We start from the raw sequence: 111,924 nt of genomic DNA on the forward strand, positions 1-111,924 counted from the left end.
CGGTTCTCGATCTTGTGCGCGGCGTCCGCGAACAGCGGGAAGTCGGAGTCCGGGATGGGCATCCCGTTGGCGGGGACGGGGTTCAGACCGATGATCCGACGGACCCGCTGCGGGGCCTTGAGCAGCACCTGCTGGATGGGCTGGCCGCCGAGCGAGTGCCCGATCAGCGAGAACTCCTGCCAGCCCAGGCTGTCGGCGAGCGTCAGCACGTCGGAGGCTATCTCGTCGGTGGTGTACGTACCCGCCACGTCCAGGCTGCGGCCGAAGCCCCGGCAGTCCATGAACGCGTAGCTGAAGCGGGTCCCGTCCACGTGCGGCCACAGCGAGGAGAAGGACTGGTGCCCCAGGAAGAGGGAGTGGAGCACGATCACCTTGTGCGGGCCGGAGCCGACGAGGTGGGCGAAGGGAACGGATCCGGCGCTCTGGTACATGTCTTCTTCCTCCAGGGAGAGTTCTGCGTGGGATGAGGGGTGGCCGGCGGGGTGGTCGTCGGCCTCGTCCTCGCCGCCGGCCCCGGGCAGGAGCAGGCGGTCGAGGGTGTCGGACAGTTCGTGGAGCTCCTCGCGGTGGCCGTGCAGCACGATGTGCCCGTCCGGCCGCACCAGGTGGAACCCGGCGTGTCGGCAGTGCAGTTCGCGCGCGGCCGAGGCGGCCGGACTGCGTCCGGGCAGCGATGCGGCGTCCACGACCCGCAGCCGGCCGCGCCAGGGAGCGACCAGCCTGCGGATCGCGTCGGCCAGGCCCGGGTCGGTGTCCTTCTGCCCGGGGAGCACCAGCAGCTGGAACCGGGCCGGGTCGGCGTCGGGACCGGCCATCCTCAGCGCCACGGCCAGCTCGCGCGGCAGGGCCGCGCCCTCCCGGGCGTGCCGGCGCAGGCCCGCCCGCGCCGAGCACCAGTTTTCGCGGGCCGGGAGCGGCGCCGGGGGCCTTCGCCGACCGGGCCGTAGACCCAGCGGCGGCCCGCGGCGACCGGTACGTAGAAGCGGTCGAGTATCCCCGTACGGTCCAGGGCGCGCATCGCGGTGTCCCGGAGCGCGACCTGGCCGCCCCCGGTCCACATCGCGGCGCGGGTCTGCAGGTCGGTGTCGCGCACGACGGCGTCGGCGACCGCCGCGCGCTCCGGCGTGTAGGTCTCCAGCAGACCCGTCCGGGCCTCGCCGCGGACCACCGAGGCCAGCTTCCACGCGATGTTCTGGGCGTCCTGGATACCGGTGTTCAGGCCCTGGCCGCCCATCGGGCTGTGCGCGTGGGCGGCGTCGCCGGCCAGGAAGACCCGCCCGAGCTGGAAGGATGCGGCGCGCCGGCGGTGCACCCGGAAGGTGGTGACCCAGTCCGGGTCGACGAGCCGCAGCCCGCCGGGCCCGCGCAGGTCCACCAGCCGCTGCATGTCGGCCAGCTCCCCGTCCTCCATGTCGCCGGGGGCGTTGGTGAAGAACCGGAACAGCCCGAAGGGCTGCGGCACGATGGCCAGGACGCCCATGCGCGACTGGTAGTAGTGGACCTCGTCGGGAGCCAGCGGGTCGCCGGCCACCTTGGCGTCGGTGATCAGGAAGCGGTTCTCGTACGTGGCGCCCTCGTAGGGGATGCCGAGCTGGCGGCGCACCGCGCTGGTCGCGCCGTCCGCGCCGATCACCCAGGGAACGGTGAACCGCTCGACGCTTCCGTCGGCGTGCTCCAGCGAGGCCGTCACCGGACGGTCCTCGCGTATCGCCCCGCCGAAGTCCAGGCCCTGGAGGGAGGTCAGGCGCACACCGCGCTCGACGGTGCCGCCGAGCCGGTGCAGACCGGCGGTCAGCACCTCCTCGGTGAGCCGCTGCGGCAGGCAGTACGGGGCCATGTCGTCGGCCATCCGCATCCGCGTGACCGGCTTCTTCTCCGAGTAGTACGTCATCTGCCGCAACTTGACGGCGACTTGGTCGACGCCCGCGGAGAGCCCGAGGTCCTCGAGTATGTCCAGGGTGCGCGGCCACACCAGCATCGCCTTGGAATGGACGCTGGGGCCGGGTGCCGCGTCCACGATCCTGACGCGGACCCCGCGGCGCAGCAGCTCGCAGGCCGCGGTCAGGCCGGTCGGTCCGGCGCCGACGACGAGGACCTCGTAGGCGTCCGGCCGCGCGCTGTCCGTGTCGGTTTCTTCTTCAGTGGGGTACCGGGTGGTCATGACAGCCTCTTTCGCGCTCACCGGCCGAGTCCGTGTGGTCCGTGTGGGTCCGGGTGGGTCGAGTGGGTCCGAGCCGGACAGGTCAGAGGAAGGCCAGCGAGATCGCGTGGCTGTCCTCGTGCATGTGGTAGCGGGTGATCAGGCCGTCTGCGACGCGCAGTTCGACGGCGAACTCCGACGCGAAGGCCTTGCCGGTGGCGTTCACGAGGTAGCGGAAGCTGCCCAGCGCCACGGCGGCGTCCCCGTCGGCCAGGACGCGCTCGATGGAGAACTCCTGCGGCGTGAGGTTCTCACCGGCCTGCTCGAAGAAGTCCGCGACCTCGCCGCGGGTGCTGCGCCGCCCCATCCAGGGGATCAGCGCGGTGTCGCCGGGGGTGAACCAGTCGAGGGGCTCCGCGAGCAGTTCGAGGGCCCGTTCCCCCTCGCCGGCGCCGATGCGGCGGAAGAACTCTTCGACTGTGGAACGTGTGGATTCGGTCATGTGGCGAAACGTATTCACGGACCCGCGACCTGAGACAGACCCAGCCGGTGGTACCCAGCGCAGCCCTATGAAACGGCGGGTACTGGCTAGCACCTCCTGCCCCGCAGATGCTCGGAGCACACCAACCGGCAGGAAGCGAAAGGTCACTCATGTCTACGGTCAACAGCCCCGAGGAGACTCGGACCGATCACTCACCGGGGTCGGTCACCACTCCGGCCCAGGTCCCGGAAGCCGCGCCGGACAAGATGACGAGGCGCCAGACGCTCATCCTGCTTCTCCTGCTCGGCGCCCAGTTCACCCTCGCGGTGGACTTCTCCATCATGAACGTCGCGGTCCCCGTCATCGGCCGCGAGCTCCACTTCGCCACCGAGAACCTGCAGTGGATCGCCACGGCCTTCGCCCTCAGCGCGGCCGGTTTCAGCCTCCTCTTCGGCCGCGTCGCCGACCTCGTCGGAGCCCGCAAGGTCTTCCTCGCGGGTCTGGTCCTGCTGACAGTCTCCTCCCTCGCGGGCGGACTCGTCGACGCCGCCGGACCGCTGCTCGCGGCCCGAGTGGCCCAGGGCCTGGCGACCGCGATGGTCACCCCGGCAGGCCTCGCCCTGCTGATCACCTCCTTCCCCGAGGGCCCGCTGCGCGACCGCGCGCTCGGACTCAACGGCGCCATGCTCTCCGCGGGCTTCACCTGCGGAGCCATCCTCGGCGGCATGCTGACGGACACCCTGAGCTGGCGCTGGGGCTTCTTCATCAACATCCCGATCGGCATCCTGCTGATCGTCGTCACGCCGATGCTGGTCAAGGCCTCCCGCGGGCACACCGGCGGCAAGCTCGACATCCCCGGAGCCGTCTCCGTCAGCGCCGGTCTGATCGCCCTCGTCTACGGCATCTCCGCCGCCGGCCAGTACGGCTGGGGCGACCCCACCACCCTGATCTCGCTCGCCGTCGGCGTGCTGCTGCTGATCGTCTTCGGCTTCGTGGAGCTCAACGCCCCCGAGCCGCTGGCCCCGCTGCGCATCCTCGGCCGCCGCACCGTCACCTGGGGCAACATCGGTGGCGCCGCCACCTTCATCGGCTTCACCTCGATGATCTTCCTGCTGACCCTCTACCTCCAGGAGGTCCTGGGGTACTCGGCGATGGCGACCGGCCTGACCTTCGGCGTCCTGGGCGTCGGCGCCTTCCTCGGCGGAGTCACCGCCCCCCGCTGGATCGGCGTCCTCGGCAGCAGCCGGGCGGTCCTCGTCGCGGGCCTGCTGGTCCAGGGCATCACGGTCGGCGCGCTCGTCTTCGCCGGTGACGCCCGCGGCTGGCTCTACGGGGTCCTCGCCCTGGCCTTCCTCAGCAGCTACGCCCACGTCGCCGCCATCGTCGGCTTCATGGTCACCGCCACCTCGGGTCTGCCCAACGAGCAGCAGGGCCTGGCCACCGGCATCACCACGCTGACCCAGCAGGTCAGCATCACGATCGGCATCCCGATCATGAGCGCGATCGCCACCGCCCAGATCCGCAGCCTGTCGAGCGAGCCGGTCAAGGCCGCGACCCTGTCCGGCATCAACCTCTCGATCCTGGTCAACGGCCTGATCCTGATCGGCGTCGCCCTGCTGGTCGCCGTCTTCCTCCGCAGCCGCCGCACCGCCGGCAAGCACTGACCGGCCCCGGCCGGCTCCGGCCGCCCCGCACACCTGTCGCCGGGGACCCCACCCGTGTCCCCCGCGCCGGTCCCCGGCGACAGCAGTCCCGCCCGTACGGAGAGGAAGTGACCCACCGATGAACCGCGCCACACCGCCCGCTCCGACCGCCCCCTCCGCTCCGACCGCCACGCCCGCCGCGACGGCCGTGTCCCCGACCGCCCGGGACGCCGCCGCTCCCACCACCGCCGTCCTGGTCATCGGGGCCGGCCCCACCGGTCTGATGCTGGGCTGCCTCCTGCGGGACCTCGGTGTCGAATGCACCGTCGTCGAGCAGCGCGAGGCGATCGACCCCCGCACCCGGGCGGTCATGGTGCACGCGGCCGGCCTGGAGATCCTGGAGGGCCTGGGCCTGCGCACCGCCCTGGAGGAGCGGGGCGTACGGCAGCGCCGCATCGACTTCCACACCGCCCACGGGGCCGTGTTCAGCATCGACTTCAGCGGCCTCGACACCGACTTCCCCTATTACCTGAACGTGCCGCAGCCCGAGGTGGAAGAGCTCCTCGCCCAGCGGTTCACCGCCCTCGGCGGCCGCCTCCTGCGGGGCCTGCGCTACGTCTCCCACCGCGAGGTCGGGACCGGGGTCGACGTCGAGCTCCGGTACGCGGACCCGGACTCCACACCGACGGGCCTGAACGCCCGCTACCTGGTGGCGGCCGACGGCGCCAGCAGCGCCGTCCGCACCGCGCTGGGCATCGACTTCCCCGGTGTCACCTACCCGATGAGCTATCTGCTGGCCGAGGGCGCGCCCCGCGTTCCGGCCGATCCGGACGCCTCCGCCATGTACATCGGCCCGGCCGGCGCGGTCTCCCTGCTCCCGCTGCCCCACGGCACGGTGCGGATCGCGGGACCGGTCTCCGCCGAGTCCCTGGAACGGGACAGCGAGCTCGGCGCCGAGGAGTTCCGCCGGAGCGTGGAGACCCTCGGCTTCGGCGAGACCCTCGCCTTCGAGCGGATCGACCGGATCGCGCACTACCAGGTCCACGAACGGCTCGCGGAGCGCTTCACCGAGGGCCGCACCGTCCTCGCCGGAGACGCCGCCCACCTCAACTCCCCGGCCGGCGGCCAGGCGATGAACACCGGCTTCGCCGACGCCTGGGCGCTGGCCTGGCGGTTCGCCGCCCTCCTCGACGGCGGCGACGCCGCCCTGCTGGACGGGTACGCCGAGGAGCGCCGCGCCGCGGCTGCCGAGGTCGCCCGCAGCACCGGAGTCCTCGGGCTCCTCGACGTGATGCGCCGGGCCGAGACCCCCGCGGCGCGAAGCTCCGTAGCGCGGTCCCTGGACGGGTACGCGCGGACGTGGAGCCAGCTCCCGCTCGCGGAAGCCGCCGCGCCCGTACCCACCCACACCGAGAAGGAGGCGGCATGAGCACGGACCACACCCCCCGCCTCGGCATCGCGGGCACCGGCAGCTACCTCCCCGAGCAGCGGCTGGACCTGGCCGCCGAGGCGGCCCGCCACCACGACGCCGACGCCGAACGCATCCGCTCCACCGGCTACCGCACCATCGCCGCCGAGGAATCCCTCTACCCGGGCGACATGGCCCTCGTCGCCGCCGAGCGGGCGCTCGCCGCGGCCGGGGTCAAGGCCCAGGACATCGACCTGATCGCGGTCACCTCGATCCACCGCCACGGCCACCAGCGCCTGTGGTCCCCGGCCTCCTGGCTCCAGTCCCGGCTGGGCGCCACCCGCGCCCTGCCCTTCACCGTCAACCAGGGCTGCAACGCGCAGCTGCTCGTACTGGACCTGGTGACGGGCTTCTTGGGCGCGCAGGGCCGGCGCACCGCACTGGTCGTGGCCACCGACCGGTTCGCCGAATCCGGCTTCGACCGGTTCACCGCCGACTACGGCATCGTCTACGGAGACGGTGCGGCGGCCGTGGTCCTGACCGCGATCGACCCCACCGACGCCGTCGACACCGCTGCGCCCGCCTGGAGGGTGCTGGCCACCCACAGCGTCAGCGACCCCGCCCTCGAAGGACTGCACCGGCTCGACGCCCCGGCCCCCGAAACCTCCGAGCTGATCGCCGCCGAACACGATGTGCGGGCCGCGAAGAAGCGCTACCTGGCCGCCCACGGGGGAGACAGCCTGCGCGACGCCACCCGCCGCGCGGTGCGCGAGATCCGCCGGGCCCTGCTGCCGGACGGGGACGACTTCAAGCTGCGCCGGGTCGTCTACCCCAACCTGGGCCTGCCCCTGCTCGAAGAGAACTACTTCCCGGAATTCCCCGGCGGCAGCGCGATCTCGCTGTGGGAGTTCGGCGCCACCGTCGGCCACCTCGGCTCCGGCGACCAGATCGCCGGCCTCGACCACCTGGAGCGCACCGAGACCTTCGCCACCGGCGACCGGGTCCTGCTCCTGGGCGCCGGAGCCGGTTTCACCTGGACCGGAGTCCTCCTGGAGCGGGGCTGACGGCTCCACACCTCGAACAGCCCGCCACCGACAGGCCGAAGACCGAAAGACCGACACACCGACACACCGGCAGACCCGAAGACCGCACACCGAAGACCAACCGAGAAAGCAGGTTCCGTACGTGAACACCGCACCCGCGCCGCTCGAACTGGAATTCGCCGTACCCGAGCTCACCTACACCCGCACCGTCGACCGGACCCTGGTCCACCGGGACGCGCTCGGCGAGGTCTTCCTCACCGACCTCCAGCCCGTAGACGAGACCTCGTACGCGGCGGCGGCCCAGCTGCCCCGCTCTCACGCCTACTACGGCGACCACCTGCTGGGCCCCGACGTGTACGACCCGGTGCTGCTGCTGGAGGCCTGCCGGCAGGCGGCCCTGGCCGGTGCGCACGCCTACTTCGCAGTGCCCAGAGCGGACAAGTTCATCCTGACCCACCTGCGGGTGCACCTCACCCACCCGGACCGGGTCACGGTGGGCACCGCGCCGTGCCAGCTGACCCTGCACGTCACCACCAGCAACCACTACGTCCGCGAGGGCCGCACCAACGGCCTCGACTACGAGGTCGACCTGCGGGTCGGCGAGGTCAGCATCGGCCGGGCCGGCATCGGCCTGCGCTTCAAGTCCCCTGACTCCTACCTGCAGTTGCGGCTGCGCAACCGCGACCAGCGCCCGCTGCCCTCCTCCGCCGACCGCCCCCGCCCCGGTGGCGTGCCCGGCGCGCCGGCGCAGCCGTACCGCGTCGGCCGGGTCAACGCCGACAACGTGGTCCTCGGCGGCATCGAGGCCGACGGCACCACGCTGACCGCACAGATACTCACGCCCAGCACCCACCCCAGCATGTTCGACCACCCGCAGGACCACCTGCCCGGCATGGTCATTGCGGAGGCCGCCCGCCAGCTCGCCCTCTACGGGGCCCTGGAGGTCCGCGGGATGTCGCCCTCCCGGGTCTACCCGACCGAACTCGCCGTGACCTTCACCCGGTTCGGCGAGCTCGACAGCCCGGCCGTGCTGACCGCCGTCGTCGGCGACCAGCGCCAGGACGGCCCCGACCGGGACTCCTACTACACCGCCGGCGGCCTCGTGGACTTCGGCGACCAGGGCGAACTCGGCGGGTTCACCGGGCCGGACGCCGATCTGGTGCCGGTGCGCGTCGAGGCCACCCAGGACGGCGAGAGCCTGTGCGTGCTCTCGCTCTCGCTGACCCGGGTGCGGGCCGCCCGATGAGCGCCGCGGCCGCCTTCTTCGACGTCGACGAGACCCTCGTCGGGTTCAAGAGCATGTTCCGCTTCCTGGCCTTCCACCTGGACCGCCGCGGAGAGGCCCCCGACACCTACGCCCGTCTGACGGGTGAGCTGCACCGCGCCGCCGCCGGGGGAACTCCCCGGACCGAGATCAACCGCCGCTACTACCGGCTCTTCGCGGGGGAGAGCGCGGAAGCCCTCGCCGAGTCCGGCCGGGCCTGGTTCGCATCAGAACTGGAGGGTGCGCCTTTCCTGCCCGGCCCCACCGCCCGCTTCGCCGGACACCTGGAGCGCGGCGACTTCACCGTCCTGGTCTCGGGCTCCTTCTTCGCCTGCCTGGACCCGGTCGCCGAACACCTCGGCGCGCACTGGGCCTTCGGGACCCGGCCCGTGATCCGGCGCGGGGCCCTGACGGGCGAGGTCGTGACCCCGATGATCGGCGCCGCGAAGGGCGCCACGGCCCGCGCCGTGGCCGCCGTACGGGGCCTGGACCGCGAGCGGTGCACGGCGTACGGGGACCACGCCAGCGACCTCGACCTGCTCGGCTCGGTCGGCCACCCGGTGGTCGTCGGCGACGACCCGGTCCTCTCGGCGCACGCCCTGCTCGCGGGCTGGGAGCAGATCACGGGCACCGAAGCACCCCTATTCGAGGAGATACGCGCGTGAAAGACGTCCCTGAAGACCTCCCCGCCAGTCCGGTGGCCGTGCTCGCCACGGGGTCCTACCTGCCGGAGCGGATCATCGGAAACGAGGAGGTGGCACGGCTCGCGGGAGTCACGGACGAGTGGATCGTGCGCAAGACCGGCATCCGCGAGCGCCGCCGGGCCGCCGCCCACGAGGCCACCTCCGACCTCGCCGCCCACGCGGGCCGCCGGGCCCTGGAGCAGGCCGGCATCCGGCCGCGCGACCTCTCGTACATCGTGGTCGCGACCTCCACCCCCGACCAGCCCCAGCCGGCCACCGCGGCGATCGTCCAGCACCTGCTCGGAGCCGTGAACGCCGCCGCCTTCGACGTGAACTCCGTGTGCAGCGGCTTCGTCTACGCCCTGACGGTCACCGAGCGCCTGCTGCGCGCCGAACCGGGAGACGCGTACGGCCTGGTGATCGGCGCGGACGTCTACTCGCGCATCCTGGACCACACCGACCGCAAGACGGCGATCCTCTTCGGGGACGGCGCGGGCGCCGCGGTGCTCGGCCCCTCGGCCGAAGGCCACGGGGTGCTCGGCACCAGCCTGCTCACCCGGGGCGACCAGCACTCGATGATCGGGGTCCCGGCGGGCGGCAGCCGCCTGCCCGCCTCCGCGCGGACCCTGAAGGAGGGCGGGCACCACTTCCGGATGGACGGGCGCGCAGTGCGCACCTTCGTCCAGGAGAACCTGCCCGGGGCGATCGCGGAACTCCTGGCCAGGGCCGGACTCCCGGGCCGCTCAGTCGACCACTTCGTCCCGCACCAGGCCAACGCCGTCATGATCGGCGAGGTCTGGCCGGAGCTCGGCCTCGACAACGCCGTCCTCCACCTGGAGATCAGCCACTACGGGAACACGGGCTCGGCGTCCGTCGCCGTCACCCTCGACGAGATCCACCGCAAGGGCCTGATCGCCGAGGACGACGTGGTCCTCCTGTCCGGCTTCGGCGGCGGCATGTCGGTCGGCTCCAGCCTCCTCAGCTGGGCCCCCACCGCCTGCGCCGCCGCTCCCCGGCTGCTGGCCGGCGCGGCCGCCGTCCGGCAGCCCTAGCGGATCGGGCAGCCCGGGCAGCCCGAGGAGTCGGAGCAGGGGAGTGGTCATGGCGGTGGTGATCAGGGCCACCAGCGTCAGGATGCCGAGCATCCGGCGGTCGATGATGCCCGCCTGGTAGCCGATCTGTACGACCACCAGCTCGGTCAGGCCCCGGGCGTTGAGGAGCACGCCGAGTGTGACGGCGGGCTTCCAGGCCATGCCGGTCAGGCGGGCGACCAGCCCGGGGCCGAGGAGCTTGCCGAGGACCGCCAGGGAGAGCAGACCGGCCAGCGCCAGGGCCGTGCGGGCGTCCCAGCGCAGGCCCGTCAGGTCCACGGTCAGGCCGAAGCCGAAGAAGAAGAACGGCAGCAGCACGGACCGGGCCGTGGCGGTGAGGTGTGTGACGTCCTTGCCCCGGCTCAGGGCCCTGTCCCTGTCCCTGTCCCTGTCCCTGTCCTTGTTCCTGTCCTTGCTCCTGTCCTTGCCTTCGGTCCCGTCCCTGCCCGTGAGTTCGCCCGGCCAGACCAGTCCCACCAGCAGCGCGCCGATCAGCTGGTGGATGCCCAGGGCGGCGGTCAGCGCGGACGCGCCGGTGACCGCGACCACCAGCAGGACGGTCAGGGCGGCGGCCGAGTGCTCGCGGGCGCTGCCCGCCGCCCACCGCCGCAGCGCCCCGCGCACCGGGCCGAGGAGGATCAGGGCCGCGGCGGCCGCGCCCACCACCGCGAACGGCGTCCCGCCGACCAGGATCCAGGCGAGCACCAGCCAGCTCCCGGCGTCGCCGACCGCCGCCGCGAACAGGCTGAGCCGCCCCGGCTCGGTCCGGGTGAGGTCCAGGTCGGTGAGGATGCGGGCGAGCACCGGGAGGGCCGTGATGCTCAGCGCGCAGCCCAGGAACAGTGCGAAGGACAGGGGATTGGCGCGGGGCCCGGCGAAGCCGAGCAGCCGGGTCGCCGCTACCGCGCCGAGGGCGAACGGTACGAGCATCGAGGCCTGGCTGACGAGGACGGCCCGCGCGGCGACTCCGCGGAACTCCCGACCGGGCGGCTTCTGACCCGGCGTCGGCTCCTGTCCGGCCAGCTCCTGTCCGGCCAGCTCCTGTCCGACCCCGAACATGAAGAGCACCAGGCCGAGCTGGGCGAGTCCGTCGAGCAGCCGCAGCGCGGGGGCGGGGAACAGCCAGGCCGTGACGGCGGGCGCGAAGTGCCCGAGCAACGAGGGTCCGAGCGCCAGCCCCGCGCAGATCTCCCCGACCACGGGCGGCTGCCCGGCCCGCCGGGCGATCCGGCCGCCGAGGAAGGCCGCCCCGAGGACGACGCAGGCGGCGAGGAAGAAGTGCCCCGTGGCGTCGAGCCGGAGCCAACCGCCGCCTGGCGCCTTCGGGCCCCCGCCGGGCGCATCGGCCACGTGGGCCCAGACTCCGGCGATCAACGCCCCGGGCACCACCACGGAGACGGCCAGGGCCGCCCACAACCGCCGCCCGCGCACGGCGCCTCCTCTGCGTGTTCGGGCCTCCAGCGGCACCACGGATCTCCCGCACATCCTGCCCCGCCGGGTTCGTGGCGCGGGGCCGGGGGCGGATCCCGCGGCGGGTTCCGGGGTGCGCGGGGCCGGGCGGGCCGGGGTGGGGTCGAGGTGGGGCCGAGGTGGCGTCCGGTGGCATCATGTGGCGCCTCATGGTGCCGGGATGGCTCCGAATGGCACCTCGTGGCGCCACTCGGTTGCCTCGATTCCCGCGCGAACCGCCCGGCGGCGCTCGTGTGGCGTCGTCTTGGTGCCGCCTCTGAACTGCGGGTTTTCATTTATTCGGCCTTCCGATCCAAAAGTGGTGCCACATTGGCTCGACATGGCGCCATCCCTGTGTCATTCTTCAGTCATGGACCTCACGCCCTACGTCACCAACCTCCGCCACGAACTCGCGGTCGCCGCCGAAGCCGGCGGCGAAGATGCCCGAGCCCTCGCCGACAGGATGACCGCGCCCCTCGAATCCGCCGTTCGGCTCACGCTCCTGCACGCCCTCTCGGATGCCATGGGCGAGATCACCCTCGAGCTCGCCCCCGGTTCCGTGGACGTGAGGCTCCGCGGTCTCGAACCGGAGTTCGTCGTCACCGCCCCGCCGCAGGACACGGTGGCCGAGGCGTACGTCCGCACCGCCCTCGCCGAAGCCGCCACCGAAGCCCCGGCACCGGCCCCCGCCCCGGACGGCGAGGACACCGGACCGGCCCGCATCAACCTCCGCCTTCCCACCCACGTCAAGGTGCGCGCCGAACAGGCCGCCGCCCGCGAGGGGCTGTCGCTCAACGCCTGGCTGGTCAGAGCCGTGTCCGGCGCCCTGGACCCGAACGCCCCCGGCGCGGCCGCCCGTGCGGACAGCGCGTCCCCCCGCCTCGGCGGAAAGAGCATCACGGGTTGGGTGAGCTGAGAGCCCGGCCCGCCCCGCTCCCGTAGACCTCCGCCAGACCGTCGACTTCGCCGAACCAACACCTTCACCCGGCCCGCAGAGCCAAGAGGACGAGACAGCCATGCCTACTTTCGACACCCTCAAGCCCATCACCGCCACCCTCCACGTCGAGGTCGGCGACACCAGGGTCACCGCGACCGACCGCGCCGACACGGTGGTGGAGGTCCACCCGAGCACCCCGGACAACAAGGACGACCTCCGCGCCGCCAAGGAGACGAAGGTCGAGTACGCCGACGGCCGCCTGACCGTCCGTACCCCCAAGGCGCGCGGCCTCTTCGGCCCCAAGGGTTCGGTCTTCCTGGAGGTCTCGGTGCCGAGCGGATCCCGGCTGACCGGCATCATCCAGGTCGGCAACCTCAACGCCACCGGCCCCCTCGGCGAGTGCGACGTCCGCACCAGCGCCGGCACTCTGCGGGTCGAGCAGGCCCGTACGGCCCAGCTGAAGACCTCGTACGGAGACGTCACCCTCGACCGCTCCATCGGCGACGCCGACGTCAGCACCTCCTCGGGAGACGTACGGATCCGCGAGGTCGGCGGCAATGCGGTGCTCAAGAACTCCAACGGCGCCACCTGGGTCGACGACGTGGCCGGCGAGCTGCGGGTGAAGTCGGCCAACGGCAACATCACCATCGGCCGGGCACAGGCCTCCGTCGTGGCCAAGACCGCCAACGGCAACATCCGTGTGGAGGAAGTGGCCCGCGGCGCCGTCGAGTTCGAGACCAAGACCGGACACGTCGAAGTCGGCATCCGCCTCGGCACGGCCGCCTGGCTCGACGTCAACTCCAAGTCCGGCCGGGTCAGCAGCGACCTCGGGGCCACCGGAGCCCCCGCCGAGGGCGCCGAGACCGTCAGGGTCCACGCCCGTACCGGCTTCGGCGACATCCGCATCCAGCGCGCCCCGCACACCGACACGGACGGAGAGGCCCGATGAGCGCCGCCACCACGACACCCACCCGGGTCCAGGAAGCCCCGTCCCAGGGGATCACCGCCGTCGGCCTGCGCAAGTCCTACGGGGACAAGACCGTCCTCGCCGGGATCGACCTCACCGTCCGGCCGGGCACGATCTTCGCGCTCCTCGGCCCCAACGGAGCCGGCAAGACCACCACGGTCGAGATCCTCTCCACCCTCATCAGCGCCGACTCCGGCTCCGGCGAGACCTACGTGGCGGGCCGGAGCCTCGACCGCGACCCGGACGCCATCCGCGCCCGCATCGGGGTCACCGGCCAGTTCGCCGCCGTCGACGGCCTGCTGACCGCCGAGGAGAACATGTTCCTGATGGCGGACCTGCACCACCTCGACCGCGCCGAAGGCCGCCGCCGCACCGCCGAACTGCTGAGCCAGTTCGAGCTGACCGCGGAAGCCAAGAAGCTCGCCTCCACCTTTTCCGGCGGCATGCGCCGCAAGCTCGACCTGGCGATGACCCTCGTCGGCAGCCCGAGCCTGATCTTCCTCGACGAGCCCACCACCGGCCTCGACCCGCGCAGCCGCCGCGTGATGTGGCAGCTCATCCGGGAGCTCACCGCCCAGGGCGTCACCATCTTCCTCACCACGCAGTACCTGGAGGAGGCCGACCAGCTCGCCGACCGGATCGCCGTCCTCGACAAGGGCAGGATCGTGGCCGAGGGCACCGCGGAGGAGCTCAAGCGCCTGATCCCCGGCGGCCACATCCGGCTGCGCTTCGGCGACCAGGCGAGCCTGGACGCGACCGTCCGCCACCTGAACCTCCCCGCGCTCACCCACGACGACGAGAACCTCACGCTGGACATCCCCAGCGACGGCAGCATCCCGGCCCTGCGCTCCGTCCTCGACCTGCTGGAAGGCGCCGGCATCGAGGCCGAGGAGCTGACCGTGCACACCCCCGACCTGGACGACGTCTTCCTCGCACTCACCGGCACACCGAAGGAGCCCCGGCGATGACCACCACGACCCCCAGCGCCCACAGCGGCGCGAGGACCACGTACGCACTGCGCGACTCCATGACGATGCTGCGCCGCAGCCTCAAGCGCGCCCGGCGCTACCCGTCCATGACGATCACGCTCGTGGCGATGCCGATCGTGATGCTCCTCCTCTTCGTCTATGTGTTCGGCGGCGCGCTCGGCGCCGGCATCGAACTTCCCGGCGGCGGAGTCGGCGACAGGGCCTCGTACACCAACTTCGTCGTCCCCGGCATCCTGCTGATGGCCGTGACCTCCAGTGCGATCGCCACCGCCATCTCGGTGTGCAGCGATATGACCGAAGGCATCATCAACCGCTTCCGGACCATGTCGATCGCCCGGTCCTCCGTCCTCACCGGGCACGTCGTCGGCAACGTCGTGCAGACCCTGATCGGGCTCGCCCTGGTCCTCGGAGTCGCCTTCGCCGTGGGCTTCCGCCCCGACGCCACCCCGGTCGAATGGCTCGCGGCCCTCGGCCTGCTGACCTTCCTGGGCTTCGCCCTCAGCTGGCTCTCGGCCGCCATGGGCCTCGGCGCCGGCAGCGTGGAGGCGGCGAGCAACGCGCCGATGCCCCTGACGCTGCTGCCATTCCTCGGCAGCGCCATCGTGCCGCCGGAGTCGATGCCGACCGGCCTGCGCTGGTTCGCCGAGTACCAGCCCTTCACCCCCGTCATCGACACCCTGCGAGGCCTGCTGCTCGGCACGGAGATCGGCAACAGCGGTGTCATCGCCCTCGCCTGGGTGACCGGGCTCAGCCTCCTCGGCTACCTGTGGGCCCGCTTCTCCTTCAACCGGGAAGCGAAGCGGTGAGCAAGGGGTTGACGCGATTGGCTAATGGCCTTAGCTTTTAAGTAATGGGGCTTAGCCAGCAGGGAGAGCCAACAGTCAATCGCTTCGGGGGACGGGCCATGACGGACTTTCTGAGCATCGAAGACGGACGGATCGCCTACGAGGTCACGGGCGAAGGCCCGCTGATCGTGCTCGCCCACGGCATGGGCGACAACCGGGCGGCCTACCGCGGGACGGCGGCGCTCCTCGTCGCCGCCGGATACCGCGTCGCCGCCACCGACCTGCGCGGGCACGGCGAGTCGAGCACCGGCTGGGCCTCGTACAGCCGCACCGACGTGGCGGGCGATCTGCTCGCCCTGATCCGGCACCTGGGCGGGCCCGCCGTCATCGTCGGGCACTCCTTCGCGGGCGGCGCCGCCACCGTCGCGGCGGCCCAGGAGCCCGAACTGGTCAGCGCGATCGTCGAGATCAGCCCCTTCACCCGGGCGCAGAAGATCGAGTTCGGCGCCCTCGGCTCCAACGCCCGCTACCGCAAGGGCATGCTGCTCCTCATGGGCACCGGCATCCTGCGCAGCCGCGGAATGTGGACGCGCTACCTCGACCATGCCTACCCGGGCGCCCGTCCCGCCGGGTACGCGGACCACCTCGCCGCCCTCACGACCGACCTGGGCCGCCCCGGCCGGATGGCCGTCGTCGCCAAGATGGGCATGTCCGCCCCCACCGACGCGGGCGCCCGCCTCGGCGACGTCAAGTGCCCCGTCCTCGTCATCGAGGGCACCCTCGACTGCGACTGGGCCGACCCCCGCGCCGAGGGCGAGGGCATCGTGGCCGAGCTGCCGGCCGGGCTGGGCCGCGTCGAAATGATCGACGGCGCCGGGCACTACGCCCACGCGCAGTTCCCCGCCGAGACCGCCGCCGCCGTCCTGTCCTTCCTGGACGGGGCCGACCGTGCCTAGGGCCTCCCTCTCCGCGGACGCGGTCGTCGACCTGGCGCTGCTCATCGTCGACGAAGAGACCCCGGCGGCCCTGACCCTGTCGGCGGTCGCCGGCCGGGCGGGCGTGGCCACCCCCTCGCTCTACAAACACGTGCGCAACCTCGCGGAGCTCCGCGACCTCCTCTCGGCCCGGATCCTCCACGAGATCGCGGACGAGGTCGGCGAGGCCGTCCTGGGCCGCTCCGCCGACGACGCGATCAGCGCCTTCATGACGGCCTGGCGCAGCTACGCCGTACGCCACCCGAACCGCTACGCCGCCCTGATCCACAGCCCGGAACCCCGCACGGCCGAGGCCGGCGAACGCATCGTCACCATCATGCTGGCCGCGCTGCGCGCCTACGGGATGCAGGACTCGGCGGCCATCCACGCCGCCCGCTGCCTGCGCGCCACGACCCACGGCTTCGTCTCGTTGGAAACCACGGGCGCCTTCGCCCTCCCCGAAGCCCTGGACGAGAGCTACGCCCTCCTCATCCGTATGGTCGTCACGGGGCTCCAGGCCGGCCCGGCGGCGGACTGACCGGGGCACCCCGGAACCGGAACCACCCGTCCTCCTCGTCGCCGAACTCCCAGGTCCCGCCCTCCGGGGTGGCGCCGCGCAGGCCCCGTACGGCGTCCGGTCCCGCCAGCTCCCGCAGGCGGGGGTCGTGCAGGGCGGCGAACGCGAAGGTACGGGCCGGGTCCCAGTCGGTGCTGTGCAGCAGCCGCCGGCTCATCTGCGCCCAGCCCGTCAGGGCCCCGGTGACCACCCAGGCCCGCGGGCCCTGCGCGGTCAGCCGGCGGGCCGGCCGGAGCCAGGACGCGGCGGTCTCGGGCCAGTCCACCGTCGCGAGGATCTGACCGCCCCGCGCCCGCCACTCCTCTGCGAAGGCGGCCGCGGCGGCCCGTGAGGCATCGTCGCGCCCGTGCCCCAAGGCCACCGTGACGAGCTCGTCGCCCGGCCCCGTCAGGAGCCCGGTCAGTGCGGAGAGCTCCGCCGCCGTGTGCGCGGGCGGGGCCTGCGGCAACTCCTCGGGTCCCCCGGCCGCGGCGGCCCCGAGCAGCGGCGACGGCTCGTGCCCCCGGACCTGCGGCCTGGGAGACGACCTAGGCCGCATCGTGGAACACCAGCCCCAGCGCATGGCGCCGGCCGCTGCGGACCGTGCTCACCCCGTGCCGCGCGGCCCCCGCCGACCAGCCCCGCTTCGAGGCCACCGGGCGGTCGCGGGTGGTGAACACCAGCCCGTGGCCCTGGACCAGCGCGGTCGTGGTGCCCCGCGACTGCGCGCGCGGCCGCTGTTCCACGAGGAGGAACTCCCCACCCGTGTAGTCCGTGCCGTACGCGTTGAGGCCGATGACCACCTGCATCGGGAAGAGCATCTCGCCGAAGACGTCCCGGTGCAGGGCGTTCCAGTCGCCCGCCCCGTAGCGCAGCAGGATCTGGGCCGAGCGGTCCTGCCCGGCCCGGTGGCACATCTCCAGCCATTCCCCGAGCGAGTCGGGCCACGGCGCGGGCCTGCCGAGCCGTTCGGCCCAGTCGCGGGCGATGCGCACCAGGTGCGGGTAGAGCGCCGCCCGCAACGCGGCCACGGGCTCCGGGAGTTCGTGGGTGAAGTAGCGGTACTCGCCCGATCCGAAGCGATGGCGGGCCATGTCGACGGTGGTGCGGAACCGCCCGGCGTCCTCGTACAGGGCGATCAGCTCCCCGCATTCGGCCGGGGTGAGGAGCTGTGGGGTCGGCGCGCACCCGTAGGCGTCGAGTTCGGCGGCGACGGCGGACCAGTCGGCCGCCCCGGCCCGCTCGCTCGCCCACGACGACGGCGCCGCTGCCGCTGCCACTGCCGCTGCCGGTGCCGCTGCCGGTGACGATGCGGGCGCCGGTGTTTTCGTTCGGGTGGTGGTCATGTGGTGTCTCTCGTTCCCGGTCAGTTGAACAGCGGCAGCAGGGCGCCCTCGTGGGTGAGCAGCGCGACCTTGCGCTCGACCCCGCCCGCGTAGCCGCGCATGGCGCCGTCCGCCCCGATGACGCGGTGGCAGGGGCGCACGAGGAGCAGCGGGTTGGCGCCGATGGCCCCGCCCAGGGCCCGCACCTCGGCGCGGGGGACGCCGAGCCGCTCGGCCAGTTCGCCGTAGGTGGTGGTCGTGCCGTACGGGATCTCGTCCAGGGCGTCCCAGACGAGGCGCTGGAAGGGGGTGCCGCCGGTGACGTACTCCAGGTCGAACCGGGTGAGGCGGCCGTCGAAGTACGCGCGCAGTTGCCCGAGCACCTCGCTGAAGGCCGCCGGCTCGAGCCGCCAGCCGGTGCGCGGGCCCGTTTCGCCGCGCCCGCCGGACATGGACAGCGAGGCCAGGGCGGCTCCGCCGGGGGTGGTGGGTGATTCCCGGCCCACCAGCAGCAGTTCGCCCAAGGGGCTGGGGGCTGTGGTGAAGAGCGTCGCCGGGGGTGACGAAAGGTCCATGAGGTGATGATTTCCCGATTGCGCCCTTCGTGCTGGCGGCTTTCCGACATGGCGTTCCGGGGCACGGGCGGTGCGGGGCCTAGAACTCGGCCCGCGGCTGCGTGGTCACCGCCACGGTGAAGGCGGTGGCCCCGTTCTGGGTTCCGGTGACCAGGATCTGGCACCGCCCGAAGGGATCGGCCTGCATGGTCCGGGTCTCGATGCGGCACGGTGCGTCGAGTTCCACGTACCGGACGAACTCCGACTCCAGGCTGAGCACGACGCTGTCCCCGCCGCCCGCGGCGGCGTGCGCGGCCTGGCGCGCGGCCTCCAGGAGGAGCATGCCGGGGGCGTGGTCGACCGGGTGGTCGAAGAGGATCGGGTGGGACGGGTCCACCCGCAGCAGCCACTGTCCGGGCCGTCCGGTGGGGGAGAGGACCACGTCCGAGGCGCGGTCCCGGCCCACGGCCGCAGGCACGGCGGGCGGGAGCTTGGGCATGTCCTTGATGAGCAGGTCCGGATCGGCGTCGGCGCGCCCGCCGCGCAGCCGCTTGTAGACCGCGGGGGTGTGGCAGGAGTAGCGGGCCTGGGCCGATCCGAGCAGGTCGCCGTCGCGGAAGAGCAGGATCGCCAGGGAGGTCGCGACGAGGCGGGTGCCCCGGAGCACGGTGTCGTGACAGCGGACCCGCATCTCGATTTCGGGGGGCGTCGCTCCCGCTCTCATCGCGTCGGGGTCGAGCCCGACGGAGATCCGGTCCCAGCTCTGCATGTGGCCGAAGGGGACGTCGAAGACGGTGTGGGAGAGGAGCGGGACGGTCTGGCGCACGGTCTCGCACGCGAGCATCGGGTCGAGTCGGCCGTCGCGCGATCCGTAGAGGCTGTGGCCGCGCGGCCACTGGGCGGTGACGAGGTACGAATCCGCGCCGGCGGGGCCTATCCCGGTGAGGAACACCTCGGCCAGGGCGGCCCGGTGGACGTACTGGCGCGGCACGGTGGTGCCCGGCTGGTGGTGCCCGGATTCGGGCAGGAGCGATCCCGCGAGTTCCGGGTGGGCTTCGAACAGGGAGCGGTCGGACAGGTCGTGGCCTGCCTGTCCTAAACCGGAGTCCAAGTTCCTCGACTCTGTGGTGGCACGCATAAGGAAGATCTCCTTCGTCGTCGAAGAGGTCGTGTCCTGCATGGCCGCCGCCCCTTTGGGGTATGTCGGCGGCTTCAAGATAGAGGACGCTCTTTTTGTTGTCGAGGGGGAAAAATATGGCGCGGAACGATCGTGTGCGGAGGCGCCCGAAAGGCCTCCGATCAGGCATATTCCGGACCGGTGGATGCCTGGTCGGCCTGTGGTGGTGGTCGACGCATGTGACGTGCTCACCGGGGGAAACGTGACCCTCCGGACGACCGGTTGTGGCCAGGAGGGTGCCGTTGAGCAGCCCGAACCTTCGCCGCACCCATGAAACTGGAGGCGGGAGCAGATACCCTGCAGGCAGAAAGTTTCCTTCAGTTGAACAGGCGGAACCTCTTGACAAAGCCCACCGCCCCAACCGTGCAGGCACTTTCGCTTTCCGCCCTTCACTGCGCGGCACCACAGTGGAACGCCGAGGCCAGAGGTTGCTGATCATGTCCAAGATGGAACGCGCGGCGAGAACGCGGCAGACGATCCTCCGCGCCGCGGCAGTGGTGTTCGAGGAGAACGGCTTCCACGGATCCCGCCTCACGGCTATCACCAAGCAGTCCGGTCTGACCATGGGGGCGATCTACTTCCACTTCGCCTCCAAGGAGGATCTGGCGCGCGCGGTGATGAACGAGCAGGGCGACGACCTCGAACTGCCCGGTGGGCCGGACGGGTTGCAGCGGCTGATCGACATCACGATGTACCTGGCCGACCAGCTGCGGGTCAACGAGCTGCTGCGCGCCGGCGTGCGGCTCGCTGTGGAGCAGCGGGCGTTCGGGATGCGGGACGAGACCCCGTACATGAACTGGGCCGAACTCTTCCGCGAGCAGCTCGTGGCGGCACGCGCCGCGGGCGACGTACTGCCCGAGGTGGACGAGGCCGACCTGTCGCTGCTCCTGGTGAGCGCGTACAGCGGTACGCAGCTGGTGTCCGAGCTCGTCAACGGCCGGGCGGACCTCCCGGAGCGGATCCTCGTGATGTGGCGCTACCTGCTCCCCGGCATCGCCACCCCGCAGGCCAGGGCCCGGCTCCGGCTGGGTGGCACCGAGATCGCCGGCGCCGTCGGCTGACCCGTCGGGCCGTGGCCGTGGTCCTGCGACAGCCGGTGCCAGCCGTACGCGGCGGAGACCAGGGTGGTGTGGCGGTGCCAGCCGGGGAAGGACCGGCCTTCGAAGTCCAGGAGGCCGAAGTCCTCCCGTAGGGACTGCATGGCCGCCCGGGTACCGGCCTGCGTCCCGACGAGGGGGAGCAGCTCGTCCAGGCCCGCGTGCACCAGGTTGGTCATCCAGATCCGGACGGGCCGGGTGCGTGCGGGATGCCATTTGGCGAGCAGCCGCAGCGTGTGGTGCGCGCCCGGCAGGTGCACCGGCCCGGACAGGGTCCACTGGGCCCGCGGGGACCGGGGGGCGTGCATCCGGGCCGGTCCGGCGAGGCGGTTCGGATGGTGGCCGCCCGGATGCGGGCCGGCGTGCAGGGGCAGCTGGCCGGGCACCGAGACGAGGAACTTCAGGCACCGGGTGCTCAGCCCGTTGGCCAGGGCCACGGCGTCGGTGAGCTCGCGCCCGTCCGCGACCACCGGCGGGGGCGTGCCGGGCGACTGGGCGGCCAGGGTGTCGACCATCTCCAGGCCCAGTTCCCACAGCGGGCGCGGGTCGCCGGAGTCGGGTATCCGGGCGCGCTGGCGCAGCTCGGGATCGGCGCACCAGGTCTCCGGCAGGTGCAGCCGCCAGTCGACGGGTAAGTCCCCGCAGCAGGTGGACAGGTGTATGCCTATCCCCACCTGGCAGTTGATGACCCGGCCGGCCGCCGCGTCGTAGCGCCGGTGCACCCCGACGGAGTGCAGGCCCCGTTTGGGGGCGACGATCGGGGCCAGGGTCCAGGCCCGTACCGCTGCCCGCTGCCCGGCCCAGTGGGCCAGGGCCCGCCGGGCGGGATCCCAGGGCCAGGGGCTGGCGCTGATGAACTGGTGCAGCGACTGCGAGGCGGTCGGGGCGGCGGAGACCGCGGAGGCCATGCGGCGCACCGATTTCCTGCCCGGTGTGCCCAGCAGGCCCTTGAGATAGGTCTCGGCCCAGCGGCGCTGGTCCTGACGGGGCAGGTGCCCGAAGACCTCCTGGGCGAAGGCGCTGAACGTGCTGACGGTGCTGATCGTGCTGGTCGAAGGGCCGTGCAACGGATTCCGCATGTTCATCGTGCTGCCGTACGCGGTCATTCCCGCTCCCCCTGCTGCTCATCCCTGATTCGGTCGGCGCAAGTAGCATAGCGAACGCTCTCTATGTTCTAGAGTGGGGTGACGGCCCTCCGTGTGACGGCTTTGGCAAGTCGGCGTTGTGCCCCGCGCGACAGAGGTCGCAAGGTGCTCCAGCGGCCGACCGGCCGTCGCCCCCCGGCTCCCCGACTCGATCGGAGAACGTCCATGGCGCAACAGCAGAGAGCCATGCGGACCCGCTCACTCCTCGTTCACGCCGCATCGACCCAGTTCGACCGCTCCGGCTACGAGGGAACGACGCTCAACCAGATCAACCGGCTGGCCGGGATCTCCATGGGCGCGCTGACCTTCCACTTCCCCACCAAACAGGCGCTCGCCGAGGCCGTGCAGCAGCAGGGCCGCGCCCTCGTCCGGGAAGCCGTCGCCGGAGTCGTCGCCCGCCCGCGCCCCGCCCTGGCCACCGGGATCGCCCTGACCCTCGCGCTGGCCCGATTACTGGAGGACAACGTCGAAGTGCGCGCTGCCGCCCGGCTCGCCCGCGAATGCCCGCCGTCCGTGGCCCCCTGGTCCGCCGACTGGCTCCCCGTCGTGCGCGAGCTCTTCCACCAGGCGCAGAACGAGTGCGGCCTGCGCCGCGACAGCGACCCCGACGCCCTCGCCGCACTGGCGGCCCACCTCGTGGCGGGCGCCGAGATACAGGTCCGGGGCGGTGGAGTGGCACTGATGACCGGGCAGCACTCCGGGCCCGGGGAGGAGCTCGCGCAGATCTGGCGCGTGGTCCTGCGCGGACTGATCGTCAAGAACATCGGCGAGTACGACCTGGACCTCGCATGAGCACCCCGTCAGGCATCCCCGCGCAGGCCCCCGCCGATGCCCCCACCAGGGCCCCGGCCGTCGAGCCCTGGGTACGGATCGGGGTGCTCGGGCCGCTCTCCCTCGTCGTCGACGGGGAGGACCGCACCCCGAGCGCCCCCAAGCCCCGCCAGCTGCTCGCCCTGCTGATGCTCAACGCCAACCAGATGGTCCGGGCCGGGGAATGCATCACGGAGCTGTGGGGCTCCCACCCGCCCAAGACCGCGCTGTCCACCCTGCAGACCTACGTGCTCTACATCCGCCAGATCCTGCGCGGCGGAGCCGCGGACCGCAGCTGCAGCCTGGTCACCCGCAACCAGAGCTACCAGCTGGGGGTGGCCCCCGAGGCCAGCGACCGGCTCCGCTTCGAGAACCTCGCCGGCCTCGGCCGCGAGGCCCTGGCGGCCGGAGACCCGGTCCGGGCCTCGCGCCTGTTCGGCGAGGCCCTCGAACAGTGGCGCGGGCCCGCGCTGGCCGACGTACCGGCGGGCGCGGTCGGATCCCCGCACGTCGTGGAGCTCGAAGAGGCCCGCAAGGGCGTACGGGAATGGCGGGTCGAAGTGGACCTCCAGCTCGGCCGCCACCGCGAGCTGCTCACCGAACTCGCGGGACTGTCCGCCCAGCACCCCACCCACGAGAACATCCACGCCCAGTACATGCTCGCCCTCCACCGGTCCGGCCTGCGGCCCGAGGCGCTCGGCGTGTTCCACCGGCTCCGCTGCCGGCTGGGCGACCACTTCGGCATCGAACCGGTGCCACGGCTGAGGCGCCTGTACGAGGCGATCGACGCCGACGATCCGGTGCTCCGCGCGCCGGCGGGTGCACTGCACGCCACATGAGCCGGCCGCCGGCCACGCCGCCGCGCCCCGGCACTCCGCAGCAACCAGCAACCCTTTTCCCGGGGACGGTGTTTCGTTAGTGATGGACAAGGTGGCCGAGCAGTTAACGGACCTGCTGGCGACGGACCTGGACGACGGTTTCACGGAACTGGTCAGGGTCCACGCCAAGGGTGTGCACGCGTTCCTGTTGCGCGTGTCCGGATCAGCCGCGGAGGCGGACGATCTGGGTCAGGACACGTTCCTGCGCGCCTACACGGCGTTGCAGACGTACTCGCCGGCCCGACGCCGGGAGCTGCGTCCGCGCGCCTGGCTGATGACGATCGCGGCGAACGTATGGCGCAATCATGTACGCAGCAGCATGCGGCGGCCGGTGTCGGCCCTGCGCATCGACGATGCGCAGGACAGCTGGGCCGACACCGGTCCCGGACCGGTCGAGCGCGCCGTCAACTCCGACGACCGCGGCCGCCTGGTCGCGGCACTGTCGGAGCTGCCGGAGTACTACCGGATACCGGTGGTACTGCGGCACGTGGTCGGGATGAGCTACGCGGAGGTGGCCCAAGTGCAGGGATGCCCCGTGGGCACGGCCAAGGCACAGGTGTCGCGCGGCATGGGGGACCTGCGCCGCCTGCTGGCGCCGGAGGAGGAGCTGAAGGAGGTGGCTACGTGAGCGGAAACGATCATGAGGGGTCATCCGCGCCACCCGTGGCGGGCGACCCCGGACAAGAGCTGGGCACCCCGCCGGTTCCCGTGGACTTCGCACTGCGGATCCTGCAGCGCGTGGGCATTCCCCGCGAGCGCTACGACACCTACGTCCGGCTGGAGACCCCGGCGGGCGCACTGTTCGTGGCGTTCACCCCGGAGAGCGTCAGCGGATCCGCGCTGGGCGGCGCCGGGCTGACGGCCGAGCGTTTCGAGGAACTGCACCGGGCCCGGACCGGCCGGTCCGCGATCCCCGCCCGCAAACCCTTCCCCGGCCTGGTGGGCGCCCTGCGCACCGGACGGGCCCGGAGCCTGCCCCTGGACCTGGACGCCGTGGACCCGGTGGACGCCGCCGTGCTCCGGGCCGTACGGGCGATCCCGCACGGCCAGCTGCGACCGCTCTCCTGGATCCTCCGGGAGGCCGGGCTGCCGTCCCCGCACGCCCTCGACGGCATCCCGGGCACCCTCGCCCGCAACCCGTTCACGGTGCTCGTCCCGTGCCACCGGGTCACCTACGACAACGGCTCCCCCTGCGACTGCGGGTACCTCCCGGCCACCGGGGACGCCCTGCGCGACGCGGAGGGCATCGACCGGGCCGAGGTGGACCGCTGGTCGCGCAGCGGCTCGGTGTTCCTCGGCAGCGACACCACCCGCATCTACTGCCACCCCACCTGCGCCCACGCCCGGCGCATCACCCCGCCCCACCGGGTGCCGTTCGCCACCGCGGGGGACGCCCGGCAGGCGGGTTACCGAGCCTGCAAGAGCTGCCGGCCGCTGCCGGTCTGAGCACGATCGCGCCCAAGGAGTCCCAAGATGCCCAGTAACGCCCGTGCCAGTGCCGCCCCCGTGAGCGCCGGCGGCGCCTCGCCGGGCGTCGCGCGGACCAGCCACGCCACGGCCATCGGCGAGCTGAGGCTCGCCGCCACCGACGACGCGCTGGTGTACTGCGGATTCCAGGACCCCGACACCGTGGACCTGCGGATCGCGCGGGCCGGACTGACCCGGACGCCACCGGGAAAGCAGACGCCGCGCCAGACCGAGCTGCTCGCGGACGCCCGCACCCAGATCGACGAGTACCTCGCCGGCACGCGGCGCTCCTTCACGCTTCCGGTCGACCTGGTCCTGGCGACGCCCTTCAGCCGGCAGACCGTCCTGGCACTGGACGCGTTCGTCCCCTACGGCCGCACCGCGACCTACGCGGAGCTGGCCGGGGCGCTCTCCCGCCCCCGGGCGGCGCGGGCGGTCGGCACGGCACTGGGAGCGAACCCCCTGTGCGTCGTCCTGCCCTGCCACCGCATCGTCGCGTCCGCCGGAGGCCTGGCCGGATACGCCGGCGGGGTCGAGGCCAAGCAGTACCTCCTCGACCTGGAGGAATCCGCCTGACCGCCCCGCCCCCGGCGACTGCCCCGGAGACCGCCCCGAAGACCGGGGCGCCAGGTTCCGTTCCCCCGCGATCTGGCGCCCCATTCCCTACCTCCGCAGGTTGAGGTTCCGGTGGATGTCCAGGGTCGCGCTGGACTTGTTGAGGGTGATGTAGTGCAGCCCCGGGGCGCCTTCGGCGAGCAGCCGTTCGGCCATGGCGGTCGCGTAGGCGACGCCGATGCGGTGTCCCTCGGCGGGGTTGTCCTTGGCCGCTTCGAGCCTGCGCCCGAGCGCCTCGGGGAAGCGGGCGTCGCTGAGCTCGGCGAAGCGTCGGATCTGACGGAAATCGGTCGCCGGCATGATCTCCGGGATGATCGGAGTCACGCAGCCGATGGCGGCGAGCCGGTCGCGCAGCCGCAGGTAGTCCTCCACGTGGAAGAACATCTGGGTGATGGCGTAGTCCGCGCCGGCCCGGCACTTGGCGGCGAAGTGGTGGATGTCGTCGGTCCAGGCGCGCGAGCGGGGGTGCCGTTCCGGGAAGGCCGCCACACCCACGGTGAAGTCACCCAACTGCTTGATCAGGGTGACGAGTTCGTGGGCGTGGTGGAGCCCCTGGGGGTGCGGGGTCCACTGGCCCTTGGGGTCCCCGGGCGGGTCGCCTCGCAGGGCGAGGACGTCACGGATCCCGGCGTCGGCGTACTGCCCGATGATGTGGCGCAGCTCGGTGACCGAGTGCCCGACCGCGGTGAGGTGGGCCACGGGGCGCAGCGTGGTCTCGGCGGCGATCCGCTTGGTCACCTCGACGGTGCGCTCGCGGGAGGAGCCGCCGGCCCCGTAGGTCACGGACACGAAGGACGGGGCGAACTGCTCGATCCGGCGGATGGCCGCCCAGAGCGTCCGCTCGCCTGCGTCGGTCTTCGGCGGGAAGAACTCGAACGAGAAGCTCCTGCGGCCCTGGGCGAGGAGTTCGCGCACGCCGGGGGCGACGGCTGAGGCAACTGCCATGGTCAAACTCCGTTTAACGTGCGTTGAAGTACTTGGCTTCGGGGTGGTGGATCACGATGGCGTCGGTGGACTGCTCGGGGTGGAGCTGGAATTCCTCGGAGAGGTGGACGCCGATGCGTTCGGGCTGGAGGAGGTCGGCGATCTTCGCCCGGTCCTCGAGGTCGGGGCAGGCGCCGTAGCCGAGGGAGAAGCGGGCGCCCCGGTATTTGAGGTCGAACATGTCCTCGACCTGGGCGGGGTCCTCGCCGCCGAATCCGAGTTCCGCGCGGACGCGGGCGTGCCAGTACTCGGCCATGGCCTCGGCGAGCTGGACGGACAGGCCGTGGAGTTCGAGGTAGTCGCGGTAGGAGTCGGACGCGAAGAGCTTGGCCGTGGCCTCGCCGATCTTCGATCCGACGGTGACCACCTGCAGACCGACCACGTCGATCTCGCCGGACTCCTCCGGGCGGAAGAAGTCCGCCAGGCACAGACGACGGCCCCGGCGCTGACGCGGGAAGGTGAAACGGGTCCGCTCGTTGCCCGTCTCGTCGAGGATGATCAGGTCCTCGCCCTTGGAGACGCAGGGGAAGTAGCCGTAGACGACGGCGGCCTCGAGGAGGTTCTCGGTGTGCAGCTTGTCGAGGAGTCCGCGCAGACGCGGCCGGCCCTCGGACTCGACGAGCTCCTCGTACGTGGCTCCGCCGGCGCGGGCCTGCTTGAGACCCCACTGGCCCTTGAACAGGGCGCCCTCGTCCAGCCAGGACGCGTAGTCCTTGAGCGGGATGCCCTTGACGACCCGGGTGCCCCAGAACGGGGGCGTGGGGATGGGGTTGTCTATGGCGGTGTCGGAGCGCCCGCCGGGCTCCTCGGCCTCTTCGATTTCGAGGACGGGAGCGGCCCGCTTGGCCACGCGCCGCTGCTTGAGGGGCGGGAGTTCGACGCCGGGGACGCCGCGTTTCACGCCCATCAGGGCGTCCATGAGGCGCAGGCCCTCGAAGGCGTCGCGGGCGTAGCGGACTTCGCCCTCGTAGATTTCGTGGAGGTCCTGTTCGACGTAGGCGCGGGTGAGGGCGGCGCCGCCGAGGATGACCGGGTAGTCGGCCGCCAGCTTGCGCTGGTTGAGCTCCTCCAGGTTCTCCTTCATGATCACCGTGGACTTCACCAGGAGACCCGACATCCCGATCACATCGGCCTTGTGCTCCTGCGCGGCTTCGAGGATCGCGGAGACCGGCTGCTTGATGCCGATGTTGACCACGTTGTAGCCGTTGTTCGTCAGGATGATGTCGACGAGGTTCTTGCCGATGTCGTGCACGTCGCCACGGACCGTGGCCAGCACGATCGTGCCCTTCCCGTCCGCGTCCGACTTCTCCATGTGCGGCTCGAGGTACGCCACGGCGTTCTTCATGACCTCCGCCGACTGGAGGACGAAGGGGAGCTGCATCTGGCCGGAGCCGAAGAGCTCGCCGACGACCTTCATCCCCTCCAGCAGGGTGTCGTTGACGATCGCCAGGGCAGGGCGTGTGGCGAGGGCCTCGTCGAGGTCCGTCTCGAGGCCGTTCTTCTCGCCGTCGATGATGCGGCGCTGCAAACGCTCGTCCAGCGGGAGCGCGAGCAGCTCCTCGGCGCGGCCGGCCTGCATCGACTTGGTGTTGACGCCCTCGAAGAGGGCCATGAGCTTTTGCAGCGGGTCGTAGCCTTCGCTGCGGCGGTCGTAGATCAGGTCGAGGGCGGTGCCGACCTGCTCGTCGTCGAAGCGCGCGATCGGCAGGATCTTCGAGGCGTGCACGATCGCCGAGTCCAGACCCGCCTTGACGCACTCGTCGAGGAAGACCGAGTTCAGCAGCACACGGGCGGCGGGGTTCAGACCGAAGGAGATGTTCGACAGACCCAGCGTCGTCTGGACGTCCGGGTGGCGGCGCTTGAGCTCGCGGATCGACTCGATCGTCGCGATGCCGTCCTTGCGGGACTCCTCCTGACCCGTGCAGATCGTGAACGTGAGCGTGTCGATGAGGATGTCCGACTCCCGGATCCCCCAATTGCCCGTCAGGTCCTCGATCAGCCGCTCGGCGATGGCGACCTTGTGTTCAACCGACCGGGCCTGGCCCTCCTCGTCGATGGTCAGCGCGATCAGCGCCGCACCGTGCTCCCGGGCCAGGGTCGTGACCTTCGCGAAGCGGGACTCCGGGCCGTCACCGTCCTCGTAGTTCACCGAGTTGATGACCGCACGGCCACCGATCTTCTCCAGACCCGCCTGGAGAACGGGAACCTCGGTGGAGTCGAGAACGATCGGCAGGGTGGACGCGGTCGCGAAACGCCCGGCGAGCTCCTGCATGTCCGCGACACCGTCACGGCCGACGTAGTCCACGCACAGGTCGAGCATGTGCGCACCCTCGCGGATCTGGTCACGGACCATCTCCACACAGTCGTCCCAGCGCGCCTCCAGCATCGCGTCACGGAACTTCTTCGACCCGTTCGCGTTCGTCCGCTCACCGATCGCCATGTACGAGATGTCCTGCCGGAACGGCACCGTCTGATACAGCGAGGACGCACCCGGCTCCGGCTGAGGCGAGCGTTCGGTGGTGGCCGTTCCCCGCACCCGCTCCACGACCTGGCGCAGGTGCTCCGGCGTGGTGCCGCAGCAGCCGCCGACCAGCGAGAGGCCGTACTCGCGGACGAAGGTCTCCTGGGCGTCCGCCAGTTCGGACGCCGTCAGGGGGTAGTGGGCGCCGTTCTTGCCCAGGACCGGCAGGCCGGCGTTGGGCATGCAGGACAGCGGGATGCGCGAGTTGCGCGCCAGGTAGCGCAGGTGCTCGCTCATCTCGGCCGGGCCGGTCGCGCAGTTCAGACCGATCATGTCGATGCCCAGCGGCTCCAGCGCCGTCAGCGCCGCACCGATCTCCGAACCCAGCAGCATCGTGCCGGTCGTCTCCACCGTCACCGAACAGATCAACGGAACCGAGACACCGAGGGCCTCCATCGCCCGCCGGGCACCCACGATCGCGGACTTCGTCTGGAGCAGATCCTGCGTGGTCTCCACCAGGAGTGCGTCCGCGCCGCCGGACAGCAGGCCCTCCGCATTCGTCTGATAGGCGTCGCGGATGGTCCCGTAGCCGATGTGGCCGAGCGTCGGCAGCTTCGTACCCGGACCCATCGAACCCAGGACCCAGCGCTGCTGCCCCGTGGAAGCAGTGAACTCGTCCGCGACCTCGCGGGCGATCCGGGCGCCGGCCTGCGAGAGCTCGTAATTCCGCTCCGCGATCTCGTATTCCGCCAGCGCCGCGTAATTGGTGCCGAAGGTATTCGTCTCGACGCAGTCGACCCCGGCCCCGAAGTACTCGCGGTGCACATTGGCCACGATGTCGGGACGGGTGACGTTGAGGATCTCGTTGCAGCCCTCCAGCTGCTGGAAGTCCTCCATCGACGGATCCTGCGCCTGGAGCATGGTTCCCATCGCGCCGTCCGCGACCACCACCCGTGTCGCCAGTGCCTGCCGCAGTGCTTCGATCCGGGCGGTGCTCATGTCGTGGACCCCTGGAGCTGCCGCTCCACGTCTCGGGCCGCGTCGGGGCCGTAGGCGTTCTCGATGCGTTGGGTGAGGTCCGTCGCGGAGAGTTTGTACTCCTGGGTGCCCACCGATTCCAGGACGACCGTGGCGATCGCGCAGCCCAGTTGCGCGGACCGTTCGGGGGTCCACCCCCAGGAGACGCCCGCCAGGAACCCCGAGCGGAAGGCGTCGCCGGCCCCGGTCGGGTCGGCGATGGACGTGGCCGGGACGGAGGGGATCAGCTGCGGGGCCTCGCCGGAGCGCGCGATCCGCGCGCCCTCCGGGCCCAGGGTGGTGATCCAGCTGCCGACCCGGCCGAGGACCTCCTCCTCGCTCCAGCCGGTGAGCTGCTGGAGCAGGGCGGCCTCGTACTCGTTGGTGAACAGGAACCGGGCCCCGTCCACGAGCCGCCGGGCCTCCTCGCCCGTGAGACGGGCGAGTTGCTGGGACGGGTCGGCGGCGAAGGGGATGCCCAGCGCGCGGCACTCCCCGGTGTGCCGGAGCATCGCGGCGGGGTCGTTGGGGGCGACGACCACGAGGTCCAGCGGGCGGTCCGCCGTCGCGGGGACCAGGGAGATCTCCCTGGCCGCGGACATCGCTCCGGCGTAGAACGTGGCGATCTGGTTCTGGTCGGAGTCCGTGGTGCACACGAACCGTGCCGTGTGGAGGGTCGCGCTGACCAGGACCAGGGTGGTGTCCACGCCGTGTGCGTGCAGCCACTCGCGGTACTCCGCGAAGTCCGCGCCCACGGCCCCGGCCAGCAGCGGCCGTACGCCGAGCCGGCCGAGGCCCAAGGCGATGTTGGCGCCGACGCCACCGCGCCGGATCTCCAGTTCGTCGGCGAGGAACGACAGCGACACCCGGTCCAGTTGGCCCGGGATCAGCTGGTCGGCGAATCGCCCTGGGTAGACCATCAGGTGGTCGACGGCGATGGAGCCAGTGACGGCGATGCGCACGGATTTCTCCTTGGGGCCTTCGGCGGTCGCGGGGCGCGAGTGGGGGTGGGGATGCGGTGGCCGGGGCTACAGGCCCGCGGCCACGCGCAGCCGTGCGGCGCGGTCGGTGCGTTCCCAGGTGAAGTCGGGGAGTTCGCGGCCGAAGTGGCCGTAGGCGGCGGTCTGGGCGTAGATCGGGCGCAGCAGGTCGAGGTCGCGGATGATGGCGGCCGGGCGGAGGTCGAAGACCTCGCCGATCGCGTCCTCGATGACGTCGGTGGGCACGGTGTGCGTGCCGAAGGTCTCCACGAAGAGGCCTACGGGTTCGGCCTTGCCGATCGCGTAGGCGACCTGGACCTCGCAGCGCGAGGCGAGCCCGGCGGCGACGACGTTCTTGGCGACCCAGCGCATGGCGTACGCGGCGGAACGGTCGACCTTGGACGGGTCCTTGCCCGAGAAGGCGCCGCCACCGTGACGGGCCATGCCGCCGTACGTGTCGATGATGATCTTGCGGCCGGTCAGGCCCGCGTCACCCATCGGGCCACCGATCTCGAAGCGCCCGGTCGGGTTCACCAGCAGCCGGTAGCCCTCGGTCTCCAGCTTGATGCCCTCGGCGGCGAGGTGCGCCAGTACGTGTTCGACGACGCTGCGCCTGACGTCGGGGATGAGCAGTCCGTCCAGGCTGACGTCGGTGGCGTGCTGGGTGGAGACGACCACGGTGTCGAGGCGGACCGGCTTGTCGCCGTCGTACTCGATGGTGACCTGGGTCTTCCCGTCGGGGCGAAGGTACGGGATCGTCCCGTCCTTGCGGACCTCCGAGAGGCGGCGGGAGAGCCGGTGCGCGAGGTGGATCGGGAGCGGCATCAGCTCGGGGGTCTCGTCGCACGCGTAGCCGAACATCAGGCCCTGGTCGCCCGCGCCCTGCTTGTCGAGTTCGTCCTCGTCGCCTTCGACCCGGCTCTCGTACGCGGTGTCCACGCCCTGCGCGATGTCCGGGGACTGCGCCCCGATCGACACCGACACACCGCACGAGGCACCGTCGAAGCCCTTGACCGAGGAGTCGTAGCCGATCTCCAGGATCTTCTGGCGCACGAGCTGCGCGATGGGCACGTAGGCCTTCGTCGTCACCTCGCCCGCGATGTGCACGAGGCCGGTGGTGATGAGGGTTTCCACGGCCACGCGCGAGGTCGGGTCGGAGGCGAGGAGTGCGTCCAGGATCGTGTCGCTGATCTGGTCGGCGATCTTGTCGGGGTGACCTTCGGTCACTGACTCGGAGGTGAACAGACGGCGGGACATGTCACTCCTGGGGAAGGGTGCGGGCGTGCGGACGGGGGTGTGGGCCGGCGTGCGGGCCGGAGTCCGGGCGCAGGGCCCGGTCGACGAGGAGCCCGGCGGCTCCGGTGTAGGCGGCGGGATCGAGCAGCGCGGCCAGTTCCGCGTCGCCGAGGTGGGCACGGACCTCCGGGAGGGCGGCGAGTACGGAGTACAGCGGGCTGCCCTCCCGGTCGGCGGTCAGCGAGGCCTCGGTGAGCAGCTCCTTGGCCCGGGTCCGGCCCAGCAGCGGGGCCAGCACCACCGCGACCCGCTCGGAGACGACCTGGCTGCCGGTGAGCCCGAGGTTGTCCCGCATCCGGTCCGGGGCGACGACCAGCCCTTCGGAGAGTTCCACGGCGGTGTGCGCGGCGCCGCCGGCCAGCCGAAGGCACTCGCGGAGCAGGGCCCATTCGGCGTGCCAGACCCCGGCGGAGCGTTCGTCCTCGGTGACCAGGCACTGGGTCAGCGCGCCCGCGAGGGCCGGGACCTGGAGGGCTGCGGAGCGGATCAGGGTGCTGAGCACCGGGTTGCGCTTGTGCGGCATGGCGGAGGAGCCGCCGCGCCCGGCCGCGGCGGGCTCGGTGACCTCCCCGACCTCGGTGCGGGTCAGCGCCTGGACGTCGACCGCGATCTTGCCGAGGGCTCCGGTGGTGAATGCGAGGGCCGCGGCGAGGTCGGCGAGGGGGCTGCGCAGGGCGTGCCAGGGCAGGACGGGGCGTGCCAGCCCGGTCTCTTCGGCGAAGGCGTCGATCAGCCGGTCGGGGTAGGTGTCGGGGTCGGCGCCGGCCAGGGCCGCGTACTCCACGTACCCGGCCAGCGTTCCGGCGGCCCCGCCGAGCGAGACCGGCAGGGTGTCCTCCAGCGAGGCCAGCCGCCGGTCGGCCTGGAGCACCAGCTCGCGCCAACCGGCGGCCTTGAGCCCGAAGGTGGTGGGCACGGCGTGCAGGGCCAGGGTGCGCCCCGCCATGGCGGTGTCGCGGTGGAGCGCGGCCAGCGCGGTTAGGGCCTCGGCCGACCGGCGCAGGTCGGCCCGGATCAGGCGCAGGGCCCGCCGGGCGACCAGCATGGCTCCGGTGTCGAAGATGTCCTGGCTGGTGGAACCGCGGTGCACGTACTCGGCGGCCGCCGGGTCGCTGCGCGCCACCCGCAGCCCGAGTTCCCGTACGAGCCCCACCACGGGGTTCGCCGTTTCCCGGGAGGCGAGCGCCAGGGCCCGGACGTCGAAGGCCGCGGCGTCGGCGGCCGCCGTGATGGCCTTGGCCGCGGAGTCGGGCAGTGTGCCCAGAGCCGCCTGGGCGCGGGCCAGGGCCGCCTCCGCGTCGAGCATGGCCTGGAGCCAGGCCCCGTCGGCTACGGCCGCTTCGACGGGGGTGCCCGCGCGGACGGGGGAGAGCAGACCGGTGTCGGCTCCGGGTGCGGCTCCGGGCCCGGGTGCGGAAGCCGGTGCGGCCGTCATATCGCCACCTCCGAGAAGTCGGCCCCGTCGAGGTCGATCTCGTCGAACCTGTCGTCGGCCTCGCCGCGGTCCGGCCCCGCGGCCGGGAGCAGTTCCAGCACCGCCCGCGCGATCGCGTCGGAGTCGCCCAGGGTCACCGAGTTGACCCCCGGCCTGATGCCCGCGGCCGTCACCCAGTGCACGGCTTCGGTGGGCACCCCGTAGGCGAACCGGCGCGGATGGGCGCGCCCGCCCGAGTCGAGCACCCGGTACGGGCGCTCGGTGACGGAGAGCCCGCCCGTCTCGTAACTCGACCCGCAGGTACCGGCGATGCGGTACGGGGTGATCTGCCCGGTCGTCAGCAGGTGCGCCAGCAGCGGATCCGCGGTGCGCCGTACGTCCGGCTCCGGAAGCCGGGCCTCGATCAGGACGCGGGCGCGCACCGGCTCCCCGCCCACCCGGTCGGAGGTGGCCTGGAACTCGGGGGTTTGCCCGCGCTCGGCGGCGATCCGCACCCGCATGCCCGGACCGACGAGGGAGACGACCCCGGCTTCCACCAGGGCGATGAGCTCCTCGATGCGCGAGGCGGGCGGGCCGATCGAGAGGAACGCGTTGAGCGGGGTGTACCAGCCCTGCAATTCGTCCCGGTAGGAGTTGCCCTCCAGCCGGCCGTGGTCCACCACCAGCCTGATCTCGTTGCGCAGGTCGCGCAGGACGTCCAGGGCCGATTTCAGCGGGCCGCTGACGTTGCCGGCGCGGGCCTCGCGCACGTCCGAGGCCAGGTGGTCCAGCAGCCAGCCGTGGAAGTCGTCCCGGTCGGTGAACACCCGCCGCCCGTAGGGCAGGGAGATCTCCTCCCAGTCCCAGCGGTCGGCCGCGGCGATGCCGTACTCGTCCAGGAGCTTGTGCTCGTCCTCGCCCGCCGGGACGGCCAGGTAGCGGTCGACGAGGGCGGCGCGCTCGGCGTCCCGGCCGGCGGCGGTCAGCAGCGTCCCGTAGTAGACGCTCTCCACCTCCTTGGCGATCAGCGGCCACACGTCGGTGCCGAAGTGCACCCGCTCGCCGTCCACGGCCCGGCCCGCCAGCTCCGCGATCAGCTCCGGGGTGAGCAGCCGGGGCAGGTAACGCCCGTGGGCGCCCTTCTCGTTCTCGCCGCGCGCGTGGTACGGGATCCCGCGCCGGGAACCCGCGTACAGCTTCGGCTCGCGCCCCGAGGGGAGGTAGCGCAGGCGGTCCCCGGTGGACCCGGTCCGTTCGAAACGGCCGCCGCGGCCGACGGTGAGCAGGGCCATGTGGTCGAAGAAGTTGAGCCCCAGCCCGCGCAGCAGCACGGGCTCTCCCGGGACGGGGTACCGCAGCTCCACGTCGGCCGGATTGGCCGGCAGCACGTGCGTCAGCCCCAGGGACCGGGCCTCCTCGGAGGTCCGTGCCTCCTCCGCCGTGGGCTCGGCCGGTACGTGGCCCAGGGCGAGCACCACCGCGTCGAGCCCGGTGAGCACGGTCCCGTCGGCCAGCCGCAGGGTCTGGGGCCGGCCGGGTGCGCCACCGGGCGGGCCGTCGTCGAGGGAGGTGGCCCGGGTCCGGTGCACGTGGATGGTGACGTGCCCGGGCGCGCCCCGGACCACGCGGTCGAAGGTCTCCTCCAGGTAGCGGCCGTAGAGGGCGCGGCTGGGGTACGAGTCGGGGCCCAGCCGGCGCGCCTCGGCGAGGAAGGCGGTGCTCTCGGAGCCGATGCTCCCGGAGTCGGTGCTCCCGAAGTCGGAACTTCCGTAGCCCGAGCTCCCGGTCCGGGCGAGCGCCGAGGACCACTCGTAGAGGCTCGGTCCGTCCTCGACGGGTCCGTTCATCTCCACGCTGTCGTCGGTGTAGACCGTGACCTGCGAGGCCACGGTGTTCATGAGCAGCTGCCGCGACTGCGCGGTGCGCCAGACCCGGCCCGGGCCGGCCCGGAAGGGGTCGACCACGTGGACCGTCAGTGTGGAACGGGAGGGGGATTTGCGCTCGTTGGCGCAGATCCGCTCCAGCACCGACAGGCCGCGGGGCCCGGCACCGACTATGCAGACCGTGAGTTCCCCGCGGCTCATCCGGCTCCTCCGATACGGGTGGTGGTGGGCGGGGCGGGGACGCGCGTACTCACGCGACGGCCGCGACCAGCAGGCTGGTCTCAAGGGAGAGGGCGTGTACGGACTCCAGGCGCAGCCCGGCCGCGCCGAGGACGGTGCGGTACCCGGCGAGGTCGCGCTCGCGACCGCCCGCGGCCATCAGCAGGTGCAGGTCGTACAGGAGCGGCAGCAGCGTCTCCCCGTCGTCGGGAACGACCCGTTCGAGGATCAGCAGCCGGCCCGACTCGGGCAGGGCGGCGCGGATGTGGGACAGCAGGGCCGTGCACCGCTGGTCGTCCCAGTCCTGGAGGACCCGGGAGAGCAGGTAGACGTCCGCGCCCGCGGGCACGCCCTCGAAGAGGTCGCCCGCGCGGGCCTCGTAGCGGTCCGGGCCGATGGCCTCGTCGAGGTGCGTCCGGGCCACGGGCACCATGTGCGGCTGGTCGAAGAGGATGCCGCGCAGGTGCGGGTGGGCCCGCAGGACGGTGCCGAGCAACATGCCGCTGCCGCCCGCCACGTCGACGACCAGGCGGCAGCCCGTGAAGTCGAAGGCGTCGAGCACGTCGGGGAAGAAGACGTTCCCCGCGTTCATCGCCCGCTGGAACTTCGCACCGGCCTGCGGGTCGCGCAGGTACTCGTGCAGGGTCTTGCCGAAGGCGTGCTGGAATCCCGAGGTGCCGGTCCGCACGGCCGGTTCGACCGCGCCCCAGGCCCGGTGGAACTCCTCGCCGTAGATGCGGATCATGTCCCGCATGGACTGGGGCGAGTCCGCGCGCAGCAGCTCCCCGGCGGGGGTCAGCCGGTAGCCGCCGGTGTCCTCGCCGGGCCGGTCGCCGGGGGTCAGCTCGAAGACGTCCATCGCGGTCAGCAGGCGCATCAGGCGGCGGATGCCGTCGGCGCTGGCCTGCGTACGGGCGGCCAGGGCCTCGTCGGTGACGTTCCCGGCCGCCACGTGGTCGGCGAGGCCGAAGGCGACCGCCGCGTAGAGGGCCTGTGCCTGCCACGTTCCGGTGATGATGTCGACGACCCGGCGGACTGCTTTCTGGTCGGGCATGATCGGTCCTTTGTCGGTCAGCTGGCTGACGAGGGATCAGGCGGCGGACGGGCGCGCGGCCGGGCCGGCGGAAGGGTCGGCCGCCGGGCCCGCGGACCGCACGGCCTGGCGCTCGCCCGGCCGTTCTCCGGAGGAGGGGCCCGAGGCCGAGGCCTTGGCGACGGTCCTGCCCGCCGGTCCGCTCAGTACGTCGTGGTGGCGCTCGCGCAGGACGCGCTTGAGGACCTTTCCGGTAACCCCGACCGGGAGGTCCTCGCGCGCGGAGACGAGGATCAGGGCGTTGAGCCGGGCCAGGCCGGCGCCCTCCAGGGCCGTGTTGCACACGGACAGCAGGTCGGCTGCGCTGCGCTCGACCCCGTCGGCGTAGTAGACGACCGCGGCCGGGCAGTACGAGCCGGGCAGCTGCGGGTCGGCCACCGCCACCACCGCCGTGTCCAGGGCCCGGGTGGAGTTCAGCACGACCTCTTCGAGGGGCAGGCTGTGGACGTCCCCGGCCGCCGCCTTGATGACGTCGGGGGTGCGGTCCAGGTGGTACCAGTTGCCCTCGGTGTCCCTGCGGACGATGTCGCCGGTGAGGAAGTAGCCGCTGAGCAGCGACTCCTTGTTCAGCGCCGGGTCGTCCCAGTAGCCGGGGGTGACGCTGGGGGTGCGGACGCCGAGCATTCCGGCCTGCCCGGGCGGCAGTTCGCGGCCGTCCGCGCCGAGCACGGCGGCCTTGCGGACCACCTTCGCCGGGGTGCCGATGAACCGTCCGTAGTGCGTGCTCCGGGCGGTGTGGGCGGCCTTGAAGAGGACCATGCCCATCTCGGAGGAGCCGAGCCCGTCGAGGTAGACGGAGCCCTCGGCGTCGCCGGTCCCCGCACCGGACCCCGTACCGGACCCCGTACCGCTGTCGCCGAGGGCCACGAGCGGCCGGATGTGCCGTTCGTGGGAGGCGTCGCCCATGCCGTTCCAGGTGCGAACGCTCCGTGCGGCCTCCGGACGGATGGCGGTGGGGTCGATCTCGGCGAGGGTGAGCGGGAACCCCAGCACGATCGTGGGCCGGAACCCGTTGATCGCGCGGGCCACCCGGTCGCCGTCGGCGCCGTCCAGCACGAGGGTGGGGATGCCGAGCAGCAGGGCCATGGACAGGTAGCTGATGCCGGCCGAGTGGCTGTGCGGCAGCGCCGTGAGCAACCGGTCGCTGCGCAACGAGGGGAAGGTCCACAGCCGTTCGCGCTTGCCGATGAAGAAGGACCGGTGGTGGAAGACCGGGGCCTTGGGCCGGCCCGTGGTCCCCGAGGAGTGGGAGATCATCACCAGGTCGTCGGCGGCGTGCCGGTAGGGGTACGAGGCCGGCGGCGCGGGCGGTCGCACGGCGTCCGCGTCGAGGGCGTGGATGTCCTGGAGTTCGGGGGCGTTCGCGCGGGCCGCCTGCCAGGCCGAGGTGAGGTCCTTGAGCAGATCGCCGTCGCCCACGACGAGGGTGGTTCCGGTGCGCAGGAAGTACTCGGACGCGGTGCGGGGTTCCATCCGCGGATTGCAGTGGACCGCCGCCGCGCCCAGGCTGGTGACGGCGATGTGGTGCAGCAGGCCGAAGAGCCCGTGGCGGGTGTACAGGCCGACGTGGGAGGAGGGGGTCACGCCCTGCTCGCGGTACCAGTGCGCGTACCGGACGACGGTGCGGCGGATGTCGTTGAGGGACAGCCCGCGCAGCTCCCGGTCCTCCCAGCCCAGCAGCTCCGTGTCCGGGTGGAACAGCAGCGGCCGGTCCCGGTCACGGGATATCTCCCAGGCGTGCCAGAAGAAGTTTCCCGCGCCGAGTTCGCGGTCCGCGGTGAGGCGCAGGCGTTGCACAACGGATCGGTGCGTGCCAAAAAGAAACATGGAATACCTCACACTCCGCTGAGGGCTTCGGGAAGTCGGGCCCGGTCCGGCACCGAGTGTCCAGGTGGCATCTAAAGATCCTCTGGAGAGGAAATCCGCGTAATTCCCCAACAGGCCTTCCATTAATCCTTCAGAAGGGTTTGCGAGGATGCGGCGCGTCCCCTATTCGAAGTGACTCAGGCTGGAGGCCGGTTCGATGGACCGTCCCGCGCGTACGCAGGTCGCCATCGTGGGGGGCGGTCCTGTGGGACTGCTCCTCGCGCTCTTCCTCGACCGCCACGGAGTGGAGTCGGTCGTCTTCAACACCGGGGAATCGGTCCCGTCCGAGCCCCGGGGCAGCACGCACGGAGCCCGCACGATGGAGCACTACCGGCGGCTCGGCCTCGCCTCCCGGGTGCGGTCGCTCGGTCTGCCCGGCGATCACAGCGCCGGGATCTCCTTCTTCACCCGCTACGACGGCCACCTGCTCGCCGACCTCCCCTGGCCCGGCGCCGACGCCGTCCGCGCCGGGGTGGCGGCCTCGGAGCGGACCGACCAGCTGCCCGAACCGATGCACCGGGCCAACCAGATGTACGTCGAGCGGCTGCTGTGGGACCGGGCCCGGACCCGGCCGAACATCACCCTGCGCTACGGACACCGGGTCACCGGGATCGCCGAATCCGCGGGGACCACCGAGGCCGGCGGGTCCGCCGAGTCCGTCGGGACCCCCGCGGAAGCCGGCCACGTCACCCTCACCGAGCAGGGCCCGGACGGTGTCTCCCGCACCTGGCGGGCCGCCTTCGCGGTCGGCTGCGACGGCGGCCACAGCCTCGTACGGCGCTCGCTGGGCATCGCGTACACCGGTGAGGGCACCCTCGACCAGGACGTCCTGGGCCGCCGAGCCACGGCCGCGCACCTGCGCGTCCCGGGGCTGCGCGAGGGGTTCCTGCGCGAGCGGGCCGGCTGGAGCAACTGGGTCTTCAACCGCGATCTGGCCCTCAACCTGATCGCCCTCGACGGCGCCGACGAGTACTTCCTGCTGACCAGTTCCGCCGACCCCGACGACACGGACGACGAGGCGATCGCGGCCCTGGTCAGGCAGGCCGCGGGGGTCCCGCTGGAGGTGGAGGTCCTCAGCCGCCGCGCCTGGACCCCCGGCGCCGCCCTGGTCGCCGAGCGCTTCGGGGCGGGCCGGACCTGGCTGGCCGGGGACGCCGCGCACCTGTTCACGCCCAACGGCGGCTTCGGCATGAACACCGGGGTCGACGACGCCGCCAACCTCGCCTGGAAGCTGGCCGCCGCGGTCCAGGGCTGGGCGGGGCCCAGGCTGCTGCCCTCCTACGAGTCGGAGCGCCGCCCCGTGGCCCTGCGCAACACGGCCGCCGCGCGCGAACTGAACGTGGGCCTCGGGGCCATCGACCGGCCGGAGGCACTGGAGGCGGACACCGCCGAAGGGGCCGCGGCCCGGGAGAAGACGGGCGCGCGGCTCGCCGAGTACGGGCTGCTCACCCTGGCCACCACCGGAGTCCAGCTGGGCGCCCGTTACGACGCGTCACCGATCGTGGACGCGGCCGGGGACGTCCCGCCGCCCGACGACTTCACCTCGTACACCCCTTCCGGGGTCCCGGGCGGGCGCGCCCCGCACCTGTGGCTGGGCGACGGCCGGGGCGAGGGCGACTCCCTCTTCGACCGGTTCGGCGCAGGCTTCACCCTGCTGAGCCTGTGCGTGCTGCACCAGGACACCTCCGGCTTCGAGGCGGCGGCCCGCGCCGTCGGCGTCCCGCTCACCGTGGTCCGGGTCCAGGACCCCGCCGCGCGCGAGCTCTACGGGCGCGACCTGGTCCTCGTACGGCCGGACCAGCACGTGGCCTGGCGGGGCAACCGGCCGCCGCGGGACCCGGCCGAGCTGCTGGCGCGCGTCACCGGGCATTGACCGGGAGTTCCCTTTCCCTCCACTTCGCGATCACGGGCGGAGCCTCGTATTCCGATTCTCCGGAATGAGTGGGCCCCCGTACCCGATTTCCAAGTTGCCAAAGTGGTTCCCGAGTTCGCCGCCCGGTGGCGGATTATCGCTACGGTCGAAGGGTTCCTGGCCGGGTGAATATCCGTGGAGGGGTAATGCGTTTCTCTGTACTCGGGCCCATGTGCGTCACTGAAAACGTGGAGGACAGAACACCCAGCGCGCCCAAGCACCGTCAGATGCTGGCCCTCCTCCTGATGAACGCCAACCACGTGGTGTCGATGGCCCAGTTCGTCGAAGAGCTCTGGGAGTACAGCCCCCCGCCCAGCGCGGTCGCCGCCGTCCACACCTACGTCATGCAGCTGCGCCGGATCCTCCAGGGCCCCGGCCCCGCGACCGACACGGGCGCCTGCCGGCTCGTCACCCGCGACCAGGGCTACGTGCTCCACGTCCAGGACGGCGAACTCGACCTGCACGCCTACGAGCGCCAGGTCCGCGCCGGCCGGGCCGCCCTCGACGCGGGCAACCTGGAGGCGGGCGCCCGCCAGATCCGCACCGCCCACGCCCTGTGGAGCGGCCAGGGCCCCGTCGACGCACCGGCCGGCCCGCTGCTGCGGGCCGCCCTCGCGGCCATGGAACGGGACCGGCTGGAGGCCATGGTCCTGCGGTTCCGCGCCGAGCTGCGGCTGGGCCGCCACCACCAGCTCCTCGCCGAGCTCTGCGCCCTGGTCCACCAGGACCCCGCCAACGAGCAGCTCACCGGCCAGCTGATGCTGGCCCTGTACCGCTCGGGCCGACAGGCCGACGCACTGGCCGCGTTCCACCGGCTGCGCCGCACCCTGCGCGAGGAGCTCGGCACCTCCCCGGGCCGGGGCATCCACCGGCTCATCACCGACATCCTGTGCGGCCACCCCCGGCTGGAACCGCCCACCGAGGGCGAGCTGCGGCTGTCGCTGGACGCCGTGGTGCCGAGGCCCCGCCGGGCCGTCGCTCAGCCGCGCACCGGGACGGGCGGCTGGTCGGAGGCCAGGCCGGTGCTGCTGGGCGCGTAGTCGCCGGGTACGGCGGTGGCGGCCACGGCCGTCTCCCGCCGTACGGGGCCCAGCCCGAACCGGGCCGTGAGCGCGGCGCACGCCATCAGGGCGGCGCACACCCAGAACGCCCGTGCCACCCCCGAGGTCAGCGCGACCGGATCCACCGGACCGGAGCCCGTGCGACCGGCCGCGCCGTAGGCGCTCACGGCGAGCGCGAGCCCGAGGGCGGCGCCTATCTGCCCGGCGCACTGCACCACACCGGCGGCCGCCCCCACCGCGCACCGGCTCACCCCGGCCACGGCGGCCGTCTCGCAGGCCATCCAGAGGAACGGCAGCCCCGCGCCGACCAGGGTCAGCCCCGGCAGCAGCCCCGTCACGTACGAGGACGAGTGCGAGACCTGCGTCAGCAGCAACAGGCCCGCCCCGCTCAGGGCGCAGCCGGTCAGACAGGGGATCCGGGGGCCGAAACGGCCCAGCAGACGGCTGCACAGCCGCCCGACCAGGATCACCCCGCCCACCACCGGCAGCAGCGCGCAGCCCGCCCTCCAGGCGTCGTACCCGTGCACCTCCTGCATGTACACGCTGCCCAGGAACACCACGGGGCCGGTGGCCGCCGCGACGAACACGATGCCCAGCGCGCCCGCGGCCAGCGAGCGGTCCCGCAGCAGCACGGCCGGCAGCAGCGGTTCGGCGGCCCGTGCCTGCCTGCGCAGGAACAGCGCGGTCAGCAGTCCCGAGAGGGCGAACATCCCCCAGGTGCCGGCCCCCAGCCCCTGGTCCGCGGTGCCCACCAGTGCGTAGACCAGGGACAGCAGTGCGCCCACGAGGCTCAGCGCCCCCGGGACGTCGGGCGGACAGCTTCGCGGGCGCGCCTCGTCGGGGGGACAGAGACGGCGGGCGGCGACCAGCGCGGCGAGCGCGACGGGCACGTTGAGCAGGAAGGCCCAGCGCCACCCGAGCTGGCTGACCACCAGCCCGCCCACCATCACCCCCGCCACCGAGCCGACGCCCCCGCACGCCGCCCACAGGGCCAGCGCCCGGCGCCGCTCCGGCGCGCCCGCGACCGAGGTCAGCAGGATGCACATGGCCGCCGGCACCATCGCGGCGGCGGCCACCGCCTGACCGGCACGGGCCAGCAGCAGCACCGGCCCGTTGGGCGCCGCCCCGCACACCGCGGAGGCGGCCGCGAAGGCGGCCAGCGAGACGAGGAAGAGCCGCCGGGACCCGGCCCGGTCGCACAGCCGGCCGCCCAGCAGCTGGAGACCGCCGATCAGCAGGACGTACAGGTTGGTCACCCAGTGGGCGCCGGTCAGGCTCATGCCGAGGCCGTGCCGGATGTCGGGCAGGGCCAGGACGACGAGTCCGGCGTCGGCGTTCGCCAGCAGAGGGGCGAGGGACACCAGGATCACCACCGACCTGCGCGGAACGAGCTGCTCGGTCGAGGGCATGGGGGCTCCTGGGAAGCGGGGGAGGGATGTGTGGGTCAGAACCCCGCCGCCCGGTCCCCGGTTGCACCGGGGAGCCCGCGCGACCGGTGCCGTGCCACCCGTGCAACCCGATGGAAACCACCGGTGTTCAAAGGGTGAGAGCGCACGACAGAGCCTCCCCCTCCCTCCTGGGTGCGGGCCCCGATACACAGAGAAGGAAAACCATGGATCTCCAGCTTTCCGGCCGCGTCGCAGTGGTCACCGGTGCCTCGAAGGGCATCGGCCTGGCCGTCACCCGCTCGCTGCTCGAAGAGGGCGCGAAGGTCGTGGCGGTTTCCCGCAAGAACACCCCCGAGCTGGAGCAGCTCGCGGGTCCCGACCTGCTGCACGTCTCCGCGGACCTGATGGACCCGCAGGCCCCCGCGCAGATCATCGAGCGCGCCGTCGAGCACTTCGGCGGCCTCGACATCCTCGTCAACAACGCGGGCGGCCCCCCGCCCGGCGTCTCCATGCCGCGCACCGGCTTCTTCGACAGCAGCGACGAGCAGTGGCAGGCGATCTTCGAGTTCAACCTGTACTCGGCGGTCCGCGCGATCCGCGCCGCCATCCCCAAGCTCCTCGAGCGCGGCGGCGGCTCCATCATCAACGTCTCCACCGGCATGGCCCGTCAGCCCGCCCCCGTCAACGTCGAGTACTCGGCGGCCAAGGCCGGTCTGTCGAACCTCACCCAGTCGCTGTCCGAGGAGTTCGGCGGCCAGGGCATCCGCGTCAACACGGTCTCCCCGGGCGCGGTCCTGACCGCCTGGTGGACCGAGGAGGGCGGCGCGGCCGACATCATCGCCGGCATGGCGGGCGCCGACCGAGACAGCATCATGGAGTCCATCGCCCCGCAGATGATGGGCCAGGTCACCGGCCGCCTCGTCGCCCCGCAGGAGGTCGCGGACGCGATCCTGCTGCTGGCCTCGCCGCGCTCTGCCAGCACCACGGGCGCCGACTTCGCCGTCGACGCCGGCTTCGTCAAGACCTTCTGATCCGCCCTTTCGCACACACTCCCCACCCAGGACTCGCTCACCGAGCGAAAAGGACCCCGGCGGCCGTCAGGCCACCGGGGTCCTTCGTGCGTACGGGGTCCCGCGCGGGCGGTGCGGCCCGCGCGGGACCCCCGGGGCGGGTCAGCCGCGCCCGCTCGGCGCGCCCAGCCGGGCGGCGACCACGTCGGGCAGCTCCTCCGGCTCGGCCACCTCCAGCGGGCGCCGGTTCATGTAGTCGGGGTTGCAGGCCTGGTAGCCGAGCATCCGGGCCAGCGGCGCCAGGGCGCCGTTCACCAGGCGCTGGACGGGCCAGGGACGGTCCGTGAACCGCAGTACGTCGGAGAACTCGCGCATCGTCACCGCGTGCTGGAGCAGGCTCGGCCGGCCCTCGGCGTCGGTCTTGCCGTCCTGGGCGAGACCGAAGAGCTGGCGCAGGATCAGCTGCTCGAAGCGGTCGGCCCGGTTGACCAGCTCGACCACCGCGAAGGAGGTCTCCTCCTCAGTGTTGCCGAACCAGCGGTGCTCCGTGCCGGCCGGGACCGTGACGGTCTGCCCGAGCTCGTCGAGGATGATGTCGCGCCCGTCGACGTGCACCCGCAGACTGCCGCGGACCAGGGTGAAGATCTCCTCGCTGAACGGGTGCACGTGGTAGCCGGCGGCGAAGCCGCCCGGCTCCACGTAGAGGTCCATGACCGCGCGCTCGCCGCCGGTGTGCGCCGCGGGAGTCCGTATGACGATCTTCTCCCGGCACCGCGGGTTGTAGTAGACCTCGCCCGGGTGGACAGCCATGTCTCCTCCAGAGGGGAACGCTCGACCGGCCATCCGGTGAGCCGTGTTGTCCCCTCAGGCTGGCCCGGCGGGGCCACCGGACGCACCACCGGATTTTGCTCCGGCCTTCGGTGCGCCCGGCGGCTTCCGCGGGTGGGGGTCTCAGGCCTTCGGCAGTTCCACGGACTGGCTGTGGTGGAAGACGTTGCGCGGGTCGTACTTCTTCTTGACCTGCTGGAGCCGCGGGTAGTTCCCCTTGTAGTACAGGGTGGACCAGGGCACGCCCGAGGTGTTGTAGGCCGGGTCGTGCAGGTCGATGTCCGGGTAGTTGACGTAGCAGCCGTCCGTCACCGCGTTGATGACCGGGACGCCGCCGGTGTCCGCGTAGACGCCGTGGAAGAACTCGCGGATCCACTGGAGGGACTTGGGCTCGTCCGCCGGATCGGTCCACCAGATCATCCAGGCAGCCTTGTACGTGGCGTCGCGGTGCGGGGCCGCTGTGTCGCCGGAGGCGACCGCGTTGACCTTCCCGCCGAAGGAGCTGAGCAGCACCGAGGCGGTGGGGTTGACCAGGTCCTCGCGGGTGAGGTGGGTGTAGAAGGCGTCGATGTGCGAGTCCGGCATGGCCGTGCGGTAGTACGAGGACTTGAAGTCGCCCTTGAGGCTGGGGTCGTTCAGCGTCGGGTTGGTCGTCCCGAGGTACCGGGCGGCCTGCAGCCAGGGCATCCGCCGCGGCTTGGCCAGCTCCGGCATGGCCGACAGCTCGCCCATGTGGGTGGTCAGCGGCTGGTGGGGCACGTCCAGGCCCGCGGTGATCTCCGCGAGGAACCGGTTCAGTACCCCGTCCGCGTCGGGGATGGTCGCGTCCAGCTGGGTGATGAGGCCGATGTACCCGTTGGACTTGTGGTTCAGCGCCAGCATGGTGACCAGGTTGTCGTTCACACCGCCCGGCTTGAGGTTCCTGGTGTGCCAGTCCCCGTAGTTCTTGACCAGCCGCGCGAAGCGGTCCTTGGTCATCTCGGCCCACGGCCAGGAAACGGCGCTGAGCAGCACCTCGGCCGGCGGCTGCGGGAGCAGGCCGGACGGGTCGGTGCCCGTGGCACCCGGGGAGCGGAACCAGAAACGGGTGATGACGCCGAAGTTGCCGCCGCCGCCACCGGTGTGGGCCCACCACAGCTCGCGGTTCGGGTCGTCGGCCTCGCGGGTGGCCACGCGCACCCGGGCGGTGCCGTCGGCATCGACCGTCACGACCTCCACGGCGTACAGGTGGTCGACGACCAGCCCGAACTTGCGGCAGAGCAGGCCCCAGCCGCCGCCGCTGACGTGGCCGCCCGCGCCGACCTGGAAGCACATGCCGGCCGGGATGATCACGCCCCAGGTCCGGTACATCCGCTCGTAGACGTTGAGCAGCTGGGCGCCGGACTCCACGGCGATGGCGTTGCGGGCGGGGTCGTAGTAGACCTTGTTCATCCTGGACATGTCGAGGACCACGCGGACGTCCGGGTTGAAGACCCAGTCCTCCCAGCAGTGGCCGCCGCCGCGGACGGTGAGCCGCTTGCCGGCCGTCACCGCCTTCTGCACCACCTGCTGCACCTGCGCGGTGGTCTCGGCCAGGTAGACCGCGTCGGGCGAGCCGACCCAGCGCTGGTTCCAGCCCCGTACGAGGTCCGTGTACCGCTTGTCGGCCGGGGTGACCGTCGTGATGGGCCCCGCCGCCGAACCGGCGTCCTCGGCCGCCGCCGCGGATCCGGCCGCGACGGTTCCCGTGAGCAGTGCGGCACCTCCCGCCGCCGCGCTTCCCGCCAGGAACTTGCGCCGTCCCAAACCGCCGGTGTCCTGCACCATCGCCAAACCCCTCCGCCGTTCACGCCTTGACGCGAGCCACGCTAGAGATCGCGGCGGCGCGCGGCGCCCAGAGAATTGCGCTCGTTCTCGGGAGGCGCGGGCAGCGGCGCCGGCACGCGCCGCGGGCCGGGCCCGGAGGATCCGGACCCGGCCCGCGGGGTGGCCAGGGGCAGGCGCATCAGGCGCTGGGAAGCCGTACGGACTGGCTGTGGCGGAAGAAGTTCTTCGGGTCGTACTTCTTCTTCGCCTGCTGGAGCCGCGGGTAGTTGCCCTTGTAGTAGAGGTCGTGCCACGGCACCGCGGACCGGTTGCGCTGCGGGTCGTTCAGGTCGGCGTCCGGGTAGTTGATGTAGCACCCGTCCGTGACGGAGTTGGGTACGGGCACGCCGCCCGTCTCGGCGTACGTCTCCTCGTAGCTCTCCCGGGTCCAGGCGATGTGCTTGGCGTCCTCGGAGGCGTCGTTCCACAGCACGGACCAGAGGATCTTGAAGGCGGAGCCCCGGTGCGACACGGCGGTGTCGGTGTCGCCGAGCGCGGTGACCCGGCCGCCGTAGGGGGTCAGCTGGATGTTGACCTTCGGGTTGTCGATGGCCGTGCTGGTGAGGTGCTTGTACATGGTCTCGGCGTGGGCCCGGGGGAAGTTGGCCTTCATGTACGCCGACTTGTACTCGGCGCGCAGCGTCGGGTCGTTGAGCAGCGGGTTCGTGGTGCCGGCGAAGCGGGTGGCCTGGAGCCACGGCAACCGGCGGGGGGAGGCGAAGTGCGGCAGGGCCGACATCTCGCCCATCGGCTCGGTCAGGGCGCCCTGGGCCACGTTGATGCCCTGGCTCATGTAGGCGAGGTAGTCGTCCAGCATCTGCTGCGCGTTCGGCGCGTTCGCGTCGACCTGGGTGACCAGGCCGATCTGGCCGTTGGACCTGTGGTTGAGCAGCAGGAAGCTGGTCAGGAAGCGGGTCGGGCTGTTCGCGCCGAAGTTGGCCACGTGCCAGGACGCGTAGTTCTGTGTGAGCTGGACGAACTCGTCCTTGGTGAGGTCGCTCCACGCCCAGGAGACGGCGCTGAAGAGCACTTCCGCCGGGGGCTTGGGCAGCAACTGGCGCGGGTCGGTGCCGGTGGCCCCGGGGGAGCGGAAGAAGTAGCGCGTGACCACGCCGAAGTTGCCGCCGCCGCCACCGGTGTGCGCCCACCACAGCTCGCGGTGGGGGTCGCTGGTCTCGCGGGTGGCCACGATGGTTTTCACGCTGCCGTCGGCGGTCACGGTGACCACCTCGACGGCGTACAGGTGGTCGACGACCAGCCCGTTGCGGCGTACGAGCATGCCCCAGCCGCCGCCGGCGACGTGCCCGCCCATGCCGACGGAGTAGCAGATGCCCCCGGGTATGGTCACGCCCCAGGCGGAGTACAGCTTCTCGAACACGTCCAGCAGGGTGGCCCCGGACTCGACGGCGATCGCGTTCGTCCCGGAGTGGTAGTAGACGCCGTTCATCTTCGAGACGTCGAGCACGATCTGGGTCTCGGAGTTGTAGACGAAGTCCTCCAGGCAGTGGCCACCGCTGCGGATGGTGAGCCGCTTGCCGGCCTTCACCGCCTCGGTGACGATCGGGGCCACCTGGGCGGGGGCGTCGACGACCCGGACGGACTCCGGTCCGGCTATGTACCGGGCGTTCAGCGCCCGGACCATGTCCGGGTACTGCTGGTCGGCCGGGGTGACGGTGATCGCCCCGATCGAGGTCGTCTTCGCCGAGGTCTCCACCGGGGTGATGGGATCGTCCGCGAAGGCCGTCCCCTCCATGCCGAGGGCCGCGGCTCCGCCCGCGGCGGCCGCTCCGATGAGGAAGCGTCGTCTGTGCATCCCGGCTGGGTACTGCGCCATGGTCATACCTTCTCGAGTGCTCGGACCTCGGAGGCCTGGGGCCCGAGGCTGGTGGACGGTGCGGGGGCCCGCGGGCCCCGAGGGCCCGGTGCCCCGGGGGCTCAGCGCTTGAGGGCGAAGGTGAGGCCGTCGGCGAACGGCAGGACGCTCAGCTCCACGCGCTCGTCGTCGCGCACCTTGGCGTTGAACGCGCGCAGTGCGGTGGTCTCGGAGTCCTGCTTCGTCTCGTCGAGGACGGCGCCGTGCCACAGCACGTTGTCCACCACGACCAGGCCGCCGGGGCGCAGCAGGGTCAGGGCGGCCTCGTAGTAGGCCCAGTAGTTCTCCTTGTCGGCGTCGATGAAGACGAAGTCGAAGGAGCCGGCCGCGCCCTCCTCGCCGAGCAGCGCGTCGAGGGACTCGCGTGCGTCGCCGATGCGCAGGTCGATCTTCTCGGAGACCCCGGCCCGCCCGGCGAACTCCCGTGCGATGTCGGTCCACTCCTCGCTGATGTCCAGCGCGACGACGCTGCCGTCCTCGGGCAGCGCCAGCGCGGTGGCGAGCAGGCTGTACCCGGTGAACACGCCGACCTCCAGGGCGCGCTTCGCCCCGGTCGCCTTCACGAGCAGCGAGATGAACTGTCCCTGCTCGGGGGAGATCTGCATGAGCGAGAGGGGCAGCTCCGAGGTCTTCACCCGGAGGTCCCGCAGTACATCGGGCTCGCGCAGCGAAATGGCGGCCACGTAGTCCTGAAGAGCCTCGTTGACTTCTACCTGGATTCGCATATGGGGACCCCTGGGTCAGTACGGGCGACAGTGGATTCGGTGCGGCTTTGTTCACGCACCCTGATCTACCTGCGACGACGTGCAGGAAACAGCAGAAAGCTAGAGCGGGAACGGAAATTCGTCAAGCGTCCTGAAGTGGCTCTATATCCCTGTACCGATTCTTCAGCGACTACTGGAACAATGCCCGCGTGGCGGCGGTGATTCGCCCTCGCCCATATCGCCGGTCCGTCCGTTCTATCAAATGCGGCGGAATATTGTTTCCCGGTTCTTGCGTCCGTATCGGTCGAGTTCTTCGAGGAGAACCCCGTGAGCCTTGAGCAGCGCGCGCTGAGGGACTGCCTGGGCCAGTTCGCCTCGGGCGTCACCGTGGTCACCACCGCGCAGGACGACGCCGTCTACGGCGCCACCGTCTCCTCCTTCACCTCGGTCTCGCTCGATCCGCCGCTGGTCCTGGTGTCGCTGGACCGCCGCAGCCGCACCTGCGAGCGGCTCTTCGGCGCCCCCTTCGGCATCAACGTCCTCGCGGCCCACCAGCAGGACCTGGCCTGGCTGTTCGCGGGCCGCGGCGACCGGGCCGCGGCGCCGGACCTCAGCTGGGGCGAGAACTCGGCGGCGCCGCGCATCGAGGGCGCCGTCGCCCACTTCTCCTGCGCGCCCTGGGCCTCGTACGACGGCGGGGACCACGTGCTCCACATCGGGGAGGTCGTCTCCTTCGACGCTCCCGGCGGTCCGCCCCTGGTCTTCCACTCCGGGGTGCTCGGCGACTTCCGCCGGCCGTCCGAGGGCGCCGCCTGGACCGGGTCGCTCGACGGGCCCGCCCACGGCTGGACGGCGGCCTTCGGCATCCGCGAGGACGACCACCCATCACTCACAGGCTCATTGACCGGACAAGGACGAACCACATGACGCTCACGAACGGCGAAGCGGCCCCGATCGCGGCCCCGACCGGCGCTCCCGAGGCCCCCGTGACCCGGCCCATGACCGGCGACGAGTACCTGGAGAGCCTGCGCGACGACCGGGAGATCTACCTCTACGGCGAACGCGTCAAGGACGTCACCGCCCACCCCGCCTTCCGCAATTCGGCGCTGATGACCGCACGGCTGTACAACGCGCTGCACGACCCGGCGAAGCAGGACGTCCTGACCACCCGCACGGACACCGGCAGCAATGGCTTCACCCACAAGTTCTTCCGGACCCCGCACACCGTCCAGGACATGGTCGAGGACCGCGAGGCCATCGCCGAGTGGGCCAGGATGACCTACGGCTGGATGGGCCGCAGCCCCGACTACAAGGCCGCCTTCCTCGGCACCCTGGGCGCCAACAGCGAGTACTACGCGCCCTTCCAGGACAACGCGCGCCGCTGGTACAAGGAGTCCCAGGAGAAGGTCCTCTTCTGGAACCACGCGATCATCCACCCGCCGGTCGACCGCCACCTGCCGACGGAGGAGGTCCAGGACGTCTTCGTGCACGTGGAGAAGGAGACGGACGCCGGTCTGATCGTCTCCGGCGCGAAGGTGGTCGCCACCGGCTCGGCCATCACCAACTACAACTTCATCTCGCACTACGGGCTGCCCCTGCGCGACAAGAAGTTCGCGCTCGTCGCGACCATCCCGATGGGCTCGCCCGGCCTGAAGCTGATCTGCCGCCCGTCCTACGCGGCGGCCGCCTCGGTCATGGGCAGCCCCTTCGACTACCCGCTCTCCAGCCGACTCGACGAGAACGACACCATCTTCGTGATGGACAAGGTCCTCATCCCCTGGGAGAACGTCTTCCTCTACGGGGACGTCGACAAGGTCAACGGCTTCGCCCCCCAGTCCGGCTTCCTGGAGCGGCTCACCTTCCACGGGGCCATCCGCCTCGCCGTGAAGATCGACTTCATAGCGGGCCTCCTCCTCAAGGCCGTGGACATGACCGGCTCCAAGGACTTCCGCGGCATCCAGGCCCGCGTCGGCGAGGTCCTGGCCTGGCGGAACATGTTCTGGGCGCTGAGCGACGCGGCGGCCCGCAACCCGCAGGAGTGGAAGAACGGCGCCCTGCTGCCGCGGCTCGACTACGGCATGGCCTACCGCTGGTTCATGACCATCGGCTACCCGCGCATCAAGGAGATCATCCAGCAGGACGTGGCCAGCGGCCTGATCTACGTCAACTCCAGCGCCGAGGACTTCGCCAACCCCGAGATCCGCCCCTACCTCGACAAGTACGTCCGCGGCTCCAACGGCTACGACTCCGTCAGCCGGGTCAAGCTGATGAAGATGCTCTGGGACGCGGTCGGCACCGAGTTCGGCGGCCGCCACGAGCTCTACGAGCGCAACTACTCCGGCAACCACGAGCAGGTCCGCACCGACATCTTCCACGCACAGTCCGCCAGCGGCCAGCTCGACGGCTACCGCGGCTTCGCCGAGAAGGCCCTGGAGGAGTACGACCTCGACGGCTGGACCGTCCCGGACCTCGACTCCTTCAAGGAACTGCGCGAACAGCGCAAGAACCTCTGGAGCTGACCCCGGGGCGCGCCCCCTTCGCCCTCCCGCCGGTACGGCCCATCGGTACGGCGGGAGGCGAGCGGTCCGTGATCCGGGCGGCGCCCTGAAGGGCGTTGTCAGTGGTCACGCCTAGTTTTTCGGACATGACGCGGACCGCACACACTTTCGCCTACGCACGCCCTTCCTCCCTCACCGCCGCCGGCGCGGGCGGCCGGGCCCTCGGCCTGGAGACGGCCGGAGGCCTGACCCCGACCGGGGCCGAGGCCCACCCCCGGTTCTTCGCGGGGTTCCTGAGCGCCCCTCAGGCGGCCGCGCGGGCGCTGCTCGCCGTCGCGGACGTGGCCGCGGCCCGCTACTACCGGCAGACCCTGCGCGCCTCCCTCGACCCGGTGGTCACCGGCAACGGGGACCGGCTGCGCTTCGAGTCGTTCTCCGGGTGCTGCGGGGTGTACGCCCGGCTCGACGTGCTGCCGGACGGTCTGCGCGGCGCCGACACCGGCCACGGTACGACCAATGTCGACGTCAACAACCCGCTGCGCGAAGCCCTGTCCCGGCTGAGCGGCGACGACCCGCTGCACCTGCGGGTCGGCCCCGACGAGATGGCGGTGACCACCCTCGACGGGCCGGTCGTCGAGAAGAAGGTTCCGCTGCCGGAGCGCTGGCTGCGCGGATTCGCCGAGTCCCAGGCCATCACCACCGGCTTCGACCTGCGCGCCGAACTCGGCGCCGCGGAGACGGCCCGCTTCCTGAGGTCCCTGCCGCGCACCGCGGCGGGCGGCGGCGCCGCGAGCGGCGCCCTGTGGGTGGTCCCCGCGGGCCGTACGCTGCGCCCCACCACCCGGCCGGTGCCCGGCGCGGTCTGCCTGCCCGGTCCGGAGCGGCTCGCCGCCTTCCAGCGGGTGCTGCGGCACGCCACCGGTCTGCGCGTGTACGGTCCCGCTCCGGACGGGGCCAACCCCACGGCCTCGGCCTGGGAGGTGGGCCTGCCCGGGATGCGGCTCACGCTGACCCTGTCTCCGGAAGCCGATCGCGGCTTCTCCGGCGAGGGCGGTGTCCTGGAGGCCCTCGCCACCGACGCGGCGGACGGCGACGCCGAGCTCATCTCGGTCCTGCTCGCCTGGGAACCCCGTATCGACCCGGCCGACCTCGCCGAACAGTCGGGGCTGCCGGTGGAGCGCGTACGGGCCGCCCTCACTCGGCTGGGCACGGCGGGCCGGGTCGGCTACGACGTCGCCGAAGCCGCGTACTTCCACCGTGAACTGCCGTACGACGCCCGGCGCGCCGAGCGCCACAACCCCCGTCTGGTCGCCGCCCGGGCCCTGCTCGAGGCGGGCGCCGTGACCCTGGAACGGTCCGGTACCGCCGTGGTCGCCTCCGGTGAACGCCGCTACCAGGTACGGGAGTCGGGCGGCGCGCTCAGCTGCACCTGCCAGTGGTGGGCCGACTACCGGGGCCGGCGCGGCCCCTGCAAGCACGCCCTCGCCACCCGGATGGCCCTTCGGGCCGCCTCTTCCTCTGCCACCACCACCTCCACCTCACCCGCCGTCCCTTCCGGAGCCGCACGATGAACGCCCCCGCCACCACCGAAGCCCCCACCACCGAAGCCCCCGCCACCACCGCCGACGTCCTCGAAGCCGTACGGACCGGCCGCGCCGCCGAACTGCCGGGGCTCCTCGCGCCGCTGGGGCCCTCGGAACGCCGGGTGCTGCTCGCGGGGCTGAAGGAGCTGCGCGCCGGACTGCGGGCCTCGGGGTGGGAGCGCTGGCAGGAGCGGGACCTGATGAGCCCGGCCCTGGTGGTCGCCGGGGCGGGCTGCCTCACCGGGGCGGCCGCCGCCGCCACCTGGATCGGTGCCGCCGACCTGCGCCGCTGGAGGCCGCTGCCGCCGACCGCCGTACTGCTCGAGGTCCTGTCCGGACGGGATCCCGAGTGGCTCGGCAAGCTCGCCCACCGGCTTGCCGACCGGTCCTCCACCGCCGAGGAGGACTATCCGCTGATCAGCGAACTCGTCCGGCTCGCCGGCTGTCCGGTGCCCACCACCGACGGCTGCGTCGAAGGCTGGGCGGCGGCGGTCGCAGCCACCCCGGCACCGCTCGTGGAGGCCCTGCGCGAGGCTCCCCACACCACCGCGCTCGTTCCGCGGCTCTTCGAGACCGCCGAACCGGTCCGCGCCTTCGACACGCGCTGGCTGACGGCCGATCGCAACAAGTGGCCGGGCGCTCTGGCCGCCCTGACCGATGAGGGCTTCCTGGACCGCGCCGTCCTGCTGGACGGGTGCACCTCGCGGCTGCTGCGCGGCGGCAAGCCGGCCCAGCTGGGCCCCTACCAGGCGATCCTGGAGGCGCTCCGGCCGACCGCCGAGGAGGAGCGGGAGCGGGCCGCCGACTGGATCGCGCTGGCCGCCGACGCCCCGTCCGTCATCGCCGGGACCGCGCAGCAGACCCTGTCCCGGGTCGCCGCGGCGGGCGGTCTGACCCCGCGCATGCTCGCCGAGATGTCGGCCGCCGTCCTGTTCCGCACCGAGAAGAAGCTGGTGCGGGCGCAGCTCGTACTGATCGGCAAGGAACTCACCCGCGATCCGGACGCCGCCCCGGAGCTGCTGCCGGAGCTGGGCGAGGCCTTCGGGCACGCGGACACCGACATCCAGGAACGGGCACTGAAACTGGTCGCCGCCCACCTCCCGGACGACCCCGGGCTGCGCGGGGAACTCGCCGACCGGGCGCAGTTGCTGAGTCCGGTGCACCGGGCCCGGGCGGTGGAGCTGTTCGGAGCCGCCGCCGAGCCCGCCGGGGACGAGGACCCGTACGAGGAGCTCCTGCCGCCGGTCCCCGTACCGGCCCCGCTCGCGCCGTCCCCGGAGACGGTCGCCGAGACCGTGGAGCTCGTGGCGGCGGTCGTCAACTCCCGCACCGCGACCGTCGAGGAGTTCGAGCGGGCCCTGGACGGCCTGGTGCGCCACTCCCACCGGGACCGTGCGGCCCTCGCCCGGGCCCTGGGCACCGCCCTGGCGGACCGCTGGTGGCTCGACCCCGAACGGTCCCGCTACTACACCTCGGAACTCCCCGGCCTGGAGCACGTGGCCGCCGCGGTCATGGACAGGCCGCCGACGGGCCCGGAACCGGAGGCGCTCGTATCGTGGCGCAGCGACTGCCACCACACCGCGCTGGGGTCCGCCACCTACGCGCGCGTGACCGAGGCCGCGCGGCTCGTCGCGTCCGGGCCCCTGCCTTTCCTGCTCGCCACGCCCACCGAGGAGACCGGCTCCCTGGACGCCCGGGTCCTGGTCGAGCGCCTGGCCGAGTACGAACGCCTCGGCGCGGATCCCGCCCCCGCGGACCTCGCCCAGGCCCTGCTGCGGGTCCGCCGGGACACGGCCGTCGTCCCCGCGGCCGCCGCCCTCGGCACGCCGGCCGGTGACCGGCTGGCCGCCTGGCTCGGCGCGGACGGAGCACCGGTGTCCGTCACCCGGCGCACCGCGCCGCAGGTGCACCACCGGTGGGGCGGTACGACGCCGGCCCGCCTGGTGATGGACACCGGGCAGCGGACGACCGTGGCGCGCGAGTTCCCGCACCTCTTCCACGAACTGGCGGGCGCCCGCACGCCGGACGAGCGCTGCTGGGACGCCGAGGGAGACGCCTCCCTGCTGCTCGCGGTGGTGCCCGAGGACCGGGAGGCGCTGGCCGCCTGGTCCCTCCCGACCCTCATCGACGACGCCGTCCAGGAAGGGCGCGCGGCCCCCATGGGACTCCCCCTGCTCGCCGCGGCCGGCGGTCCCGCCGGTCCGGCCCTGCACCTGGCGGTCGCCACCGGGCTCGGCGCCCGGCACACCGAGAACCGGCTCAGTGCCGTGGACGCCCTCCTCACCCTCGCGGCCCGGGGAGACCTGGACGCCGTACGCCTCGGCGGTGACCTGGCCGAGCTGATCGGCCTGGGCACGGTCAAGCCCACCCGGCTCGCCGACTCGCTGCGCACCGCCGCCGCGACGGGCGCCTACGCGACCACCTGGGCCGTGCTGTCCGCCGTGCTCCCCGCGCTGCTGACCGGTTCGGCCGACGCACGCGGCACCGGTGACCTGCTGGCCACGGCCGCCGAGTGCGTGGAGCGGTCCGGGGCGGTGTCGCCGGAGCCCGCCGGTCTCGCCGCCACCGCGAACCGGGGTGGCAAGTCCCGCCTGGTCACCCAGGCCACCCGGCTGCGGCAAGCCCTCCACCGCGCCTGACGGTCACACCGCCGCGCGCAGGGCGGCCACCCGGGACGGCGGGGCGGTCGCCTGCGCCGGCTGGGGGGCGAGCTCCTGGCGGATGCGTTCGCGCAGGGAGATCCGTAAGGCTTCGGGCGGGAGCAGGTCCCGCCCTGTCAGTGGGAGTTCGGCCCGCAGGAGGGCCTGCTCGACGAGTTCGTCGAAGGCCGGGTCGGGGGCGGCAAGGGTGGCGTGCGGGAAGAGGGACGCCAGGCGGGCGCGCAGGGGCGTGCCCGCGCCGGCGTCCGAGGTGTCCCCGGCATCACCGGCGCTCCCGCCGTCCGAGAGGACGGCGCACACGCCCTTGGCCGTCGCGGCGACCAGGATCGGGCCCAGGGTGGTGGCGCCCGTCGCCGAGCTGATGCGCACGCCCGCGCCGCCCGCGCGGAACTCCTGCGGGGTCATGCCGAGGATGGCCGAGGAGGCGGCGTAGAACTGGCCGTTGGAATTGAAACCGGCCTGGTAGATGGCGTCGGAGACGGTCCGGGCCCGGATCAGTTCGCCGCGCACCCGGCGGGCGCGCACCGCCGTCCAGTAGGCGTACGGGGTCACGCCCGTCAGGGACTTGAACATGCGGTGGAAGTGGAAGCGGCTGTAGCCGGCCGACCGGGCCACGAGGTCCAGGTTGGGGGGTGCCAGCGCCTCGTCCATCAGGAGGCAGGCGCGGGCCACCGTATCGGCGTAGTAGCGGTTCAGTACCGGCTCGTCGGGGTGGCAGCGGCGGCACGGGCGGTAGCCGCGGGCGCGGACCTCCTCCAAGGTGGCGTGGAACTCGACGTTCTCCCGGTTCGCGAGGCGCGCCACGCAGGAGGGACGGCTGTAGATGCCGGTCGTGCGGACGACGTAGTAGAACTTCCCGTCCGCGGCCTCGTCGCCGTCCCGGACCGCCCGCCAGCGTTCCTCGTCGCTCTCGTAGCCGGTCGCCGGCGGCGCGGCCGCCAGTACGGGCATCAGGGCCTCCGTCCCGCGAGGCCCGGCGGCGGAGCCCAGCCCCGGGCGTGCAGCCGGGCCCGGTCGCGCAGCACCTTGCCGCTGGCGGAGCGGGCCAGTTCGGGGACCACGTGGAAGCGGCGGGGCGCGGAGCCCTCGCCGAGGAAGCGGCGGCACCAGTCGGACAGTTCGGCCGGGCGCAGCTCCTCGGTGCCCGCCACGTGGGCTTCCACCGGATCCGCTCCGCCCAGTACCACCGCGTCCGTGACGTGCCGGTGGGCGCGCAGCACCGCCTCGACGTCCAGCAGGTCGGCGCCCGAGGAGGTCCGTCCGGCCCGGCCGCGCAGCCGCAGCGCGCCCGTCGCCGGATCGCGCGCCACCAGGTCATGGGTGGAGAGCCAGCCCTCGTGGAGCGGCGAGGCCTCGTAGGGGTACGGGGAGTGGGGGATCCGGACCTGGAGGATTCCGCCGGACACCCGGGTGCGCACGCCCGGCACCGGTACGCCGATCGAACCCGGTCCGTGCGTGCCCGCCAGGTCGGTGGCCACGATGCCGGTCTCCGTCGTGCCGTAGGCCTGGCCCACGAGGACCCCGTAGCGTCGGGCGAAGGCTCCGGCCGTCTCACCGGGGAGGGCGTCGCCGCCGGACACGGCCAGCCGAAGTCGTGGCAGCCGGACCCCGGCCGGGGCCTGGGCGAGCTGCACGAAATGGTTCGGGCGGCCCAGGAGCACCTCGCAGCGCTCGGCCGCGGAGACCACCGAGGCGCGGTCGGCGGCGGCCGGGAACACCACGCTCGCCCCCACGGCCAGGGCATGGAGCACCCCGCCGATCAGCGCGAACGAGTGGGCCACCGGTTCCAGTACGGCCACCCGCTCGCCGGCCCCGGGCATCAGGGGGAGGCGTCCGAGGCGGCGCACCTCGGTCAGCAGTGAGTCCGCAGTGCGGCCGGCCGCCTTGGGGCGGCCCGTGGTGCCGGAGGAGAACTGCACCAGGCAGTGGTCCGTGCGCGGGGCCCGGCCGCGCGGCCGCGGCCGCACCAGGACCTCGCACTCGGGGACGAAGGTCTGCTCGTCGCGGCGCAGTTCGCCGAGGGTCACCACGTACTGGGGGTCGCTCAGTTCCAGCAGCGCCTCCCGTTCCGCGCGGCCCAGGGCGGGTTCCAGCAGGACGACCTGCGCGCCGATCGACCACAGGGCGAAGACCGCCCACAGGTGGGTGAAGCTCGGGGAGCCGTGGAGGGCCACGCAGGCCCCCGGACGGATTCCGTGGAAGGTCAGGGTGCGGGCCAGGCGCGCGGTCCGTACGCGCAGGGTCTCGAAGGAGACGCCGGCGGACGGATCGGCTGCGCCCGCCTCCGCCCAGACCGCTCGCGGGTCGGCGGAGGCGAGGAGTTCGGCGCCCCACCAGCCATCGTCGCTCATCGTTTCTCCGGGGCCGGTACGTCCCCGCCGGCCGGTGCCGTGCCACGGAGCGGGCACGGCACCGGCCGGCGTATGCGGGCTGCGGTATTGCTGCGGGGCTACTTCTCGACGCAGAACTCGCCCACGGGCCAGCCGACGTGGCGCTTGTCGGTGGCGACGTGACCGAGGACCTGGTCGCCCTGCTTGAGCTCCGTCACGTTCAGGACGCTCGCTCCGGGGCCGAGGACCCGTACGTGCCAGTCGTCCTGGACGATCAGGTTGACCTCGACGCCCTGGGGGGACGTGGCCTTGATGCTCAGCAGCGGACGCGATTCGAGCTTGATGCGGCCCACGACGATCCGGCGGGTGCGGCCGTCGGCGCCCACGGCGAGGACCGGGCTGCCGGCCTTGAGCTCGCTCAGGTAGTTCGTCCGGTTGTCCTGCCCGAACACGTAGCTGTGCAGGGCGCCCGCGTTGATGCGGAACGGACGGGTGGGCATGTACGGCAGCGGGTGCGTCTCGCTGACGCACAGGATGAACCCGTGCGCGTAGCTGCCGATGAGCATGCCCTCGTCCTTCTCGAAGTGCGAGGTGGTGTCGATGCACACCCGGTCGCCCAGACCCAGGTGCTCGATGGAGTCGACCGTCAGCGTGGTCAGGTTCAGGTCGGGCGTCTTGACGCGCAGCGCCTCGACGAGCTCGAAGACGTCGTTGGCGCTGCGCGGGGAGAGCAGCACGCCCTCCGAGCCCTTCTCCAGGACGTCGATGATGACCTTGGCCTCTTCGAGGTCGTCGGCCTGGCAGATCAGCTGGCCCGGGGCGCGGTCCGCCGCGGCGATCACGATCTCCAGCGGGATCTTGGTCGGGTCCTTGAACTGGACCACCGTGTACGGCAGGGCGATCGCCGTCTCGCAGGCCAGCGTCAGGGTCGGGTCGTCGGTCACGTTGACCAGCGCGGCGATGTCCTTCTCGCCGCTCTGGTGACGGGCGCGCAACTCGTTGAGGTGGTCGTTGCCGGCGACCTCGCGCAGCACGATCAGATCGTCGAGGCCCTGGTTCTCGGGGCGTTCGGCGCCGATCAGGATGCGCTTGACCGTGGCGGGCAGCGTGGCCAGCACCTCGGGGTCGCTGCCGACGATGCCGTCGACACGGGCGTGCACGGCAGCGTCGATGACCGCTTCGAGGTGGGCGGCGGGGACGGAGCGAAGGTCGATCCAGGCGAATTTCACAGGGCACCTGCCAGTTCGGGGTGAGGCTCGGGCTCGGCCGCGAGCCCATGGCCGTGGACGATCGCGGCCAGCTTCTGGACCGCTTGCTTGGGGGAGGAGCTGGTGAAGACGCGACGGCCGACGGCCAGACCGGCACAGCCGTTGGCCATCGCCGACACGGCGAACGCGGTGAGGCTCTCGTCGGACCCGCCACCGCCGCCGGCGACGATGATCGGCAGCGGGGAGCTGTCGACCACCTCCGCCATCCGTTCCGGCGGGGCCGCGAGGACCGTCTTGACGATGTCGACGCCGAGGTCGGCCGCGATGGCCACCACGTTGGCGATGAGCTCGGGTCGGAAGGGGTCGTCCACGCGGGGCCCGCGCGGATAGATCATGGCGACCAGGGGCATGCCCCAGCGTTCGCAGGCGGCCGCCACGGTCCCGAGGTCGCTCAGCTGGTCGGCCTCGGTGTCGGAGCCGATGTTGACGTGGACGCTGACGGCGTCCGCGCCCAGACGCACGCACTCCTCCACGTCGCCGACGAGGACCTTCGCGTCGACATCGGGTGCGTGGTTCGTACTGGCACTGAGGTGCACCACGAGTCCGGTGCGGGTCAGCAGGGACGGCGGGATCATCCGCGCCCTGCCCTTGTGGACGACGACGGCGTCCGCGCCGCCCTCCGCGATGTCCGCCACTAGGCCGGCGAATTCCGACGCCCTCACGATCGGCCCGTCGGCGACAGAGTGATCGAGCGGGATGAACAGATACCGGCCGTCACCTCCCCGGGACAACCGCGCCAGCCGTAATGCCTTCCCGGTCAGCGGCATGCTCGTCATGACACACCCCTTCGTTCGCGACAGCTCTGTCTCATGGCTGCACTCTGGCAAGGGCCGCTGAAGGATCGGGCCAAGCGCCCGCACGGCAACTCCCCTGCCCCGGGCGGTGTTAGTTCCCCGAGAGCAGCACCGACGAGGGAGGCCCCATGGATGCCGGACAGGACACCGCGAGCGCCGGCGCGGGCGTGCGGGAGGTGGGCGTCGACACCGAGGTGGCCGTGGTCGGCGGCGGACCGGTCGGCACCCTGCTCGCGCGCGAACTGGCCCTGCTCGGCATCGACGTGACCGTGCTGGAACGGCTGGCGGAGCCGAACGGGATCTCCAAGGCGAGCACCCTGCACGCCCGTACCGCGCAGACGCTGGACCGCCGCGGCCTGCTGGAAGCCGTGCAGCCCGGCCACCGCGTGGCCACGCGCTCCACCCGGGGCCCGGTGGGCTTCCACTTCGGAGCCCTCTTCGACCTGGACCTGTCACGGGTGGTCGAGGAGGGCCCGGTGATCGTCGGCAGCCCGCAGGCCTGGGCGCAGGAGGTCTTCGCACGGGACGCCGCCAGGCTCGGAGCGCATGTGGTCCCGGGCGCGGAGCTCGTCGGCCTCGACGAGTACGCCGACCACGTGCGCCTGAGCGTCCGCGCCCCCGGCGGCGCCGAGCGCACCCTCACCGCACGCTGGGTCGTCGGAGCGGACGGGGCACGCAGCGCCGTACGCAAACTGAGCGGCATCCGGTTCCTGGGCGCCGGGCCGACCGTCGCCGCGCTCATGGGCGAGGTACGGCTGCTGGACCCGGCCGGAGCGCCCGGCGGCTGGCAGCGCACCCCGCGCGGCTGGACGCTGCTGTGGACCAACCCGTACGGGCTGAGCCGGGTGTGCACCTACGACTTCCGGGGCCCGCACCAGGACCGGCACGCACCCGTCACCCTCGCCGAACTGCGCACCGAGGTCGAGCGGATCGCGGGCCGGCCCGTCCCGATGGACAGCCCCGCCTGGATCTCCCGGTTCAGCGACGCCTCGCTCCAGGCGGAGCTCTACCGCAAGGGCCGGGTCCTGCTGGCGGGCGACGCCGCGCACGTGCACTTCCCGGCCGGCGGCCAGGGCGTGAACCTCGGGCTGCAGGACGCCGTCAACCTCGGCTGGAAGCTCGCCGCCCAGCTGCGCGGCTGGGCGCCGCCGGGACTGCTCGACACCTACCAGAGCGAGCGGCACCCCGTCGCGGCCGCCGTCCTGCACAACGTACGGGCCCAGGTCGCGCTCATGGATCCCGATCCGCGCACCGACGCGCTGCGCGAGCTCTTCTCCGACCTCATGCACTTCGACGAGGTCAACGCCTACCTCAGCGCCATGATCACCGGCACCGCGGTGACGTACCCGGTGGGCGCGCGCCCCTTCGACCCGCTGGCCGGCCGCTCGTTCCCAGCCTGCCCCTGAAGACCGCGGACGGGCCCACCAGCCTGGCCGAACTCCTGCACGGCGGACGCCCGTTGCTCCTGGACCTGGCCGGCCACCTCGGCCTGCGCACCCTGGCCGCGCCCTGGGCCGACCGGGTGGACGTGGTGACGGCCACGGCCGCGAGCGACGCGTGGGGCACCGGCGCCGTGCTGGTGCGCCCCGACGGCTACGCGGTCTGGTCGGCCCTGGGCGATGCCGGGGACGCGGAGGAGCTACGGCTGGCCCTGACCCGCTGGTTCGGCGAGCCCGGACTGCCGCGCGCGGCGTGACCGGTGCCGTGTGACGAGCACCGTGCGACGTGCGCCGCCCGGGCCGTCAGTCCCGGCGCAGCGGTACGGTCGCCACGGTCGCGGAGAAGACGGGGCGGCCCTCCTGGGTAGCGGTGACCCGGACCCGGTCGCGCCCCGCGCTGTCGGGCGCCACGTGCTCCGCCGTCACCAGGCAGCGCCGGTCGAACTCCACGTACCGGTGGAACTCGGTTTCGAAGGCCGTGGCCACCACCGGCCGGTCCGCGCACGCCTGTGCCGCCTGGACCGCGGCCTCCAGCAGCACCATGCCCGGTACGTGGTCGTGCGGGTGGTCGAACAGGACTCCGTGCCCCACGTCGACGCGCAGTTGCCAGGTGCGTTCCGCGGCGGTGGGGGAGAGGACCACGTCCCGCTCGTACGGGCGGCCCACCAGAGCGGCCGGCACCGCCGGGGTGAGCGGCAGGGCCCGTCCGAAGGCCTGCGAGGCCTGCGCGTAGGTGCCCCGCAGCCGGTCGTAGAGGGCGGGCGGATGGGCGCTGTAACGCAGTTCGGCGGCGCCGATGGGCTGCTCGCCGCGCCGCGCTTCGACGGTCGAGGTGAGGTGCACCGAGCCGAGGCGGCGGCGCTTCACGGAGAGGTGGCTGATGAGCAGGGTGACGGTCTCGAGTCCCGGTTCCGGCGTGATGGCGAGCGCCGCGGGGTCGACGCAGGAGGCGAAGTACTCCCAGCCGGTCCGGTGGGTGAGGGGGACCTCGTGCACGCTGTGCGTGAGCAGGGCCAGCGCCTGGCGCAGGCTCTCGGTGAAGATCAGGGGGCTGTAGCGCCCGTTCGCGGTGTAGAAGGAGTGGTCGCGCGGCCACCGCACTGTGACCCGCTGGAGGGTGTCGGACACCATGCTCCAGTCGGTGACCAGGGTCTCGTCCGGCCTGGACTTGCCGACCAGGGACTCCAGTCCGGGACGGGCCGACGGTGCGGGGCCGGATAACGCCGCGGGGCCGGCGTCGGGGCCGGTGTCGGCGGCGGTGGCGCGGTGGGTGATGCTGGTCGCGGTTGATCTCATGACGGCGTGCCCCCTGGAATGCTTGTCTCACCGGGCGGTGCGGTGTGTGGGTACACCATCCACCCCTCGTGCATAAAATAGAAAATATTTTTCTTTTAGTGAAGCCAGCCGGATGAAGAGTGGGTGAAGCACGTGGCCGTGCGGGCAGTGAAACAGGAGCGGGCCGAGCGGACGCGCGCCGCGCTGATCGAGGCCGCGGCCGAGGAGTTCGCGGAGCAGGGCTTCGCCGGCACCAGCGTGATGAAGATCGCCGACCGGGCGGGCGTGACCCTGGGCGCGGTGTACTTCCACTTCAGGAACAAGGGCGAGCTGGCCCGGCACATCGTGGCCGGCCAGCCCGAGCTGGTGATCCCGCCGCACCCCTCGCGCGGGCTCCAGCACGCCGTGGACGTGACGCTCACCTGGGCCTGGCAGCTCCCCTCCAACCCGGTCCTGCGGGCGGGCGCCCGACTGGTCTGGGAACAGGAGCAGTTCACCCCGGCGGCGGACAACTCCCACCGGCAGTGGACCGAGATCATCCTGGAGGACCTGCTCGTCGCGCAGGGCATGCGGGAGCTGAGGGCGGGGACCGACGTCGCCGCGCTCGCCCGGGTGGTGGTCAACGCCTGTACCGGCGCGCAGATGCATTCCTTCGTCGAGAGCGCGCACGCGGACCTGCCCCAGCGGATCACTGAGATCTGGGAGTGCCTGCTCCAGGCCGCGGCCGTGCCGAGCGCGCTCAAGAGGATCGAGTACGGCGAGGCCCGCGGACGCGCGGCGTAGCCCTGCCTGCCGACCGTGAGCGGGAGCGCCCGGGGCACCGGACGCTCCCGCCCACGGTTCTCAGAAGGCCGCGGCCGCGATGCTCCTGACCAGCCCCGACAGCCACTGCCGGGGCCGACGGGTGCGGGTGGGCCCGGCGTGGACCGGGGTGCCGGCGCCCGGTGCGGTGATCGGCTCGGTGACCGGTCCGGCGATCGGCCCGGGGTCCGGCTCTGTGGTGTGCGGCCGCCCGGTGTCCGAGGGGCGGGGCTTCGGCAGCACGGCGGCCAGGACGGCCTTGGTGTGGTGGAGGTCCTCCTCCAGTACGGTCAGTCGGTGGTGCATGTCGTGGTCGGCGGTGTCGTTGTACGAGGCCTCGATGCGGTCCCACGCCCCGACCCAGCGCATGACCTCGGGCTCCCGGGTCACACCGCAGGCCCGGACGAAGTCGGCGAGGAAGTCCCTGCGGCAGCGCCGGGTGCCGTTGAGCACCGCGCCGAGCGTGCTGCGCGGCAGCACGGTGACGGCGCCGGGGTGGGCCGTGGCCCGCTTCTCCAGTTCGCGCAGCGAGGGGTTTCCGGCTCGAAGCCGCAGGTCCCGCATGGCGAGGAGCAGGTCGGCGGGCTCGGAGATGTACTGGGGTGCCATCGCCGGCCGGCGCGGGACGGAGCCGTTCTTCCCGGGGGCCGGGGCCGCGGCGGCCTTCGTCCACAGCCGCCTCGCCTCGGTGATGCTGCCGTCGCACGCCTTGGCGTACGCCTCGACGACCGGCCACGCGGGCACGCTGGGCCGCTGCCCGGGGACGGGGAGCAGCTCGGCCCGGTACAGGGTGCTGCGGGAAGTGGGCATGCCCACCTGTTCGGTTCGGCTCGCCACCTGGCTGATGCTGAGGCCCGAGACCCGGCGCAGTGACAACAGCCACTGCGCCAGGTCCCGGGCGGTGTGCTCAGCCAGGGCGCTGTGAGTGCGCCCCACCGGGGTCCCCTAGAGGGCCCGGCGGAGGGTGGTGAGCGTGTCGACCAGTCGGCGGATCAGCTCGATGCCGAGCATGCCCCCGACGGCGAGGACGGTGACGACGGTGTTCACCGGCATCCCGTACACGGTGAGTGCGGCGGTGAGGAGGATGACGATGACCACGATGATCGTGGCGGGCACCGGAACCAGCGGTCCGGTGCTCGTCGTCGGAGCCTCCACGCACGCCGCGGCTGCGAGCGCGGTCTTCTTCTTCAACTGTTTCTCCTGGGTTCGTTGCCACTCGACAGGTCCACCAGCTGACCGACGGCCTTGCAGGACCGAAGGTCATAGACCTCCCCCAAGGTTCAGGTCCCCTCCATGAGCGCGTCCAGCGCCCCTCGGGGCTCCGTTTCACTTTGTCCCACTGGAAGTTGAGATGGCATCAGCACCGCCGCCGCAGGTCACCGGGGCGATGCTCCGGCCCCGCTCGCACGGTGCGGGGGACCCTGTCCCGGATACGGAGTCCAAGGGGCCTTGTCCCGGCGGTCCGGATCCCGCAACCTCCAATCCATAGCCCGAAACGAGTCGGGCCCCACGGAGGGAGTGAAGGCGATGCACACCATGACTTGGATCCTGCATTCGCCGGTCGCCCTGCTCTGCGCACCAGCCGTCGTGTTGCCGGTCTGCGCCGGCGGCTCCGGCCGGCTGAGCACGTCCGCGCCGCCGTGGGACTCGCCCACCCAGCCCTGGCACGGGTTACCGCACCCAGCTCCTGGCTGACTCCCGGAGCCACGCCCACATGCCCGCAGGCCGGGCATGCCCGAGACGTGGCGGAGCACACCCGTCCTGACGAGGGGATTCCGGGGATTCCTCGGAGGCGGTCCCTGACCGCCCGTCTCCCTCCGGGATGAACCGCGGAGTCATGTCCGCATGCCGACAGGCACAGGCATGTCCGGGGGCAGGGCGGAGCACGCCCATCCTGACCAGGGGGATTCCTCGGACGCGGTCCCTGACCGCCCACCGCCGACCTCCCTCCCTCCGGGACGATTCCCGGAGCCATGTCCGTATGCGGGCAGACACAGCCATGTCCGGGACATGGCCAAACCATGTCCGCCCTCCTGGGGCGGATCTCAAAGACGCGGTCTCCCCGGGCCGTTGCCACTCGACACCAACAGGGGAACAGGCCGGATCTCGTTGCAGCGAGTCCGGCCCCGGGTGCAGCCCATTGGCTGCACCCCGAGCTTTGAAGGACGGGAAGGACCACAGGCCGGGCACCTGGTCCAGCCCGACGGGACGGGACGGCGGCCTCCCGGCCGCCCCCGGGAAGCGCGTGCCCGATCCGCCGCCCCGGGGGCGGCGCACTGCCCCGGGCGACCCCTGGCACCGCGGGGGTACGGCGGACGGGCGGATCACCAGACCGTGCCGAAGAACCGGGTCCACCAGGTGGGCCGTGCCGCGAACTGCTCGAGCGCGCTGGGTCCTTCGTAGTCGCTTTCCAGCAGTTCTTCGGGGACGCTCAGCCGAACTTGCTCACGCAGACCACGATCCGCTCCCCACAGACCGTCGCCTCCGCAGGCATGCGGACGCGTCCGTACTTGCTGGAGTCCTGGGTGTCCCGCTCGGACTCGCACGGGGCTCCGAAATCCGCTTCGAGCCGGCGCACCAGCCCACCGAACGCGAGGCCGCTCGTGTGGCCGGAAGGCTGCCCCCGGTCGCGGCGCTCGGCACGGTACCTCGCGGCGATGTGGGCCGCGTCCAGTACGGGACGCGGCCCACCCACCACGAGGCCGGGACCGGCGCCGCACTGGATGAATGGCAAGCTGAGACCCACGCGGGGCGGTCCGTACGGGCGGGCCCGGCGAACACCGGCCCGGGTGGGCGGCGTTGGGGTGAGGGAGAGGGCGCGGGATGGAACACGGCCAGGGATTGCTGCGGGACAAGCGGATCATGGTCACGGGGGCTTCGAGCGGCATCGGCGCGGCGGCCGCGCGGCTGTTCGCGGCCGAGGGGGCGGCGGTGGTGCTGATGGCCCGCCGCAAGGACCGGCTGGCGGAACTCGCCGCCGGGATACGGGCCGCGGGCGGCCGCGCCGAGGCGGTGGCCGGAGACGTGACGGCCCCGGCGGACGTGGAACGCGCGGTCACCCGGGCGGTCGAGGCCTTCGGTGGACTCGACGGCGCCTTCAACAACGCCGGCTGGGGCTCGATCGGGCCCCGCCTGCACGAGACGGACGACGCGCTCTTCGACCAGATCATGGACGTCAACGTCCGCGGCGTCTGGAACTGCCTCAAGCAGCAGCTCCCGGTGCTGATCCGGCAGGAGATGGGCGGCGCGATCGTGAACACCTCCAGCACCGCGGGCCAGTTCGCCACCGGGGCGATCTCCCCGTACGTGGCGGCCAAGCACGCGGTACTGGGCCTGACCAGGGCCGCGGCGGCCGAGTACGGGCAGCACGGCATCAGGATCAACGCTCTGATGGCGGGTGCCACCCGTACCGACCTGATGGAGGACGCCATCCTCGCCTTCCCGCAGCTGGAACAGGCCGCGGCTGCCAGAGCCGTCCAGCAACGCCTGGCCGAACCGGTGGAAGTGGCCCGTGCGGCCGCCTGGCTCCTGAGCGACCAGGCCTCCTTCATCACCGGTGGGGCGGTCCCGGTGGACGGCGGCACCAGCGCAGTCTGACCGCCGGGGGCCCTAGGGGGTGTCTGACAATTCCCCGCTCCTTCTTCCACGGGGAATTGTCAGACACCCCCTAGCCCCTTCGTCAGCCGCCGCCCCGGGACCGGAAGCCGCCGAGGACGAGGTCCCAGATCCGGGCGAGCTGCGCGGCCGTCCGCCCGGCGGGTTCCCCCTCGTGTCCGGCCCGCCGCCGCAGGTCGGCTTCCGCCCCGGCGACGAGGTGGGTGGCCAGCACGGTGAGCGCGGCCGGGTCGGGGGGATCGGCCGGATCGGCTACGGACGCCGGATCGGCCGGGTCGGCGGGGTCGGCGACGTGAGCCGGGTCGGCTACGGAGCCCACCCGGCCCGAGCCGCCGCCCCGCCTCAGACACTCCCCGATCACCGGGACCCACGCCGACGTCCAGTCGGGCGTGCACCCGGGCAGTTCCCTGGTCAGCCGGGCCGCAGCGCGGACGCAGAGGTCCGCCTCCAGCAGGCCGGCGAGTGCGAGGGTCAGGGTCACCACCGCTTCCACCGGGGGCTCCTGACGGGCCCGTAGCTGGTCCACGACCTGGTCCACGACGGCCACGGTGGCATCGTGCCCCTTGGCCCGGACCACCTCCGCCAGCTCCTCCTTGTTGGAGAAGTGGAAGGTCAGAGCCCCCAAGGAGATCCCGGCGGACCGTGCGATCCGGACCAGGGACGCCCCCGCGTAGCCGCTGCGGTCGAACTCGCAGGCGGCGGCGGAGACCAGGGTCCGTCGCGTCCGGGCGGCCCTCTCTTGCATCCCTGCGCTCCTTCCGTGGCAGCACGGGGCGGCCGGTCGTCGAGTGAGATTGCTCATCCCGGGCTGGATGGGCAAGAAAAAAAAGTGCACACTATTATTTAATCGAGTCCGGACCTGCTGTCGACCGGGCTGGATCGCCAGAAAACAAAAAACGTACTATTATTTTCCTCGGACAGAGGGGGAGGCATGACTCTGGGGGGACACCTCGCGTGGCTTGGCCGGCGGGACGCGGCGGACACCGCGGGCCCGTATCCCAGCAAGGTCACCGAGGCACTGAAGATCCGCGTACTGGTCGTCGAGGGCGACAGTGCCAAGGCCGAGGCGCGGGTCCGTCACCTGCGTCGGCAGGGGTACTCCGCGACCGGCGTGGAGACCGGGGAGGAAGCGTTACGCGCGCACCGCAACTCGGATCTGGTCGTGCTCGACCTCGACCTTCCCGACATCGCCGGCCTGGAGGTCTGCCGGTTGATACGGGAGGCGGGGGACAAGCCCGTCATCGCCGTCACCAGCCATGACACCGAGCTGGACCGGGTCCTCGCGCTGCAGGCCGGAGCGGACGACTGCGTACTCGCCTCCTGTGGAGTGCACGAGATGACCGCGCGCATCGAGGCCGTGCTGCGCCGGGCCCACGCCCGGCCGGAGCCGACCCGGAGCATCTCCATCGGGCCGCTCCACCTCGACGGCAAGACCCGGGAGGTCCACCTGCGCGGCGGGCAGGTCAGCCTCACGGCCAAGGAGTTCGAGCTGCTGCACATCCTGGCCTCGGCCCCCGAGAACGTCATCTCACGCAAGGAGTTGATGGACCGGGTCTGGGACACCAGTTGGGCGGACTCCAGCCGCACCATAGACACCCACGTGAGCAGCCTGCGGGCGAAGCTCGGCGCCGGTACGTGGGTCATCACCATCCGCGGCGTCGGCTACCGCATGGGTCACGGATGAGCCCGCCGTCAGGGCCTGGCGGCCGCCGCCGCGCCGGGGTCCACGCCGGTCCCCGCGCCGCCCGGGGCCCCGATGTCCCACCCGATGCCCCCGATGTCCCGCCCGAGCCCCCCGATGAGCCGGGCGATGCCCTCCTCGTCGCGCCGGTAGTGGGTCCACTTGCCCACGCGTGCGGAGCGTACGAGCCCCGCGCGTTCGAGTACGGCCATGTACGCCGAGACGGTGGACTGCGCGAGCCCTGTCTTGGCCTGGATGTGGCTGACGCAGACCCCGACCTCGTGGACGGGGAAGTGTTCCTCGGGGGTGCGCAGCCACTGGAGCACCTGCAGACGTACGGGGTGGGCGAGCGCCTTCAGGGGCTCGATCAGCGCCGTGAGGTCATCATCTGTCATGGGCATGGCGTCGCCTTCTCGGGTGGGCGCAGGGCGGTCCTCTATGCATCGAGGATAGGCGATACGTTACGCCATCAGCGGCCGCGGGCGGCGGCGCAGCGATCGACTTGACATCTCACATCGAAATACTGCGATACTTCGATGCGTCCAATCACTGGTCAGGCACGGCACGGTCCCGCACCGCATGCCACGCAACAACGAAGGGTTTTCACATGCCTATCGGGCTCATTGCCCTGGCACTCGGAGGCTTCGGTATCGGCCTCACCGAGTTCGGGATCGTAGGTCTGCTGCCCGAGGTGGCGGACGATTTCGGCGTCTCCGAAGCGGTCGCCGGCTATCTGGTCTCCGGCTACGCGCTGAGCGTCGCCATCGGCGCCATCGCGCTCACCGCGGCCGTCGCACGCTTCGACCGCAAGAAGGTCCTCGCGGGCCTCATGCTGCTCTTCATCGTCGGCAACCTGATGTCGGCCGTCGCCCCGACCTACGGGCTGCTCATGACCGGCCGGATCGTCGCGGCCCTGTGCCACGGCGCGTTCTTCGGCGTCGGCGCCGTCGTCGCCTCCGACATGGTCGCCGACAACAAGAAGGCCAGCGCCATCGCGCTCATGTTCGGCGGACTGACCGCCGCCAACGTGCTCGGCGTGCCGCTCGGCACCTTCGTGGGCCAGCAGTTCGGCTGGCGCTCCACTTTCTGGGCCATCACCGTCATCGGCGTCGTCGCGCTGATCGGCATCCAGCTCCTGGTGCCGCAGACCCCCTCGTCCGGGCAGAACCTGCGCGGCGAGCTCGCCGTCTTCCGGCGCGGCCAGGTCTGGATCTCGCTCGCGCTCAGCGTTCTCGCCTTCGGCGCCGTGATCGGCGCGTACACCTACATCGCCTTCACGCTCACCGACGTCACCGGCTTCGCCACCGGCACCGTGCCGTGGCTGCTCGTCGTGTTCGGCGTGGGCACCTTCATCGGCAACTTCGTCGGAGGCAAGGTCGCCGACAAGTCCCTCAACGCCTCGCTGGCCGGCATCATGGCCGTCCTCATGGCCGTGCTCGTCTTCTTCGCCCTCACGGCGGAGAACAAGACCACCACGGTCATCTCGCTGCTCCTGATGGGCACCGTCGGCCTCTCCGCGGCGCCCGGCCTGATGGTCCGGATCATGAAGTACGCCCAGGACGCGCCGACCATGGCCTCCGGCGCCAACGTGGCCGCCTTCAACGTCGGCAACGCGCTCGGCGCCTGGATCGGCGGACTGACCATCGCCGCCGGGTACGGGTTCGTCTCCCCGCTGTGGGTCGGCGCCGGCCTCGCCCTCGCGGCCCTCTTCGTCGCGGTCGGCGGAGGCTCGCTGGCCGTCCGCTCCAAGGCGGCCCCGGTGATTTCGGCCGGCTCCGCGCCGCAGCCCGGAAAGGTAGGGGCGGGCGTCCAGTAGGAATGTGCCGGGGCGGCCGGCCGCGCTTTGTAAAAGCTTCGACAAATCAGGACCGTGAAGCCTTAGGGCTCTCGCGGTCCTGATTTTTTTGCCGTTCTCCAGGAGCGCCGAGAAAATCGAGCAACCTCCATCCAGCCCCGTCTGACCTGCACAGTTGTCAATCCTCTGACATGCCTTGACGTTCCCGGAAAACTTCCTTTCCTGGCCTTGTGGAGACCTGTAAAGACCTGAACAAGCCTGAATTGGAATGCATTGAACCGGCCTGGGTGGCTGGACAAGACTTTCTCTGGTCATCCGATGGAAAGCGTCGGGGAATTCCCGTCCTCCGCCGTGCAGCCCAACGCGAGAAGGCGATGCAAGTGTCCAGCTCCAGCACCCCTGCCCAGTCCGCCCAGCCCGCCCGGCCGTTCCCGGCCACCCCCTACCGGCCCGCGCTCGTCGAGGACATCCTCAGCACGAAGGACCGCGTACGCGTGGCCGGGTTCTTCCCCGGCCTGGGAAGCCGGGCGTCCTACCAGGACCTCGGCCGAGCACTCCTCGACTCCGGCGTCCCGGAGGTCACCGGCATCTACCAGGAGGCGGCCCGCGCCCTCGGCTTCCCCGCCCGGCCCGACCTGGTGCTCACCGCGTCCGAGAACCTCCCCGAAGGCAAGCTGGAGCGGCAGGGGTTCATCGGGGCCTCCCTGCTCGTGCACAGCCTGGCCCTGGACGCCCACCTGCGGGACCGGGCAGACAGGAACGGGACCCCGCTGAGCTTCGTCGCCTACACGGGCGAGAGCTTCGGCATCCTGACGGCCGCGGTGGCAAGCGGTTCCCTGTCGGTCTTCGACGGGGTGAAGATCGCCATGGCGTTCACCCCGCTGATGCTGCTCGCGGCCGGCGGCCGCAGCACCGACGAGTCCTTCGCCCGCAACATCGCCTGCTACCTGCCGCCTTCCGTCCGTGGGACGGCCCTGGTGCCCGAACCCTCCCACGTGGTCGCGGTGAAGGCCCCGGGACCGCGGGCCCTCGACGCGGTCCTGGCCGCGCTGCACGCCGCGTACCCGCTCGCCGACGTCGAACTGCACAAGTCCTACTCGCCGACGCAGGCGAACCTCTACGTGAGCTCCGGTGCCAAGGCGGACTTCGACCGGTTCCTCGCCGGCTTCCCGGACGTGGCCACCGAGGAGTTGAAGGACCCGACCTTCTTCCTGGCCCACTCCGCGCGGATGCGGCCCGCCCGCCAGGCCCTGGAGAAGTTCCTCGAAGTCCAGTCGGTCCGCTTCGCCGAGCCCCGTGTCCCGGTGGTCTCCAACCACGACCGGTCGCTGCTCACCACGGCAGCCGGCATCCGCCAGGGGATCCTGGCGATGACCGATCGGGTCATGGCTTCCCGGGACACCTGCGAGGTGCTCGACGGCCTCGACGCCGACATGGTGCTGGAGCTGGGCCCGGGCAACAAGTCGGTCCGGCTGCTGAAGGACAACGCCACCGACGCCCCCGTCATGGCCTGCACGGGAATCCCCGGGGACACCGACCGGTTCCTGCACGCCCTCGGCGTGGTGGACGCCCTGATGACCGACCTGGAAGGCCTGTACACCGCCGGTGACCGGCCGGACCACGGGCACCACGGGCACCACGGGCACCACGCGACGCTACGGGAGCTGTTCCGCATCGCCGGTGGCAGCGAGGCCTGGGACGAGTACTTCTCCCGCACGCTCGGCCGCGTCATCACGGCGGAGATGCTCTGCACGGAACGGGAAGGGGCCGACGCGTTCTACGAGTTGCTGGAGGTCTTCCAGCACACGCGCAACCACCGGGACCACATCGACGTGGGCCGCGGAGAGCTGGTCACCAAGGCCCGGCTGAAGAAGCGGGTCACCTCCGAGACCCTCGCGAATCCCGAGCACCCCGAGGACCCCGCAAACCCCGAGCACCCCGAATCCACCGAGCTCCTCGGCAAGGCCTACCTGGAGCTGCGCGTGCTCGACGCCGCGGGCACCGCGCGGACCAGGACCGTCGACACCACCCGCCCGGAGGTGCTCGTCTTCCACTTCGACGCGCTCGCCGACCTCGACGACGCGGAGCTGGCGCGCCGCACCGAGCTGCTCGTCAACACCCGGCCGGTGGCGCTCCAGGCGTACAACCAGATGTTCAAGGGCCTGCGGGGCGGCGGCGAGCGGCTCCCCCCGGTGGACCACCGCATCGTCTACCAGTACCTGCTCTTCCACACCCTCGTCCGGTACCGGCCCGCACTGTTCACGCAGAGCGACTACTACCTGGAGGGCGGCGACGCGCTGGGCTGGCTGGTCGCCCTGGCCGTGTCGGGCGCGATCTCCCTGGCCGACGCCGTCGCACTGTCCGCGGCGCGGCTGCGCGACGACGCCGTCGAGCTGGTGCTGAGCAGCCTCACCGATGCCGTGATCGCCGTCGTATCGCCCGAGGGCGTGCCCGTGCAGTCCAGGAAGGACCTGGAGGACGCCACCCGCGCGGTGCTGCGGGGCAGCACCCTGAACACCGAGGTGCGCCGCATCCACCTCAACGGCAACTGCCAGGTCATCGCGCTGGGTTCCGAGCTGGACCCGGCCTCCCTCGACGTGGGCCCGTACCACGGGAACGTCCTGCGGATCACGGACCCGGCCGAGGCGTGGAAGAAGCGGCTGAGCCCGGCCCTGGACGCGTTCGAGTACGCCTGCGTCCTCGCGATGACCGGGGAGAACGAACGCGTCCTGGACAACGCCCAGAGCCGCAAGGTCCTCTCCAGCACGGTCTACTCCTACGTCGAGCCCGGCGAGAGGATCGTCGGTTTCGGCAAGGGCGGCAGCGAGTCCATGACGATCTTCATCCGGAAGGAGGGCGAGGAGCGGGTCACGGTGCGCAAGATCCTCAGCGAGGCCCTGACCACCGCGCGGTGGAACCCGGACGGGGACGGCGTGATGCTGCCGCCGTTCGCGAAGGCCGCGAAGCAGGCCGAGTTCCTGCAGTCCCTGCCCCTGCCGGTGCGCGACCACTTCCCCGAGGCCTTCGCCACCCTGGAACGGGAGGTTCCCGTCCCGTCCCACCTGCGCGGCGAGGACGGCCGCACCGGGTACCGGGAGGTCATCTACGAGATGAGCTACGTGGCGGGCGACGAGGTCAGCCGGTTCGTCGAGAAGCACACCCCGCCGCCCGCGGTGGTCGCGCGGCTCTACGAGCAGATCATCCGGGTGCTGAACGAGAACGTGCACAGCGTCGGCCGCCACCTGGCGCCCGGCGAGACGCTGAACACCTCGTACTTCAAGAAGATCGAGGACCGTCTGGCCCTGTGCCGCCGCACCGCGCCGCAGACCTTCGGCGAGGACCTCCTCGACTCCGAGCGCATCGTGATCAACGGGGTGTCCTACCTCAACTCGGGGGCGCTGCTGGAGCGCTTCCGGGCGGCTCCCGAGTTCCTGGAGATCCTGGAGCCGGCCTTCCACTCGCTGGTCATGGGAGACACGAACACCGAGAACATCAAGATCACCGACAGCGGCCCGCTGCTGCGCGCGCAGCGGCTGATCGAGGACGGGGCCGCGCGGGAGGAGATCGACGCGGCGCTGGCGGCCGTCACCGCGGACTCGCTGGGCATCAAGTTCCTCGATCCGCGGGCCATCGGCTACAAGAGCGACGGCAAGGACACCCGCGACGACGCGATGTACGACAACAAGCCGTGGCACAACTCCATCGGCCACTACGACGAGATCCACTTCGAGCAGTTCACGATGAGCGTCGACGTGGGCCGGGGGAGGACCCCCGCCGTCGACATCGCCTTCCTGGAGGACAACCCGTACCAGCGGGCGTACCGGGTACGGGACGTGGTCCAGGGCGGGGGCACGGTCGACCACGGCTCGCCCCGGGGCATGGAGGACCACTTCGCCCCCGTGATGACGGCCGCGCTCGGTCTCGACGACCCGGACTCGGCCTACCTGAAGGACGACCCGTACTGGCTGGTCCGGTTCGTGTTCGTGATGGGGCAGCACTTCACCGCGATGCCGCCCTTCCACTTCCAGAAGGAGCTGGACGGGACGCTCATGGACACCTACCAGACGCAGCGCAGGCCCGTGGCGATCTACTGCGAGGGCATCAAGTGGCTGAACTGGGCCCTGGAGATGCTGGAGGGCACCAGGACCGAGTTCCTGGGCCTGGAAGTGCCGCCGCGCCGCCGGCCGGGCAACTAGCAGTCCCCCCGTCGTCCCCCGACCCACGGAAGGCCTTCCCATGACCTCCTCCCTTTCTCCTTCCCCCTTCTCCGTTCCGGTGGACGGCCTGCGCCACCTGTCGAACGAGACCCGCATGATCGCCACGCCGTGGAGCCGCATGGTGCGCGGGATAGGCCTGGGCCAGTACCCCGTGGCCCACGACCCCGCCGCCGCCGAGCGGATCCGCCGGACCTTCGCCCTGCTCGACGCGAAGGGGGTCACGAGAAGCGGCTACACCCGGTTCTCGCGGCTCATGGCCGACTTCGTCCTGGGCGTCGTGGATCCCGCCCACCCGCTGCGCGGCTCCGATCAGGAGGAGGCGCTCGGCCCGGTCCTGGAAGCCGTGCGCGCGCAGGAGAACCCGTACTTCCGGCTGATGGCCGGCTGCATCCTGATGGACTCCTTCGCCAAGCTGGGCCTGGACCGGGGCCTGCTGGTCAACGCGGACACCGACTTCCCCGCGGAGATCCTGGCCGTGGCCGACTCGATCGAGCCGGACCGGATCAAGGACGAGAACGCCGGGCGCCACGGCCAGTACGAGAAGCTGTCCGCCTACTCCGCGGTCTTCCTCGCCCTGGGCCAGCTCGGACTCGGCGAGCGCCTGGTGGCCGGACCGCGCAACTACGTACGCGAGGCGCTGGGCCTGCTGGAGCAGATCCCGGCGCCGTTCTTCCGGGGACGCGGCGGCGCGGTGCTGCTGTCGGTCGTCTCCCTGCTCGGGTACGGGCGCTTCATCTCCGGCGAGGGCCGGGACCACGTCAAGGAGGTCCTGGACCACCTCGACCGCGCGGACGAGCTGAACAACCCGCCGGTGTTCCCGCAGCCCATGTCGGAGAGCTTCCCCAAGGTCTATCCGCTGCTGACGATGCTGAACGCCATCGCCATGACCGGCCGCCCCGAGGAGTACCTCACCCACGGCCGGGACCGGCTGGCGCAGGCGAAGGAGCTGATGGGGCGCATCACCCCGGTCGAGCGCACCCACATGGGGCTCTACCACCTCATGGCCCTGCACAACCTGGGCCGCCTCGACGAGCAGGTGCCCGACCTGGACGCCCTCGTGGAGGAGGTCGTGGGGGAGTGGGTGCACATCGATCCCGGGGCGAACTACTTCCTGAACGGGATCGCCTACGCCTACGTCATCCAGACCGCCATGCTCACCGGCCGGATGGACCTGATCGCGGACAAGACCCTCGACCGGCTGGTCGACGGCTTCCCCGATCTGAACCGCACGGACGACGACCGGGTCAACCGCCCCTATCCGTTCGCCTACACGCTCAACGTGCTGGGGGAGATCGGCCGCGCCCACCTCCTCTTCGAGCCCAGGGAGGCCTACGGCGGCGCCTCGCCCATGGCCTGGGTCGTCGACCAGCTCTCGGAGGGCGGCGGAGAGGAGCCCCGGCTGTACATGCTCGACCACGCCCTGATCGGCTACGCGCTGCGCATGCGCGGCCCGGAGCTCGAGGAGACGCGCCTGTACGGGGAGTTCCGCTTCCCGGGGGCCGGGGCCGGGACTGCAGCCGCGGTCGCCGCCGGGGCCGGCGGAGCCTGACGCCGAGGGAACCGGGGGTGGGCGCGGAGAACCCCTCGATACCATGGCGCCTTCGCGTCGGCAGTCGGTCCACAGAGGCGGCAAGGCAGAAATGGCGAGCAGAATGACACCGTCCGGACCGGGTCTGGAAGAGTCCGCGCGCGCCGTGCTCCCACCGGGCGCCTACGACTTCTACGCGGCCGGTTCGGGAGAGGAGCTCAGCCTCGGCGAGGCCGCCGACGCGTGGCGCTCGTACCGCTTCCTCCCACGGGTCCTGCGCGACGTCTCGCGCATCAGCACCGGGATCGAGCTGCTGGGAGAGCGGCTGCACTCGCCGGTGCTCGCCGCACCGACCGCCTTCCACGCGATGGCGGACCCCGAGGGCGAGATCGCCACCGCCGAAGGCGTCAGGGACGCGGGACAGCTGATGGTCCTGTCCTCCCGGGCCACGTGTCCCGTGGAAGAGGTCGCGGCAGCGGCGGGCCCCTGGTGGTTCCAGGTCTACGTGCTGCGGGACCGGGAGATCACCGCACGCCAGGTACGGCGCGCGGTGGCAGCCGGCGCGCGGGCCCTGGTGCTCACGGTCGACGCCCCGTACGTGGCGACGAAGCCGCGCGTGAAGCGGCCGCTGCCCCTGCCCCGGGACGCCCACGCGCTCGACGTGGGACTGGACACCCGGACACCGGACTGGGAGCAGGATCCGTCGATCGGTCCCGGGACCATCGCCTGGCTCAGGGCGGAGTCGGGGCTCCCGGTGCTGGTCAAGGGCGTGCTGCGGGCCGACGACGCCCTCGCCTGCCGGGACGCGGGAGCGGCCGGGATCATCGTGTCCAACCACGGCGGCCGCCAGCTCGACCGGGCCGTGACCACCGCCCGCGCCCTGCGCCCGGTGGTGGAGGCCCTGGCCGGAGACGTCCCGGTCCTGGTCGACGGCGGGATCCGCACCGGTACGGACGTACTGACGGCCCTGGCGCTCGGCGCCGACGCGGTCCTGATCGGGCGCCCCGTCCTGTGGGCGCTGGCCGTCAACGGCCGGGCGGGCGTACGGACCCTCTTCGAGTCGTACCGGACCGAACTCTCCGAAGCCATGGCCCTCGTGGGCGCCCGCTCGCCCGGGGAGATCGACTTCGACCTCCTGGCCCCGGGAAACTGACGGCCGTGCGGCGCCCGAGCGGGGAGCAGCTGCTCCTCACCTTCGAGAAGGTACTGGCCGAGGTGCTGACCGGGCGCGGCGTCCGCAGCTGTACCGGGCTCGACAGTCCGACCCAGGACGCGCTCTGGCGGATCGCCCGCGCCGACCCGGACGCCAGGGCCGGGCTCGTCGACGCCGCGCGGAGCGCCTTCGCCGGACAGCTCGACGGCGGCAACGCCGCCCGGTGGCACGAGGAACTGGCCCGCAGGATCGCCGAGCGCGGGCGCGCGACCTGACCCGGCATTTCCCGCCCGGCCACCTGGGGTGGCCGGGCGGGAACGGTTGCGCACGCCCGCTTTGGTTCTCGGCACGAGAGCGGGCGGCTCCCGGATGGAAGGCCGACACCAAAGGTGTCTTGCACCCATTGACGGGCGTGGAAGCCGGGATTGCAAGGAAAACCGGGAACTTCGCCGGGAGAGGCGGGGATGTGCCCTCGACCAGCACCGGAACGGTCATCCGTGTTCATTCGCACGACACTCCGTGACCGGCATTGTTCCGTGAATCCGTGATCACGTGGCATTTCCGTGGGTCGGCGGTCCATGCTGAGCCCTCCCCAACAACCGGTCGGCACCCGGGTGTTGGGGAATCCCGTCGCTGCCCCGGATGGCCGGGCGGGCAATCGGCCGACTCCCAATGATGTCGAGGACGACCAATGCCAAAGAAGTACATAGTGTTCATCGTCGCGCTGCTGATGGTGCTGGGGTGGAGCGTGGCGATGACCGCAATGGGCCAGACCGCCGCGATCGCCACCCTCGCACCGGCCCTGGGGCTGACCGTCCAGCAGATCGTCCAGGCGGCTCGTTCGCGAACCGCCGCCGCCTCCGGGCACCGCGTGGCCCCGGTTCCCGACGGGGAGGACCAAGCCCCGTGACCATGCCCTTCGAATCGCAGGTTCCGGCACCTCGGCCGGCCCCGCAGCCGTCCCCCGCCCGCCCCGGCCGCAAGCTCGGCCCGATCGCGGACACCGTCGGCAGCTCCCACCGGGCCTGGCTGGAGCAGACCCGCGACAGCCACCTGGCCAGCGGCCTCACCCTCAGCGAGCTCGGGTCCCGGGTCCTGATGGCCAAGTCCAAGCTGTCGGAGCTGCTGAGGGGCCTGGGCCTGTACCCGCGGTGGGAGATCGTCCACCGCCTGGCCATCGAGCTGAACATGCCCGCCTCGCCCCTGTACCGGTTGTGGCGGCAGGCGGCCCTGGACGCGCGGAAGACCGGTGAGTGGGTCGAGCGCTCCAGCGCCAAATCCGTCCTCACCACTCCGCAGCCCCGGCCCCCCGTGGAACACGAACCCTTCCGCCGGACCGTGGAGGGCGACTACCGCCTCTACGCCCAGGCCTTCCTCCCCGACGGCCCGCGCGACGCGGCCGTGGAGGACACCTTCGACATCCTCTGGCTCTCCTGGAACAGCGCGCTGGCCAGCCCCGACATACGCCGCTACGCCTGGAACATCCTGCGCGCGACCGTCATGGCCAAGACCCCGCACCTGGACGGCCGGCCCGAGCTGGGATCCGCCGTCTTCGACACCGTCGTGATGCAGAGCCTGACCAGCCCCGCCGAGCTCACCCGGCAGATGGCGGAGAGCCTGGAGCTGTTCCGGGCCATCAGCCGGCTGCCCGACAACCTCCTGGACGTCATGGTGCTACGCCACCTGTGCGGCAACACCGTCGAGGAAGCCGCCGCCCTGCTCGGTGTGCCGCCGCCCACGGTGCGATCCGACGAACGCCATGCCGTCCGCGTCATCTTCCCGCCGCCCGAGAGCGAAGGCCCCATCGAATGACAGCCGTCGAAGCGATCCTGGCACGGGCGTTGTTGGTCCGCGACCGTGCCGTGCCCCGGGACGTCGTCCTGCCGACCGGGATCACGTCCGCCCTCCCGCGCGAGGCCCGGACCCCGCAGACCGCACGGACCCCACCGACCTCGAAGACCGCACAGACCCCGCGGACCTCGGCCGGCGCCGCGGCCGAGAACCTCCGCGCCCTGTGCGAGACGCTGGTCGCCCACACCCCGGCCGTCGTCGTCGCCGGGTTCGTCACCGAACAGGTCCCCGAGCCCCGCAGCGCGCTGGTACTGGCCTGCGTGCTGCAGCTGACCCAGGCCGAGGACGGTGCCCGCTTCTGGTGGCAGTACGCCGCCGGCGCGGGCCAGGCCACGGCCGCCTACTGCCTCTACCTCCACCACCTGTCCCTCGGGGAGGACGAGGCCGCCCGGTGGTGGCACCGCCAGACCGATGACGTCCAGCGGGAACCCGAGGACCGGCCGGCCGCCGACACCGGAGCCGCCGAGCGGATCACCAGCGCCTCCACCACCATGATCCTGCGGGTCCTGCACCGGCTCGCCCGGCAGATGCCCCGGCCGCGGTCGGCCGCGGTGATGGAGCTGATGGACTTCATGCCCACGGCGGTCGCCACCGGCTACCTACGCGATCCCGACATGGACCTGCCCATGCCCGGACGGGACTTCGCGGAACGCATCCGGATGCTGCTGACCCCCGTGGAGGGAGAGGAACACGGGTTCGCCCCGGCCCCCGTCATGGAGGTGAGAGGGACCCACCGGTGCCTGGGAGGGACGGCCACGCGCTGAGCGCCGGGACCCGGGTCGACCTCTCCGGGGCGCGCGCCCGCCGGTCAGACGGAGTACCGCTGCCACACCCTCACGGTCGTCTTCGGGTTGGACGCCGAATTCGATTTGTGCGTCACCAGGCAGCGGTACTGCTTTCCCTGATAGGAGACCCGGTCATTCGCCGAATACTCCCGGTTGACTTTCCATTCCGAAAACCCTGCTGCCATGTCGCGGCACCTTTCATCGGGCCGGCTCACTGCCGTCCCACCAGAATCCTCGCACGTCGGAGCCCTGGGGCCCGCTCCGCGCCGTATCCATTGGCGCCGACGATCAGCTGGGGTACTTTCGTATCTCGGCTTCAACGGGGGAGGGTGCTGTGATCGAGCTCGGTGTGTTCCTGGGAGTGATGGTGCTGGCGGCGGCCTGGATGGTGAGGGTCGTCCTGCGCAGGGGGAAGCGGCGTACGCAGAACGTGGAGGGCCTGCTGATCGAGTCGGCCCATACGGCACAGGCACGCGAGACCCGCAGCACCTACAACTCGGCCACGATGCACGGTTCCGCGCCGCAGCAGCAGCGGTTCCGGCCCTAGCGGACGACCGCCGGGCCCGGCGGTCGGGCCCGAGGGGCGACACGGACCGACAATCCGGCGGACCGTGAGGGGTGAGGCGTACCACACCCTCATGGACAAGACGCAGGCCAGACCCTTCCGCTCGCTCGCCGTACGCAACTTCCGGCTGTTCGCGGCCGGGCAGGTGGTGTCCGTGGCGGGGACCTGGATGATGGTCGTGTCGCAGGACTGGCTGATCCTCGACCTGACCGGGGACTCCGCCACCGCCCTCGGCGCACTGACCGCGCTGCAGTTCACGCCGGTGCTGCTGCTCACCCTCTACGGCGGCCGGCTCGCCGACCGCTACGACAAGAGGCTGCTGCTCACCCGCGCCAACCTGGCCTCCGGGGCCCTGGCCCTGGGCCTGGCCGTACTGGTCCTGGCGGGGGACGTACGGCTGTGGCACCTGTACCTCTTCGCCATCGGCCTGGGCACCGTCAACGCCTTCGAAGTGCCCGCCCGGATGGCCTTCGTGGCCGAGCTGGTGGGACCGGACCTGCTGCCCAACGCCTCGGCGCTGAGCGCGGCCTACTTCAGCACCGCGCGCGTGGTCGGCCCGGCCGTGGCCGGCCTGCTCATCTCGGCCGCCGGCACCGGACCGGTCATGCTCCTCAACGCCGCGAGCTACCTCGCCACCGTGGCGGGCCTGCGGCTGATGCGGCCGGGCGAACTGGTCCGCGCCGAGCCGACCGGGCGCACCTCGGGGGTCCTGGACGGACTGCGGTACGTACGCACCCGGCCCGACCTGATGGTCCCGCTGGCCCTGCTGGCGGTGATCGGGCTGTTCGGGTTCAACTTCCAGCTGACCCTGCCGCTGTTCGCCAAGACCGTCCTCCACGCGGACGCGACCGCCTTCGGCCTGCTCAGCACCGCCTTCGCGGCCGGCTCGCTGCTCGCCGCGTTCGCCACCACCGCCCGGCGCGGCCGGCCCGCCGCCCGGACCGTCACCGGCTCGGCCCTGGCGTTCGGGGTGCTGGAGACCGCCGCGGGATGGTCTCCCGGCTACCTCTCGGCGGCGGTCCTGCTCTGCCTGACCGGCTTCGCCGCCGTCTACTTGGCGCAAGCCGCCAACCACCGGATCCAGCTCGGCTCGGACCCCCGGTTCCGCGGCCGGGTGATGGCGCTCTACGCGCTGATCCTGCAGGGTCTGACGCCGCTGGGCGCCCTGCTCATCGGGTGGCTGACGTCCCGTTACGGGGCCCGGTGCGGCCTGTGGGCGGGCGGAGCGGTGTCGCTGACCGCGGCCCTCGTGGCGCTGTCGGCACCACGGCTGCGGCGCGGTTCCCGGTCCGCCGCTCCGGCCGCCGGGGCCCAGGACACCGACCCGGATTCCGTCCCCCCGTCGCAACCCGCCGGCCACCCCTGACCTCCGGTCGACGACCTAGGTGGGGCCGTCGAACTCCTGGCGCGCCCGCTCCACCCGGGGCAGGTTGTCCGCCGACCAGTCCGCCAGGTGGGCGAAGAGCGGAGCCAGGCTGCGCCCCAGCTCGCTGATCTCGTACTCCACCCTGGGGGGCACCTCGGGGTGGTAGGTGCGCACCACGAGACCGTCGCGCTCCAGCTGCCGCAGCCGCTGCGTCAGCACCTTCGCGGTGATCGTGCCGACCTTGCGGTGCAGCTGCACGAAGCGCTGGACCCCGAACTCGTTCAGCGTCCACAGGATCGGTGTCGTCCACCGGCTGAAGACGAGGTCGACCACCGGGGCGATGGGGCAGGCCTGCTCGGGCGTCACCTGGGTCGTGGGTTCCAAAGGGATAGTCACTTTCCTCTAGGTACTTACTGTGTTGAGGATGCTAGCTTCGCGCACCTCGCCACGACCACCGATATGGCGCTCGAAGAAGGAGCTTCCTCATGATCGTTGTCACCGGAGCCACCGGGAACGTCGGCCGCCCGCTCGTCGCCGCGCTCGCGGAAGCGGGCGAGGACGTGGTCGCCGTCTCGAGGCGCCTGCCCACCTCAGGACTTCCCGACGGCGTCCGCCACGCCCGGGCCGACCTCGGCGACTTCGCGAGCCTGGTGCCGGTCCTCGAAGGCGCCGACGCCTTCTTCATCCTGCTGGCGGGCGAACTGGGCGGACCCGGCGAGCGTGCGACCGTGCTGCTGGACGCGGCCGGGAAGGCCGGCGTCGAGCGGGTCGTCCTGGTCTCCTCCCAGCTCGCCGGGACCCGTCCCGCCGCCGCCTCGCACGACCGCCTCCGCGAGTTCGAGGCGGCCGTGCGCCAGTCCCGGCCGGACCACACGATCCTGCGCCCGGCCGGGTTCGCCTCCAACGCCTTCGCCTGGGCCGAGTCCGTCCGCGCGAACCGCACCGTCCTCGCCCCCTTCGGCGATGTCGCGCTCCCGGTCGTCGACCCGGCGGACATCGCGGCCGTCGCCGCCGTCGCGCTCCGCGAGGAGGGCCACGCCGGGCGGACCTACGAACTGACCGGCCCGGTCGCGCTCACCCCGCGCGAGCAGGCCGCGGCCCTCGCCGCGGTCCTCGGCGAGGAGATCGACTTCGTCGAGCTCAGCCGCGAGGCCGCCGCCGAGCACCTGTCGCGGTTCATGCCGCAGGACGTCGTCCACGGCACCCTGGACGTCCTGGGCCTGCCGCTCCCGGCCGAGCAGCGGGTCAGCCCGGACGTGGAGAAGGTCCTCGGCCGCCCGGCCGGCCCCTTCGCCGCCTGGGCCGAACGCAGCCTTCCCGCCTTCAAGTAGGGGACGGGCTCTACGGACGACCAGTCGCGGGCAGCTCCCCGAGGGCCCACCGCGCCCACTCCCGCTTCATCGCGCTGCCGCGCAGTCCGTACTCCAGCACGAGGCGCCCGGAGACCGACAGCGGATCCCCCGTCCAGTCGCGCGAGGCGAGCAGCGCCTCCAGCTCCACGATCTGCCGCGCCTCTGCCTCGGCCATGCCCACGAGCTGCTCGCGCGCTTGTTCCGCGGGCAGGAACCCGAGGAAGAACACCCGCAGCATCCACTCGCTGCGCAGCGGCTGGGGCTGTGCGGGCGTGGTCAGCCAGCGCTGCAACTCGGTCCGGCCCTCGGGGAGGAGTGCGTACTCCTTGCGCCCCCGGGGGCCTTCGGCGGCGACCTCGACCAGCCCGGCGTCGGTCATGCGCGTCAGTTCCCCGTAGACCTGGCTCTGTGTCGCCTTCCAGACGCTGGCGAGCGTGGTGTCGAAAAGCTTCATCAGGTCGTAGCCGCTGGAGGGGCGGTCGGCCAGCAGGCCGAGGAGTGCGTGGCGAAGGCTCATGACGCCCACCTTATATTCCACTCTTGACAGGTCACAACAGGAGCTTCTACATTCGACCTGTCAGCATAGGAATGTGAAGCGCGGCCCCGGAGACGGGCCCGCCCGCCGAGAAGAGACGGACCGCGACCATGAAGTCGAACCCCCTCCTGAGCCTGGCTCCCTGGATCGTCTTCACCCTGGCGGTCGGCAACGGCGTCGCCGCCCAGTGGTCGGCCGCACTCGCCGCCCTGCTGGCCCTGGCCGCCGCGGCCCCCTCGCTCCTCGCCCGCCGCCCCAAGCTGCTGGACGCCATGGGCATCGCGACCTTCGCCGCGCTCAGTGCCCTCGCTTTCGTCGGCGGCCCCGGAGCGCAGGCCTTCGTCACGGACCACGGCCGGACCGTCGCCACCGGCGCCCTGGCTGCGCTGATCTTCCTGACTCTCCCCTTCCTGCCCTTCACCGAGCAGTACGCCCGTGAGGAGGCCCCCCGGATCGTCTGGTCCTCCCCGGCCTTCAAGAAGACCAACCGCCTCTTCTCCGCGGCCTGGGGCGGGGTCTTCGCCCTGATGACAGTGGCCCACCTCGTCGCGTCGCTCGCCCCGCACAACACCGCCCTGGACGTGGTCTGCAACTGGATCGTCCCGATCGTGGCGGTCCAGCGGATGTTCGCCTTCATGAAGGGCTGCCGCACCCGCCGGACGACCCGCAGCGCCCTCCAGTCCGTGTGACCGCGATACCCCGTACACGCCCCGACGCGAAGAGGAGGCCGGCGCCCTGACGGGCGCCGGCCTCCTCGCGGTATCCGGTGGATCAGATCAGCGGGTGGTGGGCGGAGGGGCGGTCGAGGCCGGGGAGGACCCAGCACAGGGGGAACCACTCGGGGTGCGGACCCAGCTCGTCGGCCTGGGCCGGCTTCGGCTGGGAGGAGGCACCGGGGATGCCGTACAGGAGCGAGGCGGGCTGGTGGGTCTCAGTCATGGACCGAATCCTTCGAGTGCGGTGGCGAGTTGGCACACAGGACCTGTCGGGGCGGGTTTGTCTCCGGCCGAGCCGGAGGGGTCACGGCTCGGCCGGGAGCTGGGGCGCGGCCCGGGTCAGGCGGTGGCCGCGACGGGCTTGGAGGCGGAGCGGATCAGGGTGCGGGCCGTGGTCAGGAGCGCGACGACGATCAGGCCCCCGGCGGCGAGGAACCCGAAGCGGGGCTCGAAGGCGCTGACCAGCAGGCCGCCGAGGAGGAAGCCAAGGCCCGGACCGGTGTTGGAGACGGCGCCCAGAGCGGCGAAGGCGCGGCCGCGGTGGCTCTGCGGGGCGCGCAGGTTGAAGACGATGTGGGTGACGGTGGCCTGGGCTCCGTTGCCGATGCCGCCGAGGAGGTAGAAGGGGGCGATCCACCAGACGCCCGGGGCCAGTCCGGTGCCGAGGATGGCGATCGCGATGCACACGAAGGATCCGATCAGGATGGCCTCGTGGCTGAGGTTCTTGACCTTGCGGGCCAGCAGGGCGCCGGGGACCATGCCCGCCGCCCAGGTGGTCATGACCACGCCGTAGACCTGCTCGGAGGCGCCGAAGGTGTCGCGGACGTAGAAGACGATGAGCACGTTGATGATGCAGGCGCAGGCCATGACGATGCCGCTGAGGAGCAGCACCGAGCGCAGGAACGGGTCGGACCAGACGCGGTACGGGGCCGCCTCCGGCTGCACGGGCGCGGCCGGGGAGGCCGCAGCGGCCGGGGCCGGCTTCTTGTGCAGGCGGGTGGAGATGGCCAGCCCGCCGAGGGCCACGAGGACGAACGAGAACGCGTCCAGGACCAGCGGCAGCGTGGTGCCGGAGCGGCTGCTGAGGAAGCCCGCGGCGGCCGGCGCGAAGAGCATGCCGGCCATGGTCGTGGTCTGGGAGATCGCGGACGCCCGCGGCACCTCCTCGGGAGAGACCATCGCGCTGGGCAGCCCGCCGAAGACGGGGTGGGTGAAGGAGACGCCGGCGGCCAGCAGCCCGCACAGGGCGACGAGCACCGGGATCGAGGTGGTGGTCAGCATCGCCAGGCAGACCAGGGCCTGCAGCGAGGCCACGACCACGATGATCTTCTTGCTGTCGACGCGGTCGGCGAACTTCCCGGTGATGGGCGCGAGGAAGACGGGCGGCAGCGTGGCCGCCAGGAGCAGGGCCATCACGCCCCAGCCGCCGGCGCCGTTCTTCTGCGCGAGGAGCGTCAGGGCGGTGGCGGCCATGATGTCGCCCGCGACCGAGAGCGACCGCATTCCGGCAAGGAGACGGACCTCCCGCCACGCGGAGGCGCGGGCGGGGGTCGCGTCCGCCTGCAGGGGTGGGGAGACGCTGACGGTCATGCGGACCAGCTCCTGGTGTAGGGCGGCTGCGATGCCACCGAACCGAAAAATGCCCCGCACGGTGTGCGGGGCGGGAGTTCGACATCCCGCTCCCGGTCCGGCCTGTGCGCCGGTTGGGGAAAGGGCGCTCCCACCGGCCCCGTGAGGGGCCGGTGGGACGGGCCTCAGGCCGCGACTTCCAGGACGCCCAGACGGGCGAATCCCTGGGCGTTCTTGACGGACCGTTCGACCGGCAGATCCGGGAAGAGGGTGGCGGCGTCCACCGAGGCGCCCTCCTCCAGGCCGGCGAGGACCTCGGCGACCGCGGACGGCACCGCGATGGTGCGGCCCTTGCAGACGAGCTGGGTACGGCCGTTGTCGCTGGCACCGAACTCCAGCGGTATCCCGGTGCGGCGCAGCTTCGCCTCGGGCCCCAGTACGTCGAGCGAGGCCGAGTGGGCGAAGGTGTCCTCCGGACGGTGGCGCGGCGGGCGGCCGGGCTCCAGCCGGCGGCCGGAGTCCAGCAGCCGGTCGAGCTCCGTGGAGGAGTCCAGGTTGCCGAGCTTGGCGGCGAGAGCGGCCAGCTTGACCTTGAACTCCTCTTCGACCGAGGCCCCGCGCGAGTCCCCGATGTAGGGGAAGGCGGCGAATTCGGGCCCCTCGGTCAGCGACTCGACCGTCTTGTGGAGGAGTTCCTCCCACTTGCGCGGTCGCATCATGATGGACAGGTGCACGGAGGTGCGGTCGCGGGCGGCCGCCGCGTGCGGGGTGTGGTACGGCAGGTAGAGCACGTCGCCGGGCTCCATCAGTACGTCGATGGCCGGCTCTCCGAGCTGCTCCTCGGTGTACGTGCCGATCTGCGAGGACCGCTCGCCCTGCGGGTTCCACAGCCGCCAGTGCTTGGTCCCCTCGGTCTGCACGATGAACAGGTCCACGGGGTCGTGGTGCGGGTTGAAGCCCTGGTGCCCGGCGGGCGTGAGGAAGGCGACGCAGTCGGTGCGGGCACCGAGCTTGTCGCTGATCAGCCCGCAGAAGGAACGCAGCCTGGGCTCGATGTGGTTGAGGGAGCTCCACACGATGGTCGCGCCCGAGCGGTAGAGATCGTAGAGACGCTCCGGGATCACGGAGTCGGGGATCTCGGTGCCCTGGACGGTGACCGTCTGGGTGAAGGCCTTCTCGGGGATGCCGTTCCCGTTCAGGTTGACCCGGACGTACGGCGGGCGGATGACCTCCATGTTGACCATCTCGTCCAGCCGTGCGACCGAGAGGATCTCGCTGGGGTTGCCCTTCAGAGCGTTCTTCCGGAGCATGGGCTTCTTGTCCCAGTACTCGGCGAAGAACAATTCCTCGTCGCCGACGAGGTCCGCAAACGTATAGCTTTCCATAACTTCTCCATTTACTGGCCCACGGGCGACGCAGAATGTCGTGCGGACGGCGGAGAAGTGGCCCTTCGGGGCTGTTTGTCCTGACAGCCGCAGGGCGGCTTTTGCAACCGCCGTTCGTTCATTCTTTTGTACGGTACCGGCCGCGGCGGAGGGGGCTGTAGCAGCTCCCTCCGCCGCATGCGGGATTCTTACTGAATGCCGAGGTAGTACGAGGCAACCAGGTCAGCGGCGGTGTCGACGAACTCGATGTCAGACATGTGATTCTCCTTTTTGTTTTCCCCGAGCGACTCGCTCGGTGTGATGTGAATACTTCCCTGTGGGACGCTTTTCGTCAACGAATGTGCGACCGCTTGAACAACGTTGAATTCAGGTCGGCGTCGCATTGCCGGACGGCCGCCCTATTCAGCTGCGGAAATGCGGTCCGGGAAATGTCCAACCGGGTGTAACAGCCGCTTGGACGTGTTCTTGGGGCGGGCCGGCTCCGGGTGCGCGAATGCCGTCGGCCCCCCGGAGCACTGGAGCTCCGGGGGGCCGACGGCAGGGACTTGGGAAAGGGAAGCAAGGAGAGGAGGGGTCAGAAGCCGACGGTTCCGTCGATGGCCTCGCGGAGCAGGTCCGCGTGGCCGTTGTGGCGCGCGTACTCGTCGATCAGGTGGACCATGGCCCGGCGCAGCGAGACCTGGCTGTCCGCCTTGGCCAGATAGGCGGTGACGTCCAGGGACTTGGCCTCCCGCTCGATGGCGCGGGACCGCTCGATCTCCGCCTCCCAGGCGGCGAACGCCTCGCTCCCGGAGGCCCCGGCGACCTCGTAGGCCACCTGGAAGTCGCCCTGGTCCGACCAGACCAGCGGGATGTCCTCGCCGCCGATGATCCGGCGGAACCAGGCCCGTTCGACCTCGGCCATGTGCCGGACCAGCCCCAGGAGGGACAGCGTGGAGGGCGGAACCGACTGCCGGCGCAGGTCCTCGTCGGCGAGCCCGTCGCATTTGATGGCGAGGGTGGCGCGCTGGTAGTCGAGATAGGCGCGCAGCATCTCGCGTTCGTCGGCGATCAGGGGCGGGAAGTCGCGGTCGACGGCCATGGGCTCTCCTTGTCCGGCGCGTGCGGGCCCGGAGGCCGGGCCGCGGCCGGCGCGGTCGGGGACGGTACGGGGACGTGGTGCGGTCGACGGCCGCCCGCTGCGGCCGCACGGGCCTCGTGCCGCCACATGTCCTGGGCCAGCACGGTGGCCGTGGCGGCCGCGGAGACGGCAGCACGGGCCGAGCCCAGCGCTTCGCGCAGGATCTCGGTGCGGATCTCGGACGGATGGTACGCGGCGCCGTCCGCCTCCAGGAGTTTGTGGGCGGCTTCCAGGGCCGCGACCTGGGCCTCGCCCAGGGGCGTGGCACGGTCCACGGTCACCAGGAGTTCGTGCAGTGCGGCGGCGATGAGGTGGCGCGGGCTGTCGGCCGCCAACTCGGGCGCCAGCTCGGCGGTGTGCTGCATTCGGGCTCCCTTCGGGGGCATCGCGCGAAACGGCTGAAGCCCTCCCGCCGGACCCGTTCGCACGGGCCCGGCCGGAGGGCGCGGGGCTCAGGAAGAGGCGGCCTTGGAGCGCGGCAGGTCCTGCTCGACGAGGTAGTCCGCCAGGCCCTTCGCGAAGCCCGGATCGGCGGCCGCCACCCGCTCCGCCAACAAATTGACCCGGTTCGGGGTGTAGGTCTCCCGGTCGGCGAGCAGCTGCGGGGTACCCGTCATCAGCATCAGACCGCCCTCGGTGTAGCCGCGGGCGAGCCATTCGTTCCAGTAGCCGTCGCGGTCGGCCTCCTGGCCGGTGAACCAGTGGTCGTCCCGGGGACGCGGGCCCCGGGGCACCGCGGTCGGCGGCGTCGGCTCGGTCCGCAGGAGCACCCGGCGCCCGCCGAGGTAGGCGACGCGGATGCCCTTGCGTACGCAGAAGGTGAGCGTCTGCGCGGCGGTGTCCACGACGGGCTCGCCGCGGTCGTTGAGCGAGGTGTTGCACACGATCGGTACCCCGGTCGCGGCGTGGAAGGCCTCGATCGCCCGGTGCAGCAACGGATTGGCCTGCGCGGTCAGGGTCTGGTGACGGGCGGAGCCGTCCAGGTGGAGGATGGCCGGCACCCGCTCCCGTACCTCTTCGCGCACCTCGACGGCCTCCAGCATGAAGGGGGAGGGGCGGCGCTGCACGAACCAGGGCTCCGCGTGCTCGGCCAGCACGATCGGCGCGACCGGGCGCCACCACTGGCGCTGCTTGTACTCGTTGAGGAGGTCCTTGACCTTCTCGGAGCGCGGGTCGCCCAGCAGGCTGCGGTGCCCGAGCGCCCGGGGGCCCATCTCCGCGGCGCCGTCGGCCCAGGCGATCACGCTGTCGGCAAGGTCCCGGGCGAACTGCTCGGGCGAGAAGTCGGTGACCTGCTCGACCCAGGGGGCGAACTCCTCCACCGCCGCGTCCACGTCCCGCAGTTCGTTGCCGTAGTACGCGGTGGCGATGTGCAGGTCGGCGTCGTCGAAGGCGCGCAGGGCGTGCAGGCCGAGGAGGCCGATGCCCAGGGCTTCGCCGGAGTCGTTGGCGCACGGCGGGGCCAGCAGGCCGCGGAAGCCGTACCGGTCCAGGGTCACCGTGTTGGTGGGGCAGTTGAGGGCGAACCCGCCGCTCATGGAGAGGTAGCAGTCCTCGGTACGGACGTCCGCGAGGGCGCACAGCCGCTCGACGTTGCGCATGATGATCAGATCGCAGCAGCGCTGGACGACCTTCATCACCGCGCTCTGCAGGTTGTCCTCGTCGCTGAAGCGGACGTCGGGGCTGGGGCCCGCCAGCTGTTCGCGGGCGGCGGCGACGACCTTCTCCACGAGCCCGAACGCGGCCGGCCAGGGCAGGACCTTCCCGCCGAACAGCTCGATCCCGGCGACGGCCTCCTCGGCGTCGAAGGAGATCTCCGCCACCGACGCGGTGGCCAGGGCCATCAGGGTGCCCGGCTCCTTGCCGAACAGCCGGTCCGCCGCGAGGTAGAGCGGGGCCGGGGACTCCACCGCGGCGAAGGTCAGCCGGCCCTTCACCGAGACGCAGCCCGCGTAGTAGCCGGTGGGGCGCTCGTCCTCGAGGATCAGGTCGGGCGCCGCGTCCACGGCGAGGCCGATGATGGTCTCTTCCTTGAAGATCCGGCTGTCCAGCAGCAGACCGCTGAAGAGGTGCGCCAGCGTGTGGACCGCCAGACCCTCGCTGCCGGGCGGCAGCGGCAGCGGCTGGTGGCCCGGCAGCCCCGGGGTGCCCCAGGTGGCGCTGATGTCGGCGAGGGTCAGTCCCTCGGTGGCGAGCAGGCCGGCCAGGAAGGCCTCGGCCCGCTCGGGGGTGTACAGCGGCATGGCGTGGTGCTTGCGGCCGCTGATGCGTTCCAGTTCCCAGTGGCGGACCAGCTCCACGGAGCCGGGACCGCGCCGCCACAGCGCCACGTTGTGGTCGTGGCGGGGCGAGAGCACGGACCGCTCGCCCGGCGGCGTCAGGTAGGTGGAGAGATAGTGCTCGACGGGGTGGTCGGTCATGGCCGATGCCTCATTCCTGGTTCCGGTCACAGGGCTGGGTCCTGTTGCGCGGGTGCTTCGTCAGTCGGGGCGGCGCCGGTCGCGTCGGGCGGTTACGCGGCGCGACCGGCGGCGGTGCGTTCGGCGGCTGCCGACGGGCTGCGAAGCACCGGGGCATCGCCCGCGGCGCGCGGAGGGAGTCGGAGCCGAAAGAGACGGCCTAGGCATCACGCACTCACAGGTGGCGGGCCCACCACTCCAGGACGGCCTCGTAGCGGGCCAGGCGGTGGCTGGGCAGCCCGGTCCGGGACATCTCGTGCGTCTCGCCGGGGAAGACCAGCATTTCGACGGGGACTCCGCGCAGCTTGAGCGCCACGAACATGCGCTGCGCCTGCTCCATCGGGGTGTGCCGGTCCTCCTCCGACTGGATCAGCAGCACGGGCAGGTCGATCCCGTCCGCGTGCGTCAGGGGGCTGGCGTCGCGCCACCGCTCGGGGTCCGTGCCGTACAGGGCCAGCGACAGGATGATGCCCTCGTCGGACGAGGCGCTGTGGCTGTCGATGGCGTAGCAACCGCGCTCGGCGATGGCGGCGTTGAAGTGCTTGCCGTGGTGGGCCGCCATCCAGGCCGCCATGTAGCCGCCGAACGAGCCGCCCATCATTCCCACGCGGCCGCCGTCCAGGTCGGGAGCCTCCAGCGCGGCCCCCAGCAGGGTCAGCAGGTCCTCGGCGGTGCGGCGCGGCAGGTCGTCGAGGATGTACTTGCCGTGGGCCTGGCCGTAGCCGGCGGCGCCGCGCGGGTTGCCGAGCACCACCGCGTAGCCGGCGCCCGCGTAGACCTGCGCCTCCTCGAAGGAGGCCGGGCCGTTGAGGGTGTAGCCCCACTGGGTGAAGGGCCCGCCCTTGATCTGCAGGATGACGGGGTGCGGTCCCTCGCCCTCGGGGCGCACGATCCAGCCCTGCAGCGGGTAGCCGTCCGGGGTGGTGGCCGTGAACTCCTCGGCCGGCAGCACGCGGCCGGTGGCCCCCAGCCGAGGACCGAACGAAGTGAGCATCCGCTCGGTTCCGTTGGACCACACCATCAGGTCGCCCGCGCTGGACGCGTCGGCGACGACCGCGGCGATCGTGACGCCGTGCTCGCCCTCGGCCACCGCGAACCCGTTCACCTGGCGCTCCCCGGTGATCACGGGGGTGGGCTCGCCGCCGTCGTAGGGGACGAGGATCAGGTTGACCTCGCCGCGGCGGTCGTTGGCGAAGTACACGCCCTCACGGCCGGTGGCGATCATCTGGCTGGAGTAGCTGAGGTGGTACGGCTCCGGGTCGGTCAGCCGCCGCGGCGGCGCCGAACCGTCGACCGGAGCGGACCACAGGCCGTAACTGCTGTTGGCGATCCCCTGGCTGTGCTCGTCGAGGTTCTCCGCCGCGAAGCAGACCAGGGTGCCGTCCGCGGAGAACCGCGGGCAGCCCAGGGTCAGGCCGCCGTCGGTGAGGGCGCGCAGCTCGCCGGTGCCGTCGGAGGGGCACACCCACACGTCGTTGCGCAGGTCGTCTCCGTGCGTGGCGTGCCGGGCGGCGACGAAGGTCAGCAGGGCCCCGTCCGGGCTCCAGGCGATGTCGCCGTGGTCGTGCTCGGAGGCGGTGACCTGGACCGTGGCCCGGTCCTCGGTGAACGGGTCGGTCACGAACACCTGCCTGGGGCGGTCGAACCAGTAGCCGAAGCCGTCGGCCATGTACCGCAGTTTGGTGATCCGCCGCGGGGCCTCCTTCTGGGGCGGGACCCCGCGCCGGTAGCGGCCCGCCTGCGGGACCCGGGCGGCGTAGGCGATCCGCTGCGAGTCGGGGCTCCACACCGGCTGGCCCGCACCGAGCGGCTGGTCCGTCACCACGAAGGCGTCGCCGCCGTTCATGGGCAGCAGGTGCAGTTGCGCGGGGCCGCCGGGGGCGGGGCGCAGGAACGCCAGCCAGCGCCCGTCCGGCGAGAACGCCGGAGCACCGTCGTAGGGCCCCTGCGTCAGGAGGCGGGCGGGGCTGCGTCCGGTGGTGTCCGCCAGCCACAACTCGTGAACGCTGTCGTCGGCGTCGAGGTCGACACGGGAGACGGATACGACGGCGAAACGGCCGTCGCCCGACAGGGTCGGACGCCCGAGAATTGGAAGAAGGCTGATATCGGAGGGGATCATGCCGTAAAACTATGAACTTATTCGGATCGATGTCAACGAAATGCAGTTGGACGAAATACGGTTGGACGGCGACAGTGTGCCGACGCCTGTTCAAACGGTCGACACCTTGACAGAATCGCAGGTCGTGGCCCCGATCGAGGGGATTGTCGGGCGAATGTTCAAGCGCGTGAAAAACTCGGTCGAACATCCGCGCATTCAATCGGCAGTTCTTGACTGAATCATCGGGCCGTGGTGACGCTTTCCCTTCGGAACACCGCGTCGACAAGATTTCCCACAGGAGCGGAGCATGACCGAGACACTCATCTCGCCGCCGGCCACATCGCTGCGGATCAACGGCGGCCGGCTGCTGCGTCGAATCCGCGAACTGGCGGCCATCGGAGTCGACCCCGCCACCGGAGGGATCACCCGGCCGGGCTTCGGTCCCGCCGACCAGGAGGCCCGCACCTACCTCATCGGCCAGGCCCACGCCGCCGGCCTGACCGCCTGCGTGGACGCCGCCGGCAACGTGATCATGCGCCGCCCGCTGCCCGACGACAGCGCCGGCCAGAGCTCCGCCGTCCTCATGGGCTCGCACCTCGACACCGTCGTCAACGGCGGTCCCCTCGACGGGGCCTACGGCGTCCTGGCGGCCCTGGAGGTCCTCCAGTCCTGCGCCGAGGCCGGGCTCGACACCCCGTACGAGCTGGTGGCCGTGGGCTTCGCCAACGAGGAGGGCGCGCTGTTCCCCCAGCCCTTCTGGGGGTCCATGGCCCTGGCCGGACGGCTGGACGCGCTCCCCGGCGAGCCCGCCGACCACCACGGCCGGCCGCTGCGCCGGGCCCTGGAGGAAGCCGGCGGAAACCTCGACGCCCTGGGGACCGCGGCCTGGTCCCCCGGATCGGTCGCCGCCTACCTCGAACTGCACATCGAGCAGGGACCCGTACTCGAACGCGCCGGAGCGCGGATCGGCGTCGTCGAGGCGATCACCGGACGGGCCGTACTGACGCTCCGGATCCAGGGCAGCGCCGGGCACTCGGGCACCACGCCGATGGAGGGCCGTCGCGACGCGATGGTCGCGGCGGCCCTCGTGGTCGTGGCCGCCGAGGAGATCAGCGGCGGGCAGGACCTGTGCCGGGTGGCCACCGTCGGCCACCTGGACGCCTACCCCAACACCCCCAACACCATCGCGGGCGCCGTCACGCTCACCGTCGACCTGCGCGACACCGACCCGGTCCGCCTGCGCACGGCCGAGGACGCGATGCGGGGCGCCCTGCGGCGGATCGCCGACCGGACCGGCACCGGCATCACCGTCACCGCACTGACCCGCTCCGAGCCCGTGGCCACCCACGCCCCGCTGCGCGCGGCGATCGCCCTCAGCGCCGACGAACTGGGCCTGTCGCACCTGCAGCTGCCCAGCGGCGCGGGCCACGACGCGCAGGTCGTGGCGGACATCGCGCCGATCGCCATGATCTTCGTCCCGAGCATCGGCGGGGTCAGCCACGTGCCCGAGGAGGACACCCACCCGGAGCACCTGGTCGGCGGCGCCAACGTGCTGCTGCACACCGTGCTGCGCACCCTCGGCCACAGCCCGCAGTGACGACCCACCACCCACCGAGCAACCAGCCACCACCCAGGGAGCAGACATGGCATCAACAGCCGAAGCGGGGCCGGACATCGCGGTGTTCTGCGGTGCCCGGCCGGGCATCCACCCCGACCACATCGACTTCGCCCGCGAGTTCGGGCTCGAACTGGCCCGCCGCGGCTCGGGCCTCGTCTACGGAGCCGGCGGAGTGGGCGTGATGGGCGCGGTCGCCCAGGGCGTCATGGAGGGCGGCGGCGACATCACCGGCGTGGTGCCCCAGGCGCTGCGCGAGCGCGAGCAGGCCGACGACCCGCTGGGAACCATCCACGTCGTCGCCACCATGCACGAGCGCAAGGCCCTGATGTACGCCCTCTCCAGCGGATTCGCCGTACTCCCCGGCGGCATCGGCACCCTGGACGAGGTCATGGAGGTCCTGACCTGGAACCAGCTCGGCATGATCGACAAGCCGATCGTCCTCGTCAACCACCGCGGCTTCTTCGACCCGCTCCTCGCCCTCCTCGACCACCTGGTGGCCGAAGGGTTCCTCGCCCCGTCCGAGCGCCGGCTCATCCAGGCGACCGACTGCCCGCGGCTGGCCTGCGACCTCCTGCGACTGCGGGCCCCGCTCGCCGTCGCGGCCTGAGCACGAGGAGCGGACCGTGATCCTCAGTACCCGGCCCTTCGCGCGCAAGTCCGAGGCCTCCCGCGGCGCCGAACTGCTGGAGACCTTCGAGCGGCCCGTCCGCCAAGAACCCGGGCAGACCCACCAGTCCTGCGGACAGGGGCCCGACGGGGCAGGCTGCGACGACTCAGATCCCGCCTGGCGCGGCCTCTAGAGGCCGGGTACGCCGCGCACCTTCACCGGCGCCATGATGGGGCGGCCCGCAGCGAGCGGGCCGCCCCATGGCCGTGCACGGCGGGCGGGCCGGGCGGGGCGAGGAGCCCGGCCGGCGCCCACCGTCAGAGCATGGGGCCCTTGGCGAGCAGCGGGCCGCCCCACCGCTCCTCCAGCGCCTTCTCCACCGCCGCGCCGACCTTGTACAGCCGCTCGTCCTTCATCGCCGGGGCGATGATCTGCAGTCCGACCGGGAGACCGTCCTCCGGGGCCAGGCCGCAGGGCAGCGACATGGCGGAGTTGCCGGCCAGGTTGGTCGGGATGGTGCACAGGTCGGCCAGGTACATCGCGAGCGGGTCGTCCACGCGCTCGCCGATCGGGAAGGCGGTGGTCGGCATGGTCGGCGAGACGATCACGTCCACCTGCTCGAACGCCCTCTCGAAGTCCTGCGTGATGAGCGTGCGGACCTTCTGCGCCGAGCCGTAGTACGCGTCGTAGTAGCCGGAGCTGAGCGCGTACGTACCGAGGATGATGCGCCGCTTGACCTCGTCGCCGAAACCGGCCTCCCGGGTCAGCGCGGAGACCTCCTCCGTGGACCGCACGCCGTCGTCGCCGACGCGCAGGCCGTAGCGCATGGCGTCGAAGCGGGCCAGGTTGGAAGAGCACTCGGACGGCGCGATCAGGTAGTACGCGGCGAGTGCCAGGTCGAAGGACGGGCAGTCCAGCTCGACGATCTCGGCGCCCAGCTCCTCGAGGAGCTCGACGGACTCGTTGAAGCGCTGGACGACGCCGGCCTGGTAGCCCTCGCCGGCGAACTGCTTGACGACACCGACGCGCATGCCGGCGACGGAGCCGTTGCGGGCCGCCTCGACGACCGGCGGGACCGGGGCGTCGATCGAGGTGGAGTCCAGCGGGTCGTGCCCGGCGATCACCTCGTGCAGCAGCGCCGTGTCCAGCACCGTACGGGCGCACGGGCCGCCCTGGTCCAAGGAGGACGAGTACGCGATCAGGCCGTAGCGGGAGACACCGCCGTACGTGGGTTTCACCCCCACCGTGCAGGTCAGCGACGCGGGCTGGCGGATGGAGCCGCCCGTGTCGGTGCCGATGGCCAGCGGGGCCTCGTACGCGGCCAGGGCGGCGGCCGAGCCGCCGCCGGAGCCGCCGGGAACCCTCGTCAGGTCCCACGGATTGCAGGTGGGCCCGTAGGCGCTGTTCTCCGTCGAGGACCCCATGGCGAATTCGTCCATGTTGGTCTTGCCGAGGATGACGACGTCGGCCTCCTTCAGCTTGCGCGTCAGGGTGGCGTCGTAGGGCGGGATCCAGCCCTCCAGGATCTTCGAACCGGCGGTGGTCGGAACCCCGACGGTGGTGAAGGCGTCCTTGAGCGCCAGCGGGACCCCGGCCAGCGGGCCCAGCTTCTCGCCGCGCTCGCGCTTGGCGTCGACGGCGCGCGCCTGGGCGAGGGCGCCCTCGCGGTCCACGTGCAGGAAGGCGTGCACCTTCTCGTCCACGGCCTCGATGCGGGCCAGGTGGGCCTCGGTGACCTCGACGGCCGTGAGCTCGCCGGAGGCGATCTTCTCGGCGGTAGCGGCGGCCGTGAGCTTGATGACGCTCTGATCGTTGTCGGCGCTCATGTCGTCAGTCCTCCCCGAGGATCTGGGGCACCTTGAACCGCTGCAGCTCCTGGGCGGGGGCGCCGGAGAGCGCCTGCTCGGGGGAGAGCGAGGGCCGCACCTCGTCCGCGCGCATGACGTTCGTCAGCGGCAGCGGGTGGGAGGTCGGCGCCACGTCCTGGCCCGCGACCTCGGAGACGCGGGCGACGGCCTCGACGATGGCGTTCAGCTGACCGGTGAAGTCCCCCACCTCCGCATCGCTGAGCTCCAGCCGGGACAACCGGGCGAGATGAGTGACTTCGTCACGGGTAATGCCGGGCATCGAGCGCCTTTCACATGTGTACGAACTGCCGAACCCGGCCGACTGCGCTGCGCGGCGGCCGAGTTGGTACGCCACCGTACCGTCCGGTCCGCCGGTCAGCGGGCGCGTGCCGGGACGGGGGCGTCAGCGGCGGCGGTCGAGAACACCGAGAGCTGCGAGGCGACATCGGCCAGGGCCCTGCGCGGCGGCGCACCGGAGGCGGGGGTGCCGATGCTCAGGCCCCCGAGCAGCCGCTCGCCGGCCCCCAGCCCCAGCGCGGCCGCCGTGGCGGGGCTGTGCGGCCGGTGTGCGATCCGCCAAGTGCTGCCGTAGCCGCGGCCGTGCAGCAGCAGGATCAGCGCGTGCACCATGCCGCCGGCGGCCGACACGGGCTCCCATTGCGCCGGCCGGCGGTCGCCGCGCGGGGCCAGGACCAGGGCCGCGAGCAGCGGGGCGGCCCCGCCCCGCACGGAATTCCCGGTCGGCCCGTCCCCGGAAGGCCCGTCCCCGGCCAGGCAGTCGCCCAGCACCCGCCGGTCCTCGCCGCGCAGCAGGATCCACCGCCAGGGGTCGAGCGGCCCGTGGTCGGGGAAGGCCGCCGCGCCGCGCAGGAGGTAGGCGAACTCCTCCTCACCGGGGGAGGGCTCGACCAGCACCTGCTCGCTGCGCCGGGTCAGGATCGCGGTCATCACGTCCATGCGGGAGCCCTTTCGCGCGACCCGTCGCACACGTGGACGAGCCGGTCGGTCCTACGGGGTCCGCGGGCGCGGCCCCGTACGGGTGGTGGTGGTCGGGGAACGCGGTCTCAGTAGTCGATCCGGTCGGCGTACGCGGACCAAGCCTCGAAGGGGAGCTGCGCCTTCTCGTGGGACATCCGGGCCACCGGCACCGACCAGGTGGAGCGGGGGCGTTCCAGCAGCCGGTAGAACTCCAGGTCGTCGAAGCCCGCGGTGGCGGCGTCGTACCGGTCGGCGGCGAACAGCACGCGGTCCACGCGGGCCCAGAGGATGGCTGTCAGGCACATCGGGCACGGCTCGCACGAGCTGATCAGCAGGGCTCCGTCGAGGCGGAAGTCCTGGATCTTCTCGCAGGCCACGCGGATGGCCATGATCTCCGCGTGGGCGGTGGGGTCGTGGGAGTCGGTGACGCGGTTGCCGCTGCGGCCGAGCACCAGGCCGTCCCGGACCACCACGGCCCCGAAGGGGCCGCCGCCCGCGGCGACGTTGGCGGCCGCCAGGTCGAGGGCCTGTTCCATCCAGGCCTGCTCCTGGCCGGTCGGGCTCTGCTCCGCCGGGCTCTGGACGATCGGGGAATGGTCGATGAGGGTCATCTGCGGTCCTTGGTCCTCAGGGGCTCTCGGAAAGGTGGGCGCCCTCGACGGGCGACGGGTGCGATCGACGGAGCGAGGGAACGACGGGGGAGGGAACGAGGGAGGGGAGGAAGGGGGTCGGAGTCGTCACACCGTCCGGGTGTCGAGCAGCTCCGTCAGCTCCGTCCCCTTCAACTGCTCGGCCAGCCCGGCCCAGACGTCGGCGAAGCCGTGCACGAGCTCCGACACCGGGCCCTTGCAGTGGTGCGGCACGGTGGAGGCGATGCGCTGACGGTCCCGGGCCACCAGGGCGCACACCTCGAGCATGCGCAGGAGCGCGCGTCCGCTGTCGTTGAACCGCAGGGACGGGTCGCGCCGCAGCGTGTCGTAGAGGGCGAGGAGCTGCGTGACGGACTTGGGCACGGCGTCGGCCCCGCGCGGCGCGGCTTCCGCGGTCTTCTTGTGCGGGACCGACGGCACGGCGGCCAGCCCGCGCTGCTGCGGCGGCACCACGTCCTCACCGCGCTGGAGCCGGGCCCGTACGTCGGCGACGGTGGCCGGGGACAGCCCGGCCTGCTGGCCGATCTGCCGCAGTGAGGCCTCGGGGTTGGCGCGGATCAACTCGCCGGCCAGCGTGCGGGCCCGAGCCGAGTTGAGCGGCCGGGCCCGGCCGTCCCTGCCCAGGCGCGAGGGAACCTGCCGTGCGGGATCCAGCGTGCGCCGCCGGATGTGCCCGACCTTCTGCGGCGACAGTCCGACGATGGCCGCGACCCCGCGGTCCGACCAGTGCGGATGGGAAGCCAGGATGCGGGTCACGGCGGCCGTGCGGTCGGTCGAGGACAACGGGCGGCCCTGGGCGACGTTGATGGCCACCGAGAGGGGGAAGGACTCCGCCTCGGTCCCGTCGAAGAACCGGACTTCGACGCAGTCGGCTCCCCGGATCCGGGCGGCCCGCAGCCGGTGCACGCCGTCCACGACCTGCATGGTGGCGCGGTGGACCAGGATCGGCGGCAGCGCCGCTCCCGCCTCGGCCAGGGCGCGGGCGTAGGCGAGGTCCTCGCCGTCCACGCGGGGCGTCGAGGAAACCGTCAGGGTCTCGATGGGAACCCACTCGACGGGGAATTCCCGCAGCGCCTTGTCCCGCAGTGCGATCAGGTGGTCTGGATTGCCAGTTCCGGTTTCGGTCCCCTCATCCTGCTGATGATTTCTCATACTGGCTCCTCGATGAAGGGCAGAACCGTATACGAATACCAATGCATTCCCGGGATCCCTACTTTTGGTGGCACCCGGAGAAACTCTCCCGTAATCGGCCGATCGCCGAAAAGAATTGGGGAGGAAGGAGGGAATCGCGGTGCGGGCGGTGCGGGCGGTGCTGGACCGGTCGGTCCCGTGGGTCGCCACGCGAGGCCCAGGCGTGCTGGTCAGCCGCCCCAGGTCAGGTCGTCAGGGTTCTCACCGGCGTCGGACGGCACTACGACGGCCTCGGCCCGGACGGGTGCGGCCGAGGCCCCCTCGGCGACAGCCAGGGACGTCAGCGGACCCACGCAAAGCACGGACAGGACAAGGAGGCGGCGAAATGCAGACAACGGGACTTCCCTCCGACAACGATCGGGGATCACAGGTCGATCGGCCTGGTGTGATCCTCTAGTCATACTCAATCGAATTTGGTCGCTCCGACGAGTGGAACTCTGCCGAAAGCCGAGGACCTCAGGGAAGAGGTTCCGCCTGTCCTGAACGGGAAGTGTCACAATGTGGACAGAGCCGGTCGCCGGTGGTCCCACCCTGGTCAACTGGCCCGCCATGCCCCCGAAAGCGACGGTCTGACGCCCCACTAGATGTCCGCGAAGGGCTCCCGGGGGACGGCGGCCCGGCACGCCAGCAGGACGAAGTCCTGGAGCAGCGGACTGGCGGCCAGAGCCCGCCGGCACACCGCTTCCGCTTCCAGTTCCGCCTCCTGCTCGCTGCCGCTGAGCAGGAACAGCCCGAGGACCGGTTGGGGAAAGCCCTCCGGGTGGGCGGACACGTACTCGACGCGCTCCTCCGCGCGGGCGAACCCCCGCACGATGGCAGCGGCCTCCTCGGGAAGGAACGCCCCGCTCCTGGCCATCAGTTGGGCATGGATGAGATACATGCGCCCATGATCGGCCCGCACCCGGCCGGGCCGCGGGTGGCCAACCGGTCCTCTTTATGACATGGCAACAACGGGCGCGGGGTCCCGCCGCGCCGCGCCGCGGGGCCCCTGCAACCGCCGCTGGTGGTCCGCGCCCGTGACCCGGACCTCCGAAGAGATCATCAACTCCGTTTGCCCAGTTCGGCCGAAGGATCTCCGGTTCAGGCCACTAGGATGCCGCTCACACCGACGCCATAGTCGAAATGCGGATGCACTGATCAGGGGGCGCGCATGCTGGTAGGTCTGGGGATCGATTCCCTTTCCGAAAAGGTGTACCGCTCGATGCTGGCGAATCCCCAGGAAGGCGTAAGGGATCTCGCGGCGCGGCACGGAACGGACGAGGAAGAGATCTGCCGCGCACTAGCCCGCCTCAGCGAACTCTCCCTCATCCGGCCCACCGACAGCTCCGACATCGGCTACTGCCCGGTCGCCCCGCGGCTCGCGATGGAACTGCTGCTGGCCCGTCAGCAGGCCCGGCTCGCGGAGGAACAGTCCAGGGTCGAGGCATCCAGGGCCGCCGCCGCCGAGCTCATCGCCGAGTACTCCTCCGTGGGCACTTCCACTTCTGCCACCGACCACCTGGCCGGGGTCGACGAGATACGGCGCCGCCTGGCGCAACTGGGACAGGCGGCGGAATCCGAGGTCATGACCTTCGCTCCCGGCGGAGCACACCGGGCCGAGGACCTCGCCGCCAGCCGCGAGCCCAACGCGGACCTGCTGCGCAGGCGCATCAGGATGCGCACCATCTACCTGGACAGCGTCCGCAACCACCAGCCCATGGTCGAGCACGTGACCTGGCTCCACGAGATGGGCGGCGAGGTGCGCACCGTACCCAGCCTCCCCACCCGGCTCATCATCATCGACCGCAAGCAGGCCATCCTGCCCACCCGGCTCTCCGATGCCCGCAGCGGCGCCGACCTCGTGGAGAGCGAGGGGAACGTGGCCGCGCTGTGCGCCCTGTTCGACAGCACCTGGGCCGCCGCCACGCCGTTCGGCTGCCAGCCCGCTCCCGACCCCTGCGGGCTGCCCCGCCAGGAGGCCGAGGTGCTCCAGTTCCTCGCCAACGGGCTGACCGACGAGGCCATCGCCAAGAAGTTCGGCGTCTCCTCCCGTACGGTGCGCCGCGTCGCCGCCGAGCTGATGGACCGTCTCGGAGCCCGCAGCCGTTTCGAGGCCGGCGTACGAGCGGTGCAGCAAGGGCTGCTGCCCGCCGAGCGCTGAGGCCTCGCACGAGCAGCTCTTCAGCCGCACAGCCCTGCACCTCCACAGCTCCGCAGCTTCTCGGCTCCGCTTCCGCGAAGCCCCGTTCAAACAGCCGCGCGGGATCGGTTGAACGCCGCGCCGCCGCCGCTCGAACCCTCCGGGATCCACCCCGAACCGCCCGCCGCCCGGCGGTACGCGAGCCCGCCCGCGCGGGGCACCGTACCCAGCACGGCGGCGAGGTCGGGCGCGGCGATCGTCCGGAGCCCCTCGCTCACACGTCCCCCCGAATTTCGTAGCCGACGGCGCCCCCGCGAGGGAGCGGCGGCCAGTCTGCAAGAGAGGTCCGGGACTGTCGAGGCACCCCGGTCGCGCCGTTCAACCGACTGATGCGCGAGGCGGTTCGGCCGACGGCCCCGACTAGCGTCTACGGGGTGACCGAGCCCTCGTTGATCCCCCGTGAAGCACTCTTCGGCAACCCCGAGCGGATCTCTCCGCAGCTCGCGCCCGACGGCACCCGGCTGGCCTGGATCGCCCCGTACGAAGGGGTCCTCAACGTCTGGACCGCGCCCCTGGGCGCCGACGACCCGCGCCCGGTCACCCACGACGCCAACCGCGGCATCCGCACCTGCTTCTGGACCCCCGACGGCTCCCGCATCGGCTACCTCCAGGACCGCGCCGGGGACGAGAACTGGCGCCTGTACGACATCGACCCGCGGACCGGCGACACCCGGGACCTGACGCCCTTCGACAACGTCCAGACCCAGGTGATCGGCGTCGACCTCGACGTCCCGGACCGGATCCTGGTCGGCCTGAACATAGACAACCCCCGCCTCCACGACGTGTACGAGCTGGGCATCGAGGACGGCAGGCTGACCCGCGTCCTGCGCAACCCCGGCCTGGTCGCCATGGTCGCCGACCGCGACCTGGCGGTGCGCGCGGCGGTCAACGCCCGCCCGGACGGCGGCCGGACCGTGGTCGTCCGCGACCGGGGCGGCCCCGACGCGCCGTGGCGCCCGCTCCTGGAGGTCGGCCACGAGGACGGCCTGTCCACCGTGCCGCTGCGCTTCGACGCGAGTGGCAGCCGACTGCTGCTGACCACGTCGGCCGGCGCCAACACCACCCGGCTCGTCTGGATGGACCTGGCCGACGGCACGATGGAAGTGGTCGCCGAGCATCCGGAGTACGACGTCACCTCCATGATCGGCGAGCGCGCCTCGCGCAAGCCCACCATGATCGCCTTCGCCGGCGAACGGGCCCGGTGGCACGCCCTCGACCCCGCGGCGCAGCCCGAACTCGACGCACTGCGCCGACTGGACGACGGCGACCTGCGCCTGGTCTCCCGGGACCGCGAGGACACGGTCTGGCTCACCGCGTACGACCACTCCGGCGGACCCACCCGCTTCTACACCTACCACCGCCCGACGAAGACCGGCACGTACCTCTTCTCGGACCGCCCCGCCCTGGAAGGCGCCGGGCTCACCCCGATCGAACCCTTCGAGTTCACCGCCCGGGACGGCCTGACCATCCACGGCTACCTCACCTTCCCCACCCGGAGGCCGCGCCGCGACCTGCCGACCGTCATCAAGGTGCACGGCGGCCCCTGGACCCGCGACAGCTGGCGCCTGGACAGCGAGGCCCAGTGGCTCGCCGACCGCGGATACCTCTGCGTACAAGTCAACTTCCGCGGGTCCACCGGGTACGGCAAGGACTTCGTCAACGCCGGCGACCGCGAATGGGGCGGCCGGATGCACGACGACCTGATCGACGCCCTCGACTGGACGATCGCCCGCGGCTACGCGGACCCCGATCTCGTGGGCATCTACGGCGGTTCCTACGGGGGCTACGCCGCACTGGTGGGGGCCGCCTTCACACCGGACCGGTTCCGCTGCGCGGTGGACGTGGTCGGACCGTCCAGCCTGGCGACCCTGATCGAGGGGATCCCGGCGTACTGGGCGCCGACGATCGCGCAGATGCACACCCGCGTCGGCAACCCCGAAACCGATGCGGACTTCCTGTGGTCCCGCTCGCCGCTCTCCCGGGTCGACGACATCCGGATCCCGCTCCTGATCGTCCACGGCGCCAACGACCCGCGCGTCAAGCAGTCGGAGAGCGAACGGATCGTCGCCGCCCTGCGGGCCAAGGGCATCCCGCACGAGTACATCGTCTTCCCGGACGAAGGACACGGCATGGCCAGACCCGAGAACCGCCTGCGCTTCTACGAGGCTGCGGAGCGCTTCCTCGCCACCCACCTCCTCCCGGGCCGCGACCCCGCTCCCCAGGACGACCTGCTGTCCTGGCCCGAGGGCGACTCCCTGGTTCCCTACTAGCAGCCGACGGCCGAAACGCGAGGAGGCCGGCGCCCCGTCAGGGCGCCGGCCTCCTCGCGGTGTCCGGTGGATCAGACGGCGAGCTCCCGGTCCGCGGCGGCGGCAGCCTCGGCCTCGGCGTCGCCCCCGGCCTTCTGCTCGGTTCCGCCCGCCTTCCCGTCCCGCATCACGACCCCCGCCAGCACCGCCGCCGCCAGGACGCCGATCGCGCTGATGGTGAAGGTGGTCGACATCGAGGAGGTGAAGGCGTCCCGGGCGGCCCGCGCCAGTCCGGTGTCGCCCTGGGCCGCGGCCAGCGCTCCGCCGATGGACCGCTTCGCCTCCTCCGGGGCACCGGCCGGCATCTGCCGGGTGAAGCCGCTGGTCAGGAGCGAGCCGAGGATGGCGATGCCGAGCGCGGTACCGGCCTGCTGGATGGTGTCGTTGAGCGCGGAGCCGACGCCCGCCTTGTCCTGCGGGATGGTCCCCATCAGGGCGCCGACCGCGGCCGGCATCGCCAGACCCGCGCCGAGCCCGAGCAGGCCCAGAGCGACGGCCGGAACGGTGAACCCGGTGTCCGCCGAGACGGTGGTCAGCAGGGCGAAGGAGCCCGCCATGACGACCATGCCGGCCACCACCAGCGGTCGGTTGCCCACCTTCGCGGCGAGCCCGGCCCCGGCCCCGTTGCCGATCAGCGCGGCGACGGCGAGCGGTACGAAGGCCAGGCCCGCCTTGACGGGGGAGTAGCCGAGGACGAACTGCAGGTACTGGGTGAGCACCAGCAGCAGGCCGCCGTTGCCGATCTGGACGAGGGTCAGCGAGAGCGAACCACCGCTGAAGTTGCGGTTCTTGAAGAGGACCAGCGGCACCATCGGTGCGGCGGTGGTGTTCTCCCAGACCACGAACCCGGCGAGGGAGAGGACCGCGACGGCCAGGGTGAGCGCGGAGCGCCCGCCGAGGGCGCCGTGCTGCGGGAGCTCGATGATCCACCAGATCAGGGCGGTCATGCCGACCGCCGACAGCACCGCGCCCAGCGGGTCCGGCTTCTGCCAGGGGCCCTTGGACTCCGGCATCAGGGTCAGCGCCGCCACGACGGCCAGTACGACGACGGGCACGTTGATGAAGAAGATCGAGTGCCAGGAGAAGCGGTCGATCAGCACGCCGCCGAGCACCGGGCTGCCGACCAGCCCGAGCATGGACACCGAACCCCACGCCGCCATCGCCCTGCCGCGCTCGTCCTCGTCGAAGACGGTGATGAGGATCGACAGGGTCGAGGGCATGATCAGCGCCCCGCCGACGCCCATCGCGATCCGTACGGCGATCACCTCGCCCGCAGTGGTGCAGAAGCTCGCGGCCAGCGAGGCCGCCCCGAAGAGCAGCAGGCCGATGATCATGACCTTCCGGCGCCCGAACCGGTCACCGAGGCTTCCGGAGGTGAGCAACAGCCCGGCGAAGACCAGGATGTAGGAGTCGAGTATCCACTGCGTGTCCTGCGCGCTCGCCCCGATGTCCGCGGTCATGGCCGGCACCGCGACGGTCAGGGCCATGCTGTCGACGACCAGGACCAGGGTGCTGAGGCAGAGCACTACGAGAATCCACCAACGACGCGGATCGCGGGTTTCCATGAGGACTTTCCTTCCGGTCTGAGCACACTGTTCCTTCGATGCGCACACTGTACGCAGCACGGAACAGTGTGCGCAAGGGTTCATCCATGTACGCTCGATGCGAACGCCGTACGCAACGCCGTACGCAGGAGGAGAGGGACCGCCATGCCCAGGAAGCCCGCCGACACCGCCGCCCCTGAAGCACCCGCCGGGACGGCGGCCAAGTCCCCCATCCCCTCGGTCTGGGCCCGGACCCCGCGCGAGCCGCAGCGACCGGCGCTCAGCCGGGCAGCGATCGTCGGCGAGGCGGTGCTCATGCTGGACGCGGAGGGCATCGACGCGCTGAGCATGCGCAAGCTCGGCGCCCGCCTGAACTCGGGCGCGACCTCCCTCTACCGGCACGTCGCGACCAAGGAGGAGCTCATGGAGCTCGCCGTGGACGAGGTGGTCGCCGAAATCACCGTCCCCACCGCCGAATCGGCCCGCGGGGACTGGCGCACCGCCGTCACCGCGGCCGCCGCCTCCTTCCGTACGACGGCCCTGAACCACCCCTGGCTGGCCTCGGTCCTCGGTCAGGCCGGCCTCGCCTACCTCGGCCCCAACCTCATGTCCTTCTCCGAACGGCTGGCAGCCCTGTTCACGGCCGCGGGCTTCCCCGAACCCACCCGCGCCATCGACACCGTGCTGACCTACGTCATCGGGATGAGCACCACCGAGGCAGCCTGGCTCACCACGATCGCCCGCTCGGGCGAGACCGAAGCCGGCTTCGTCGCCCGCCTGATGCCCGCCGCCCAGGAAGCCGTGGCCGGCCACGACCACCTCACCCGGTCCTACGCATCCGCCGAAGTCGCCGACCCCGCCGCGATCCGCGAGGCCAAGTTCACGTACGGCCTGGAAGTCATCCTGGACGGCCTGGCCCTGCGCCTCCCGCACTGATCCCCGAAGGCTGAATTCACCCTCAGGGGGCGCGTGATCACCGGAGGCCGGTGGGATCCTGAAGGTCACTCGGAGTGACTTGGAGGACCTGCGGATGGCCTTGTACGGCAGGGAACGGATCATCCTGGACGGCTTCATGATCGGCGCAGGCCTTTCGGCGGCCGGTTGGTGGGCAGGCCGGCACGCCTACGATCACACTGCGTACGTCCTGTGGGCGATGAGCCTGCTGATCGTGCTGATCACGGCGTACCGTGCCGTGGTCCACCGCCGCCCCGTGGGCCACTTAGGCCCCCTCGGCCCCGACCGGCCGGCCCCGCGGATCCCGCCTTCGCAGGAAGTGCTGCGCCACGCCGCCCGCGAATCCGGAAGCGCCCCCGAGGCCTGACCGCTCGGGCGCGGTCGGGACGAACGGATGGCCACCCGGTTCGTCGTACGCCGGATGTGCGGCTCCGAGGGGTTCGAAGTGGTGGCGACGGAGTGCTCCCGCCCCGGCCGCCGCCTACCGCTGGGCGATGAGTCCCGGCAGGTCGCGCATGTCGTGGAAGACGACGGTGTCCTCGCCTTCGAGGCGCTCGGCCGGGGTCAGCCCGCCGGCGTAGCCGAAGGACCGCATGCCGGCCGCACGGGCGGCGAGGACGCCGGGCCTGCTGTCCTCGACCACCACGCACGCCCGCGGGTCGACGCCCATCCGCCGGGCCGCGTGCAGGAACAGGTCGGGCGCGGGCTTGCCGCGGGAGACCTCGGAGGCGCTGTAGATGCGGCCCGCGAACCGTTCGTAGAGCCCGGTGCGGCCCAGGGTGTGCCGCATCTTGTCGTGGGAGCCGCTGGAGGCGACACAGGTCGCCGTCGCGAGCAGCGCGTCCAGTGCTTCCGGCAGCCCGTCGACCGGAGCCAGCCCGGCATCCACGGCCTCGCGGTGGAGCTCTTCGAACCGCTTCGACCAGATCGCGGCGGTGTCCGGGCCGAGCCGGTCGGCGACCTGCTCGCGGATGGCGGCGTGCGAGCGCCCGATGAACCGCTCCACGACCTCGCCCTCGGTCAGCGGCCAGCCCAACTCCGCACCGAGGGCGACCTGGACACGCGCGGCGATGCGCTCGCTGTCGACCAGCACCCCGTCGCAGTCGAATATGACGAGTTCAATCGGGTTGATCATCCCGGCAGCATAGGCCTTGTCACGATCACTCCGGCCGGGCCGGACGGACGGACGGAGAGACGGCCGGGGGCCGGGAGACCCGGGCATTTAATTGACTGGCACGCGGCGCGCGGGCCTGCCTAATGTGACGGCGCGACCGCGTCCCCCGATGCGCTCGGCTGCGGCTACTTCCTTCCGAAACCAAGTGACGCCGCAGCCACTTCTGATCTCGGGGTGGCGCGGGCGCCTGCGCCCCGCCCGTCCCTCCGCCCCGTCGGACGCCTCGGACGGGGCTCCCCATCGCCTTTGGATCCGGGGGGATTCCCTGCCTCGCCACACCCCGCGCACGTCGAAGATCTGGTCCGAGATGCTCGTGGCCCCGCACATCTCCGCCGCGGCGGCCCGCACCGCGTCCGTGTCCGCGTCCGTTCCGTGGTCCCACCACCACCCGTTCACCCACGAAGGCGGACCCGCCTTCGTCCGGGAGCCGCGCGAGGAGCTCTTCCTCCTGGCCGTCGGGAACTTCGTCTCCCAGCAGACCTTCTACGAGAGCGGCCCGCAGCGCGACGAGCGCTACACCCGCCTCGTGGGCGAACTCGCCCTCCAGGACCCCGTATGGACGGCCGGCCTGCTGCGCTGGCTCCGCGGCGAAGGAAACATGCGAACGGCCTCCCTGGTCGGCGCGGCCGTGTACGTCAGGGCACGGCTCGCCGCCGGATCCTGCGAGGGGCCGTCCAACCGGTCCGTCATCGACTCCGTGCTCCAGCGCGCCGACGAGCCCGGCGAGTTGCTCGCCCACTGGACCTCGGCCTACGGGCGCAGCGTCCCGCAGCCCGTGAAACGGGGCGTCGCCGACGCCGTACGGCGGCTGTACTCCTCCCGCTCCCTGCTGAAGTACGACACTGCCTCCAAGGCCTTCCGCTTCGGCGACGTCCTCAACCTCGTCCACGCCACACCCGACCCGGCCAAGCCCTGGCAGGGCGAGCTCTTCCGGCACGCCCTGGACCGCCGCCACCATCCGCAGGCCGCGGCGCCGCCGGCCGGCGACCGGCTGCTCACCGCACACCGGACCCTGATGGAACTGCCTGCGGACGAGCGGCGGGCCGTGGTCACCGGGCCGGACGGCGCCGAGCGGCTGGCCGCGGCGGGCATGACCTGGGAGGCCCTGGCGGGCTGGCTCCAGGGACCGATGGACGCCGCGGTCTGGGAAGCCGTGATCCCCTCGATGGGACCGATGGCGCTGCTGCGCAACCTGCGCAACTTCGACGGGGCCGGGATCTCGGACGAGGCGGCGGCCGAAGTCGCCGCACGGATCTCGGACCCCGAAGAGGTCGCCCGGTCCCGGCAGTTCCCCTTCCGCTACCTGGCCGCCCACCGCCACGCGCCCTCGCCGCGCTGGTCGGCGCGGCTGGAACTGGCGCTGAGCCACTCGCTGGCCAACGTACCGGCCCTGACCGGCCGGACCCTGATCATGGTGGACCGGTCGGGGTCCATGTTCTACGGCACCGTCTCGGAGCGCTCCACCCTGTCCCGGGCGGACGCCGCCGCAGTCTTCGGCACCGCGCTCGCGATGCGCGCCGAGGAGGCGGACCTGGTGGAGTTCGGATCGTCGAGCGCACAGGTGCCGTTCCAACCCGGGGAGCCGGTGCTCGACGTGCTGAAACGGTTCCACGACCTCGGGGGCACCGACACCGCCAAGGCGGTGTGCGCCCACTACCGGGACCACGAGCGGGTCCTGATCGTCACCGACGAGCAGACGGGCCCGCACCTGGCCCGACGCGGTCCGGCCTCATCGGTACCGCAGGACGTCCCGGTCTACACCTGGAACCTGGCGGGGTACCAGCCCGCCCACGGCCCGGGCGGCCCGAACCGGCACACCTTCGGCGGCCTGACGGACGCCGGGTTCCGGCTGATCGGCCTCGTCGAGGCCGGCCGCGAGGCCCGCTGGCCCTGGACGTCGCAGGACCAGGGCCCGCCCTAGGCGAAGAGCTCGCCGAGCAGCTCGGGCCCGAGGGCGATCGGGGCGGGGCGGTAGGCGGGCGGCTGCGTGCCCATCAGCTCGCGCACCAGGAAGTCCCAGGCGCGCTTGCGGACGTAGGTCAGGCAGTCGATGAAGGTGTGCTCCGCCCCGGGCACGATGAGCAGCTCGAAGTCCTTGCCGGCGGCGACGAGCCGGTCGGCCAGCCGCAGCGTGTGGTCCGGGTGGACCTGGTCGTCCATTTCGCCGTGGACGAGCAGCAGCTTGCCCGTCAGCCGGTCCGCGAGACCCACGTTGGAGGAACGGGCCCAGGCCTCGGGAGCGTCCGCGCCGTCGTAGGTCTCCACGAAACCCAGGTTGAAGTGGCGGGTGTCGTGCGAACCGGAGAGGGCGACCGAGGCCTTGAACACCTCGGGGAAGTCCAGGACCGCCCGCGCCGCGGCGAACCCGCCTCCGGAATGCCCGAACACGCCCACCCGGTCCAGGTCCATCCACGGCCGCGTCGCGGCGAGCTGCCGCAGCGCGGCGACATGGTCGGCCAGGCCGCCCGCGTCGCCGAGGCGACCGTACGAGGCGTCGTGGAAGGCCTTGCTGCGCCCCGGAGTGCCCCGCCCGTCCAGCGCCACCACCACGAAGCCCAGCGCCGCGAGGGGTTCCGCGTCGAGGCCCATCCCACCGGGGTCGAAGCACGGGGCGACCCGGTTGACCTGCGGACCGGGATAGACGTTGTCCACCACCGGGTAGCTCACGGCGGGGTCGAACCCGCGCGGCCGGTACAGCACCCCGTAGATGTCCGTCACCCCGTCGGCCGCCTTGACGCGGAACCGCTCCGGCGGCGTCCAGCCGGTGCCGGCGAGCCTGCCGACGTCGGCGCGCTCCAGCTCCACCAGCACCCGCCCGGCCCAGTCCCGTACGCGGGACACCGGCGGGGTGTCGACGGTGGACGCCGAGTCGATGAAGTACTCCTGACGGTCCGCCACGACGACCACGTGGTCCAGCTCGTCGTCGGTGACCCGGGCGAAGCCCGAACCGTCCAGCCCGGCCCGGCACACCGTGCGCCGGTACGGGTCCTCGTCGATCAGCCCGCAGGCGCTGAAGTACACCACCCGCTCGGCCTCGTCGACCCGCAGGATCTCCCGTACCGCCCACTGCCCGGAGGTGACCTGCCCGAGCAGCGCGCCGGTGCGCAGGTCGTAGCGGTACAG

At 72.0% G+C, this 111,924-nt stretch carries 103 protein-coding genes and 1 pseudogene (2 of these 104 running past the window's edge); 51 read left to right on the top strand and 53 right to left on the bottom strand.

Annotation, left to right across the window (positions count from 1 at the left end):
• The 3 genes from AC3IYJ_RS41820 to AC3IYJ_RS41830 form a co-directional block, all read right to left on the bottom strand.
• A protein-coding gene (locus tag AC3IYJ_RS41820) for an alpha/beta fold hydrolase (RefSeq protein ID WP_489403444.1) crosses the window boundary here: on the bottom strand, positions 1–815 show its 5' portion. It extends 343 nt beyond the left edge of the window; 815 of the gene's 1,158 nt are visible here — the first part of the coding sequence; the start codon lies at positions 813–815; the stop codon falls past the left edge of the window.
• A 2-nt stretch (positions 816–817) separates the two neighbouring features.
• Entirely contained in the window at positions 818–2,161 is a 1,344-nt protein-coding gene (locus tag AC3IYJ_RS41825) for an FAD-dependent monooxygenase (protein WP_489403445.1), read from the bottom strand.
• Between the two features lie 82 nt (positions 2,162–2,243).
• On the bottom strand, positions 2,244–2,642 hold the full coding sequence (locus tag AC3IYJ_RS41830; RefSeq protein WP_489403446.1) for a nuclear transport factor 2 family protein: 399 nt from the start codon (positions 2,640–2,642) through the stop codon (positions 2,244–2,246).
• 149 nt (positions 2,643–2,791) lie between these two features.
• On the opposite strand from AC3IYJ_RS41830, the gene AC3IYJ_RS41835 reads away from it, so the two are divergent.
• The 6 genes from AC3IYJ_RS41835 (at position 2,792) to AC3IYJ_RS41860 (ending at position 9,714) form a co-directional block, all read left to right on the top strand.
• Positions 2,792–4,285, top strand: coding sequence for an MFS transporter (locus AC3IYJ_RS41835; protein ID WP_489403447.1), 1,494 nt, complete (start codon positions 2,792–2,794; stop codon positions 4,283–4,285).
• 118 nt (positions 4,286–4,403) lie between these two features.
• The gene (locus AC3IYJ_RS41840; protein WP_489403448.1) at positions 4,404–5,693 is read left to right on the top strand and encodes an FAD-dependent oxidoreductase; all 1,290 of its coding nucleotides are present in this window, start codon (positions 4,404–4,406) and stop codon (positions 5,691–5,693) included.
• Positions 5,690–6,736, top strand: coding sequence for a ketoacyl-ACP synthase III family protein (locus AC3IYJ_RS41845; protein WP_489403449.1), 1,047 nt, complete (start codon positions 5,690–5,692; stop codon positions 6,734–6,736). Before AC3IYJ_RS41840 ends, AC3IYJ_RS41845 begins: the two co-directional genes overlap by 4 nt.
• A 121-nt stretch (positions 6,737–6,857) precedes the next feature.
• Positions 6,858–7,961, top strand: a complete 1,104-nt coding sequence (locus AC3IYJ_RS41850; protein WP_489403450.1) for a ScbA/BarX family gamma-butyrolactone biosynthesis protein — start codon at positions 6,858–6,860, stop codon at positions 7,959–7,961.
• Positions 7,958–8,644, top strand: coding sequence for an HAD family hydrolase (locus tag AC3IYJ_RS41855; RefSeq protein ID WP_489403451.1), 687 nt, complete (start codon positions 7,958–7,960; stop codon positions 8,642–8,644). The genes AC3IYJ_RS41850 and AC3IYJ_RS41855 overlap by 4 nt, the downstream gene beginning before the upstream one ends.
• On the top strand, positions 8,641–9,714 hold the full coding sequence (locus AC3IYJ_RS41860; protein WP_489403452.1) for a 3-oxoacyl-ACP synthase III family protein: 1,074 nt from the start codon (positions 8,641–8,643) through the stop codon (positions 9,712–9,714). Before AC3IYJ_RS41855 ends, AC3IYJ_RS41860 begins: the two co-directional genes overlap by 4 nt.
• A gap of 45 nt (positions 9,715–9,759) precedes the next feature.
• Here AC3IYJ_RS41860 and AC3IYJ_RS41865 read toward each other — a convergent pair.
• Positions 9,760–11,238 (bottom strand): annotated as a pseudogene (locus AC3IYJ_RS41865) (cation:proton antiporter); the annotation flags it as partial.
• Between the two features lie 334 nt (positions 11,239–11,572).
• Here AC3IYJ_RS41865 and AC3IYJ_RS41870 point away from each other — a divergent pair.
• The 6 genes from AC3IYJ_RS41870 (at position 11,573) to AC3IYJ_RS41895 (ending at position 16,392) form a co-directional block, all read left to right on the top strand.
• Entirely contained in the window at positions 11,573–12,118 is a 546-nt protein-coding gene (locus tag AC3IYJ_RS41870) for a hypothetical protein (RefSeq protein WP_489403453.1), read from the top strand.
• A 100-nt stretch (positions 12,119–12,218) separates the two neighbouring features.
• Positions 12,219–13,088 carry a DUF4097 family beta strand repeat-containing protein gene (locus AC3IYJ_RS41875; RefSeq protein WP_489403454.1) on the top strand — a complete coding sequence of 290 codons (870 nt, stop codon included), beginning with the start codon at positions 12,219–12,221 and terminating at the stop codon, positions 13,086–13,088.
• Positions 13,085–14,074 carry an ATP-binding cassette domain-containing protein gene (locus tag AC3IYJ_RS41880; protein ID WP_489403455.1) on the top strand — a complete coding sequence of 330 codons (990 nt, stop codon included), beginning with the start codon at positions 13,085–13,087 and terminating at the stop codon, positions 14,072–14,074. Before AC3IYJ_RS41875 ends, AC3IYJ_RS41880 begins: the two co-directional genes overlap by 4 nt.
• On the top strand, positions 14,071–14,901 hold the full coding sequence (locus AC3IYJ_RS41885) for an ABC transporter permease (RefSeq protein ID WP_489403456.1): 831 nt from the start codon (positions 14,071–14,073) through the stop codon (positions 14,899–14,901). The genes AC3IYJ_RS41880 and AC3IYJ_RS41885 overlap by 4 nt, the downstream gene beginning before the upstream one ends.
• Before the next feature lie 98 nt (positions 14,902–14,999).
• On the top strand, positions 15,000–15,836 hold the full coding sequence (locus tag AC3IYJ_RS41890) for an alpha/beta fold hydrolase (protein WP_489403457.1): 837 nt from the start codon (positions 15,000–15,002) through the stop codon (positions 15,834–15,836).
• Positions 15,829–16,392, top strand: coding sequence for a TetR/AcrR family transcriptional regulator (locus tag AC3IYJ_RS41895; RefSeq protein ID WP_489403458.1), 564 nt, complete (start codon positions 15,829–15,831; stop codon positions 16,390–16,392). Before AC3IYJ_RS41890 ends, AC3IYJ_RS41895 begins: the two co-directional genes overlap by 8 nt.
• Here AC3IYJ_RS41895 and AC3IYJ_RS41900 read toward each other — a convergent pair.
• The 4 genes from AC3IYJ_RS41900 to AC3IYJ_RS41915 form a co-directional block, all read right to left on the bottom strand.
• Positions 16,358–16,969, bottom strand: a complete 612-nt coding sequence (locus AC3IYJ_RS41900) for a hypothetical protein (RefSeq protein ID WP_489403459.1) — start codon at positions 16,967–16,969, stop codon at positions 16,358–16,360. The two genes, AC3IYJ_RS41895 and AC3IYJ_RS41900, sit on opposite strands and share 35 nt — an antisense overlap.
• Entirely contained in the window at positions 16,959–17,690 is a 732-nt protein-coding gene (locus AC3IYJ_RS41905; protein WP_489403460.1) for a 2OG-Fe(II) oxygenase, read from the bottom strand. The genes AC3IYJ_RS41900 and AC3IYJ_RS41905 overlap by 11 nt, the downstream gene beginning before the upstream one ends.
• Before the next feature lie 86 nt (positions 17,691–17,776).
• Entirely contained in the window at positions 17,777–18,310 is a 534-nt protein-coding gene (locus AC3IYJ_RS41910; protein WP_489403461.1) for a methylated-DNA--[protein]-cysteine S-methyltransferase, read from the bottom strand.
• Between the two features lie 79 nt (positions 18,311–18,389).
• Complete coding sequence (locus AC3IYJ_RS41915; protein ID WP_489403462.1) at positions 18,390–19,400, bottom strand: ScbA/BarX family gamma-butyrolactone biosynthesis protein; 1,011 nt, start codon at positions 19,398–19,400, stop codon at positions 18,390–18,392.
• A gap of 503 nt (positions 19,401–19,903) precedes the next feature.
• Between AC3IYJ_RS41915 and AC3IYJ_RS41920 the strand changes: the two genes are divergently transcribed.
• Entirely contained in the window at positions 19,904–20,527 is a 624-nt protein-coding gene (locus AC3IYJ_RS41920) for a ScbR family autoregulator-binding transcription factor (protein WP_489403463.1), read from the top strand.
• Here AC3IYJ_RS41920 and AC3IYJ_RS41925 read toward each other — a convergent pair.
• A complete protein-coding gene (locus AC3IYJ_RS41925; protein WP_489403591.1) occupies positions 20,443–21,642 on the bottom strand; it encodes an IS701 family transposase in 1,200 nt (399 codons plus the stop codon). The two genes, AC3IYJ_RS41920 and AC3IYJ_RS41925, sit on opposite strands and share 85 nt — an antisense overlap.
• A 231-nt stretch (positions 21,643–21,873) precedes the next feature.
• Between AC3IYJ_RS41925 and AC3IYJ_RS41930 the strand changes: the two genes are divergently transcribed.
• From AC3IYJ_RS41930 to AC3IYJ_RS41950, 5 genes are all read left to right on the top strand, one after another.
• The gene (locus AC3IYJ_RS41930) at positions 21,874–22,500 is read left to right on the top strand and encodes a TetR family transcriptional regulator (RefSeq protein ID WP_489403464.1); all 627 of its coding nucleotides are present in this window, start codon (positions 21,874–21,876) and stop codon (positions 22,498–22,500) included.
• Complete coding sequence (locus AC3IYJ_RS41935; RefSeq protein WP_489403465.1) at positions 22,497–23,357, top strand: AfsR/SARP family transcriptional regulator; 861 nt, start codon at positions 22,497–22,499, stop codon at positions 23,355–23,357. Before AC3IYJ_RS41930 ends, AC3IYJ_RS41935 begins: the two co-directional genes overlap by 4 nt.
• Positions 23,358–23,439: 82 nt before the next feature.
• Positions 23,440–24,024, top strand: coding sequence for an RNA polymerase sigma factor (locus tag AC3IYJ_RS41940; protein WP_330301510.1), 585 nt, complete (start codon positions 23,440–23,442; stop codon positions 24,022–24,024).
• A complete protein-coding gene (locus AC3IYJ_RS41945; RefSeq protein ID WP_489403466.1) occupies positions 24,021–24,842 on the top strand; it encodes an Ada metal-binding domain-containing protein in 822 nt (273 codons plus the stop codon). The genes AC3IYJ_RS41940 and AC3IYJ_RS41945 overlap by 4 nt, the downstream gene beginning before the upstream one ends.
• Positions 24,843–24,869: 27 nt before the next feature.
• Positions 24,870–25,439: a methylated-DNA--[protein]-cysteine S-methyltransferase gene (locus AC3IYJ_RS41950; protein ID WP_489403467.1), complete on the top strand. Its 570-nt coding sequence runs from the start codon at positions 24,870–24,872 to the stop codon at positions 25,437–25,439.
• An 87-nt stretch (positions 25,440–25,526) separates the two neighbouring features.
• Here the strand turns inward: AC3IYJ_RS41950 and metF are convergent, their stop codons facing one another.
• The 8 genes from metF to AC3IYJ_RS41990 form a co-directional block, all read right to left on the bottom strand.
• Complete coding sequence (gene metF / locus AC3IYJ_RS41955) at positions 25,527–26,423, bottom strand: methylenetetrahydrofolate reductase [NAD(P)H] (RefSeq protein WP_489403468.1); 897 nt, start codon at positions 26,421–26,423, stop codon at positions 25,527–25,529.
• Positions 26,424–26,436: 13 nt separating this feature from the next.
• Positions 26,437–29,922, bottom strand: coding sequence for a methionine synthase (gene metH / locus AC3IYJ_RS41960; protein ID WP_489403469.1), 3,486 nt, complete (start codon positions 29,920–29,922; stop codon positions 26,437–26,439).
• A complete protein-coding gene (locus tag AC3IYJ_RS41965) occupies positions 29,919–30,902 on the bottom strand; it encodes a carbohydrate kinase family protein (protein ID WP_489403470.1) in 984 nt (327 codons plus the stop codon). Before AC3IYJ_RS41965 ends, metH begins: the two co-directional genes overlap by 4 nt.
• 66 nt (positions 30,903–30,968) lie before the next feature.
• The gene (metK, locus tag AC3IYJ_RS41970; RefSeq protein WP_489403471.1) at positions 30,969–32,177 is read right to left on the bottom strand and encodes a methionine adenosyltransferase; all 1,209 of its coding nucleotides are present in this window, start codon (positions 32,175–32,177) and stop codon (positions 30,969–30,971) included.
• Position 32,178: 1 nt separating this feature from the next.
• Entirely contained in the window at positions 32,179–33,651 is a 1,473-nt protein-coding gene (locus AC3IYJ_RS41975) for a nitrosuccinate lyase (protein ID WP_489403472.1), read from the bottom strand.
• On the bottom strand, positions 33,648–35,714 hold the full coding sequence (locus AC3IYJ_RS41980; RefSeq protein ID WP_489403473.1) for an FAD/NAD(P)-binding protein: 2,067 nt from the start codon (positions 35,712–35,714) through the stop codon (positions 33,648–33,650). Before AC3IYJ_RS41980 ends, AC3IYJ_RS41975 begins: the two co-directional genes overlap by 4 nt.
• A gap of 49 nt (positions 35,715–35,763) precedes the next feature.
• Complete coding sequence (locus AC3IYJ_RS41985; RefSeq protein WP_489403474.1) at positions 35,764–36,786, bottom strand: methyltransferase; 1,023 nt, start codon at positions 36,784–36,786, stop codon at positions 35,764–35,766.
• Positions 36,787–36,822: 36 nt separating this feature from the next.
• Positions 36,823–38,622, bottom strand: coding sequence for a class I adenylate-forming enzyme family protein (locus AC3IYJ_RS41990; RefSeq protein ID WP_489403475.1), 1,800 nt, complete (start codon positions 38,620–38,622; stop codon positions 36,823–36,825).
• A gap of 226 nt (positions 38,623–38,848) precedes the next feature.
• On the opposite strand from AC3IYJ_RS41990, the gene AC3IYJ_RS41995 reads away from it, so the two are divergent.
• Positions 38,849–40,564, top strand: a complete 1,716-nt coding sequence (locus AC3IYJ_RS41995) for an FAD-dependent monooxygenase (protein ID WP_489403476.1) — start codon at positions 38,849–38,851, stop codon at positions 40,562–40,564.
• 209 nt (positions 40,565–40,773) lie between these two features.
• Positions 40,774–41,643: an AfsR/SARP family transcriptional regulator gene (locus tag AC3IYJ_RS42000; RefSeq protein WP_489403477.1), complete on the top strand. Its 870-nt coding sequence runs from the start codon at positions 40,774–40,776 to the stop codon at positions 41,641–41,643.
• Here AC3IYJ_RS42000 and AC3IYJ_RS42005 read toward each other — a convergent pair.
• Positions 41,583–43,073 carry an MFS transporter gene (locus AC3IYJ_RS42005; RefSeq protein WP_489403478.1) on the bottom strand — a complete coding sequence of 497 codons (1,491 nt, stop codon included), beginning with the start codon at positions 43,071–43,073 and terminating at the stop codon, positions 41,583–41,585. The two genes, AC3IYJ_RS42000 and AC3IYJ_RS42005, sit on opposite strands and share 61 nt — an antisense overlap.
• A gap of 203 nt (positions 43,074–43,276) precedes the next feature.
• Here AC3IYJ_RS42005 and AC3IYJ_RS42010 point away from each other — a divergent pair, with 203 nt between their 5' ends.
• The gene (locus AC3IYJ_RS42010) at positions 43,277–44,083 is read left to right on the top strand and encodes an SDR family NAD(P)-dependent oxidoreductase (RefSeq protein ID WP_489403479.1); all 807 of its coding nucleotides are present in this window, start codon (positions 43,277–43,279) and stop codon (positions 44,081–44,083) included.
• A gap of 141 nt (positions 44,084–44,224) precedes the next feature.
• Here AC3IYJ_RS42010 and AC3IYJ_RS42015 read toward each other — a convergent pair whose 3' ends face one another.
• From AC3IYJ_RS42015 to AC3IYJ_RS42030, 4 genes are all read right to left on the bottom strand, one after another.
• Entirely contained in the window at positions 44,225–44,872 is a 648-nt protein-coding gene (locus AC3IYJ_RS42015; protein ID WP_489403480.1) for a cupin domain-containing protein, read from the bottom strand.
• A gap of 141 nt (positions 44,873–45,013) precedes the next feature.
• Positions 45,014–46,696 carry an FAD-binding oxidoreductase gene (locus tag AC3IYJ_RS42020; protein ID WP_489403481.1) on the bottom strand — a complete coding sequence of 561 codons (1,683 nt, stop codon included), beginning with the start codon at positions 46,694–46,696 and terminating at the stop codon, positions 45,014–45,016.
• A 178-nt stretch (positions 46,697–46,874) separates the two neighbouring features.
• Complete coding sequence (locus AC3IYJ_RS42025; protein WP_489403482.1) at positions 46,875–48,569, bottom strand: FAD-binding oxidoreductase; 1,695 nt, start codon at positions 48,567–48,569, stop codon at positions 46,875–46,877.
• A gap of 101 nt (positions 48,570–48,670) precedes the next feature.
• Complete coding sequence (locus tag AC3IYJ_RS42030) at positions 48,671–49,333, bottom strand: class I SAM-dependent methyltransferase (RefSeq protein WP_489403483.1); 663 nt, start codon at positions 49,331–49,333, stop codon at positions 48,671–48,673.
• A gap of 306 nt (positions 49,334–49,639) precedes the next feature.
• Here AC3IYJ_RS42030 and AC3IYJ_RS42035 point away from each other — a divergent pair, with 306 nt between their 5' ends.
• The 4 genes from AC3IYJ_RS42035 to AC3IYJ_RS42050 all read left to right on the top strand — a co-directional run bounded on the left by AC3IYJ_RS42035 (position 49,640) and on the right by AC3IYJ_RS42050 (position 56,032).
• On the top strand, positions 49,640–50,239 hold the full coding sequence (locus AC3IYJ_RS42035; protein ID WP_489403484.1) for a flavin reductase family protein: 600 nt from the start codon (positions 49,640–49,642) through the stop codon (positions 50,237–50,239).
• Positions 50,236–51,831: a 4-hydroxyphenylacetate 3-hydroxylase family protein gene (locus AC3IYJ_RS42040; RefSeq protein ID WP_489403485.1), complete on the top strand. Its 1,596-nt coding sequence runs from the start codon at positions 50,236–50,238 to the stop codon at positions 51,829–51,831. The genes AC3IYJ_RS42035 and AC3IYJ_RS42040 overlap by 4 nt, the downstream gene beginning before the upstream one ends.
• 125 nt (positions 51,832–51,956) lie before the next feature.
• Positions 51,957–53,381, top strand: coding sequence for an SWIM zinc finger family protein (locus tag AC3IYJ_RS42045; RefSeq protein WP_489403486.1), 1,425 nt, complete (start codon positions 51,957–51,959; stop codon positions 53,379–53,381).
• Positions 53,378–56,032: a DUF7824 domain-containing protein gene (locus tag AC3IYJ_RS42050; protein WP_489403487.1), complete on the top strand. Its 2,655-nt coding sequence runs from the start codon at positions 53,378–53,380 to the stop codon at positions 56,030–56,032. Before AC3IYJ_RS42045 ends, AC3IYJ_RS42050 begins: the two co-directional genes overlap by 4 nt.
• Before the next feature lie 3 nt (positions 56,033–56,035).
• Here AC3IYJ_RS42050 and AC3IYJ_RS42055 read toward each other — a convergent pair whose 3' ends face one another.
• The 4 genes from AC3IYJ_RS42055 to AC3IYJ_RS42070 form a co-directional block, all read right to left on the bottom strand.
• Positions 56,036–57,004, bottom strand: a complete 969-nt coding sequence (locus AC3IYJ_RS42055; protein WP_489403488.1) for a bifunctional transcriptional activator/DNA repair enzyme AdaA — start codon at positions 57,002–57,004, stop codon at positions 56,036–56,038.
• Positions 57,004–58,404 (bottom strand): class I adenylate-forming enzyme family protein, encoded by a 1,401-nt coding sequence (locus tag AC3IYJ_RS42060; RefSeq protein WP_489403489.1) that lies wholly within the window; start codon positions 58,402–58,404, stop codon positions 57,004–57,006. Before AC3IYJ_RS42060 ends, AC3IYJ_RS42055 begins: the two co-directional genes overlap by 1 nt.
• A 98-nt stretch (positions 58,405–58,502) precedes the next feature.
• Positions 58,503–59,612, bottom strand: coding sequence for a 3-dehydroquinate synthase II family protein (locus AC3IYJ_RS42065; RefSeq protein ID WP_489403490.1), 1,110 nt, complete (start codon positions 59,610–59,612; stop codon positions 58,503–58,505).
• The gene (locus tag AC3IYJ_RS42070; RefSeq protein ID WP_489403592.1) at positions 59,609–60,418 is read right to left on the bottom strand and encodes a 2-amino-3,7-dideoxy-D-threo-hept-6-ulosonate synthase; all 810 of its coding nucleotides are present in this window, start codon (positions 60,416–60,418) and stop codon (positions 59,609–59,611) included. The genes AC3IYJ_RS42065 and AC3IYJ_RS42070 overlap by 4 nt, the downstream gene beginning before the upstream one ends.
• A 155-nt stretch (positions 60,419–60,573) precedes the next feature.
• Between AC3IYJ_RS42070 and AC3IYJ_RS42075 the strand changes: the two genes are divergently transcribed.
• Together AC3IYJ_RS42075 and AC3IYJ_RS42080 are read left to right on the top strand one after the other, a co-directional pair.
• Positions 60,574–61,851 (top strand): FAD-dependent oxidoreductase, encoded by a 1,278-nt coding sequence (locus AC3IYJ_RS42075; protein WP_489403491.1) that lies wholly within the window; start codon positions 60,574–60,576, stop codon positions 61,849–61,851.
• 35 nt (positions 61,852–61,886) lie between these two features.
• Complete coding sequence (locus AC3IYJ_RS42080) at positions 61,887–62,141, top strand: aromatic-ring hydroxylase C-terminal domain-containing protein (RefSeq protein ID WP_489403593.1); 255 nt, start codon at positions 61,887–61,889, stop codon at positions 62,139–62,141.
• Positions 62,142–62,187: 46 nt separating this feature from the next.
• Here AC3IYJ_RS42080 and AC3IYJ_RS42085 read toward each other — a convergent pair whose 3' ends face one another.
• Entirely contained in the window at positions 62,188–63,180 is a 993-nt protein-coding gene (locus tag AC3IYJ_RS42085; protein WP_489403492.1) for a ScbA/BarX family gamma-butyrolactone biosynthesis protein, read from the bottom strand.
• 123 nt (positions 63,181–63,303) lie between these two features.
• Here AC3IYJ_RS42085 and AC3IYJ_RS42090 point away from each other — a divergent pair, with 123 nt between their 5' ends.
• On the top strand, positions 63,304–63,942 hold the full coding sequence (locus tag AC3IYJ_RS42090; RefSeq protein WP_489403493.1) for a ScbR family autoregulator-binding transcription factor: 639 nt from the start codon (positions 63,304–63,306) through the stop codon (positions 63,940–63,942).
• A 60-nt stretch (positions 63,943–64,002) separates the two neighbouring features.
• Here AC3IYJ_RS42090 and AC3IYJ_RS42095 read toward each other — a convergent pair whose 3' ends face one another.
• The 3 genes from AC3IYJ_RS42095 to AC3IYJ_RS42105 all read right to left on the bottom strand — a co-directional run bounded on the left by AC3IYJ_RS42095 (position 64,003) and on the right by AC3IYJ_RS42105 (position 66,694).
• On the bottom strand, positions 64,003–64,896 hold the full coding sequence (locus AC3IYJ_RS42095; RefSeq protein ID WP_489403494.1) for a hypothetical protein: 894 nt from the start codon (positions 64,894–64,896) through the stop codon (positions 64,003–64,005).
• A gap of 9 nt (positions 64,897–64,905) precedes the next feature.
• A complete protein-coding gene (locus AC3IYJ_RS42100) occupies positions 64,906–65,151 on the bottom strand; it encodes a hypothetical protein (RefSeq protein WP_489403495.1) in 246 nt (81 codons plus the stop codon).
• Between the two features lie 1,240 nt (positions 65,152–66,391).
• Complete coding sequence (locus tag AC3IYJ_RS42105; RefSeq protein WP_489403496.1) at positions 66,392–66,694, bottom strand: hypothetical protein; 303 nt, start codon at positions 66,692–66,694, stop codon at positions 66,392–66,394.
• A gap of 89 nt (positions 66,695–66,783) precedes the next feature.
• Here AC3IYJ_RS42105 and AC3IYJ_RS42110 point away from each other — a divergent pair, with 89 nt between their 5' ends.
• A complete protein-coding gene (locus AC3IYJ_RS42110; protein ID WP_489403497.1) occupies positions 66,784–67,557 on the top strand; it encodes an SDR family NAD(P)-dependent oxidoreductase in 774 nt (257 codons plus the stop codon).
• 82 nt (positions 67,558–67,639) lie between these two features.
• Here AC3IYJ_RS42110 and AC3IYJ_RS42115 read toward each other — a convergent pair whose 3' ends face one another.
• On the bottom strand, positions 67,640–68,320 hold the full coding sequence (locus AC3IYJ_RS42115) for a TetR family transcriptional regulator (protein WP_489403498.1): 681 nt from the start codon (positions 68,318–68,320) through the stop codon (positions 67,640–67,642).
• A gap of 186 nt (positions 68,321–68,506) precedes the next feature.
• Between AC3IYJ_RS42115 and AC3IYJ_RS42120 the strand changes: the two genes are divergently transcribed.
• Positions 68,507–69,259, top strand: coding sequence for a response regulator transcription factor (locus AC3IYJ_RS42120; protein WP_489403499.1), 753 nt, complete (start codon positions 68,507–68,509; stop codon positions 69,257–69,259).
• Positions 69,260–69,267: 8 nt separating this feature from the next.
• Here the strand turns inward: AC3IYJ_RS42120 and AC3IYJ_RS42125 are convergent, their stop codons facing one another.
• On the bottom strand, positions 69,268–69,657 hold the full coding sequence (locus AC3IYJ_RS42125) for an ArsR/SmtB family transcription factor (RefSeq protein ID WP_489403500.1): 390 nt from the start codon (positions 69,655–69,657) through the stop codon (positions 69,268–69,270).
• A gap of 206 nt (positions 69,658–69,863) precedes the next feature.
• Here AC3IYJ_RS42125 and AC3IYJ_RS42130 point away from each other — a divergent pair, with 206 nt between their 5' ends.
• The 8 genes from AC3IYJ_RS42130 (at position 69,864) to AC3IYJ_RS42165 (ending at position 80,564) form a co-directional block, all read left to right on the top strand.
• The gene (locus AC3IYJ_RS42130; RefSeq protein ID WP_489403501.1) at positions 69,864–71,072 is read left to right on the top strand and encodes an MFS transporter; all 1,209 of its coding nucleotides are present in this window, start codon (positions 69,864–69,866) and stop codon (positions 71,070–71,072) included.
• 359 nt (positions 71,073–71,431) lie between these two features.
• Complete coding sequence (locus AC3IYJ_RS42135; RefSeq protein WP_489403502.1) at positions 71,432–75,247, top strand: ACP S-malonyltransferase; 3,816 nt, start codon at positions 71,432–71,434, stop codon at positions 75,245–75,247.
• 40 nt (positions 75,248–75,287) lie between these two features.
• Positions 75,288–76,817 carry a hypothetical protein gene (locus AC3IYJ_RS42140; protein WP_489403503.1) on the top strand — a complete coding sequence of 510 codons (1,530 nt, stop codon included), beginning with the start codon at positions 75,288–75,290 and terminating at the stop codon, positions 76,815–76,817.
• A gap of 103 nt (positions 76,818–76,920) precedes the next feature.
• Positions 76,921–77,949: an alpha-hydroxy acid oxidase gene (locus AC3IYJ_RS42145; protein WP_489403504.1), complete on the top strand. Its 1,029-nt coding sequence runs from the start codon at positions 76,921–76,923 to the stop codon at positions 77,947–77,949.
• Positions 77,950–77,954: 5 nt separating this feature from the next.
• Entirely contained in the window at positions 77,955–78,224 is a 270-nt protein-coding gene (locus AC3IYJ_RS42150) for a hypothetical protein (RefSeq protein ID WP_489403505.1), read from the top strand.
• 416 nt (positions 78,225–78,640) lie between these two features.
• Positions 78,641–78,859, top strand: coding sequence for a hypothetical protein (locus AC3IYJ_RS42155; RefSeq protein WP_489403506.1), 219 nt, complete (start codon positions 78,641–78,643; stop codon positions 78,857–78,859).
• Between the two features lie 2 nt (positions 78,860–78,861).
• Positions 78,862–79,761 carry a sigma-70 family RNA polymerase sigma factor gene (locus tag AC3IYJ_RS42160; RefSeq protein ID WP_489403594.1) on the top strand — a complete coding sequence of 300 codons (900 nt, stop codon included), beginning with the start codon at positions 78,862–78,864 and terminating at the stop codon, positions 79,759–79,761.
• Complete coding sequence (locus AC3IYJ_RS42165) at positions 79,758–80,564, top strand: hypothetical protein (protein WP_489403507.1); 807 nt, start codon at positions 79,758–79,760, stop codon at positions 80,562–80,564. The genes AC3IYJ_RS42160 and AC3IYJ_RS42165 overlap by 4 nt, the downstream gene beginning before the upstream one ends.
• 44 nt (positions 80,565–80,608) lie before the next feature.
• Here AC3IYJ_RS42165 and AC3IYJ_RS42170 read toward each other — a convergent pair whose 3' ends face one another.
• Entirely contained in the window at positions 80,609–80,770 is a 162-nt protein-coding gene (locus tag AC3IYJ_RS42170) for a carbohydrate-binding protein (protein ID WP_489403508.1), read from the bottom strand.
• Positions 80,771–80,919: 149 nt separating this feature from the next.
• On the opposite strand from AC3IYJ_RS42170, the gene AC3IYJ_RS42175 reads away from it, so the two are divergent.
• Both AC3IYJ_RS42175 and AC3IYJ_RS42180 read left to right on the top strand, forming a co-directional pair.
• Positions 80,920–81,132 carry a hypothetical protein gene (locus AC3IYJ_RS42175; protein ID WP_489403509.1) on the top strand — a complete coding sequence of 71 codons (213 nt, stop codon included), beginning with the start codon at positions 80,920–80,922 and terminating at the stop codon, positions 81,130–81,132.
• A 91-nt stretch (positions 81,133–81,223) separates the two neighbouring features.
• On the top strand, positions 81,224–82,516 hold the full coding sequence (locus AC3IYJ_RS42180; RefSeq protein WP_489403510.1) for an MFS transporter: 1,293 nt from the start codon (positions 81,224–81,226) through the stop codon (positions 82,514–82,516).
• Between the two features lie 15 nt (positions 82,517–82,531).
• On the opposite strand, the gene AC3IYJ_RS42185 is transcribed toward AC3IYJ_RS42180, so the two are convergent.
• Positions 82,532–82,912, bottom strand: a complete 381-nt coding sequence (locus tag AC3IYJ_RS42185) for a winged helix-turn-helix transcriptional regulator (protein WP_489403511.1) — start codon at positions 82,910–82,912, stop codon at positions 82,532–82,534.
• 89 nt (positions 82,913–83,001) lie between these two features.
• Here AC3IYJ_RS42185 and AC3IYJ_RS42190 point away from each other — a divergent pair, with 89 nt between their 5' ends.
• On the top strand, positions 83,002–83,847 hold the full coding sequence (locus tag AC3IYJ_RS42190; RefSeq protein WP_489403512.1) for an NAD(P)H-binding protein: 846 nt from the start codon (positions 83,002–83,004) through the stop codon (positions 83,845–83,847).
• Between the two features lie 10 nt (positions 83,848–83,857).
• Here the strand turns inward: AC3IYJ_RS42190 and AC3IYJ_RS42195 are convergent, their stop codons facing one another.
• On the bottom strand, positions 83,858–84,385 hold the full coding sequence (locus tag AC3IYJ_RS42195; RefSeq protein ID WP_489403513.1) for a PadR family transcriptional regulator: 528 nt from the start codon (positions 84,383–84,385) through the stop codon (positions 83,858–83,860).
• Positions 84,386–84,513: 128 nt separating this feature from the next.
• Between AC3IYJ_RS42195 and AC3IYJ_RS42200 the strand changes: the two genes are divergently transcribed.
• Complete coding sequence (locus AC3IYJ_RS42200; RefSeq protein ID WP_489403514.1) at positions 84,514–85,092, top strand: hypothetical protein; 579 nt, start codon at positions 84,514–84,516, stop codon at positions 85,090–85,092.
• Between the two features lie 82 nt (positions 85,093–85,174).
• Here the strand turns inward: AC3IYJ_RS42200 and AC3IYJ_RS42205 are convergent, their stop codons facing one another.
• From AC3IYJ_RS42205 to AC3IYJ_RS42235, 7 genes are all read right to left on the bottom strand, one after another.
• Positions 85,175–85,342, bottom strand: coding sequence for a hypothetical protein (locus AC3IYJ_RS42205; RefSeq protein WP_489403515.1), 168 nt, complete (start codon positions 85,340–85,342; stop codon positions 85,175–85,177).
• Between the two features lie 116 nt (positions 85,343–85,458).
• Complete coding sequence (locus AC3IYJ_RS42210) at positions 85,459–86,709, bottom strand: MFS transporter (protein WP_489403516.1); 1,251 nt, start codon at positions 86,707–86,709, stop codon at positions 85,459–85,461.
• A 164-nt stretch (positions 86,710–86,873) separates the two neighbouring features.
• Positions 86,874–88,073, bottom strand: coding sequence for a cupin domain-containing protein (locus AC3IYJ_RS42215; RefSeq protein ID WP_489403517.1), 1,200 nt, complete (start codon positions 88,071–88,073; stop codon positions 86,874–86,876).
• A gap of 574 nt (positions 88,074–88,647) precedes the next feature.
• Positions 88,648–89,154 (bottom strand): DinB family protein, encoded by a 507-nt coding sequence (locus AC3IYJ_RS42220; protein ID WP_489403518.1) that lies wholly within the window; start codon positions 89,152–89,154, stop codon positions 88,648–88,650.
• Positions 89,124–89,558, bottom strand: coding sequence for a hypothetical protein (locus AC3IYJ_RS42225; protein ID WP_489403519.1), 435 nt, complete (start codon positions 89,556–89,558; stop codon positions 89,124–89,126). The genes AC3IYJ_RS42220 and AC3IYJ_RS42225 overlap by 31 nt, the downstream gene beginning before the upstream one ends.
• 87 nt (positions 89,559–89,645) lie before the next feature.
• The gene (locus AC3IYJ_RS42230; protein ID WP_489403520.1) at positions 89,646–91,613 is read right to left on the bottom strand and encodes a carbamoyltransferase C-terminal domain-containing protein; all 1,968 of its coding nucleotides are present in this window, start codon (positions 91,611–91,613) and stop codon (positions 89,646–89,648) included.
• Positions 91,614–91,827: 214 nt separating this feature from the next.
• The gene (locus tag AC3IYJ_RS42235; RefSeq protein WP_489403521.1) at positions 91,828–93,648 is read right to left on the bottom strand and encodes a S9 family peptidase; all 1,821 of its coding nucleotides are present in this window, start codon (positions 93,646–93,648) and stop codon (positions 91,828–91,830) included.
• 163 nt (positions 93,649–93,811) lie between these two features.
• On the opposite strand from AC3IYJ_RS42235, the gene AC3IYJ_RS42240 reads away from it, so the two are divergent.
• The 4 genes from AC3IYJ_RS42240 (at position 93,812) to AC3IYJ_RS42255 (ending at position 96,168) form a co-directional block, all read left to right on the top strand.
• Entirely contained in the window at positions 93,812–93,988 is a 177-nt protein-coding gene (locus AC3IYJ_RS42240) for a hypothetical protein (RefSeq protein ID WP_489403522.1), read from the top strand.
• A gap of 69 nt (positions 93,989–94,057) precedes the next feature.
• The gene (locus AC3IYJ_RS42245; protein WP_489403523.1) at positions 94,058–95,347 is read left to right on the top strand and encodes a Zn-dependent hydrolase; all 1,290 of its coding nucleotides are present in this window, start codon (positions 94,058–94,060) and stop codon (positions 95,345–95,347) included.
• A 46-nt stretch (positions 95,348–95,393) separates the two neighbouring features.
• Complete coding sequence (locus tag AC3IYJ_RS42250; protein ID WP_489403524.1) at positions 95,394–95,975, top strand: LOG family protein; 582 nt, start codon at positions 95,394–95,396, stop codon at positions 95,973–95,975.
• A 16-nt stretch (positions 95,976–95,991) separates the two neighbouring features.
• On the top strand, positions 95,992–96,168 hold the full coding sequence (locus AC3IYJ_RS42255; RefSeq protein WP_489403525.1) for a hypothetical protein: 177 nt from the start codon (positions 95,992–95,994) through the stop codon (positions 96,166–96,168).
• Positions 96,169–96,292: 124 nt separating this feature from the next.
• Here the strand turns inward: AC3IYJ_RS42255 and gatA are convergent, their stop codons facing one another.
• From gatA to AC3IYJ_RS42290, 7 genes are all read right to left on the bottom strand, one after another.
• Positions 96,293–97,801, bottom strand: a complete 1,509-nt coding sequence (gatA, locus tag AC3IYJ_RS42260; RefSeq protein ID WP_489403526.1) for an Asp-tRNA(Asn)/Glu-tRNA(Gln) amidotransferase subunit GatA — start codon at positions 97,799–97,801, stop codon at positions 96,293–96,295.
• Positions 97,802–97,805: 4 nt separating this feature from the next.
• A complete protein-coding gene (gene gatC, locus AC3IYJ_RS42265) occupies positions 97,806–98,102 on the bottom strand; it encodes an Asp-tRNA(Asn)/Glu-tRNA(Gln) amidotransferase subunit GatC (protein ID WP_489403527.1) in 297 nt (98 codons plus the stop codon).
• 95 nt (positions 98,103–98,197) lie between these two features.
• Positions 98,198–98,779 (bottom strand): nitroreductase family protein, encoded by a 582-nt coding sequence (locus AC3IYJ_RS42270; protein ID WP_489403528.1) that lies wholly within the window; start codon positions 98,777–98,779, stop codon positions 98,198–98,200.
• A 107-nt stretch (positions 98,780–98,886) separates the two neighbouring features.
• Entirely contained in the window at positions 98,887–99,411 is a 525-nt protein-coding gene (locus AC3IYJ_RS42275) for a nucleoside deaminase (protein WP_489403529.1), read from the bottom strand.
• 126 nt (positions 99,412–99,537) lie between these two features.
• Positions 99,538–100,602 carry a hypothetical protein gene (locus AC3IYJ_RS42280; protein WP_489403530.1) on the bottom strand — a complete coding sequence of 355 codons (1,065 nt, stop codon included), beginning with the start codon at positions 100,600–100,602 and terminating at the stop codon, positions 99,538–99,540.
• Between the two features lie 209 nt (positions 100,603–100,811).
• Positions 100,812–100,934 (bottom strand): hypothetical protein, encoded by a 123-nt coding sequence (locus tag AC3IYJ_RS42285; RefSeq protein WP_489403531.1) that lies wholly within the window; start codon positions 100,932–100,934, stop codon positions 100,812–100,814.
• A gap of 287 nt (positions 100,935–101,221) precedes the next feature.
• Positions 101,222–101,521: a hypothetical protein gene (locus tag AC3IYJ_RS42290; RefSeq protein ID WP_489403532.1), complete on the bottom strand. Its 300-nt coding sequence runs from the start codon at positions 101,519–101,521 to the stop codon at positions 101,222–101,224.
• Between the two features lie 321 nt (positions 101,522–101,842).
• On the opposite strand from AC3IYJ_RS42290, the gene AC3IYJ_RS42295 reads away from it, so the two are divergent.
• Entirely contained in the window at positions 101,843–102,781 is a 939-nt protein-coding gene (locus AC3IYJ_RS42295) for a LuxR C-terminal-related transcriptional regulator (RefSeq protein WP_489403533.1), read from the top strand.
• An 86-nt stretch (positions 102,782–102,867) separates the two neighbouring features.
• On the opposite strand, the gene AC3IYJ_RS42300 is transcribed toward AC3IYJ_RS42295, so the two are convergent.
• Positions 102,868–103,038 carry a hypothetical protein gene (locus AC3IYJ_RS42300; protein ID WP_489403534.1) on the bottom strand — a complete coding sequence of 57 codons (171 nt, stop codon included), beginning with the start codon at positions 103,036–103,038 and terminating at the stop codon, positions 102,868–102,870.
• Between the two features lie 156 nt (positions 103,039–103,194).
• Here AC3IYJ_RS42300 and AC3IYJ_RS42305 point away from each other — a divergent pair, with 156 nt between their 5' ends.
• A complete protein-coding gene (locus tag AC3IYJ_RS42305) occupies positions 103,195–105,090 on the top strand; it encodes a S9 family peptidase (protein ID WP_489403535.1) in 1,896 nt (631 codons plus the stop codon).
• A 71-nt stretch (positions 105,091–105,161) separates the two neighbouring features.
• Here AC3IYJ_RS42305 and AC3IYJ_RS42310 read toward each other — a convergent pair whose 3' ends face one another.
• A complete protein-coding gene (locus tag AC3IYJ_RS42310; protein WP_489403536.1) occupies positions 105,162–106,694 on the bottom strand; it encodes an MFS transporter in 1,533 nt (510 codons plus the stop codon).
• Between the two features lie 144 nt (positions 106,695–106,838).
• Between AC3IYJ_RS42310 and AC3IYJ_RS42315 the strand changes: the two genes are divergently transcribed.
• Together AC3IYJ_RS42315 and AC3IYJ_RS42320 are read left to right on the top strand one after the other, a co-directional pair.
• Positions 106,839–107,609 carry a TetR/AcrR family transcriptional regulator gene (locus tag AC3IYJ_RS42315; protein WP_489403537.1) on the top strand — a complete coding sequence of 257 codons (771 nt, stop codon included), beginning with the start codon at positions 106,839–106,841 and terminating at the stop codon, positions 107,607–107,609.
• Between the two features lie 94 nt (positions 107,610–107,703).
• Complete coding sequence (locus AC3IYJ_RS42320) at positions 107,704–107,994, top strand: hypothetical protein (RefSeq protein ID WP_489403538.1); 291 nt, start codon at positions 107,704–107,706, stop codon at positions 107,992–107,994.
• A 114-nt stretch (positions 107,995–108,108) separates the two neighbouring features.
• Here the strand turns inward: AC3IYJ_RS42320 and AC3IYJ_RS42325 are convergent, their stop codons facing one another.
• Positions 108,109–108,762 carry an HAD family hydrolase gene (locus tag AC3IYJ_RS42325; protein WP_489403539.1) on the bottom strand — a complete coding sequence of 218 codons (654 nt, stop codon included), beginning with the start codon at positions 108,760–108,762 and terminating at the stop codon, positions 108,109–108,111.
• Between the two features lie 346 nt (positions 108,763–109,108).
• On the opposite strand from AC3IYJ_RS42325, the gene AC3IYJ_RS42330 reads away from it, so the two are divergent.
• On the top strand, positions 109,109–110,722 hold the full coding sequence (locus AC3IYJ_RS42330; RefSeq protein WP_489403540.1) for a TROVE domain-containing protein: 1,614 nt from the start codon (positions 109,109–109,111) through the stop codon (positions 110,720–110,722).
• On the opposite strand, the gene AC3IYJ_RS42335 is transcribed toward AC3IYJ_RS42330, so the two are convergent.
• Positions 110,719–111,924: the 3' portion of a S9 family peptidase gene (locus AC3IYJ_RS42335; RefSeq protein WP_489403541.1), read on the bottom strand. It continues 1,071 nt past the right edge of the window; the window shows 1,206 of its 2,277 coding nt (coding positions 1,072–2,277); the start codon falls outside the window, past its right edge; the stop codon is at positions 110,719–110,721. The genes AC3IYJ_RS42330 and AC3IYJ_RS42335 overlap by 4 nt on opposite strands.

This window comes from Streptomyces sp. GL_140 (assembly GCF_057834465.1).

Coding starts and splice junctions, on each gene's coding strand:
- AC3IYJ_RS41825 (WP_489403445.1), bottom strand. CDS start 2,161: ATGACCACCCGGTACCCCACTGAAGAAGAAACCGACACGGACAGCGCG.
- AC3IYJ_RS41830 (WP_489403446.1), bottom strand. CDS start 2,642: ATGACCGAATCCACACGTTCCACAGTCGAAGAGTTCTTCCGCCGCATC.
- AC3IYJ_RS41835 (WP_489403447.1), top strand. CDS start 2,792: ATGTCTACGGTCAACAGCCCCGAGGAGACTCGGACCGATCACTCACCG.
- AC3IYJ_RS41840 (WP_489403448.1), top strand. CDS start 4,404: ATGAACCGCGCCACACCGCCCGCTCCGACCGCCCCCTCCGCTCCGACC.
- AC3IYJ_RS41845 (WP_489403449.1), top strand. CDS start 5,690: ATGAGCACGGACCACACCCCCCGCCTCGGCATCGCGGGCACCGGCAGC.
- AC3IYJ_RS41855 (WP_489403451.1), top strand. CDS start 7,958: ATGAGCGCCGCGGCCGCCTTCTTCGACGTCGACGAGACCCTCGTCGGG.
- AC3IYJ_RS41870 (WP_489403453.1), top strand. CDS start 11,573: ATGGACCTCACGCCCTACGTCACCAACCTCCGCCACGAACTCGCGGTC.
- AC3IYJ_RS41875 (WP_489403454.1), top strand. CDS start 12,219: ATGCCTACTTTCGACACCCTCAAGCCCATCACCGCCACCCTCCACGTC.
- AC3IYJ_RS41880 (WP_489403455.1), top strand. CDS start 13,085: ATGAGCGCCGCCACCACGACACCCACCCGGGTCCAGGAAGCCCCGTCC.
- AC3IYJ_RS41885 (WP_489403456.1), top strand. CDS start 14,071: ATGACCACCACGACCCCCAGCGCCCACAGCGGCGCGAGGACCACGTAC.
- AC3IYJ_RS41890 (WP_489403457.1), top strand. CDS start 15,000: ATGACGGACTTTCTGAGCATCGAAGACGGACGGATCGCCTACGAGGTC.
- AC3IYJ_RS41900 (WP_489403459.1), bottom strand. CDS start 16,969: ATGCGGCCTAGGTCGTCTCCCAGGCCGCAGGTCCGGGGGCACGAGCCG.
- AC3IYJ_RS41910 (WP_489403461.1), bottom strand. CDS start 18,310: ATGGACCTTTCGTCACCCCCGGCGACGCTCTTCACCACAGCCCCCAGC.
- AC3IYJ_RS41920 (WP_489403463.1), top strand. CDS start 19,904: ATGTCCAAGATGGAACGCGCGGCGAGAACGCGGCAGACGATCCTCCGC.
- AC3IYJ_RS41925 (WP_489403591.1), bottom strand. CDS start 21,642: ATGCGGAATCCGTTGCACGGCCCTTCGACCAGCACGATCAGCACCGTC.
- AC3IYJ_RS41930 (WP_489403464.1), top strand. CDS start 21,874: ATGGCGCAACAGCAGAGAGCCATGCGGACCCGCTCACTCCTCGTTCAC.
- AC3IYJ_RS41935 (WP_489403465.1), top strand. CDS start 22,497: ATGAGCACCCCGTCAGGCATCCCCGCGCAGGCCCCCGCCGATGCCCCC.
- AC3IYJ_RS41940 (WP_330301510.1), top strand. CDS start 23,440: ATGGACAAGGTGGCCGAGCAGTTAACGGACCTGCTGGCGACGGACCTG.
- AC3IYJ_RS41950 (WP_489403467.1), top strand. CDS start 24,870: ATGCCCAGTAACGCCCGTGCCAGTGCCGCCCCCGTGAGCGCCGGCGGC.
- metF (WP_489403468.1), bottom strand. CDS start 26,423: ATGGCAGTTGCCTCAGCCGTCGCCCCCGGCGTGCGCGAACTCCTCGCC.
- metH (WP_489403469.1), bottom strand. CDS start 29,922: ATGAGCACCGCCCGGATCGAAGCACTGCGGCAGGCACTGGCGACACGG.
- metK (WP_489403471.1), bottom strand. CDS start 32,177: ATGTCCCGCCGTCTGTTCACCTCCGAGTCAGTGACCGAAGGTCACCCC.
- AC3IYJ_RS41975 (WP_489403472.1), bottom strand. CDS start 33,651: ATGACGGCCGCACCGGCTTCCGCACCCGGGCCCGGAGCCGCACCCGGA.
- AC3IYJ_RS41980 (WP_489403473.1), bottom strand. CDS start 35,714: ATGAGCCGCGGGGAACTCACGGTCTGCATAGTCGGTGCCGGGCCCCGC.
- AC3IYJ_RS41985 (WP_489403474.1), bottom strand. CDS start 36,786: ATGCCCGACCAGAAAGCAGTCCGCCGGGTCGTCGACATCATCACCGGA.
- AC3IYJ_RS41995 (WP_489403476.1), top strand. CDS start 38,849: ATGGACCGTCCCGCGCGTACGCAGGTCGCCATCGTGGGGGGCGGTCCT.
- AC3IYJ_RS42000 (WP_489403477.1), top strand. CDS start 40,774: ATGTGCGTCACTGAAAACGTGGAGGACAGAACACCCAGCGCGCCCAAG.
- AC3IYJ_RS42005 (WP_489403478.1), bottom strand. CDS start 43,073: ATGCCCTCGACCGAGCAGCTCGTTCCGCGCAGGTCGGTGGTGATCCTG.
- AC3IYJ_RS42010 (WP_489403479.1), top strand. CDS start 43,277: ATGGATCTCCAGCTTTCCGGCCGCGTCGCAGTGGTCACCGGTGCCTCG.
- AC3IYJ_RS42015 (WP_489403480.1), bottom strand. CDS start 44,872: ATGGCTGTCCACCCGGGCGAGGTCTACTACAACCCGCGGTGCCGGGAG.
- AC3IYJ_RS42020 (WP_489403481.1), bottom strand. CDS start 46,696: ATGGTGCAGGACACCGGCGGTTTGGGACGGCGCAAGTTCCTGGCGGGA.
- AC3IYJ_RS42025 (WP_489403482.1), bottom strand. CDS start 48,569: ATGGCGCAGTACCCAGCCGGGATGCACAGACGACGCTTCCTCATCGGA.
- AC3IYJ_RS42030 (WP_489403483.1), bottom strand. CDS start 49,333: ATGCGAATCCAGGTAGAAGTCAACGAGGCTCTTCAGGACTACGTGGCC.
- AC3IYJ_RS42040 (WP_489403485.1), top strand. CDS start 50,236: ATGACGCTCACGAACGGCGAAGCGGCCCCGATCGCGGCCCCGACCGGC.
- AC3IYJ_RS42045 (WP_489403486.1), top strand. CDS start 51,957: ATGACGCGGACCGCACACACTTTCGCCTACGCACGCCCTTCCTCCCTC.
- AC3IYJ_RS42050 (WP_489403487.1), top strand. CDS start 53,378: ATGAACGCCCCCGCCACCACCGAAGCCCCCACCACCGAAGCCCCCGCC.
- AC3IYJ_RS42055 (WP_489403488.1), bottom strand. CDS start 57,004: ATGCCCGTACTGGCGGCCGCGCCGCCGGCGACCGGCTACGAGAGCGAC.
- AC3IYJ_RS42060 (WP_489403489.1), bottom strand. CDS start 58,404: ATGAGCGACGATGGCTGGTGGGGCGCCGAACTCCTCGCCTCCGCCGAC.
- AC3IYJ_RS42070 (WP_489403592.1), bottom strand. CDS start 60,418: ATGCCGCTGACCGGGAAGGCATTACGGCTGGCGCGGTTGTCCCGGGGA.
- AC3IYJ_RS42075 (WP_489403491.1), top strand. CDS start 60,574: ATGGATGCCGGACAGGACACCGCGAGCGCCGGCGCGGGCGTGCGGGAG.
- AC3IYJ_RS42085 (WP_489403492.1), bottom strand. CDS start 63,180: ATGAGATCAACCGCGACCAGCATCACCCACCGCGCCACCGCCGCCGAC.
- AC3IYJ_RS42110 (WP_489403497.1), top strand. CDS start 66,784: ATGGAACACGGCCAGGGATTGCTGCGGGACAAGCGGATCATGGTCACG.
- AC3IYJ_RS42115 (WP_489403498.1), bottom strand. CDS start 68,320: ATGCAAGAGAGGGCCGCCCGGACGCGACGGACCCTGGTCTCCGCCGCC.
- AC3IYJ_RS42120 (WP_489403499.1), top strand. CDS start 68,507: ATGACTCTGGGGGGACACCTCGCGTGGCTTGGCCGGCGGGACGCGGCG.
- AC3IYJ_RS42125 (WP_489403500.1), bottom strand. CDS start 69,657: ATGCCCATGACAGATGATGACCTCACGGCGCTGATCGAGCCCCTGAAG.
- AC3IYJ_RS42130 (WP_489403501.1), top strand. CDS start 69,864: ATGCCTATCGGGCTCATTGCCCTGGCACTCGGAGGCTTCGGTATCGGC.
- AC3IYJ_RS42140 (WP_489403503.1), top strand. CDS start 75,288: ATGACCTCCTCCCTTTCTCCTTCCCCCTTCTCCGTTCCGGTGGACGGC.
- AC3IYJ_RS42145 (WP_489403504.1), top strand. CDS start 76,921: ATGACACCGTCCGGACCGGGTCTGGAAGAGTCCGCGCGCGCCGTGCTC.
- AC3IYJ_RS42155 (WP_489403506.1), top strand. CDS start 78,641: ATGCCAAAGAAGTACATAGTGTTCATCGTCGCGCTGCTGATGGTGCTG.
- AC3IYJ_RS42160 (WP_489403594.1), top strand. CDS start 78,862: ATGCCCTTCGAATCGCAGGTTCCGGCACCTCGGCCGGCCCCGCAGCCG.
- AC3IYJ_RS42165 (WP_489403507.1), top strand. CDS start 79,758: ATGACAGCCGTCGAAGCGATCCTGGCACGGGCGTTGTTGGTCCGCGAC.
- AC3IYJ_RS42170 (WP_489403508.1), bottom strand. CDS start 80,770: ATGGCAGCAGGGTTTTCGGAATGGAAAGTCAACCGGGAGTATTCGGCG.
- AC3IYJ_RS42180 (WP_489403510.1), top strand. CDS start 81,224: ATGGACAAGACGCAGGCCAGACCCTTCCGCTCGCTCGCCGTACGCAAC.
- AC3IYJ_RS42190 (WP_489403512.1), top strand. CDS start 83,002: ATGATCGTTGTCACCGGAGCCACCGGGAACGTCGGCCGCCCGCTCGTC.
- AC3IYJ_RS42195 (WP_489403513.1), bottom strand. CDS start 84,385: ATGAGCCTTCGCCACGCACTCCTCGGCCTGCTGGCCGACCGCCCCTCC.
- AC3IYJ_RS42200 (WP_489403514.1), top strand. CDS start 84,514: ATGAAGTCGAACCCCCTCCTGAGCCTGGCTCCCTGGATCGTCTTCACC.
- AC3IYJ_RS42205 (WP_489403515.1), bottom strand. CDS start 85,342: ATGACTGAGACCCACCAGCCCGCCTCGCTCCTGTACGGCATCCCCGGT.
- AC3IYJ_RS42210 (WP_489403516.1), bottom strand. CDS start 86,709: ATGACCGTCAGCGTCTCCCCACCCCTGCAGGCGGACGCGACCCCCGCC.
- AC3IYJ_RS42215 (WP_489403517.1), bottom strand. CDS start 88,073: ATGGAAAGCTATACGTTTGCGGACCTCGTCGGCGACGAGGAATTGTTC.
- AC3IYJ_RS42220 (WP_489403518.1), bottom strand. CDS start 89,154: ATGGCCGTCGACCGCGACTTCCCGCCCCTGATCGCCGACGAACGCGAG.
- AC3IYJ_RS42225 (WP_489403519.1), bottom strand. CDS start 89,558: ATGCAGCACACCGCCGAGCTGGCGCCCGAGTTGGCGGCCGACAGCCCG.
- AC3IYJ_RS42230 (WP_489403520.1), bottom strand. CDS start 91,613: ATGACCGACCACCCCGTCGAGCACTATCTCTCCACCTACCTGACGCCG.
- AC3IYJ_RS42240 (WP_489403522.1), top strand. CDS start 93,812: ATGCAGTTGGACGAAATACGGTTGGACGGCGACAGTGTGCCGACGCCT.
- AC3IYJ_RS42245 (WP_489403523.1), top strand. CDS start 94,058: ATGACCGAGACACTCATCTCGCCGCCGGCCACATCGCTGCGGATCAAC.
- AC3IYJ_RS42250 (WP_489403524.1), top strand. CDS start 95,394: ATGGCATCAACAGCCGAAGCGGGGCCGGACATCGCGGTGTTCTGCGGT.
- gatA (WP_489403526.1), bottom strand. CDS start 97,801: ATGAGCGCCGACAACGATCAGAGCGTCATCAAGCTCACGGCCGCCGCT.
- gatC (WP_489403527.1), bottom strand. CDS start 98,102: ATGCCCGGCATTACCCGTGACGAAGTCACTCATCTCGCCCGGTTGTCC.
- AC3IYJ_RS42270 (WP_489403528.1), bottom strand. CDS start 98,779: ATGGACGTGATGACCGCGATCCTGACCCGGCGCAGCGAGCAGGTGCTG.
- AC3IYJ_RS42275 (WP_489403529.1), bottom strand. CDS start 99,411: ATGACCCTCATCGACCATTCCCCGATCGTCCAGAGCCCGGCGGAGCAG.
- AC3IYJ_RS42280 (WP_489403530.1), bottom strand. CDS start 100,602: ATGAGAAATCATCAGCAGGATGAGGGGACCGAAACCGGAACTGGCAAT.
- AC3IYJ_RS42290 (WP_489403532.1), bottom strand. CDS start 101,521: ATGTATCTCATCCATGCCCAACTGATGGCCAGGAGCGGGGCGTTCCTT.
- AC3IYJ_RS42295 (WP_489403533.1), top strand. CDS start 101,843: ATGCTGGCGAATCCCCAGGAAGGCGTAAGGGATCTCGCGGCGCGGCAC.
- AC3IYJ_RS42310 (WP_489403536.1), bottom strand. CDS start 106,694: ATGGAAACCCGCGATCCGCGTCGTTGGTGGATTCTCGTAGTGCTCTGC.
- AC3IYJ_RS42315 (WP_489403537.1), top strand. CDS start 106,839: ATGCCCAGGAAGCCCGCCGACACCGCCGCCCCTGAAGCACCCGCCGGG.
- AC3IYJ_RS42320 (WP_489403538.1), top strand. CDS start 107,704: ATGGCCTTGTACGGCAGGGAACGGATCATCCTGGACGGCTTCATGATC.
- AC3IYJ_RS42325 (WP_489403539.1), bottom strand. CDS start 108,762: ATGATCAACCCGATTGAACTCGTCATATTCGACTGCGACGGGGTGCTG.
- AC3IYJ_RS42330 (WP_489403540.1), top strand. CDS start 109,109: ATGCTCGTGGCCCCGCACATCTCCGCCGCGGCGGCCCGCACCGCGTCC.